This is a genomic window from Lutibacter sp. (assembly GCF_016342705.1).
Lineage (GTDB): Bacteria > Bacteroidota > Bacteroidia > Flavobacteriales > Flavobacteriaceae > Lutibacter.
In genome coordinates this window covers 230,686-346,028 of sequence record NZ_JAEINV010000002.1, presented here as the reverse complement: position 1 = coordinate 346,028, position 115,343 = coordinate 230,686, and the positions used below count along the sequence as shown (strand labels likewise).

Sequence of the window (115,343 nt, the reverse complement as noted above, 5' to 3'; positions counted from 1 at the left end):
GTTACAGTTGAAGAAGAAGAGGAAACCGTTGTTGAAGATGTGCCATTTATGATTATTGAAGATGTACCTATTTTCCCTGGCTGTAAAGGAACTAAACAAGAAAAACGAGATTGTTTTTCAAATGAGGTTACAAAATTTGTTTCTAAAAAATTTAATATAGAACTAGCCTCGGAGTTAGGTTTACAATCTGGAACAATTCAAAAAATATTTGTAATGTTTAAAATTGATAATACAGGTCATATAACAAATATTCAAGCAAGAGCACCACATAAAAAATTACAGGAAGAAGCCATTAGAGTGGTAGAATTACTACCTGCTATGACTCCAGGAAAACAACGCGGAAGAGCAGTTTCTGTAAGTTATGGACTTCCAATTGTATTTAAAGTAGAATAATTTGTAGCTTAATTACAGAATCCCGCAATCGCGGGATTTTTTTTATAGTGATGGTTTTAAAAAGTTTATATTTGTTTTATAAAAAAAGTATTTCAAAAAATGAACGAAATTAATATCAATCAATATTTAGATTCTACCTATCTAAAAACAGCGCAACAAGCAAATATTTCAGAAGAAGAAACAAAATTAAAAGTTCAAGGACTTATAAATGAAGCTATTGACAATAATTTTAAATTAGCAATGATTCGCCCAGAATTTGTTTCAATGGCAAGAGAAATGATTTCAAAAGCAAATGCTAGTGTTTTAATAGGAACCGTTATTGGCTTTCATGAAGGCACATATTCTACAGAAGAAAAGCTTAAAGAGGCGTTACAAGCTGTAAAAGACGATGCAGATGAATTAGATTATGTGGTAAATTATGAAGCTTTTAAAGAAGAAAAAATAAATTTAGTAAAAGCCGAAGTTTTTAAAGGAACTAAATTGGCTTTGGATAATAACAAAGTTGCAAAATGGATTATTGAAATAGCAGCTTTAACTAATGAAGAAATTGTTGCTTTAACTCAATTAATACGAGATGTTGTTTTAGAAAATTTTGGAGAAGAAAACGCTTCAAAAGTTTTTGTAAAATCATCTACCGGATTTTTTAAAACTGAAGAAGGCAAACCAAATGGAGCAACTTTTGAAGCTATGGAATTAATTGTTGAAAATGCAAAACCATTACCTGCAAAAGCAGCTGGTGGTGTTAGAAATTTTGAAGATGCAGTGAGAATGGCTAACATGGGAGTAACAAGAATTGGAACTTCTTCAGCAAAATTAATTGCTGATGGTGGAAAAGCAGAAGGAGGTTATTAGTATGGAAACATTTTTTGCACACGAAACAGCGGTTATAGATAAAGGTTGTACCATTGGGAAAGGGACAAAAATTTGGCATTTCAGTCATATTATGCCAAATTCAGTAATAGGAGAACAATGTAATATTGGACAAAACGTTGTTATTTCACCGGAAGTTGTTTTAGGCAAAAATGTAAAAGTGCAAAATAATGTTTCAATATATTCAGGCGTTATTTGTGAAGACGATGTTTTTTTAGGTCCATCTATGGTTTTTACAAATGTTATTAATCCAAGAAGCGCCGTAATTAGGCGAGATGAGTATAAAAAAACCTTGGTTAGAAAAGGTGCAAGTATTGGTGCAAACGCCACTATAATTTGTGGAAATGAAATTGGACAATATGCTTTAATTGGCGCAGGAGCGGTAGTTACAAAACCAGTTTTACCCTATGCGTTGGTTGTTGGAAATCCATCAAAACAAATTGGTTGGATTAGTGAATATGGACATCGTTTAAATTTTGATGAAAATGGATATGCAATTTGCGAAGAAAGTGGTGAAAAATATCAATTATTAAGTAATAGCGTTCAAAAAATTCAGTAAGTATTTATAATGAAAAATTCTATTTTAAGTATTCTTTTTATTCTTTTTAGTATTTCAGTTTTTTCACAAATTGAAAAATATCCAGTTTTTCCATCGTGTGATACCTTAGATATTTCAGGATTGTCTAATTGTTTTAATAATCAGATAAAAAAAATTGTTGTTGAGGAGTTTAAACTTCCAGAAAATATTAAGAAAGATAATTTTACGGATACTATAAATGTTGTTTTTGTAGTTACTTCATCTGGAAATTTTAAAGTTGTGTACGTAAATTCGCCATATAAAGAATTAAAAGAGGAGATTGAACGTGTTTTTGCAACCTTTCCAACAATTAGTCCAGCAACATATAATAATCATCCCATAGAAATGCAATTTGTATTTCCTATCTCAATTCCAATAGAAAAAAATCAACAAGTTCAGATTGTTAAAAAACTAGCAGAAGAACAAGAAGAAATTTCTCCTTTTGAATTAAGGGAGGCTACTGAAGTTGTTGTTTCAAAAAGCACATTGTTTCCAGAACATACCAGCGATTTAAATATTCCATTTACACATGAAGCTTATGCTAATTTTGACTATTATTTAAATCAGTCTGATAATTTGCACACAGCGGTTAAACCTTTTGTTTATAGTGAAGTTACTAAATATGTAGATTTAGAGGCTCAAAAAAATAAATTGATACAACCTAAAGAAACTTGGTTTGGCAAGAAATTATTGAATGAACATATGGCTTTTGTAAAAGGCAATGGGTTTTGGTTTACTGTAGATCCTGTTGTTGATTTGCAATTAGGGAAAGATAGTGAAGGCGTTAATACGTTTAATAATACACGTGCTGTAACTATCAATGGCGCAATTGGTAAAAACTTAAGTTTTTCAACAAGTTTTTATGAAAGCCAAGGAAGGTTTGCTACATATTTTAATGAATATGCTAATTCCATAAAGCCAGATGGTGGAAATCCAGCCATAATTCCCGGAAGAGGAATTGCAAAAGATTATAAATCGGATGCCTATGATTACCCTGTTGCCGAAGCTTATTTATCTTACACACCAAGTAAATACTTTAATTTTCAATTTGGAAATGGTAAAAATTTTATAGGAGATGGTTATCGATCATTATTTTTATCTGATGTTGCTTCACCATATCCATTTTTTAAAATTAACACTAGCTTTTGGAAAATTAAATACACAAATTTGTTTATGACCATGCAAGATGTTAGACCTGAACTAACAGAAGATGGCGCATATAAACAAAAATTTATTGCAACACATTATTTAAGTTGGAATGCAACTAAAAAGTTAAATATAGGCTTATTTGAAACTGTTATTTGGGATGATGTAAATAACAGAGGATTTGATGTGAATTATTTAAATCCATTAATATTTTACACCGCTGTTGAGTTTTCAACCGGATCAAGAGCAGGAAACTCATTACTAGGTTTAAGTTTAAAATATAAAATGAAAGATATTTCACTTTATTCACAATTATTATTGGATGAATTTAGAATTTCTGAAATTACAAGTAATGATGGTTGGTGGGCAAATAAAAATGGAATTCAAATTGGAGCTAAATATTACAATGCTTTTGCTATTGAAAATTTGTACTTACAAGCGGAATATAATTCTGTGAGACCTTTTACGTATTCTCATGATGAGTTAAATTATAACTACGGACATAATAACCAACCATTAGCACATTTATGGGGTTCAAATTTTAATGAATTTATTGCAATAGCTCGTTATTCTAAAGATAGATGGTTTGTAAATTCTAAATTTGTTTTTGGAAAAAAAGGATTTGACTTTAATTCAGTTGCAGATTCTTATAGTTACGGTGGAAATGTTTATAGAGATAATGATGATAGGGCTTCTGATTATGGAAATACTATTGGTCAAGGGAATGCAGCCAAAATATTTATAGCTGATTTACAGGTTGGTTATTTAGTAAATCCGGCAACAAATTTAAAAGTGTTTGGAGGTTTATCATATAGAAATTTTAACCCAGATATTCCAACAGTAAGTTTTGATAAAACAAGTTCTACATGGATTTCATTCGGTTTAAAAACCGATGTATTTAATTGGTATACTGATTTTTAAACACAAAAAATGGCTTTTTAAAAGCCATTTTTTGTTAAAGAACATAGTGTAATACTATTATTTAATTGTTTCAAAGTATTCCTTAGCCATACTTTCTCTAAAATCTGGATGAGAAATTTTAATTAATTCGGTAACACGCTGATCTATAGTTTTACCATATAAATCGGCAACACCATACTCAGTTACTATATATTGTACGTGAGCTCTTGTAGTTACTACTCCAGCTCCTTTATTTAAAAACGGCACAATTCTACTAATTCCTTTGTTTGTAACAGAAGGCAATGCAATAATTGCTTTTCCTCCTTCACTTAAAGAAGCACCTCTAATAAAATCCATTTGTCCACCAACACCCGAAAACATATTTGGCCCAATAGAATCTGCGCAAACTTGCCCGGTTAAATCCACCTGAATAGCAGAATTAATAGCCACCATTTTCGGATTTTGTCTAATATTAACCACATTGTTTGTATAATCGCAAGAGCGCATTTCAATAAATGGGTTATCATCCACATAATCATATAAACGTTTAGAACCTCCTAAAAATGTAGTTAAAGCTCTTCCTGCATTAATGCCTTTATAATTTCCGTTTATGACATCTTTTAAAATTAAATCAATAACTCCGTCTGAAAACATTTCGGTATGTAACCCTAAATCTTTATGATTTCCTAAGCGCGACAAAACGGCATTTGGAATAGAACCAATTCCCATTTGTAAAGTGCTTCTATCTTCTATTAGTTCAGCAATATAATCTCCTATTTTGCTTTCTATTTTAGTAGGTATTGGCATATGAAATTCGTGAATTGGAGTACTTTCTTCAACAAAAGTATCTAATTCTGAAATATGGATTAAACCTTCTCCATGTACTCTTGGCATTTGATCATTAATATGTGCAATTACATGTTTTGCATTTGCTATTACCGCTAAAATTGCTTCAACAGAAACACCTAGTGAGCAATACCCATGTTTATCTGGTGTTGAAACTTGTATTAAAGCAACATCAACCGGTAACACATTTCTCTTAAATAAATTTGGTACTTCACTTAAAAAAACGGGTGTGTAAGATCCATTTCCAGCCTTAATGGTATGTCGCACGTTTTTACCTATAAAAAGTGAATTTACATGAAAGCTATCTTTATATTTTGGATCTGCATATGGAGTTTCTCCTTCAATGTGTAAATGGCAAACTTCAACACCTCTTAATTCTTCATGTCTTGCAGACATGGCATTAATTAAAATTTGAGATGCCGAGGCTGCTGCCTGAATATAAACTCTATCGTGAGATTTTATTACTTTAACTGCTTGTTCTGCGGTTACTGATTTATACATATATTTTATTTTAAATATTTGGTGGTGCAAATTTACCAAACATATTCCTTTAAAAAACTGTCGAAAATCATCTTTCGAAAACGTTTTCTTAATTATTTCAATTGATGTCAACTTCACTTTGATTTTCTTTTTTTTAAAGTAACTTTGCAAAACCAATTTTGAAGAAGATGATAAAAATTAAAACTAGAGAAGAAATTGAGTTAATGCGCGAAAGTGCATTGGTGGTATCTAAAACATTAGGGATGTTAGCTGGCGAAGTAAAACCAGGTGTAACAACTTTATATTTGGATAAATTAGCCGAAGATTTTATTCGTGCAGAAGGAGCTATTCCTGGATTTTTAGGTTTGTACGATTTTCCAAACACCTTGTGTATGAGTCCAAATGCTCAGGTTGTGCACGGAATCCCAAATGATAAACCGCTAATTGAAGGAGATATTATTTCAATAGATTGTGGTGCGCTAAAAAATGGTTTTTATGGTGATCACGCTTATACTTTTGAAGTTGGAGTAGTTGCTCCTGAAGTTAAAAAATTGTTAGATGTTACTAAACAAAGTTTATACGAAGGAATAAGACAATTTAGAGCAGGAAACAGAGTGGAAGATGTTGGTTTTGCAATTCAAAACTATTGTGAAAAGTACGGATATGGCGTTGTTAGAGAATTAGTGGGTCATGGTTTAGGAAAAACAATGCACGAAGATCCTGAAATGCCAAATTATGGTAGAAGAGGAAGAGGTAAAAAATTTGTGGAAGGAATGGTGGTTGCCATTGAACCTATGATTAATTTAGGAACACATCAAATCAATCAATTAAAAGATGGTTGGACTATTTTAACACGTGATGGAAAACCTAGTGCTCATTTTGAACACGATGTGGCAATTGTAAATGGCAAACCGGAATTATTGTCTACTTTTAAATATGTTTATGATGCTTTAGGAATTGTAAGTACTGAAGAAGATGAGTTTAGACAAAACTTATAATGAAAATTTTTAAGTTTATTTTAAATACAATTCCGAGGCCAATTCTTATAAAAGTAAGTTATTGGGTACGTCCATTAATTTCATTTTATTTAAAAGGTTCAACATTTACAGATCCAATAGATGGTAAAAGTTTTCGCAAGTTCTTACCTTATGGATATGGCCAACAGCGACCAAATGCATTATCACCTAGCACGCTTTCATTAGAGCGTCATCGTTTAATTTGGTTGTATTTAAAAAATGAAACAGATTTTTTTACAGCAGAAAAAAAAGTGCTACATATTGCACCAGAACAGTGCTTTTTAAAATTGTTTAAAGCACAAAAAAACCTTCACTACATTACAGCTGATTTATATTCGCCAATTGCTGATGTAAAAGCAGATATTTGTGATTTGCCTTTTGAAGAAAACTCATTTGATGTGGTGTTTTGCAACCATGTGTTAGAACACATTACAGATGATAAAAAAGCAATGAGCGAATTATTTAGAGTTTTAAAACCTGGCGGGATGGGAATATTTCAAATCCCCCAAGATTTAACCCTTGAAACTACGTACGAAGATTTTTCAATTACAAACCCAGAAGAACGTAAAAAGCACTTTGGCCAATATGACCATGTACGTATTTATGGGAAAGATTATTTTAATAAATTGAGAAATGCTGGTTTTAAAGTAACCGAAGTTGATTATTCAAAAACAATTTCACAAGATTTACTTATAAAATACTGTTTAGTTAAAGGTGAAATTTTACCAGTTTGCACGAAATAAATTAATTATCAAAATTTTCTGATTTGTAGGTTTGTAATTGATCGTTTTCATCAATATAAATTAAGAATGCTTTTAATTCAGTGTGCTTTTTTAAAAATTCTTTCGTTTTTTCTAAGCCCATTGCCATGCAGGCAGTTGCGTAGCCATCAACATCAGCACAATCAGATTTTGAAATAACGGAAGCGCTTAATAAATTACTTTCAGTAGCATAACCAGTTTTTGTATTTATAGTATGCACAAACTTTTTGCCATCAGGTGTTGTTCTATATTTTCTATAATTGCCTGAAGTTGCAATAGATTCGTTATGTAATTGAATAACGGTTGCAAAAGAACGAGAACCATCTTCATTTGGGTTTTCAATGGCAATTTTCCAGGCAACTCCATCTTGGTTTACACCTCTTGCTCTAATTTCACCACCAATTTCAACCATGTAATTTTCAATATTATATTGTTCAAAAAGTCTCCCAATAACATCTACCAAAAAACCTTTACCAATAGCATTAAAATCAAAATAAATTTGAGGATACATTTTTTTAATCTTTCCATTGTTTAAACTCACTTTATGAAAACCTACAAAGGTTAACAAAGAATCTATTTTAAGCGAGTCTAAGTCTGTAATTTCGTCTTCAGGTCCAAATCCCCAAGCATTCACTAAAATACCAACCGTAGGGTCAAAATCTCCATCTGTTTCATTAAATATTTTAGCAGATTTATGAAATACTTCAGCAAAATAAGCATCAACAATTACAGTTGTATCACCATCGTTTATTTTTGAAATATCAGAGGTTGGAATATATGTAGAAGTAGACTTGTTAATTACTTTTATGAGGCTATCAATTTTAGTTTCAAACTCAATGGTATCATTTTCTAAATATTTAATAGAAAAAGTAGTGCCAATGGCATCACCTTGTAATGTTTTTAATATGAAGGTATTTTTTTTTGAACATGAAAAAAATAGCACTAAAACTGAGAAAAATAGGAGGTTTTTCATTATAATTTTGTATATTGAAATGTCAGTAAAATTAGGATGTAAAGATAGTAATTTATTAGAATCATAAATATTTCTTAAATTATTTTCGAATTAAATTTATGATGCTCTTTTTACTACATTTGTTCAGTATTTAAACAATTTTAATTATGAAAAGAATATCAGTTTTGATTATCACAGCATCGGTTGTGTTGAGTTCATGTGTGTCGCAAAAGAAGTACACTGAATTAGAAGGAAATTATAAAAAAACAAGTCAGGAATTGGTAGATACCAAGGCTGATTTAATGAAATGTAGAATTGAAAGTGAAGGAAAACTTTCAGCGCTGGAACAAAGAGTTTTGGATTTGAAAAAAGACAAAGAAAAAACATTAGAGTATGTGGATAATTTAACAGTATTATCTAAATCTGCTTCAGATAATATTAAAGAAACACTTTCTCAAATGGGTAAAAAGGATGAGTACATACAGCACATCCAAAAAGCTATGAATAAAAAAGATTCAATTAATTTAGCTTTAGGATTCCAATTGAAAAAAGTACTTAAAGATGGATTTAATGATGAAGACATTGAGGTAAGTGTTGAGAAAACAGTAGTATACATTAATATTGCTGATAAATTATTATTCAAAAGCGGAAGTGCTACAATTTCTAACGAAGCTAAAAGAGTGTTAGGTAAAGTTGCTGAAGTAATTGCTGCTCAACCAGGTTTAGAAGTAATGGTTGAAGGGTATACTGACAACAAACCAATTAGTACTGCGGGAATTCAAGACAACTGGGATTTAAGTGTTAAAAGAGCTACATCAGTTATTAGAGTTTTACAAGACGACTTTAAAATTGCTCCAGATCGTTTAGTTGCTGCGGGTAGAAGTGAGTACAAACCTTTAGCTACAAATGATACTGTAGAAGGTAGAGCTAAAAACAGAAGAACAAGAATTGTTTTAATGCCTAAATTAGACCAGTTCTTTAAATTATTAGAAAATAAAATTGAGTAAACTTTAAAATTTAAATAGAAAAAACCACGCAATTTGCGTGGTTTTTTTATGCTTATTAATTAGTTAAGTTCTATATCTAGTAATTGTAAACCTTCGTATTGTAATAAGTATTCTTCATTTAAAAATGGAGGTTGTGAGGTGTCATTTTTATGCGCCAAACCAACTCCTGCAAATAGTACTTTAGCATTATTATTTCTTGCATGAACCTTAAAGGTTTCCATCCAAATAACATCATAAGTTAAAGCAAAATCTGAAATGGCGGTTGCTTTAACAATCACAAAATAACGTTGGTTATTTTTATCAATGCAAACGTATTGTGGGTTTCTTTTTAGCTGGCTATTGATTGCTATAAACTCATATCCTTTTGCTTCTAAATCTTTACCTACAATATTCATTGCTAAATTATGTATTTCTTGTTCAGTTAAAGGTCTACTCATTTTTTTAATATTAGGAAATAAAAAATCCGATACAAAAGTACCGGATTTTATGAATGTAAAAAATTTTAATCTAATTGTTTTGTCTATCCTCCAAAGTCATCAAATCTAATATTCTCATCTGCAAGACCAAAGTCTTCACCCATTTTTTGAACAGCTTTGTTCATTAATGGAGGTCCACAGAAATATAACTCTAAATCTTCAGGAGATTCATGTTTAGATAAATATTCATCGATTACTGCTTGATGCACAAATCCTGTAAATCCATCACCATTTAAATCATCAGCATCTTTTTTATTTACCCAGTTATCTTCTGGAGCTGGTTCTGATAATACTAAGTAAAACTTGAAATTAGGAAACTCTTTCTCTAAATCGTGGAAATGTTTTAAATAGAACAATTCACGTTTAGAACGACCACCATACCAATATGTTACTTTTCTACCTGTTTTTAATGTTTTGAATAGGTGATATAAGTGTGAACGCATTGGCGCCATTCCAGCTCCACCACCAACATATAACATTTCTGCATCAGATTCATTAATGAAAAACTCTCCATAAGGACCAGAAATAGTAACTTTATCTCCTTTTTTTCTTGAGAAAATATAAGAAGATGCAATACCTGGGTTAACGTTCATCCAGCCATTTTTAGCTCTATCCCAAGGCGGAGTTGCAATACGTACATTTAACATAATTTCTCTTCCTTCAGCAGGATAAGAAGCCATAGAATAAGCACGTTCAACTAATTCGGTATTTTTCATTTTTAAATCCCATAAACCGAACTTATCCCATTCCATTTGAAATTTATCAGGAGTTTCGTGTTCTTCTGGATGCGCAGTAATATCAATATCCTTAAAATCTACCTCGCAAGATGGGATTTCAATTTGAATATATCCACCTGCTTTGTAACCCATATCTTCAGGAATTTCAACAACAAATTCCTTAATAAATGATGCTACGTTATAATTTCTAACAACAGTTGCTTCCCATTTTTTAATCCCAAAAACCTCTTCAGGAATGGTGATATCCATGTCTTGCTTAACTTTCACTTGACAAGCTAAACGCGCTCCGTGTTGTAATTCTTTTCTAGTGAAATGAGGAGTTTCTGTTGGTAAAGCTTCTCCACCACCTGAGTTTACGTGACATTCGCATTGAATACAAGTTCCACCTCCACCACAAGCTGATGGTAAAAATATTTTAGCATTTCCTAATGTTGAAAGCAATGAACTTCCAGAAGGAACTTCTATTTCTTTTTCACCATTAATTCTGATTTTCACAGGTCCTGATGGTGATAATTTTTGTTTTACTACTAATAAAAGAGCAACCAATAATAGTGTTATTACTAAAAATGCCACTACTGTTGCCACTACTGTACCTAAAGTATTTGCTGCTAATATGATCATTATTCTATAATTTTAGGTTCGTTAATAGTTGCAGTACTGTCAATAACAGTTTCAACGTCTTCCGTATTAGTAATTTCTTCCGAAGTAGTTACAACTTCTATTGAAGCAGTTGTTGTTTCTTCTTTTTCATCACCACCTGTTAACATTCCACCAAAACTCATAAACCCAATTGCCATAAGTCCTGTAATGATAAACGTAATACCCAATCCTCTTAATGGAGCGGGTACGTTTGAATATCTGATTTTTTCACGAATAGCAGCAATTGCTAAAATTGCTAAAAACCATCCAATTCCTGAGCTAACACCATAATTAAACGCTAAACCTAAACTTGGTATTTCACGAGATTGCATAAATAATGAACCTCCTAAAATTGCGCAGTTTACTGCAATTAGTGGTAAAAATATACCTAATGAGTTATATAAAGAAGGTGAAAATTTTTCTACAATTATTTCTACTAATTGAACCATTGTTGCAATGGTTGCAATAAACATAATAAATGATAAGAAACTTAAATCGTATTCGGCATATTCTGGGCCTAACCAAACTAAAGCTCCTTCTTTTAATAAATAAGTGTCTAATAACCAGTTTAAAGGTACTGTAATAGCCATTACAAATATTACAGCTGCTCCTAAACCAACAGCAGTAGAAACTTTTTTAGATACCGCTAAGTATGAGCACATTCCAAGGAATGTTGCAAATACCATGTTATCTACAAATATTGACTTAAAAAATAATTCTAAATGTTCCATAATTGTTAGTTATCTTCAATTAATGCTGTGTTTCTTGAGCGTTGTACCCAAATAATTAATCCTACAGTTATTAATGCCATTGGCGCTAACAACATAAATCCGTTGTTTTCATATCCGTAAGCATATACTCCAGTTTTTTCAACAGAATCTCCTAAAACTTTAAATCCTAAGAGTGACCCTGAGCCTAATAACTCTCTAAAAAATGCAACTATCACTAATATAAGTCCATATCCTGCAGAGTTTCCTATTCCGTCTAAAAACGATTTCCAAGGTCCGTTTGCCAAAGCAAAAGCTTCAAAACGACCCATAATAATACAGTTTGTAATAATTAAACCTACAAATACGGATAATTGTTTAGAAAGTTCATATGCATATGCTTTTAAAACTTGGTCAACAATAATTACCAATGCTGCAGCAATAACAAGCTGAACTATAATTCTAATTTTTGAAGGAATAATATTTCTTATTAATGAAATAACTACGTTACCCATTGCTAATACAAACATTACCGATATAGCCATTACTATAGATGCCTTTAATTCAGCAGTAATTGCTAATGCAGAACAAATACCTAATACTTGAATAGTAATTGGATTATTGTCTAATAAAGGGTCTGAAATTAATTTAGCGTCTTTTTTTGATAGAAGTCCCATAAATTATTGCTTTAAAGTTTTTAAATATGGTAAATACAATTGTAAATCTTTCTTTAACATTGCTGCTAAACCATTTCCTGTAATTGTTGCGCCAGCAATAGCATCTACCTCATTATCTGTTTTGTCATTATTTTTTGGATCTGCATTTCCTTTAGCAACATCAATACCTTTAAATGTATCACCATTTAAAATATGTTCACCAGTAAAATCATCCATAAAGAAACGTTCTTTTATGTTTGAGCCCAAACCAGGAGTTTCTCCTGCGTGGTCAAAAAATACACCTTGAACAACTAAATCTTTATCTAAAGAGACATATCCCCAAATGGCATCCCATAAACCTTTACCTCTTACAGGAATAATATAAAATTCTTTATTGTCTTTATTTCCAACAAACAAAGGTAATCTTCTTTGATATGCTGGATTTTTAGCTTCAGCTTCTTCTTTTTTAATATCAATTAAATAAGCGTTAGCATCTTCAATTGCTTCAGTTCCTTTAACTACAAATTGCTTTGTAATATATTTAGAAAATTCACCAGCAACAATGTCTTTTGAAACAAAAGCAACAGTGCCTTCTTCATTTTCGTTTACGCCCATAGCGTATAATATATTTTGCTGTTTTTCTATTCTTTTATTTTCAGCTATTTTTTCTCTCAATGATGAAGCTACAAAGGCAAGTAGCGCCCCAACTATTAGCACCATTCCTGTTGCGAACAGTACTGTATACGAGTTTTTATCAGTATTATTTGCCATGGTTACGCTGTTTTTACTTTTAAACGTTTCAATCTTCTTTTTACATTACCTTGAACCACATAATGGTCAATTGTTGGTGCAAATACGTTCATTAATAATATTGCTAACATTACTCCTTCTGGATATGCTGGGTTAAATACACGAATCATAATGGAAATAAATCCAATAAAAAATCCATAATACCATTTCCCTTTATTTGTTTGAGAAGCTGTAACTGGATCTGTAGCCATAAATACAACACCAAAGGCAAAACCACCTAATAGTAAATGATGCCAAAATACTGTACTCATTAAACTATAAAATTTACTTCCTTCAGCAATCCAACCTGCGTTTACAACACCGTTAAAAATAAGCCCCATTACAAGTGCTCCAACTATAGATGAAAGCATAATTCTCCAACTTCCAATTTTAGTAACTACTAAAAATATACCGGCTAAAAGAATTAAGAATGTAGATGTTTCTCCAACAGATCCGGGAATGTATCCAAAAAACATATCAGATACGGAATAAACAAATTCTTTTCCTTGCGCCAAGCTTCCTAAAATAGTTTCGCCAGAAATGGCATCTAAATTAGCACCTGCTGCAATTTCTTTAGCTCTTTCTGTAGCTCCTTCAACCCAAACTTTATCACCACTCATCCAAGTTGGATATGCGAAGAATAAAAATGCACGGATTACTAGGGCTGGATTTAAAATATTCATTCCAGTACCACCAAAAACTTCTTTTCCAATTACAACACCAAAAATTACGGCAACGGCTAACATCCATAAAGGAATATCAACTGGTACAATTAGCGGAACTAACATACCTGTTACAAAATAACCTTCTTCAACTTCATGATTTTTTATCACTGCAAAAAGTACTTCAACTCCTAAACCAACTACATAAGAAACAATAATTAGAGGAAGGATTTTTAAGAATCCAAATAAAAATGCATCCATTGATAAAAACTCAACCGGAGCACCAAAAGCTTTAAAATGTTGAAAACCGGTATTAAACATACCAAATATTAAACATGGTATTAGCGCTAATACAACCATTGTCATGGTTCTTTTTAAATCGTCTGCCGCTCTAACGTGACCTCCTGAATGTGTAGTTTCATTTGGTGTGTATAAAAAAGTATGTAAAGCGCTAAAAGCAGGTAACCACTTTTTGTCTTTATTCTTTTCTTTTATATTATGTAAATTTTCTTTTAATCCCATAATCTTATCCTATTTCTTTTAACATTAAGTCTAACCCTTTTCTGATAATTTCTTGATGTGGTTGTTTAGACACACACACAAATTCAGTTAAGGCAAAATCTTCAGGAGCAACTTCGTACATTCCTAGTTGTTCCATTTCATCTAAATCTTTATACATACAAGCTTTTAAAATTTGCATAGGATAAATATCTAAAGGAAACACTTCTTCATAATTACCAGTTACCACAAAAGCTCTGTGCTCACCGTTGGTATTGGTATTTAAATCAAATTTTTTATTTGGAAATAACCAAGAAAAAGTTAAAGCTCTTGAAGTAGAAATTTTATTGAAAACTGGTAAATTCCAACCAAACATTTCATAATCATTTCCTTCAGGAATTACAGTAATCATAGTGTCATAAAATCCAAAAGAACCTTTTAAACTTTTAGTTCTTCCAGTTAAAACATTGCCACTAATAATTCTATTATTATCTCCTTTCAATTTCCCTTCAACTAAAGAAGCTATAGATGCTCCAATAATTGTTTTGTAATATTTTGGTGCTGCAACAGAAGAACCAGCTAATGCAATAATTCGCTCTGCGTGAAATTTTCCTGTAAGCAACAATTCTCCAATAATTACTAAATCTTGTGGGTTGATTGTCCAAACAACTTCACCTTTATTTACAGGATCTATTTTTGCAATTTGCGTTCCAACATTTCCTATTGGATGCGGTCCTGAAACTTTATGCAATGAAATATTGTCTAAGCCAGCAAATGGCGAATTGTCGTTTTTACCAACGGAAACGTGAACACTTCCTGACGTTAATTTACTTAATGCAGTAACGGCAGCTTGTAGTTCTTTTTCTTTCCCTGCTAAAACGTAATTAAAATCTGCTGCTAGTGGAGCACTCGCATAACCAGAAACAAAAATTGCTTTAGGAGTGTTGGATGGTTTTGCAATTACATCGTAGGGGCGTTGCTTTATAAAAGGCCAACAGCCTGCTGCTAATAAGTGACTTTTAATTTCATCAGCTTTCATAGCTTTTGGGTCTTTCTTCCCAAAATCTACAAACTGTTGGTCATTTTCTGCACTTATTTTAATTGCTAAAATCTTTCTTTTTTCACCACGTATGATATCTATAATTTCACCGCTAACTGGCGAAGGAAATTTCATTTCTTCGTTCGCTTTGTTGTAAAAAACTGCTTCACCAGCTTTTACTTTTGCGCCAATTTTTACGGATAATTTTGGGATAATACTGTGAAAGTCTTCTGGCTTAATGGTAAACACCTTCGATGTTGAAGCTTGTTCGGTAACCTTCTCAGCATCACCTTTTAGCTTAATATCTAGCCCTTTTTTAATTTGAATGCCTTGTGACATATTTTAAGTATATTTAATAGTATCTAAAAAACGGTGCAAAAATAACAATTTAATATGTAGTTTTTAGCTTTTTCAGACAATTTTTTACGCAAAGGTTGTAATCATTCGTAATCACATTAGGTTTTACTATATTTACGGTTAAATTTTTGGTATAACTATTGATTTTACCTTAACAACCTAATATTAAAATATTTTGAAAAACATTTTTCTATTTTCCTTTTTTACATTTATTTATTGCAATAGCTATAGCCAAATTAATTTTTCGCAGCCAGATTATATTAAAACGGTACAATTAAAACCAGCAGTATCTAATTTGTACGCGCCCATTATTAAACTTGGAGAAACCATTCAATTATCTTTTGATGATTTAAATGCCGATGAGCATACTTATACGTATAAAATAGAGCATTGTGATTATGATTGGAGTGTTTCAAACCTCTCGGAAACAGAATTTATAAACGGCTATGCTGAAGATAGAATTAGAGATTACGAAAATTCATTTAACACTTTACAACCTTATACAAATTATACCGTATCCATTCCAAATGAAAACACCACACTTAAAATTTCTGGAAATTATATAATTTCTGTTTTAAATGAAGCGGAGGAAGTTGTTTTTAAAAGATCTTTTGTAGTGTATGAACCAAAGGTTACTGTTGGTGTAGCAATTTATAGAAGTAGAGATATTTCAACCATTAACAGCAAACAATCTGTGGAATTTACTATTAACAATTCAAACTTTAGAATAAACAATCCAAACGCAGAAATTTTCCCTGTAATTCTTCAAAATAACAATTGGCAAACTGCCATAACAGGATTAAAACCTCAGTTTTTTAGAGGTACACAATTGTTGTATAAATACAATAAAGAAACTAGTTTTTTTGGTGGAAATGAATTTTTATATTTTGATTCAAAGTCTATCAGAAATTCAAGTTTAAATATTGCCAGAGCAGAATTAGGAGAAGATTTATATCACACCTATTTATATACCAATGAGGAACGAATTGACAAACCTTATACGTTGTTTCCAGATGTAAACGGTAATTTTATTGTTCGGAATTTAAGCAGTAATCATCCAAATACAGATGCTGATTACAGTTGGGTTCATTTTTCATTAAGTTGTTTAGAAAATTTAGCTGGTAAAGATGTTTATGTTAGCGGAAACTTTAATAATTGGCAGTTAAACAACTCAAATAAATTAACGTATAATACTTCATTAGGGTTATATGAAGGTGAAATTTTACTAAAACAAGGTTTCTATAATTTTCAATATGTAACTAAAAATAAGGTTGGTGAAATTAGCAACCATGATGTTGATGGGTCTTTTTATGAAACCGAAAATGAGTATACCGTTTTAATTTACTACAAAGGATTTGGAAACAGATATACTCAAGTAATTGGCGCAGGATTTGGGAATTCCGAAAAGATAAACAATTAGGCATTACTTTCAAAAATTTCTTATCTTTGAAGAACTAATAAAAAAATCAAATAGAGTTACTATGGTACAACAAGTAACAAATGGAATTAAAATATCTGTAATTTCTAATTTTGAAGGCACAAGCTATCGAAATTATAAGTTATACTATGGTTTTAGTTACCAAGTTACCATTGAAAACCAAAGTAATGATACCGTTCAATTATTGGAACGCCAATGGAAAATTTTTGATTCATTAAACAATGTTGAAATTGTGGAAGGGTCTGGTGTTGTTGGAAAAAAACCAATTTTAAAACCGACAGAAATACATACCTATGGATCAAACTGTTTTTTAACTTCACCAATTGGTGCCATGAAAGGTTATTACAAAATGATTAATTTTACAACCTCAAAATTATTTAAAGTTTACATACCTACATTTCAGTTAATGGTTCCTAATAGTAGTAATTAGAAAAATGAAATTTAGTTTAAAAAAATATAATCCAAACCAACGGAAAGGTTTAGAATGTTTAAACTGTGGACAGCCTTTAACGGGTAATGAAAACTTTTGTACTTATTGTGGGCAAAAAAATACGACAGCTAAACTTACTATTGGCAACTTTATAAATAGTCTTTTTTCAGGGTTCTTATCATACGATTCTAGATTTTGGGCAACATTTATTCCGCTGTTAACCAAACCAGGAAAAGTTTCAAAGCAATATATTGAAGGAAAACGCGCGCGTTTTGTAAACCCATTTCAATTGTACTTAAATGTTTCTATAATTTTCTTTTTAATTGTTGGAATCTCCAATAAATTTAGTACTGAAGTTGAAAATGAAAATGCTTTCATACAAGCAAAAACAGCCATTGATTCTTTATCTCAAAATGAAAAAAAACAACTCGATTCGGTTTTAACGAACATAAAAGAGGAAGTTATAAAAGTAAAGGAACTAGATTCATCCAAAGCCGAAATAGCTGCAAATTTTGAAACCGCTTTAGCGCTAAGTAAACTTACGGACACAAGTTCTGCAAAAAAGAAGTATGAGTATTTTATAAAAAAAGAACCAAAAACAGCCATTAGTTTTATTAATAGGGTGCAGGATTTTCATCATTTTTATAATGAAAATACAACATATTCAGTGGAGAAAGCATTAGATAGTTTAGGGTATGAGAAAACATTTTGGAATAAAATGTACTACCAGCAAACCATTAATTCTAACAAAAATTTTAAAAAATATAAAACCGAAGGGCAAAAGGCATTTTTTAAAGCTATGACTTCGTATGTGTCCATATCTTTATTTATTTTTCTACCCTTTTTTACGTTGTTTTTAAAGTTAATTTGTTTCCGAAAAAAGTATACATATATAGAACATTTAGTGTTTGTTTTTCACGTACAAACAGTATTCTTTTTATTATTATCTATATTTTATTTCATAAATTTATTCACTAAAACAGATGGCTTTTTAGTTGCATTTATAGTGTTGTTTGCCATTTATTTATATAAAGCATTGCGTTATTTTTATGAGCAGAGCAGAATTAGAACTATATTAAAATTTATACTTTTAAATAGCTTTTATATGGTTTTAGCAGGATTTGGGTTTGTTATAATTGCTATATTATCTTTTATAGTTGGTTAAAATTTATGAGAAAAATAGTCGCCATTTACAACATCTTCATAATCCATTTTAACAGCGGTATTTGTTTTTTCTACAGATGTAATGCTCACCGTTTCAACATACGAGCGTTTCATTAAAATAGACTGTTCTTTATCGCCAATTTCTGAATGATGAAAATTTAAAATAGCTTCTTTAGAATTGTTGTTAGTATTTTTCCAATCTTCAAACCAATTTTTTCTAGTGGCTTTAGCTTCTTCAGAATATAATGTTGAAGATGACCAGATTTTAGGTTCAATAGTTAATGTGTTGAAATGCTTTTTTTGATCGTCCCAAATTAATTCAAACAATCTTAAGTTGTTATGGTTCCAATCTACAATAACCATGGTAAAAGGCTCAATCTTTTGTAAATCCATTTCACTAATAAAGGTTTCAAAATTTAATGATTTTAAAATTTCTTTGGCAATAACCCCTCTACTTTTAGTATAGGTATTTTTTCTAATATGTTTTTTAAAAGCACCATTTAACACACAAACCAATCTTTTGTTAGCACTAATGCCAATCCAAGTTCCGCCCGCTAATTTATCTTTCGGAAAAAGCATTTCAATTCCATCTTCAACATATTTTTTAGGAGCAACTGTTTCTCGGGTTCTTTGTTCATCTCTGTTAGATGTTAAAATAAAGTTATTTTTTGATGTTGGTAGAAACGTAACGGTGCACATGCTATTAAAATTTGTATATTGAGTATTAGTATCAAATAAAAAAAGTGATTCAATTTTTGTAACTTTGTAAGCAAATTTAATTCAAAAAAAACTAAAAAAATAATACCATGGCTTCAGGATTTTATAATGTACCAAAAGCGGTAAACGAACCAGTAAAATCTTATGCTCCAGGAAGTTCTGAGCGTAAGGCTTTAATTGAAACTTATAAAAAAATGTTTAACCAACAGGTTGACATTCCTTTTTATATTGGCGGAAAAGAATATAGAACCGGAAATACTGTTGATATTCATCCTCCGCATGACCATAAACATTGCGTAGGAAAATACCATACTGCAGATAAAGAACATATTGAATTAGCGGTTAAAAAAGCTGCTGAAGCACGTGTAAAATGGGCTGCAACAAGTTGGGAGCACAGAGCTGCAATATTTTTAAAAGCAGCAGAATTATTAGCAGGACCTTTCCGTTATAAAATGAATGCTGCAACAATGATTGCGCAATCTAAAAATGTATATCAAGCTGAAATTGATGCTGCTTGTGAACTAATTGACTTTTTACGTTTTAACGTAGAATTTATGACAGAGATTTATAGCAATCAACCACAATCTTCTCCAGGAATTTGGAACAGAATGGAATACCGTCCATTAGAAGGTTTTGTATATGCAATTACTCCTTTTAACTTTACAGCAATTGCGGGTAATTTACCTGCTGCACCTGCTTTAATGGGGAATGTAATTATCTGGAAACCGGCAAGTTCTCAAGTGTATTCAGCACAAGTTATTATGGAATTATTTAAAGCTGCAGGTTTACCTGATGGTGTAATAAATATGGTGACTGGTAACTCAGGAATGATTACAGATGTAATTTTAAATAGTACTGATTTTTCTGGAGTTCACTTTACAGGATCAACACCAGTATTCAATAGTTTTTGGGAAACTATTGGTAAAAACATGAACCACTATAAAACATACCCAAGAATTGTTGGTGAAACTGGTGGAAAAGATTTTATTTGGGCACACGGATCATCAAATGCACAAGAAGTTGCAACAGCTATTTCTAGAGGAGCTTTTGAATATCAAGGACAAAAATGTTCTGCAGCTTCACGTGCTTATTTACCAAAAAGTTTATGGCCAGCAATTAAAGAAGCGGTAATTAAAGACGTAAATTCATTTAAAATGGGTTCGCCTGAAGATCCTACAAACTTTATAAACGCAGTAATTGATAATAGAGCATTTAAAAAATTATCTGGATATTTAGACCAAGCGAAAAAAGATGCTGATGCTGAAATTATTGTTGGTGGTGGTTATGATGATTCTGTTGGTTATTTTATTGAACCAACTATAATTGTTACAACAAATCCTATGTACGAAACAATGTGTACTGAATTGTTCGGGCCAATTATTACCATTTATATTTATGAAGATGAAAAATGGCTAGAAACATTAGATTTAGTGGATAAAACAGGTGAATATGCCTTGACTGGAGCTATTTTTAGTGGAGATAGATATATAATTGATATTGCTACAAACAAATTAGAAAACGCTGCAGGAAACTTTTATATTAATGATAAGCCAACAGGAGCGGTAGTTGGGCAACAACCTTTTGGTGGTGCTCGTGGATCTGGAACTAATGATAAAGCTGGATCTGTTTGGAATTTATTACGTTGGGTAAGTAACAGAACTATTAAAGAAACTTTTGTTCCACCAACAGATTACAGATATCCGTTTTTACAAGAAAGCACTATTGAAACTGTAGAAAAAGAAGTGGAAAGTGCTGTTGAAAAACTAAAAGAATTAGGAAAAGACCTAAAGAATAAATTTAAATAGAAAATTATAAAAACTAAAAAACTCGCCAATTGGCGAGTTTTTTTATGTTAAAAATTCACTTAAACGCCTTTAAATTTGTCAGCGCCTTCTAATAATCCAATAAGTTGTTGTGGATTATGAATGATAACTGGCATATGTTGCGGACAAATAAAAAATTCACTTTCCTGATAATAAAATTTTGTAACTGGTATTTCAGTTGCGGGTGTTTTACAAACTAAACATTCTTTAACTTGACTCATAATTGTAAATATTAATTAAAAGACAAAGTTATCTTAATTATTTTATAAAAAACTAACAAATATCATCTCTTTTTTAGTGGAATATGCACCACTTTTTTTGTTTCAAAGAAATCGTTATCAAAATAATCAGTTAAATTATATTCAGTGGCCTTTGGGAAATTTTGTAATTCTTCAGTTAAATCGCCACCTTTTAAATATAAAATACCATTTTTAAGTTCATGACGTTGTTTTTTAGCAATTTTACCTTTGGTCCATTTCGCAAAATCATCCATATTAGTTACGGCTCTGCTTACAATAAAATCGAACTCTTCGTTCACCAACTCAGCTCTCATTTGTTCCGCTTTTACATTTGTTAAACCAATAGCAGAGGAAACTTCATTTACAACTTTTATTTTTTTACCAATAGAATCTACTAAATAAAACTGTGTTTCAGGAAATAAAATAGCTAAAGGAATTCCCGGAAAACCACCACCAGTGCCAATATCTAATATTTTTGATTTTGGTAAAAAGCTTTGAACCTTTGCAATTCCTAGAGAGTGCAACACATGGTGCGTGTAAATTTCGTCTATATCTTTTCTTGAAATAACATTAATTTGCTCATTCCAAAATTTATAAAGGGCTTCTAATTTACCAAATTGCTCCATTTGAGTTTCTGTTAAATTAGGGAAGTATTTCAAGATGATTTCCATAGTTAATATTTGATTGGCGCAAAATTACTATTTATAAAATTAAATTAACATCTTTTCAAAAAATGTTATTTTTTTCATAAAATTTTAATATTAGAACATAAATGGCTTAATTTTGGAGCGAATAGAATAATATAGATACATATTATAATGAGTAACAAAACAATAAGCTTTTCTAGAGATGATAAAGCAAATTTTTTTAGAACATTAAATAAAAGAATAAATTCATATTTTAAGGACAATCATATTGCACGAACTGGTAATTGGAAATTATACACAAAAGCCATTATCATGTTTAGTATATTTTTAGTTCCTTTAGTGTTAATTTTAACTGTTTCAATGCCACAATGGGCATTGCTTTTACTAACAATTGTTATTGGAATTGGAATGGCAGGTGTGGGTATGAACGTAATGCATGATAGTAATCATGAATCTTTTTCAAGTAAAAAATGGGTGAATAAAATAATGGGAAGTAGTATATACATTTTAGCAGGAAATGTGTATAACTGGAAAGTTCAGCACAACGTATTACACCATACTTTTACAAATATACAAGGACATGATGAAGATATTGATGCGGGTAGAATTATCCGATTTTCAAAACATGCAAAGTGGTTGCCTGTGCATAAGTTTCAAAAATATTACTCCATTTTCTTATATGGTTTATTAACCATCAATTGGGCAATTACAACCGATTTTAAACAAATGCGTCGTTATTTAAAACGTAAACTTTCCTACGGGAAATTCCCAAACCCAACCACCGAATGGACAGTTTTAATTATAACAAAAATAATTTATTATCTGCTATGGATTGTATTGCCATTAGTTGTTTTAGATATAGCTTGGTGGAAAGTATTTATAGGCTTTTTTGTAATGCATTATACGGCTGGAATGATTTTAAGTGTGGTTTTTCAATTAGCACACGTGGTTCCTGCAACTGAAATGCCAATTCCTGACAAAGAAGGACATTTAGAGCACACTTGGGCAATTCATCAATTATATACTACAGCCAATTTTGCACCTACTAACAAGTTTATATCTTGGTATACGGGAGGTTTAAATCACCAGGTAGAACATCATATTTTTCCACACATTTCACATATACATTATGGAAAAATCGCAAAAATTGTAAAGGAAACAGCAAAAGAATTTAATTTACCATACAACGAGTATAAAACATTTTCAAAAGCAATTAAAGAACATTTTAATCAATTAAAAACGTTAGGTGTAGAGCCAACGTATGCCTAAAATTTAAGTTATGAACGATCAACTATCCAACAGAATTAACAGTTTACCGGTTTCAGAAACTTTAGCAATGGCTGCTAAAGCAAGAGAACTAAAAGAGCAAGGAAAAAATATTATCAGTTTAAGTTTAGGGGAACCTGACTTTAATACACCTGATTTTATTAAAGAAGCAGCAATACAAGCTATAAACGATAATTATAGCACGTATAGCCCAGTTGATGGTTATTTAGATTTAAAACAAGCTATTTGCAGAAAATTTAAACGTGATAATAACTTAGAATACAAACCAAGTCAAATTGTAGTTTCAACAGGAGCAAAACAATCTATTGCTAACATAGCAATGGTTTTACTAAATCCGGGTGATGAAGTTTTATTACCAGCACCTTATTGGGTGAGTTATTCTGCAATTGCAACATTAGCTGAGGCAACTTATAAAGAAATTCCTTCTACTGTTGAAACTGATTTTAAAATTACACCAGAACAACTAGAAGCAGCCATTACTCCTAAAACAAAGATGATTTTCTTTAACTCGCCAAACAACCCAAGCGGAACTGTTTATTCTGAAGCGGAATACAGAGCTTTGGCGGCGGTAATTGAAAAATATCCAAACATTTACATCATGTCTGATGAAATTTATGAGCATATTAATTACGGAGAGCCAATGTTTAGTTTTGCAGCCATAGAAAGTATGTACGACCGAACAATTACTGTTAATGGTGTTGCAAAAGCATTTGCCATGACAGGTTGGAGAATTGGATATATTGGAGCGCCAGAATGGATTGCAAAAGCGTGTAATAAATTACAAGGTCAAATTACTTCTGGAGCAAATTCTATTGCGCAACGTGCAACTATTGCCGCATTAGATGCGCCTGTTTCTAAAATTCAATTTATGGTTGATGAATTTAAAAAACGTAGAGATATAGTTTTAGAATTGTTACGAGAAATTGATGGAATTAAATGTAATACTCCAGGTGGTGCATTTTATGTTTTCCCAGATGTTTCTTCTTTCTTTGGAAAAACTATTAAAGGTCATAAAATTGAAAACGCAGGAGATTTTTCTATGTTTTTATTAGAAGAAGCCAATGTTGCAACAGTAACTGGCGATGCGTTTGGAGCGCCAACTTGTTTAAGAATATCATATGCCGCCTCTGAATCGCAATTGCGTGAAGCAATTGCAAACATTAAAAAAGCAGTTAGCTAAAAATCTATAAATTTTAAAAAAAAACCGAAACCTACGTTTCGGTTTTTTTTATGTTTCATTTTTTGGCTTTATATAATTCTTACTTTTATTGTTATTCCTCTGCAGGCAAGAATCTATTTATTATGTTGTGGTGAAATGGCGGCTGAGAATGTTTTGACACTTCTTTAAAAATAAGTTTAAGGCCTATTAAATTTTTATAAAAGCCTTAGTGTTTTTTATCGAATCCCTAAGAGTTTTTTATAAAAGTTAAAGGACTTTAAAGATTTAGTTGTACAATTAAGTATATAATAAATGTAGATTTAATTTAGAAAACTTGTACAATTAATTTGAAAACATTGTACATTTTTTTTAAAGTGTTTAAAACCTGAGTAGAAACAGGGCGTTAGAAGTGAATTTTAAAGGTATAAAATTATTGAATATAAATGGCACTAAAATGTTTTATTTTATAAACATTTAGGATTGTTTTTTAGTAAAATCAACATCGTAACTTAAAGTAAGTTGTAAAATATCGTTGGAAATAAATTTGGTGGCGTTGGATTTATAATAATATCTCCCGTAACCCACCCATATTTTTGAGTTTTCTATTAATTGATAACCTATTAAAGCAGCAAAATTGTTTTGATCAAAATCAGGAGCGGTCAATCCTGTTCCAAATCTTATCCTAGTTTCATTGGAGAGTTTTCCATATATAATTTTATCATCAAGTAGCTTTATTAAATTAGCGGTAACTTCTAATCTATATCTAATTCTTTGCGAATAGGATACACCATCAATACTATATTCATTGTCATTATTTTGCACAACAACATCTTTAAATCGTTGTTCAAAAACAAATCGTTGATTTAGTTTTAAATTTCCTAAAGTAGAATTAACAACTAAGTTTTGCCAAATTCTGTTTTCATTCTTTTTAATAGGTGCATGCGCTGCACCGTTTGGATAATAGGTATATAACAAATATCCGGCAGCAACACTTATATTTTTGTTTAATTTATAACTAACACCTGGTTGAATTAAAAATGCTTGATTTTTTTGAATAAAATCAACGGTTCTTAATTGAGTTACATTACTTACAGAAAATTTATTGGAAAGTTTAAAATTATTAGTAAGCGTTAGCCAAGATCCTTTATCTTTTAAAACAGTAGTTTGTGCGTTTAAACTATTCAGAATTATAAAAATTAAAATAGTCAATCGAATAGTTTTCATACTACAATAGGTGTTTTTTATAGGTGGCAAAGGTATTATTTTAACATAGGATTAAGAAAGAATAGCCTACTATTTTGGTCTGAAATGATTATATTTAAGGATATTAATTAAAAAAATAAACCGTTATGGCAGTAATGAAAGTAATTGAAGTAATGGCAAGTTCTAGCGTAAGTTGGGAAGAAGCCACCAAAAATGCAGTAGAACACGCATCAAAAAGTGTGAAGCATATTAAATCGGCATTTGTACAATCACAAAGCGTGGTTATTAATGATAACGAAGTTTCTGAATTTCGTGTGAATGTTAAAATTACATTTGAAGTGAAATAAACTTAATTGTTGACTAATATTTAAAAGCGCTTTTTTAAAAGCGCTTTTCTTTTTTTGTATTTTTACTTAAATACTACTTTTAAATGAATAAACTTTTAATGACATTCATGCTAATTTCAATTTTTAGTTGTAAAGGTCAAAACGAAAAAAAAATGACAGATTTTATATTCACAAATAGCTTAATAAAAGAAACAAGTCCTTATTTATTGCAACATGCACATAATCCTGTAAACTGGTATGCATGGAATAATGAAACGTTGGCATTGGCAAAAAAAGAAAATAAGTTATTACTTATTTCAATTGGGTATTCATCGTGTCATTGGTGTCACGTAATGGAACATGAAAGTTTTGAAAATGAAGAAGTTGCCGCTATAATGAATGCAAATTTCATTAATGTTAAAGTGGATAGAGAGGAACGGCCAGATGTTGATCAAATTTATATGAATGCTGTTCAGTTAATGACTGGGAGTGGAGGTTGGCCTTTAAATTGTATTGCTTTACCAGATGGAAGACCAATTTGGGGAGGAACTTATTTTCCTAAAGAAAATTGGATAAATGCGTTAACTCAAATTAGTAAAATGTATGTTGAAAAACCAAACGATGTTATTGATTATGCGATAAAATTAACCGAAGGTGTAAAAAATTCTGATTTGGTTACTTTAAAAGAGAATGTAATTGAATTTTCAAAGGAAGATTTAAAGCAAATTACTAATAAGTGGCAACAATATATGGATTTTGATTTAGGTGGAAGATCTGGCGCACCAAAATTTCCAATGCCAAATAATTATGAATTTTTATTAAGATATGGAACCCAAGCAGCGAATGATTCAATTTTAAACTATGTAAATAAAACATTAACGAATATGGCTTTTGGAGGAATTTACGACCAAGTTGGTGGTGGTTTTTCTCGATATTCGGTGGATAAAAAATGGCATGTGCCTCATTTTGAAAAAATGTTATATGACAATGGCCAATTGGTAAGCTTATATGCCGAAGCCTATCAGGCAACTAAAAATCCATTGTATAAAAAAACAGTGTATGAAACGTTAGAATTTATTGAACGTGAGTTAACTAACAAAGAAGGAGCCTTTTATTCATCTTTAGATGCTGACAGTATAAATGCTGAAGGAAAATTAGAAGAAGGTGCTTATTATGTTTGGACCATTAATGAGTTGAAATCTATTTTAGGAAACGATTTTAATTTATTTTCAGAGTACTACAATGTAAATGACTATGGTTTATGGGAACACCAAAATTATGTGTTAATAAGAACAAAATCGAATATTGAAATTTCAAAAGAATATAATATTTCAGAAAATGATTTAGCGGAAAAAGTTGAAAAATGGCAACAAGTTTTATTGAAAGAACGAAATAAAAAAGAAAAACCACGGTTAGATGATAAATCTTTAACATCGTGGAATGCCTTAATGTTAAAAGGATATATTGATGCCTACAAAGTGTTTCATGATGCAAGTTTTTTAGAAATAGCCATTAAAAACGCCAATTTTATTCTATCAAAACAATTACAAGAAAACGGAAATTTAAATCATACGTATAAAAATGGCAAAAGTAGTATCAACGGTTATTTAGAAGATTATGCGACAGTGATTGATGCGTACATTTCTCTATATGAAGTGACACTAAATGAAAAGTGGTTGTTAAATGCGAAACAATTAACCGACTATGCATTCGATCATTTTTTTGATGCTAAAAGTTCTATGTTTTACTTTACTTCAGACGAAGATCATAATTTAATAACACGAAAAATGGAAATTGAAGATAACGTAATACCGGCTTCAAATTCTATTATGGCTAAAAATTTGTTTTTATTAAGTCATTATTATTCTAATTCCTATTATTTAAAAGTAAGCAAACAAATGCTTCATAATGTAAAAGATAGAACCGATCAATATGCTTCGGGATATTCTAACTGGCTACAATTAGCGTGTAATTTTACAGGAGATTTTTATGAAATTGCAATTTCAGGAAAAGAAGCTTTAGAAAGAATAAAAGAAATTAACAAAAATTATATTCCCAATAAATTAATTGCAGGAAGTATTTCAAAAAGCAGTTTACCATTGATGGAAGGACGATTTAGTGAAAATGAAACGTACATTTTTGTTTGTGTTGATGGCGCATGTTTGCTTCCTGAAAAAAGCACGGAAAAAGCATTGTCTCAACTTAAAATAAAGTTGTAAGAATGAAATATTTACAAATTTTCTTTGTGGCACTAGTTGCTTTTGAACATATTTATTTTATGATTTTAGAAATGTTTTATTGGGATAAACCAAAAGGACTGAAAGCATTTGGAATGAAATTAGAAGAAGCTAAAATATCCAAAACATTGGCTAAAAACCAAGGATTGTACAATGGTTTTTTAGCGGCCGGATTAATTTGGGCATTAATTAATAAAAATAATTTTGAAGAATTATCGCTTTTTTTTCTAATATGTGTGACTATTGCCGGAATTTATGGGTCCTATACAACAAAGAATATAAAACTTTTTTATGTTCAAGGAATTCCAGCAATACTTGGGATAATAACTTTAATTTTATAAAAAATAACTATGGATTATCAAAAATATACAGATTTAGCTCTAACTTTTATTGGAAAATATGCTGTAAATGTTGTTGTAGCAATACTAATTTTAATTATTGGTCTTTGGCTTTCTAAGAAATTAATTAGAATTTCTAAAAAGTTAATGGCTAAGCAAGGTATCGATGAAACATTACAAAAATTTTTAGGAGACTTATTAGGTTGGACTCTAAAGGTATTGATTTTTATAACCGCTATTTCTCAAGTTGGAGTAGAAACCACATCATTTATTGCAATATTAGGAGCTGCAGGGTTGGCTGTTGGTTTAGCTTTACAAGGGTCTTTAGCTAATTTTGCTGGTGGTGCTTTAATTATGATTTTTAAACCTTTTAAAGTTGGCGATGTAATTGAAGCTCAAGGAGAGGTTGGTACCGTAAAGGAAATTCAAATTTTTGTAACTAAAATAATTACCCCAGGAAATAAATTGGCAATTATTCCAAACGGAACATTATCTAACGGAAATATTAAAAATTATACGGAGGAAGGCAAATTACGGGTTGATTTAACTTTTGGAATAGGCTATGGGGAAGACATTAAAAAGGCAAAAGAAGTTTTTATGAACGTTTTAAAAAGCAATCCAAATGTTTTACAAGAGCCAGCACCAACAGTTAATGTATCGGCATTGGCAGATAGTTCTGTAAATTTTGCGGTGAGGCCATGGTCAACCCCAGAAAATTACTGGAATGTTTACTTTGCAATTACTGAAGAAGTGAAATTAGCCTTAGATAAAGAAGGAATTGAAATTCCATATCCTCATATGGTTGAAATTAGAAAATAAACTACTTTTTAGAAGTGGTAATCACAAAATCTTTTAAATAAAAAGGTTCAAAATAGGCGACATTTTCAATGTCGCTTTTTTTATACTTTTCATAGGATAGTTTGCCCATATCTTTTGCTGAAGGAAATTTATGGTCCATAAATGTAGCTCTTGGGTGTACTAATATGTCTTTGCATTTATCTGCTCCATCACCAAAAAAGTATACGTTGTTTTTTTCTAAAAATTCTTTAAATGAATCTTCCGTAATTATTGTAGCAGTAACAGCTTCTTTAAGTTGGTTATTCTCATCAAAAACTGCCGAATAAACTTCCATTCGGCGCGCATCTAACATTGGTATTTTATATCCTTCAGTAATTGAAATTGATTCTGCTAAAGATTGCAATGTGTTCACCGAAATTAAAGGGATATCAAGCGCAAAACAAAGTCCTTTTGCAGCAGAAACACCAATTCTTAATCCTGTATAGGATCCTGGTCCTTTACTAACGGCAATGGCTTTTAAATCTGAAAAAGTAATGTTGCATTCTTTTAAAACATCGGAAATAAATTCGTGTAATTTCTCAGCATGAGAAAAACCACCTTCATTTAATTCCTTAAGCGCTACTATTTCGCCATCTTTTGCTAAACCAACCGAGCAGTTTTTGGTAGCAGTTTCAATATTTAATATATATGCCAAAATCTATCTTTTTTAAAAGGCAAATATACTTAATAAGTTGTGTATAAAACAAAACATCCAACTTTATGGGTTGGATGTTTTATAAACTATTTTAATAATTCTTAGTCAAGTGTAATAGATTCACCGTAATAGAATTTCAATACTTTAGTTTTAAAAATATAATCGTATTTAGCTCTAATAATAGCTCCTTCCGCATTTACTAAACGATTTCTAACTAAATCAAAATCAAACTGTGTCATCGCGCCAATATTATAACTTTCTTGCGCATTTTTAAATGATTCTTTTTGAGCAATTAAAGATTTTTCTGCTGATTGGAATGATTTTGCAGCAGCTTTTGCATCATAATATGCTTTTTGAATAGTTTGTTGTAGTTGTAATTTTTGATTATCTAATCCAAATTTAGAAATCTCATGATTAATTTTTTGTCTATTTACATTCGATTTTGTTTGGTTTCTGTTGAATATAGGAATATTTACATTGAAATTAATACCATACCCTAAATTATCATCTAATTGGGTAAAATAAGGAATATGAGAATTGTTTTTAAGATTGTATCCATAACCAGTTCCAATATTAGCACCTAAACTTACAGATGGTAAAAAAGCTGCTTTCGCAATTTCAACAGATAAATCAGCAGATTCAATATCTAATTCTGCTTTTTTAATTTCTGGTCTGTTCGTTAGTGCTTTTTGATAAACATCATCTGGATTATTATACAACATTGCAATTGAAGGGGATTCAATATCAATAGTTTCTATATCAAAACCAGTTGGATTAATTTGCAGCAGTTGTGCTAAATCTAGCAAGGCTAAATTTAACGTATTTTCATATGAAATTACAGCTTGTTCATCTGCAGCAGCGGTAGATTGTGCGTTTAATAAATCTCCTTTTGGTTTTACACCAGCTTCAAATTTTGCTTTTGCATTTTCAATTTGTTTGGTGCTAATTTCAAATTGAACTTTAGCAACACTTAAGTTTTCTTTAGCAAATAAAACGTTTAAATAGGTGTTTACAATATATAGAGAAATATCATCTTGAATTTTCTCTAAATCAAGTTGACTTGTTTCAACGCCTAATTGTGCTTGTTTGTAAGTGTTTAAATTTCTGTAACCATTAAATACTGTAATTCCAGAGCTAATTCCAAAAGAACCTCCAAAAGTACTTGTTGAAACTCTATCTTGAGAAACGGGATCAAAACCAGAACCAAAATTTAAATTTCCACTAGTAGAAGCATTTAAATTAGGTAAAAAATTTCCTTTAGCACTAATTAAATTCTCTTGGCTAATTTCAACATTTAGCTTGTTTTGCTTAATTGTAATATTATTGTCTATTGCGTATTCAACGCATTCTTGCAATGTCCATTTTTTGTCCTGCGCATTTATAGTTACAAATAACATAATAGCTAAAAGACTAAGAATTTTTGTTCTCATTAATTAGTTGAGTTTTGGTTAAATTGTTTAATAACAATGCCTGAAAAATGTAGCTATTTTAGTTTACATTGAAAAATAGACACGTATTCAGAAACGTTTAATTTGTTATATGACGACTAAAATTATTATTTGTTACACTGTTTCCCTCTTATAGAAATGTTAAATTTTCTTTTTTCTTTTATTTTTAATGATAAAATATAATAATGTTCCCACTAAAATGTATGGAAAAATCATTAAATAAAGAATACCAGAGTTTAAACCTTCTGCCTGAGAAACATCACCACTTTCTACTACAGCTTTACACATGGCGCATTGTGCATTTGCAATATAAATGCTTAAAAAAAATAAAATAGAAAGTGTTAATTTTTTCATTGTACGTAATAAGGAGATATCATTAAATATACTACAACTCCAGTTATTGTTACGTATAACCACAATGGAAATGTATATTTTGCAATTTTTTTATGTAGTTCAATATTATTTGTTATGGCTCTAACAAACGTAATTAATACAAAAGGAATTACAGCGATAGATAATAAAATATGAGAAAATAAAATGATGAAATAAATAGTTTTTAAAACTCCTTCACCACCATATTTAGTAGATTCCGATGTCATATGGTAAGCAACATACATTACTAAAAATAGTACCGAAAAAACAATGGCTGTTTTCATTAATTTTTCGTGTAATTTCACTTTTTTATTTTTAACAGCCCAAACTGCAGCAATTAATAACAATGATGTTAATCCGTTAATTGTTGCATAAATTGGTGGTAAAAACACGGGTAATTCCGCATCTATTTTAACGCCAAATAAAATGGCTACAACCAATGGAATTGCAATTGATAAAATGACAATCCATTTATTATATTTTGTGCTATTTTTTTCCATTATTCTTTTAGTAGTATTTTAATATCTTCTTTTATCATTTGAACTCCTTTAGGATCTAATCCTTCATAAAAAGCAATTGGATTTCCATTTTCGTCTAGCCTAGATCTAATGTTTCCTTGCTTATCTACTAAGGCAAACATTCCTGAATGTTCAAAACCACCTTCAGCATCACTGTTTTCACCAGCATATAATGTAAAACCAGTATTTGCTAATTCATAAATTGTTTCTTGCTCTCCTGTTAAAAAGTTCCAGTTTTTTAAAGTTGCACCGTGATCTTTGGCATATTGTTTTAGAATTTCTGGAGTATCGTGTTTTGGATTGATGCTGAAAGATGCAATTCCAAAATCTAAATTTCCGTAAAATTCATTTTGAATTTTCACCATATTCTCATTCATTTTCGGGCAAATAGTTGGACACGTTGTAAAAAAGAATTCAACAACATATACTTTGTTTTCATAAAATGAATTTGAGATTAATTGCCCATCTTGATTTGTAAACTCAAAATTTGGAACTTTTGAAATGGTAATTAATTTTGGAGTTTTAAATTTATCTACAATTTTAGGAACTGCATAAATTCCAAAAATTAAAATAATAAACGCCACTCCTACGTATGAATATTTTTTCATTGTATTTAAATTTCTCTTTTTCTACGTTGTTCTTTTTCAGCAGTTTTTTTTAGCTGATAATAAATAATAGCAATATCATCTTTCATTTTATTTTTTAAAATGGAGATAGATTTCATATTATATCCGTACAACTTCCCATCTTTTGTATCTTCATCATCTTTTCTGCCTCTTAAACGCAAATCCATATCAATTATATATGCGTTTTCAGAATATAAATTTTCATTTAGATTGAAAGGAGTTTTAAAACTGTCAAATAATGCTTTTATAGTTGTAGCATTGGAGTATATAAAATGCCATTTGCTAATGTTGGTAAAAGCAGAAAGTTCTTCTATTGCTTCTTTGTATAATGCTTGAGAACCTTCAGGTAATATGGCAATTATTTGAAAATAAGGTTTTTGGTAATAACGCTTATAAATGGTTTGATTTAAGTTAAACAAACTACCTTTTCCTGTACTACTGTCATTTCCTAAAAAGCAAACAATGGAAAGATGATTGGAAAATGAAATATTAACTGCATTATCAAGTGTTTTAACATCTATAACACTTTCAGTTAAAATTGGTAAGTTGGAATATTTATAAATTCCTTTCGATAAGAAAATATAAAAAACCAATGGTAATATAAATAAACTAAAAAGTACCCAGAATTTTTTCATAGCACAAAGTTAAAATAAAAAAAGGTGGTTAAAAACCACCTTCATCAATTTATTTTTTAATTTTTAATAACTCCATTTTACTAAAGGAGATAAAACATCATTTATATAACTACCTTCAATAAGTAACAACGTAGCTAAATAAATAATTAAGAAAACGGCTGTCCAAACAACGGCTCTTCTTAAACTTTTAGATTCATCTGCCATATGCATAAAGAACCAAGTAATGTAATATGCTTTTACTAAAGTTAAAACTAAGAATATTATATTTAATGGACTAGTGCCTAAAATTGTTGTTAAATGAAGTGATGCAGGTTTTAAAATACCTAAAATAACTTCAACAATTGTAACAACAGAAAGTATTCCAAATACTTTCCAAATTAAACCTGTGTGTGATGTATGTTCTTGTGTGTGAGTTCCCATTTTTAAGTCTTTTTAATAAATTAAACTAAGTAGAAGAATGTAAATACAAATACCCAAACTAAATCTACAAAGTGCCAGTATAATCCTACTTTTTCAACCATTTCGTAATGGCCTCTTCTTTCATAAGTTCCTATAATAACATTAAAGAAAATGATAATATTGATAATTACACCTGAAAAAACGTGGAAACCGTGAAACCCAGTAATAAAGAAAAAGAAATCGGCAAATAATGGTTTTCCGTATTCATTCACCTGTAAGTTAGCACCTTTTACCACAGCTTTTGTTTCGTTTAAATACGTCATTGCTTCAGCACGTGGAACAATAGTTTTTGTTTTTGTTACCGGATCAATTTTTTCTAATCTTATAGAAATATCTGGATTTGCTTTAAATCCAGCCATCACTTCTTCAACTGAAAATGGTGGCAATGAGCTTTCATTCATAAACCAAACTCCTTTATCTCTTGTTAATTGTGTTCTATCTGAATGAGAAGATACTGCAAATTTCTCTAACTCTATTTGATGGCCAGAAGCATCAACAAATTGAACAATTTTACCATCATTCAATTCAACCGCACCGTAAGAACCTCCAATAAAATTTTTCCATTCCCAAGCTTGTGATCCTAAGAAAATGAAACCACCAATAATAGTAAGTAACATATAAAAAGTAACTTTTCCTTTTTTCATTTGATGACCAGCATCAACAGCTAATACCATTGTTACTGATGAAAATATTAAAACAAAGGTCATTAATGCTACGTAATACATTGGCGCGTGAACACCGTGTAAAAATGGAAAGTGCGTAAACACTTCATCGGCAATTGGCCAGCTCTCAATAAATTTAAAACGCATTAAACCATACGCGCCTAAAAAGGCTGAAAAGGTCAGTGCATCTGATAAAATGAAGAACCACATCATCATTTTACCATAACTTGCCCCTAAAGGATTATTGTTTCCTCCACCCCATGAAGTACCCGTAGAATCAGTAGCAATAGTTGCTTCCATATAAGTTTTGTTTTGATTTTTTAGTTATAGTTGCGCCAAAAATACATTATTTTTTTTATCTAATAAAATAGAAAAATAAAAACAAGTAAATCCATAGAATATCCACAAAATGCCAGAAAATAGCTCCAAGTTCTAATCCTAAGGTATCTTTTGATGAATATTTTTTATTGAAATGATTAAAAATAACCACTAATAATACAACAATTCCGGCAGCAATATGCGCTATATGAGCCAGCGTAATTCCATAAATAAACGAAGATTTCACCGTGCTTTGCGCTCCTGCAAATACAAAACCTGCATTAAATAATTCTTTAAAACCTTCAAATTGAAAAAATATAAATCCAGCACCCAGTAAAAGTGTAGCAATTAAAAATGCTGTTGTTAATTGTCGATTGTCTTTTTTAATGAAAAATTTAGCCAGTAAAAAAGTAATGCTACTTAGAATAATAAGTGCAGTACTGGTGTAAAATGCTTCAGGTAAATCAAAAGAAACCCAATCGTTTCTTTTTCTACTTACTACATAAGCGCTGGTTAATCCAGCAAACATCATTGTCATACTAATCATAGAAACCCATAACATTGGTTTCGCAGACTTTCTTCTGGCCGATTTGTATTCTTGTTCTAAAGTTTGTCCCATTTTTTTAATGTAAAAATTTATCTACAACGTAAATTATTTGTACTAAAGTAATATATAAAACGCTTGAAAGCATTAATTGTCGTGCTTCTTTATTAGTTTGATGTTTGTATAGTTTAATGGCATAATAGAGCATTGTACTGCCTAAAAGCACCAAAATTACAGCTGTTAAAGGGTAAATATAAAAACTTCCAGTGATTTTTAAAACAGGAATTATAGAAACTAGTATTAAACATACTGTATATATTATAATTTGAACAACAGCTTTTCTGTTCTTCTGTCCCATTGGCATTAAATTAAAGCCTGCTTTTTTGTATTCATCAAATTGTAACCAAGCAATTGCCCAAAAATGTGGGAACTGCCAAAAAAATTGAATTAAAAACAACATTCCTGGTTCAATGGAAAAAGCATTAGTAGCCGCAACCCAACCTAGCATAAAAGGAATAGCTCCTGGAATTGCCCCTACAAAAACTGATAATGGCGTAACTGCTTTTAAAGGTGTGTAAATACTAGTGTATAAAAAAATTGAAATCGCTCCAAATAAAGCACTTTTAGGGTTAATACTATATAATATAGCCAAACCTACAATGGTAAATGAAACCGCAATAACCATCGCCATTGAAACATGCATTCTTCCTGCAGGTAAAGGTCTGTTCATGGTACGTTTCATTAAAGCATCTGTATCTTTTTCAATAATTTGATTGAAAGCATTAGATGCTCCAACCATTAAATAACCACCAATGGCTAATAAAATTAATATTGAATAATCAATTTTTTCAACGGCTAATAAATAACCTGCCAAAGATGAAAATACCACACTTAATGATAAACCAACTTTAGTTAATTGTTTAAAATCATTAAAAACCGCAGAAAAAGTCATTTTTACAGGTATAGAATTTGGAGATAATCGCATTTATTTAGTTATAATATGTGCAAAGATATTTTTTTATTGGACAATTACAACCTTATAATAAGGGGATTAAAAAAAATATTGAAATAAATTTAAAAAAAGTCTTTGCTATTAAGAGAATTGTTTTAAATTTGCCCTCGCATTTAAGAGATTAAATGAATGTTCTTTAAAACAATGACTGCGAAAGTAGCTCAGGGGTAGAGCATCACCTTGCCAAGGTGAGGGTCGCGGGTTCAAATCCCGTCTTTCGCTCTACAATATAAAGTACCAATGCAGGAGTGGTGGAATTGGTAGACACGCTGGACTTAAAATCCAGTGGGCTGTAAGGCCCGTGCGGGTTCAAGTCCCGCCTCTTGTACTTTAAAAGCCGAAACAATTTGTTTCGGCTTTTTTATTTTAATAGATTACTTAAAAAATTATTTATCCCTTTCAAAGTATTTTCTCTAACTAGTTGAATATTACAAATAAATTGTAAATTTATTACGTTATAATTTACAGTTATGGAATTAACTTTTCCCTTGTTTGCAGGAATAATTGCAGCAGCACTTCACGTAATTTCTGGGCCAGATCATTTAGCTGCCGTAACACCATTTGCTATAGAAAGTAAAAAGAAGGCATGGAAAGTTGGATTATTCTGGGGAATTGGCCATTTAACGGGTATGCTTTTTATTGGAATTCTATTTTTAATTTTTAAAGAATTAATTCCGGTTGAAAAAATTTCTGAACATAGCGAACAATTTGTTGGAGTTATTTTAGTAGGATTAGGCTTGTGGATTTTTTTTAAAATTTTTAAAGAAGAGAAAAAACACAAGCATACTCATGTTCATAGTAATGGAAATCCAATAATACACGAGCACCAACACAAGCATACTTCTGAAAAAGTACACACGCATTCGCATCCAAATTTAAAGCAAGGAAATATAGCTTCTTTATCTTTTGGCTTTATACATGGACTTGCTGGAGTTGCTCATTTTTTACTTTTTTTACCTGTTATTGGTTTTTCGTCTAAATTAGATTCTGTAAAATATATTATTGGTTTTGGAATAGGTACACTAATTGCCATGATGGCTTTTGCCATGGTTATTGGAAAAGTAGCTGCTTATTCCAAGCAAGACCATAATGAAACCTTTTTTAAAGGAATTCGCTTGGCTGGAGGTTTATTTGCTTTAATAATTGGTGTTTATTGGATATTTGCTAACTAACAAATTCTAGGCAATTGTTCACCAACTAAGGGACTTACAATTCTTTTTCCACCTATTAAACTTTTTAAAACTACTTTATTTGGATGTTCTTCTGTAATTTCACCAATTATTGATGCGTTTTTGCCTTTCTCATGATTTCTCATTAATGCTAAAACTTCATTTTCTACACTTGGATCTACGATAGCAATAAACACACCTTCATTTGCAACATACATAGGATCTAAACCTAACATTTCACAAGCAGCAGCAACTTGTTTTTCTATAGGAATTTGAACTTCTTTTATAAAAACACCCAATTCAATATCAGTGGCAATTTCATGTAAAACAGTTCCCAAACCTCCACGAGTTGGATCTCTAAATAATTTTATTTTATTGCCAAATGCATCTAATAAATCTTTTACCAAATAGTTTAAATTGGTTGAATCGCTTTGAATATCCGATTCAAATTCTAAGCCTTTTCGTTCACTCATTATGGCCATTCCATGTTGCGCAATAAACCCGTTGACTATTATTCTATCACCAACATTAATGTTGTCCATTGAAATACTTGCTTTTGGATGCACTTCTCCAAAACCTGTGGTATTTATAAAAATTTTATCGCCTTTTCCCTTTTCAACAACTTTTGTATCGCCAGTAACAATAATAACACCACTTTCATCAGCCGCTTTTTTAATCGATTTTATGATGTTATAAAATTCAACTACACCCAATCCTTCTTCAATAATAAAAGCCAAGGATAAATATTTTGGAATGGCACCGCACATGGCAACATCATTTACCGTTCCGTGAACAGCTAAACTTCCAATATTTCCACCTTTAAAAAATATAGGTGTAATTACAAAACTATCTGTAGAAATAGCCATTTTACCTTCCATTTTAACAATAGCACCGTCGTGTTTTTCATTTAAATAAGGATTGCTAAAAACAGAAAATATAAGGTTGTCTAATAATTTTCTAGTTAACTCACCACCACTTCCATGTCCTAAATTAATTGTTGTAAATCCTAAATTATTTATATCCATTTTAACTAATTATAAATTGTTTGAAAAATGATAATATGCTGCGCACGCTCCTTCCGAAGATACCATTGGAGCGCCTAACGGATTAGCTGGCTTGCAAGCTTTTCCAAATTGCTCACATTCATGAGGCTTTTTAATTCCTCTTAAAATTTGGCCAGCAATACAATTCGGATTTTCAGGTACCTTTATGTTACTGATATCAAACTTTGCTTCAGCATCATATTTTCTATATGCTTCTTTAATAACATATCCGCTATTTGGAATTTCACCTATACCGCGCCATTCTCTATTGCCAATTTCAAATATTTTATTAATAACATTAATGGCTGCAATATTCCCCTCTTCTTTTACAATGCGAGAATATTGATTTTCTAGTTTGTATTTTCCTGCTTCCAACTGTTTTACAGCCAAATAAATACCTTGAACCAAATCCAACGGTTCAAAACCAGTTACTACAATTGGAATTTTATATTTCTCCACTAACGGATTATATTCTTTAGTTCCCATAATTGCACAAACGTGACCTGCGCCTAAAAAAGCATCAATTGTACAGAATTTATCATCTAAAATAGCTTCCATTGCTGGCGGCACCAACACATGAGATGCTAAAATTGAATAATTTGAAATTCCTTCTTTTTCAGCATGTAAAACCGATAAAGCATTTGCGGGTGCAGTAGTTTCAAATCCAACAGCGAAAAATACAACTTCCTTATCTGGATTTTCTTTTGCAATAGAAACTGCTTCAATGGGTGAATATAAAATGCGTAAATCGCCACCCAACGCTTTGGCTTCTAATAAGCTTTTTTTACTTCCCGGAACACGAATCATATCGCCAAACGAACACACAATTACACCTTTTTCTAACAACTCTATCGCTTTGTCAATTAAGTTTAAAGGTGTAACACAAACGGGGCAACCCGGGCCATGAATCATGCGCACTTTTTCAGGTAATAATTCTAAAATACCGTTTTTTACTAAACTATGCGTTTGACCTCCGCAAATCTCCATAATGTTCCACTCACGCGTTGTAATTTTGTGAATTTCATCTAAGATTTTCTTAGTTTCTTCTAAATTTCTGTATTCACTTAAATACTTCATTTCTATGTTTTTTTGCACCTATCATAAAGGCATTTAATAAGTTTTAAAAAGGGTCATTCTCAATTTATTTCAGAATCTCATCAAACTTACAACCAATGATTATGAGAACCTGAAACAAGTTCAGGTTGACGTAAATTATATTTTTTAAATCTATTTTAATTTTATTTTCAAATAATACATGATTTGTCCAAAGGAAATATTTTCATCGTTTGGTGATAATTCTCTATGAAAATACAATTTAATTTCTTTTGGAGCTAATTCTAAAAGCATATCTACCAAAGTTGTGTTTTGAAAAACACCTCCACTGCAAGCAATATATTTAAAATGGTGTTTTTTAGCCATTTTTAAAATGGAAGTTGCCAACGTAAATAAAAAATTAGCAATAATATTTGCTGTTGAATTTTCTTGTTGAATATCTTTATATACTGCCGAAATTATTTTATTAGCAGAAATAACATCCGTTGAATTTAAATAGTTTTTACAGTTTTTTAAATTATAATTGTCAATTGAATTTTCCAATAAAATAGCGGCTTCACCTTCGTAGGAATTATAATCAGAAATATTTAATAAAGAAGCAACGGCGTCAAATAATCTCCCGACCGAAGATGTTTTAAGTTGATTATTTTTCTTTAAATAACTATAATTTTTTAATTCAGTTGATGTGAATTTTTGTACTAAAACGTCATTCATTTCTTCTGAAGCCAGCGAAAACAAAGATAAACGAGGTTCTTTGGACATTTTATCGCCTAACAACCAATTAAAGTTTTCAATATGTCCAATTCTGTCAATAGAATTATTTGAATAAATAAAGAATTCTCCGCCCCAAATTTGTGCATCATCACCAAAACCAGTGCCATCAAAAACAACACCTAATACTTTTTCTTTAAATAAATGATGTTCTCCTAAAATTGCTGCAAAATGTGCTTTATGATGTTGAATTTCAATAATTTTAGCATTCGTTTTTTGAGCCAATTCTTTGCCAAATTGCGAACTTTGATACAACGGATGTTTATCCACTAAAATAACTTCTGGTTGTTGTTCAAATATGTTTATAAATGAGTTTACTTCCGAAGAAAACCGATTGTAAACATCAAAATTTTCTAAATTCCCAATATACTGACTTATATATAAAAAACTATTCGGATAATATGCAAAACTACTTTTTAAATCGGCGCCCATAGCCAATATTTTTTCTTCAGATTGAATATCAATATTCATATAATTTGGCGCAAAACCTCGTGAGCGCCTAAACATAGTTTTTTGTTGAAACTTTGCGCTCAATTTCACTAAAGAATCATCTTGTGGATGTGTAATTTTTAAATTATGTTGTAAAAAATAGTCAGCTACTTGTTTTAATTTTTCAAATGCTTCATTATTTTCGCAAATAATTGGTGATCCATGAATATTTCCGCTGGTTGCAACAATGGGAAAACTTAATTCATTTGCCAATAACTGTAAAATACCTGTATAAGGTAACATTACACCAAGTTGTTTTAGGTTTGGAGCAATTGTATTTAAAGCTAAATTTCCAGTGTAGTTTTTTGATGAAATTATAGTAATTGGACTTTCCGTTGAAGTAAGTGATTCCTTTTCGTTTTGGCTAATTTCAACTTCTTTTTGAAGTTTCTCCAGCGACGGGAATAATACTGCAAACGGTTTTTTTGGACGATGTTTTTTTTCTCTTAACTTTTGAATAACATTTTTATTTTCGGCATTGCAACAGAGTAAATAACCACTTGTGTTTTTAATAGCAACAATATTTCCTTCAGAAAGTAAAAAGGCAACACTATTAAAAATAGTATCTTTTGAAGTTTCAACTGTTTTTCCCTCAGCATTTATTAAAACTAAATCAATTCCACAGGTTGAACACGTATTTGTTTGCGAATGAAATCTTCTATTGATTGGATTTGTGTATTCTTCCATACAATCAACACACATTGGAAATTCATCAATATTTGTATTACTTCTTTCAAAAGGAAAATTTTCTGTAATTGCATATCTAGGGCCGCAATTTACGCACGTTGTGAAAGGATAATTGAAACGTTTGTTCTTTGGATTTTTGATTTCATTTTTACAGTCATCACAAATGGCAAAATCAGGTGTTAATGGTAAGTTTAATTTTCCGCCTTTTTCACTAGGAATTATTTTAAAACCTTCAAATTTTCGACTTTCAATTTCTTCAATTAAACTGTTTTGAATGTTGGAAGCTGGCGGTGGAAAATTTATTAATTTTTTATAAAAGGCAGATATATTTTGCGGTTCTCCACAAGCAAAAATCAATACTCCGTATTCATTGTTTGAAACCGTACCTTTTAAATTGAATTTTATAGCCAACATATAAACATATGGCCGAAAACCTACACCCTGAACTTGTCCGGAAACTCTAATTTTATAGGTTTTAACCATTTAATTTATAGCTTTATAGGTTACTATAAATTTACACTTTTTTTAGGTGAAGTGCTTCTGAATGGCTTAAAATATTATCAATAATTTCAGGAATACAGGCTCTAACTTTGTCGTTTAAATCTATAGTCATAGGATTTAATTCTTTAATAGAAACTGTAAATAAATGAATATCAGGAATATGATCCATTAAATACACTGCTTCAATCATATCTTTTAAACCAACATCATGAACACTTAATGCGGAAGGAAAATCCGATGCGAATTTTGGACGAATAAGAGAAATTGTTCCAGCTGGTTTTCCATCCATAGTTGCATCCACAAAAATGATGGTTTTATAGGCTTCAAAACAATTCAGCAATAAAAAACCACCTGTTCCGCCATCTAAAATATCAACATATTCAGGTAGTTCAATTTTACTCATTTCCTGAATAATATGCACGCCAATCCCTTCATCACCCATTAAATAATTGCCAACACCCATGACTAAAATACTGTTGGATTTGTCTTTTTCAAAAAAATAGGAATCGCTGCTAATGGCAACTGGAGTTCTTTCGTTCATATATTTTCAAATTTTAAAAAGCAAATTCATTTTATTTGAAATAGTGATAAAATGAATTTACTTTTAAGAATGTATTATTTTTTATTTTCTTCTGGAATATCTTCGTGATGTTTAATTCTATCTTCTCGTACAAATTTAAAGCCTCCAAACATTGAAGAAACTTCGCCACGACCTTCTAACCAATCGTGATAAAAAACTAAATACACGTGTACTAAACTAAATAAAATGAATGTCCACATTGCAACATGATGAATGGTGCGAACCATAAAATCACCTCCAAACAATGGAACTACCCACGAAAATAATTTTGGCAACCACCAACCTGAAGTATCTGCATACAACGCAAAACCAGTACATATTTGAATTATTGCTATAAAAAACATCACTAAATAAGATAACGTTGCAACACTATTATGACCAACGCTAATATCTTTAATATTTGGATGATCTTCATTTAAGAGCATTACATCTATTTTAACAACGTGCCAAAAGTTATTCCAATTCTTTTTACTGAATGGCCAAAAAGCACGCCAACTAGCAAATTGATTTCCCACAAACGACCAATAAATTCTCATTATCATAATAAAAAGAAAAATATAAGCAGCTACAAAATGTATAAAACGAACGATTCCGAACGAGTGTAAATTTGTAGCTTCAGCGTTTGACAATAATGCCGGTGGATTTGCAATTAAAAAACCTGTAATACACAGCACAATAATAGCAAGCACATTTAACCAGTGAAATAAACGCACTGGGAGTTCCCAAACCATGACTCTTATAAATTTTTTTGCTTCCATAGTTTACGTTTTAACTTTCACAACTTGCAATATTTTGAACTTGCGAAATATGATTTCCATGTTCATCATATAAATGCACAGCACAAGCAATACAAGGGTCAAAAGAGTGGATAGTTCTTATAATTTCTAACGGTAATTCTGGGTCTGCAACAGGTGTTCCTATTAGGCAAGATTCATAAGCAGAACGTTGTCCTTTTGGATCACGCGGTGAAGCATTCCAAGTACTTGGTACCACTTGTTGATAATTTTCAGTTTTACCATCTTTAATTTTAATCCAATGCGCTAATGCACCACGAGGAGCTTCCATAAATCCAACTCCTTTAGCTTCAGAAGGCCAAGTTGAAGGTTCCCAACTGTCCATATTTGCCATACGTTCGTCTCCATTTTTAATGTTAGTCATTAAAGTATTGTAGAATTCCATGGTCCAATTAGCCACTAATTGTGTTTCAATTCCACGAGCAGCAGTTCTTCCTAATGTTGAAAATAATGCATCAACAGGCACGTCCAAATGAGTTAATGCTCCATTTACAGCATCTTGAATTTCTTTATTTCCACGTCCGTAACCGACTAATAAACGTGCTAAAGGTCCAACTTCCATTGGTAAACCTTTCCAACGTGGTGTTTTAATAAAACTGTATTTTTCCTCCACATTTAAAAACTCATATGGTGGTTTTGGTCCTGAGTATTTAATGTTAGTTTCACCATCCCAAGGATGTTTTCCTTTATCATCACCATCAGAATAATTGTACCATGAATTATTTACAAATTCTTCAATATCACCATTTCTATGGTCTACCTCATGTATTTTTGATAAATCGCCATTTAAAATAACTCCCGAAGGGAATTTAAAACTAGATAAATCTGCGTAACCATTAGTTGGGAAATCACCATAACTCATATAATTTCCAAATCCTTTACCAATAGCTCCCCAATCTTTGTAGAAAGAAGCAATGGCTAATAAATCTGGAATATACACTTGTTCAATAAAATCTTTTCCGTCTTGTAACAACTTTCCTACGTATGCAAGTCTTTCAGCATTTAAACCTCCAGCGCCATCAGAATTAATAGCACAAGCCATTCCACCAACTAAATAATTTGGATGTGGATTTTTACCTCCAAAAATGGTATGTACTTTTACAATTTCTTTTTGCCAATCTAACGCTTCTAAATAATGTGCCACCGCTAATAAATTTACTTCAGCAGGCAATTTCATTTGTGGATGTCCCCAATAGCCATTGGCGAAAATTCCAAGTTGACCGCTTTCAACAAATTTTTGAATTCTTTTTTGAATATCAGAAAAATAACCAGGTGAACTTTTTGGCCATTTTGAAATACTTTGCGCTAAGGCTGAAGTTTGAGCAGGATCCGCTTTTAAACAGTTTACAACATCTACCCAGTCTAATGCATGCAAATGATAAAAATGTACGGCGTGATCGTGCATATACAAAGCACCTTCCATAATATTACGAACCATTTCGGCGTTTGGAGGCACTGCAATTCCTAAAGCATCTTCTACAGAGCGAACTGAAGCAAGTGCATGAACGGTTGTACAAACACCACAAGTACGTTGTACAAATGCCCAAACATCACGCGGATCTCGGCCTTTAACAATTTGTTCAATACCTCTAACCATGGTACTTGAGCTAAAAGCATCTACTATAATACCATCTTTTATTTCTGCTTCTATTCTTAAATGACCTTCTATACGTGTAATTGGGTCAACTACTATTCTATTTGCCATTGTTATATGTTTTAAGACTCAATATTTTTTTCGTTATCCTTACCTCTGTTAATTCTATCCATTAACTCTTTTCGTTTAGAGATATTTGCAGCTATAGCGTGCACTGCAATTCCACCGGCTAAAACACCAGCAGCTACTTTTCCAACGGTATCAGCATTAGATTCTACTGCAAATCCAGGCATTTTAGTTGTTCTTTCGTAGAAAGGTCCGTTATCCCAGAAATCTTCTTCACTACAACCAATACATCCGTGACCAGATTGAATAGGATAGCTTACACCATTATTCCATTTTATAGTTCCACAAGAGTTGTAAGTCATTGGCCCTTTGCAACCTAATTTATATAAGCAATAGCCGTTTTTTGCATTTTGATCATCAAAAGTTTCGGCAAATAAACCAGCATCATAATAAGGTCTTCTGTAGCAAGAGTCATGAACACGTTTTGCGTAAAATGCTTTTGGTCTTCCTAATCGATCTAATTTTGGTAAGCGACCAAATGCAACTACGTGTACAATAATCCCAGCCATTACTTCACCAATTGGTGGACAACCAGGAACTCTAATTATTGGTTTGTTTTTTACAATTTTATGAATTGGAGTCGCGCCTGTTGGATTTGGTTTTGCTGCCTGAACACAACCGTTTGAAGCGCAACTTCCCCAAGCAATAATAGCTTTTGCTCCTTCGGCCGCTTCTAAAAATGCATCTTTAGCAGATTTTCCAGCAATACAGCAATAATTTCCGTCATCTCCCATTGGAATTGAACCTTCCACACATAAAATATATTCACCATGATATTTTTTCATGGTTTCTTGTTTTGCTGCTTCTGCTTGATGACCAGATGCAGCCATTAGTGTTAAGGTATAGTCTAATGAAATTTTATCTAAAATAATATCAGCAACAATTGGGTGATTTGACCTGATAAATGATTCACTGCAACACGTGCATTCTTGGTAATGTTCCCAAATAACAGGCAATCGAGGCGTTTTTTCTAAAGATTGTGCTATTTGTCCCACCATAGAATTTTCTAACCCCATAAAAGCGGCCATATAAGTGGAAAACTTCATGAAATCTCTACGGCTATAACCTTGTTTTATGATGCTTTCATAATAGGTTTTGCGTTGTTCATTATTGTTAGACATAAGTAAAAATTTAAATAATAAAAAGACTTTTTATGTAGTTTGTTTCTTTAAGTGAAAAGAACCTATCTAATTTACAATATTATTTGATTAAAACAAGTGTAACTACCTAATTTAGAATGTTTTAAAATAAGACTGCACAATCCTTAATAGTAACAATTGTTACAGTGGTTTTTTACTGATGATTATCATAGGGTTTCTTTTTATATATTTTGTAACTTTGAGAGTAAATCGTTTAATACTCATGCACGAATTATCCATTGCTTTAGGAATTGTGAAAATTGCAGAAGATGAAACTGCAAAAGCGAAGGCTAAAAAGGTGACAAAAATTGAATTAGAAATTGGTGTTTTGGCTGGTATTGAAATTGATTCATTAAATTTTGTTTGGAGTTCTGCGGTGCAAGACACCGTACTTGAAAATGCAGAAAAAGAAATTCATGTGATTGATGGAGTTGGAAAATGTATAGATTGTGATACTGAGTTTGCAATGGAAAACATTCATGATTGCTGCCCAAATTGTGGTAGTAATTTTAAAGGAATTTTAAAAGGAAAAGAGTTAAAAGTTAAAACGTTAGAAGTCATTTAAATTTATAAAATTATGTGTGGAACTTGCGGCTGTGGATCAGATAATGAGGGTCCAACAATTTTAAAACCTGGAGAACATAAACATTCACATGAAGAACGTCACCATCATCACGGTGAACATTCTCATACTCATGATGATGATCACCACCACCATCATGATGGACATTCACATGCGCATGCGCATTCTCATGACCATAAACACAAAGTATTAGAGATTGAGCAGGATATTTTAAATAACAATGCATTGTTAGCTGCTAGAAATAGAGGATATTTTGAGGCTAAACATATTTTTGCTTTGAATTTGGTAAGTTCACCGGGCTCTGGAAAAACATCTATTTTAGAGCGAACTTTAGCCGATTTAAAAAATGAAATAATGTTTTATGTGATTGAAGGTGATCAACAAACAATGAATGATGCCAATAGAATTGATGCATTACAGATTCCCGTTGTTCAAATAAATACAGGTAAAGGCTGTCATTTAGAAAGTGATATGGTGTATGAAGCTGTTAAAAAGCTGGAAATGAAAGATAACTCGGTTTTAATGATTGAAAATGTGGGGAATTTGGTGTGTCCTTCAATGTTTGATTTAGGCGAAAGCAAACGGGTGGTAATTATCAGTACTACCGAAGGTGAAGACAAGCCCATAAAATATCCGGATATGTTTCATACAGCAGATATTTGCATCATCAATAAAATAGATTTATTACCATATGTAAATATTGATGTTCAAAAATTGAAAGAGTATGCTTTAAAAGTGAATCCAAATTTGGAGTTTTTTGAAGTTTCCGCTACAAAAGGAGATGGAATGGAAGCTTGGTATAAATGGTTGAAAGAAAATTTAGTTTAGGTAGTTTAAATTTTGCGTTAGCGATTGAAGTGGCATCCTTTTTTGGAGTGCAACGAAGAAAAAGATAGAACGAAAAGCGCGACCCGAAAGGGAACGCCCAAATAATATTAAATAATTATGTGTTTATCAATACCAGGAAAATTAATAGCAATAACATCGCAATTAGATGAAACTTTTAGAGTTGGAAAAGTATCGTTTGATGGGGTTATAAAAGAAGTAAGTTTAACATTGGTTCCTGAAGCGAATGTTGGTGATTATGTGTTGGTTCATGTAGGTGCAGCAATTTCAACTATTGATGAAGAGGAAGCTAAAAAAACTTTTGAATTATTAAAACAATTAGATGAACTTCATGAATTAGATAGTGATGATTGAATAGATTTTAACTGAAGATCTATGAAGGATTATTTTAGTTAGCTTTAAAATATGCTATACATAAAAAAGCGTTTATGAATAACTTAAACATAAACGCTTTTAAATAAAATATAATTATTAATTACTCTTGGTAAGAGTGTTTATAAGGTTCTCCGCTTACAATTTTCAGAATATCTTTTTCAACAGTTTCTCTTGGATATTCAACAAAACGCCCAATTTCTTTTCCATTTTTATAAAAAATAAAAGTTGGTACACGAACAATATCAAAACCTTCTTGTAAATTATCGGGAGTAGATTTGCTTCTGTTTACAGTGACTAATTGTAAGTTTTTATAATTGAAATTAGCAGCATCTAATATTTTATAAAATACTGGAGTTTGTTGCTGACTATCACCACACCAAGTTCCCATAAATGCTTTTATAGTTACTTTGTTAAGTTGTGGTTTTAATTTTTCAATTATTTCAGTATTTAAAGTATAGCTATCATAATTTGGTTGAAACCAAGAATTATAAGGCGCAACATTAAAACTTTCTTTAGTTGCTATTCCAACTAAATTACCGGAAGCATCTTTAGTGGCGTTCACGATATTCTTTTTTGATGAACAACTAAACGCACTTACGATGAAAACTAAAAGCAACAATTTTTTCATATTATAAAATTTAAGTTGAAATATATAAAATTAAAGTAATGAATGTCTACTCATTGCTTTTGGTTGTTCAACACCCATTAACTCTAAAATAGTTGGCGCAATATCACCTAAAACACCATCTTTTACAGTTTTTAAATCTTTATCTACTAAAATAAAAGGAACAGGATTTGTTGTGTGTGCTGTGTTTGGTGAACCATCAGGATTTATCATTGTTTCACAGTTTCCGTGATCGGCAATAACCAACGTAGTATAATTATTTTCATTGGCAGCTGTAATTACATCTTTCACACATTCATCAACGGCTTCACAAGCTTTTATAGCCGCTTCCATAACACCTGTATGTCCAACCATATCACCATTTGCAAAATTTAAACACACAAAATCAACCTCACCTTTTTGCAATTCAGGAATAATTGCATCACGAATTTCAAAAGCACTCATTTCAGGTTGTAAGTCGTATGTTGCAACTTTTGGAGATGGGCATAATAAACGTTTTTCACCAACAAACTCTTGCTCTCTTCCTCCAGAAAAGAAGAAAGTTACGTGTGGATATTTTTCAGTTTCAGCAATTCTAATTTGTTTTTTTCCTGCTTTTTCTAAAACTTCACCTAAAGTATCAACTAAATTATCTGTATTATAAATTACATTAATCCCTTTGTAGGTTTCATCGTAATTAGTAATTGTAACATAATGAAGCGGTAATGTTTTCATACCAAATTCTGGGTAATCTTGTTGAGTAAGCACCTCTGTTAATTCACGTCCTCTGTCCGTTCTGTAGTTAAAGAAAATTACAACATCATCAGCTTTTATTTGTGCTTTTGGAGTTCCATCCGCATTGGTCATAATAATTGGCTTAATAAACTCATCGGTAACATTTTCCGCATAACTTTTCTCAATACTTTCAATGGCATTTGTAGATTTTACTCCAACAGCATTTACCATTGCATCGTAAGAAATTTTAACTCGTTCCCAACGTTTATCTCTATCCATTGCAAAATATCTTCCAGTAATTGTTGCCAATTCACCAGTAGTTTTTGCCATGTGCTCTTGAACGTCATTTATAAAGAATTTTCCTGATTTTGGATCGCAATCTCTACCATCAGAAAATGCATGTAAAAATACATTTTCAGCATTATTTTCAGCGGCAACGTCTAGCAATCCTTTTAAATGACCTATATGAGAGTGGATACCACCATTAGAAACCAATCCTAATAAATGTATGTTTTTGTTGTTTTCTTTTGCATATTTAAGTGCGTCTAACAAAACTTTTTCTTGTCCTAAGGTTTTATTTTTAACGGCCATGTTAATTCTAACTAAGTTTTGGTAAACAATTCTGCCGGCTCCTAAATTCATATGTCCAACTTCACTGTTTCCCATTTGTCCATCAGGTAAACCAACATGTTCACCATCTGTACGTAAACTTGCGTTTGCATATGAATTGTACAAACTATCTATATATGATGTTTTTGCATTAAAAATTGCTGAAACTTTTGGGTCTTGTGTAATTCCCCATCCATCTAAAATCATTAAAATTACTTTCTTATTCATTCTAAAATATATTTAATTTTGAGTGTCAAATATACGAAGTATTCAACTTAAGAGCCTTATTTTTAGGTCTTAAATTCTACTTAAAATTACTAAAACGATTGCGGAAAAAAGGAAATGCAGAAAGCTGAAAGGTAAAAATAATCTGAATAGAAAATCTTTTGTAAAACAGCAATTAGTTTTACTTTTTATATTTTTCTATGGCTTCCTTAATTTTCTCAATTCTATTTTCAGGATCAGGGTGTGTACTCATTCTTTCAGGAGTTTTGTTTGGTCCAGCATCGGCTTTTAAAATTTCCATGACACCAATTAACTCCATTGGGTTGTATCCTGCATCAATCATAAATCTAACACCTAACTCATCACTTTCTAATTCATCATCTCTACCATAACTCATATTTATAACATTTGCCAAAGCAGCTGCACCTTGTGCGGTATTTGGATCAATACCAACTGCTACTCCATTAACTACGGCCTCTGTAAAACCTTGTTTGGCCATGCGTTCAGCAGAATGTCTGCCAACTACGTGTCCAATTTCGTGCCCTAATACTCCGGCCAATTGATCTTCATTTTCTAATTTTGAAAATAGAGCGTAGGTTATAAAAATTTGTCCGCCAGGAAGTGCAAAAGCATTTATTGTTTGTGGATCTTTTAATAAATGAAAATCGTATTGGTAATTGGTTTGTTTAGCAACGCTATTATTTACTAATTTTTGACCAACCATATCAACAAATTGTTGATATTTTTGATCAGGATATAAACCACCATGTTGCTGTGCCATTTCTGGTGCAGATTGTAAACCTATGGCAATTTCATCTTCAGTAGAAATTGAAATATGTTGCTTTTTACCAGTAAATTCATTTACTTCACTGTTGGAATAGTATTTAAAAACTCCAAACAAAATAATTGCAGCACCTATTAATAGTTTTATTTTTGAATTTCCCCTTCTCATTTTTTTAGTTAAAGTATAAATGTAAATATACAATGTAAAATTTTTATGAACAACACTACTAGATTTGAAAAAATTGTAACTTACCCAAATAATTTATTTTTATGACTCAGCGTTTTGTTTTTAATGAAGTTACAAAAAGGCTTCCAAAGCATTTACATCCATTTATTGTGAAGCAACCATACAGTGAATATACTGCCCAAAACCAAGCGGTTTGGAGATATGTGATGCGTTTGAATATAGATTATTTAAGTAAAGTGGCACATGAATCTTATATTTTGGGATTAAAAAAAACAGGAATTTCTGTAGATCGTATTCCTGAAATGGAAGGGATGAACCGCATTTTAAAAGATATTGGTTGGGCAGCAGTTTCTGTTGATGGCTTTATTCCACCAAATGCTTTTATGGAATTTCAAGCCTATAATGTTTTGGTGATTGCTTCTGATATTAGAACTATAAATCATATAGAATATACGCCGGCACCAGATATTATTCATGAGGCTGCTGGTCATGCTCCAATTATTGCAAATCCTGAATATGCTGAATATTTAAGACGTTTTGGTGAAATTGGCAGTAAAGCTATTTCTTCAGCAAAAGATTATGAAATGTATGAAGCTGTTAGATTACTTTCTATTTTAAAGGAAGATCCAAATTCTACGGAAGAGAGTATTGAAAATGCCCAGAAAATTGTTGAAGAGTTGCAAAATACTATGGGCGAATTGTCTGAAATGGCTCAAATTAGAAATTTACATTGGTGGACGGTAGAATATGGGTTAGTTGGAGAGCTTCATAATCCAAAAATTTATGGAGCTGGTTTATTATCATCCATAGGAGAAAGTAAAGAATGTTTGACGAATAAAGTTGAAAAATTACCATATTCTATACAGGCTGCAACTCAAAATTTTGATATTACAAAACAGCAGCCACAATTATTTGTAACTCCAGATTTTGCGCATTTAAGTTTTGTTTTAGAAGAATTCGCAAATAAAATGGCCTTAAGAAAAGGTGGTTTAACGGGTGTTAAAAAATTAATTGATTCTTCAAATTTAGGAACTATTGAGTTGAGTACTGGAATTCAAATATCAGGAATTTTCACAAATGTGATTTCAGATGAAAATAACAATCCAGTTTATATTCAAACAACAGGTCCAACAGCTTTGGCAACTAGAGATAAAGAAATTATTGGTCATGGTACAACATTTCATTCTGAAGGGTTTGGCAGTCCAATAGGAAAGTTAAAAGGAATTAATTTGGCTATTGAAGATATGTCTCCAAAAGATTTAGAAGTTTATGGAATATATGAAGGTAAAAAAACAGTATTATTGTTTGAAGGAAATATAAAAGTTGAAGGAGAAGTGATTACTGGGAAAAGAGATTTAAAAGGTAAAATAATTCTAATTTCTTTTAAAAATTGTTCGGTTACACATTATAATAACTATTTATTTAAACCAGAATGGGGAATATATGATATGGCAGTTGGGAAAGAAATAATTTCTGCATTTTCCGGACCAGCCTCTGTAGTTTCTTTTCCCAATTTCGGAAAGGTTTCGGAAGAAAAAACACATAAAATTAAGTATTCAGAAAACGAGTTAAATCTTCATAAAATGTATGATGAAGTTGCTTGTATGCGGAATGGAAATGTTGATGTTGATCGCGTGAAAATACTATTTGGAATTTTAAGAAAAATGTATCCAAATGATTGGCTTTTACCTTTAGAAATGTATGAATTATTACATAAAAGCAACTCAGATTTATCCACTGAAATTTACAATTATTTAACACAATTAAAAGATAATGAGCGGTTTATGTATTTGATTGAAAACGGGTTAAAGCTTATTTTAAGAAACAATTAGTAACAGGTGTTACCATATTTCTAATATTATAACTTATATTTGCGCAAAATTTAAAATAGTTTAAGATGAGTTTTTTCGGATTATTTGGTGGTGGTAACGAAGGTTCCTCAATTGAAGAATATTTAAAAGAAGGCGCTGTTGTAATTGATGTTAGAACAGCTGAAGAATTTGCAAGTGGCCATGTAAATGGTTCTAAAAACATGGTGTTAAATACAATTCCAACGAAGGTGAAAGAAATTAAAGCTTTCAACAAAAAGGTAATTGCAGTATGCAGAAGTGGCGCAAGAAGTGGTCAGGCAACATCATTTTTAAAGCAACAAGGTATTGATGTAATTAATGGAGGTCCTTGGCAAAATGTAGCTAAATTTGTAAAGTAATAGTAACAATTAATTAATAAAAAAAGAGAAGCATTTTGCTTCTCTTTTTCATTAATAATCACTTTTTCTTCTTCGCTTTAAAATTTTATATAGGATTAAAAATAGTATTAATCCAATTACTAATGGAATTCCATAAAACATAAAATAGTAAATTCCATCAATAATAAAGTTTCCAACCCCTTTAACTTTATAAGGATTTTTTAATGAAATTTCAGTGTATCCGATAGTGGTTTTTTCAGTGGAAAAAGCATCAATTTCTTGAAATAAATAATTGCTTTTTGCTATAATTTCTTCAAAATTAAAATCATCAATTTTTCTATTATAAATTAGAATAAAGTTATCATCTGGTTGAACCCCATAATTTGCTAATTTAAAATGTAGTGTTTTATTAGATGGATTAAAATATAGTTGTGAGGGCGCAATACCTTTTATATCAGCAAGGTTAATATCATCTTTTAGTTGCGCATAAAAGTCACCATTTTCAATGGGCGATTTCCAAATGGAACCTGTTTCAATTAAATAAATAAAGCCGTTTTTATATTCTTTATTATATCCTTGCAAAATTTGCGCATTATTGGTGTTTACAATAAAATGAACTGTGAAATTTATTAATTGTTTAGGAGGAAATGTTATTTCCCAAACATACCAATTGTTATTATTTAAAGGTAATTTTAATAAAGGTATTTCTTGCTGATGAATACTGCCTTTAATCTTATATAAATCATCAAAAACTACTTGGTTTAGGTGCGATTGATAATTTTTAGAAGGAAAAACCGTATTTATTGGATAACCAACTTTTATAGTAAGTGGAGTATTAGTTGTATTTAAGAAATTGTAAACACCTTTTACAACTGCAAAACCCTTGTATAATTGTATATGTATAGATTCGGATTGCATTTGTATTTTTTTATATGCTATAGAATCTTCAGGGTATAATAATTGAAATGAACCACTTCCACCAGCATTCCAAATACCTGGTTGTGCAGTATTAGAAAGTAAGGTGGAATAAAGGATGAAGATTCCGATAATTGCGATTGTATTTTTTAGGAATTTTCTCATATTAAATGATAGGTTTTTCATTACCATCTAAAATATTATTTGTTGGGTTTGCAATAAAATAAATTTCTATTAGCGTTCTGAAAATAATTAAAATAATAGCAACGACAGTTATTCCAGAAGAAAAAACGATAAAAAAACCACTAACTATTACTGTAAATTGCTGCACAAATATCCTTATATAAGGCTCTGTAAAAATTTTGTTTAAAGAACTTGTTTCGTATTTTTTTGGAATAATAAAATTAAAGACATAGTCGGCAAAATTATAGGCAGTAATTGAAATTAATACAAAGGTTATTCCTTTGTATGTAAGTACATATTTTATATTTTCTAAAATGTTAAATGCCTCTTTTATATTATTGTCTGTAATAGTTAAAAATGCAAATACAAATATGAGTTGAATGGCAATAAAAAATGAAAAGTGAACTATAAAGAATAGGATAAGAGAGTAGTTGGAATAAGAAGGGTTTTTTTCTTTTTTATTGCCAAATGAAATTATAGTGTACATTTTAAATACATATACAACACCAACAATAGCTGTTTCTAAAAAATATGCGGTAACAATTGTTAATGGATCTACTTTTCCAATAATTAAAAGGTAAAGTAAAAAAAGTGCATTTAAATAAACAAATGAATTTTGTTTAGTAGGAACATGTTTTTTTAAATTAAAACTATTCATTTTTTTCATAACTTTTGGTTTCCACTTTTAATCAAAAATCTTTAAAAATTAAAAACCAATCAATACGACAAATGCCTTATTTTTTATATAAGTTTATGTTTTTGTGCCATAATAACGGCTTCCATTTTGTTATGTACTTGTAGTTTTTTGTAGATGTTTTCAATATGCTTTCTAACTGTTGAAGGTGAAATAATTAAATTATCGGCAATTTCATTGTAATTTAATCCTTTGCTTAACTGCTCTAAAATATCGGTTTCTCTATTGGTAAGTGTTAATTTTTCGGCCTCTGAACTATTTTCAATTGTAAATGGGTTTCGCAATAAATTTAATGTTTTAAGAGCAATACTTGGCGTCATTGGAGCGCCTCCACTTACAACTTCTAAAATGCATTTATGTAAATTTTCTGCATCAATTTCTTTTAATAAATAACCATTTGCGCCTGCCTTTATTGCATTAAAAATATTTTCGTCATCATCAAAAACAGTGAGCATAATTATTTTAATATGTGGATATTTAGATTTTACAATTTCTGTTGCGGTAATGCCATCCATTTCAGGCATTTGAATATCCATTAAAATCACATCAATATTATGATTTACTTCTAATTTTCCAATTAATTCTGCACCATTATTACCTTTAAATTTATAATCTAAATCATTGAAAAATGATAATTTTTCTATAACTGATTTTGCTAAAAAACTATTGTCTTCTGCAATGGCTATTTTTAAAGTCATAATATTAATTTTTTTAGTATTTGTAAATCTAGCTAGAAATACTTTTTGAAACTATACGGCATTTGTCTTATTTTTAGGGCATATTATTTTAATAGACGTTCCTTTGTTTGGTTCAGAATTTATAAAAATTTCACCTCCAATTTCAAGAATTCTACGTTGCATATTTTCCAAACCGTTGCCAAGTTCTATGGTGTTTTTGTCAAAGCCTTTTCCGTTGTCTTGTATTTCAAAAGCAATAGTATTTTTATTTTCTGAAATTTTTATATTAATTTCAGTTGCTTCGGCATATTTTAAGGTATTGTTAATAGCTTCTTGAAAAACTCTAAATATGTTCATGCCTTTTATGGAGGAAAAAACAATTTTACTTGTTACCATGTTTTCAATACTAAAATGAATATTTTCTGAAACTGATTTTGCTTTTTCAATGAGCGATAAAGTTCTGCTATAAAAATCTTCAAAAGTAATTTCATTTTTATTCATTGCCCAAATAGTATCTCTTAATTGTCCAATTGTTGAGCTTGCGAACTGATTAATTTCAGATAATTTGTTTTTAAGTTTTTCATTTGTTGCGTCAGTTAAAAACTTTAAATTATCTATAGATGAAATTATAAAGGTTAATTGAGAACCAATATTATCATGTAAATCACGAGAAATTTGTAGTCGTTGATCTTGTAATTTACTATATGTTTGCGCTTCTTTTAGTTGAAGTTGATTTTTATATTCTCTTTTTTTATGTTGTTGGCGTTTATATAAGCCTAAAGAAACTATTGAAAATATTAAAAGGCCAGAGCCTAAAAGCAAGGCATATAAATTTTTATTTTTTATCTCTAATTCACTTTTTAATATTTGCTCCTTTTGTTGTGCAATTTCTTTTTCTTTTTTTTCGGTTTCAAATTCAATTTGTAATTCAGCAACACGTGTATTAATTTGGATATTAGTTGTACTATCTTTTAAAGTTTGAAATATTTTGTTGTAGTTAAAAGCATTTTTATAATCGTTTAATTCTAAATAACACTGCGTAATTAATTCTGCACAATATTTTTCTAAGTGTTGGTATTTATATTTTTTAGCTAAATCGCCACTTTTTTTAAAATTTTTAATGGATTCTTCATATTTCTTTTCGGCAAAATTTATATCTCCAATATGTGTATAACTAACAGCAATTCCATAATTATCATTCAATTTTTGTCTAATAGTTAGCGAACTATCAATATATTTTTTTGCAATATTAAATTTTTTAAGTTCAGAAAAAGTATCTGCAAGATTGGCATACCCGTAGCCTAAACCAACATTATCTTTTAATTGTTTTTTTAAAACCAAAGATTTTTTATGATAGTATAAAGCGCTATCTGCATTTTTATTTAATAAGTGTAGCGTGCCATAATTATCATAAATAGGATCAATTAAAGTAATATCTTTTGTAGACTCAATTAATTTAATGCTCATTCGCATATAGTAAAAAGCCTTATCCATATCATTTCTTTTTATGGAATATCCTAATTGACCATAAGCTACACCGGCTTTTAAAGTTTCGCCTAAATTTTCATAAATTTTAATAGCTTTTAATATATAATCAATTTTTTGGTCGCTTTTATCTTTATAGGCGCTTATTTGACTTAATTTGAAATAAATTTCGGCTAATGAAAGGCTGTCGTTTAGCGTAATTGCTAAATCTTTTCCAGAATTAATTAGCTGCTCAGATTTTGAGATATTACCAACAAATTTATCGTATGGAATTGCAACAATTACCTGAAGTTGTTTTGGTTTTTATAAATTTTCAAGAGATAATTTAAGACTGTCAATGTATTGATTGTTTTGGGAAATAGCACAAACCCAAATCAATAAAAAAATAAAGAGGAATTTTAATTTCATATGATGTTATTGAGCAATTTAATTTGAAAAATAATAATAATTTCACAAATTAAAAAATCAATAATAAAATGGATTTTTTGAAATGTTAATTGTAAAATCTATAATATTCAATTAAAGCTTCAGCTCTTTCTAATTTATCTTTAGGTATTGGAACTCTTACCTCATCAAAAGTATCACCTTTTCGCGTTCGCCAGGCAATTTCAATTTCTAACAACAATAACTGATTTTCAGTCTTGATTATATTCATATCCTTTATCCATTTTTTAGGAGTGAACAAGTCTATTTTTTTATCATTAATTTTTACGTATTCAGAATAAAATACAACTGTTGACAAGCTGTTTGTTGTCTTTAAATACGTAGTTGTAAATTTATTTCGAAGCCAAGGAATTAAAAAGGCAAAAGGAATTACAAATACACAAGCTATTAAAAAAGTGGTATTCCGAGCTAACATTAAAAAAGGGATTCCCCCAATTAAAATAGCAAAACCAAAGTAAATATTATCTTCTTTTTTTAGTGTTTTAGCTTTCTCAATAAAATAATTCCATTCTATTGGAGAAAATTCCCAAGTTTCTAAAAAGTTATTGGATGATTCTGAAGTTTTCAAATTAAATTATTTTAAAAAATGAAAAGACCGCTTCAATTATTGTAGATTATTGAAAACGGTCTTTTAAAAAAATATTATTTTAAATTGTAAGCATTTATAGTACTATTATCTGCTTTGTAATATAAAAACCCTTCAAATTCATCAATTTGATATTCAGGTTTTTTGTCGTTCAATATTATTTCTTTTGCAACTTTACCTGTATTCTTGTCTACCTTTACCAATCCAACGCCATCGTCTAATTTGGTTAAAATAAATTGTGAATTTTCAGTGGCTGAAGTTGCTTTAAACCTTTTAGACATTACATCAAAAGAGGTGCTTCTAATGGCGGCAAACATATCGGCAGCTCTTTTGTTTTCTTTACCATAATCATTATAATTACTTAAATCGTTAGAACTTCCATAAGAGTTTGTTCTATTCATTCCTGCTTTTGCTGCATGCGCCATTGCCAATCCGGTTGATGCTACTGCTACAACTCCTGCCAATACTTTTATAAACCCACTTTGTGATGGAGATTTAAAATACTCTTGATATAGTTGTTTTCCGTCCACTCCTAAAAGTGCCATATTTTGAGAAGAACTTAAAAATATATTTCCATTTTTCATTTCCATGGTATTTGCAACTTCTTTTTCATCAAATTTTACATTTGCTAATTCGTTTATATCGCTTGTGTTCGCGTCAATAGCAAAAATGGTTCCATCTGCAGCTATTAAATACCTATTTTTAGCACTGTCATAGGTTGATGCAACAGCTGCAGAATTTTTGTATTTTAAAGGTTTTTTCCAAACCTGGTCACCTGTTTTTAAATTTACAATATTAGCATCTTCACTTGTTATGTAAATAAGACCTTGCGGAGTCTCAGCCATTGTCATAATATTTTCACCAGTTTTTAAAGGTTTTTTAAATAGCGTATTTCCATCAAATGAAATTTTGTTAATTCCTCCTTGTTGAATTCCAAATAAAATTCCATCGTCTTGTACATAAAAATGTTGTACAAATCCTTTTGTTTTTGGTGCTTTTTCCCATAAATCTTCTCCACTATTAGCACTTAAAAAAGCAATTTCAGATTCTTCAGCAGCAACTTTATCACTAACAACTGCTAGCCCTTGAGGTAAGATTTGGAAATTTGAAACATTACCTTGTACTTTTCGGTCATCTTTCCATAATTCTGCACCATCTTTACTAATTTTATGAATTCTTGTATTTTTTCCGTTTGTGGTGGTTTCAAAACCATAAATTTCTTGTTCTGATTCATCTGCTACCATCCAGTTTACACCTTTTATTTTGCATTCCCATAAATCATCTCCTTTGTGAGATTTTGCAATTAATCCTTGTGCAGTAGGAATTATTATAAAGTTTTTTAATAAAAGAGGCATTCCTGTTACGCTAAAATCTCTTGCAATACCAACTCTTCCCGGCTTGTCTAAAAAGAAACTATAGTCTAATTTTCTTGAATTTAAATCGTAAATAGCAACTTTTGGAGTTATTTTTTCGAATTTATCTCCTTCTTTTTGAATACCGCTAACAATTAATTTATTTTGTGGTAATACAATATTGCAGGTGTAAATTTGGTTCCAATTATCATTTTCAGAGTTAAAAATAACATCTCCATTTATATAATCAATAACTGCTCGTTTTGTTTTAGTAATTCCAGCAAATTTGGAGTTAGCCCCTTGTGAAACAATTATATAAGGCGAGCCTGGTATAAATTCAGTTTCTTCAGGTTTTAATTGCCCAAAAGTGTTAAATACAAATACTGGTTCGTTTTGCGTTGGTCTAATTCCTGTTAAACCATCATTTGTTGCCACTACCAAAACACCTCCAACGGTAAGAGTCATTTCGTTTATTTTTGCACCTAAATCATAAGTAGTATGTGGTGTTTCAGATTTTTGTGCCACTATTGAAATTGTACTGAAAAGAAGTACAAGTATCAAAATGTTCTTTAAATTAAAATAGTTTAATTTCATAATTAATAATTTTTTTAAATTTTGCGTGATATGTAACCAAAAGTCTTGTAAATATTGACTTTAAACAATACGGCATATGTCGTATTTTTTTAAAATCTCAAAAATTATAAGAGAATAATTAAGGATGTTACTGCAATTAAAACTCCTATAATTAACATTGAAAGAATACTAGTACGTTTTATATTGGTATAATACTTCCTAAATTTTAACCATAAGAGAAAACTAATGAGGCCAAAAGGAAATGATATAAATAAATTTATGTAATAAATCCAAAAAGAACTTGTGAGCATAAACCATAAGGCAAAAATGAAAGTTAAATAAAAAATTACAGCGCCCTTTTTCATTTTTTAAAAAATCTTTTTGAATTTAAAGCAATTAAAAGTTTATTTAAGGTATTTATAATCGGGATCCTTTTGTAAAATTAAGTCTAAAGCTAAATTATAGGATTTCAGCGTTTTTATTAAAGTAGCATCCGTAAAGCCTTTTTCAATCCATAAATAGGCTACATAATTAATTGAATTATTATTTTCTCCATAATACGATTTTACCAAAGCAACATCAGTATTTAATTTGTTTATAAAATCTAAAATTTCCATTTTGGTTAAATTTGGTTGAAGCGCATAATTACCACTTATTGTTATGTACCTTTTTTCAGAATCTAGATCAATAAAAGATTCATATTTATCCTTTATTTTAAGGTAAGAGTCATTTACTTGAAGAACCTCAACATATGCATTTTTAAACATTTCTGAAAGTTTTTGCGTAGTTAAAGTTGAATTGTCAATGTAATTTTGAGAAAATGAAATAGCTGAGATTAATAATGCAACTATCACAAATTTTAATTTTTTTGAAGTAATGTGTAGTGTTTTCATAAAATGATTTTTGAGTTTGTGAGTCAAAAATCATATATATTATCACTTAAAACAATACGGCAAATGTCGTATTTTATCAAAAATTTATAGTTGGAATACTTGTTTGAAGTTCCTTTATTTTATGTTGAAGCGTTTTTAAAAACTGTTGATGTTGTTCAGCTTTTTCATTAAATGGTCTGTGAGCTATACCTTTTTGAATGGAGTCAACTTCTTTTAATATTGGCGCTGTTTTTTCATCAATCCAAACATGTTTAAACTGTTCCCAAATATAATTTATGGCGGTTTCATTTGGGTGTAACATATCGTTAGCAAAAAAGCGATAATCACGTAAATCATCTAACATAATTTCAAAAGAAGGAAAATATAATAGTTGATTTTTTAGGTCAATAATTTGATGAATTGCAGCAATTAAATGCGCTTTGCTTTGTGTGTTTTCAACAAAACCATCTTTTAAATGCCTAATCGGACTTACAGTAAATATAATGGTTACCGTTGGATTAATGTCTTTTATAAGCGCGCATATATTTTGTAATGAAGTAGAAGTTTCATCAACCGAAAGCATTTCTTTCAAAAACTTTTTTTGAGGAACTTTATGGCAATTACCAACAATTGAATTAGTTTCAATAAATCTGTAAACCCAAGCTGTGCCTAATGTAATTATAATGTGGCTTGCATTTTTTAATTGTCGCTGAGTTTCTTCAATTGCGCTATTTAAATTTTGTAGTAATTGGTTTTGAGTTGAAGAACTAATATCTGAATGTGCGTCAAAACAATGCCAACGTTCATTTAATAAAAAAGTATCGTTTTCGGAATACTTTTTAATGTGAATAGCATTTAAAATTAAATTTTCAATGGCAATAGGATTAAACAAAATACCGAATGGATTGCTGAAAGTTTGAAACTTAAAATATTTTAGTTTTTCGCTAATATTTTCAGAAAAGCAAGAGCCAATTAAAACTAATTTTGAATTATAATCTATTTGATTACGTTCTTTTTGAAGTTTTATGTTGGTTCTAAAATTCATTTTAGTTGAATTGTACAATTATCCTTATGCTGAACTTGTTTCAGGATCTTTTTATGAGCCTCTGAAACAAGTTCAGTATATTAATGTATAATAAATTATAAAATATACTCTTTTCCTTTTTGTAAAGCTTCTTCAATTCCTGCTGGATTTTTACCTCCTGCAGTTGCAAAAAATGGTTGTCCGCCACCGCCGCCTTGAATTAGCTTTCCTAATTCTCTAACAACTTGCCCAGCGTTTAATTTTTTCTCCTCCACTAAATTTTTTGATATATAACACGTTAAAAATGCTTTTCCATCAGATTCAGCACCAGCTAATAAAAATAAATTATCAACCTGATTTCCAATTTCAAAAGCTAAATCTTTAATGCTATTTTGATCTAAATCTAGTTTTTTAGCCAAAAAGTTAACGCCATTAATTGCTTCAACTTCTTGAATTAAATCACCCTTTAAATTTTTGGCTTTATCTTTTAATAATGCTTCAATTTGTTTTTTAAGGGTTGTATTTTCTTCTTGTAAATCTACAATAGCTTTTAACGGATTTACAGGATTTTTCAACATGTCTTTAATTTCGAAAAATGCTTTGTTATTTTCAAAATAAAAATCTTTTGTTGCATCGCCAGTGATGGCTTCAATACGTCTAATTCCAGAAGCTATGGCGCTTTCTGAAGTAATTTTAAAATGCCAAATATCACCAGTGTTTTGAATGTGAGTTCCACCGCATAATTCTACCGATTGACCAAATTGAATGGCGCGAACTGTGTCTCCGTATTTTTCTCCAAATAAAGCCATAGCGCCTTTTTCTAGCGCTGTTTCCATTGGAATGTTTCTAAATTCTTTTAAAGGAATTTTACTATCAATTCTGGCATTTACAAAATCTTCAACTTCCCGTAATTCATCAGTAGTTAATTTTGCAAAGTGAGAAAAATCGAAACGTAAATTTTTTGAATGTACTGCAGATCCTTTTTGCTCCACATGCGTTCCTAAAATTTCGCGCAATGCTTGGTGTAATAAATGTGTTGCTGAGTGATTGCAAGTTGTTCTAAAACGTTGTTTTTCATCAACAACAACTTTTAGTTTTTGTGTTGGATCTTTAGGTAAATTTTCAGCAAAATGAATAATTAAGTTGTTTTCTTTTTTTGTATCAACAATATAAATAACGTTTCCGTTACTCACTTCAATATATCCTTTATCACCAACTTGTCCGCCGCCTTCTGGGTAAAATGGTGTCATATTAAATACTAATTGATAAAAATTACCTTCTTTTTTAGAGGAAACTTTTCGGTAACGCGTAATTTTTACGTTAGCTTCTAAAGTATCATAGCCAATAAATTCTTCTTCGGCATCGTCTTCTAAAATAACCCAATCATCAGTCTCTACAACTGCAGCAGCTCTAGATCTTGTTTTTTGTTTTTCTAATTCAGAATTAAAATCAACTTCATTTAAGGTCATTCCTTTTTCGGAAAGAATTAAAGCGGTTAAATCTATAGGAAAGCCATAAGTATCAAATAATTCAAAAGCTTTTTTTCCAGAAACTTCTGTGCCTTTTGTATTTTTTATAATACCATCAAGTAATACTAAACCTTGATCTAATGTTCTTAAAAATGAATTTTCCTCTTCTTTAATTACGTTTGTTATTAATTGTTTTTGAGCTTTTAATTCAGGGAAATATTCTCCCATTTGCTTACTTAATGTATTTACTAATTTGTAAATAAATGGTTCTTTTATATTTAAAAATGTAAAACCGTAACGAATAGCTCTTCTTAAAATTCGTCTAATAACATAACCAGCACCTGTGTTAGATGGCAATTGACCGTCTGCAATTGCAAATGCAACAGCTCTTAAGTGGTCAGCTATTACGCGTATGGCAATGTCTGTTTCTTCTTTAACTCCGTAATCATTACTAGTAATGGCTTCAACTTCTCTAATTAATGGTGTAAAAACATCAGTATCGTAATTAGATTGTTTGTTTTGTAAAACCATACACAAACGCTCAAATCCCATTCCAGTATCAACGTGTTGTGCAGGTAATTTTTCTAAGGAACCATCAGCTTTACGGTTAAACTCCATAAAAACTAAATTCCATATTTCAACTACTTGTGGATGATCATTATTTACTAAACTTTTACCAGAAATTTTTGCTTTTTCTTCCGCAGAACGAATATCCACATGAATTTCTGAACAAGGACCACAAGGACCTTGTGCTCCCATTTCCCAAAAATTATCTTTTTTATTTCCGTTTATAATTCGGTCTTCATCAATAAATTGTTTCCAATAATTGTAAGCTTCTTGGTCGTAACCTAATCCATCTTCTTCAGCACCTTCAAAAACAGTTACGTATAAACAGTCTTTATCAATTTTATAAACATCAACTAATAATTCCCAAGCCCAAGAAATGGCTTCTTTTTTAAAGTAATCACCAAAACTCCAGTTACCCAACATTTCAAACATTGTATGGTGGTAAGTATCTTTTCCAACCTCTTCTAAATCGTTATGTTTCCCTGAAACACGTAAACATTTTTGAGTGTCTGCAACACGTTTTTCAGTGGCTGTTTTTTGGCCTAAAAAATATTCTTTAAAAGGTACCATTCCAGCATTTGTAAACATTAATGTTGGATCGTTTTTTAAAACCATTGGAGAAGATGCAACGATTTGGTGTTTTTTAGATGCAAAAAAATCTAAAAATTGTTGACGTATTTGTTGTGATTTCATCTGTTAATTATTTACTAAAAAAAAGGAGTTTGATTCCTTTTGTAAAACATTTTGTAATTTTGTTAATTGTGTGCTGCAATATTATAAATTAAGATTGCGTTTAAAATGCAAAAATAATATAATTTAATAACAATGGCGAAGGTAAAATATTATTACGATTCTGATACACTTTCCTATAAAAAGATAAAGTCTAAAATAAGTGATATTTTAAAAAAAATATCATTGGCTTTGGTGTCTGCAATCATGTTTATGGTATTGGGCTACGTTGTGCTTACTCAGTTTTTTGATTCTCCAAAAGAAAAAGAATTGAAAAGAGAATTAGAGTTTATAAAGTTAAATGAACAACTTCACAGTAAAAAGATAGTTCAATTAGAGAAAATTTTGCAGGATATTCAAGATAGAGATAACAATATTTATAGGTTGTATTTTGAAGTAAGTCCAATTTCAAATGAACAGCGTAAAGCTGGTTTTGGAGGAATTAATAGATACAAGGCTTTAGAAGGTTTTGATAACTCTGAGATGATTATTGACGTTACTAAAAATATGGATATTTTATCTAAGCAATTATATGTGCAGTCAAAATCTTTAGATGAAATAGTAAAATTGGCTGAAAATAAAGAAAAGTTATTAGCGGCAATTCCAGCAATTCAACCTGTTAAAAATCAAGATTTAACAAGAATGGCTTCTGGTTATGGTTGGCGTTCAGATCCTTTTACAAAAGCAAATAAGAAACATCAAGGAATGGATTTTACAGCGCCTAAAGGAACTCCTGTTTATGCTTCTGGTGATGGTGTAATTGATAGAGCTGATCAAAATGCAGCAGGATATGGAAAACATATTAGAATAAATCATGGGTTTGGGTATACTTCATTATATGCGCATTTAAGTAATTATAATGTTAAAAAAGGGCAGCATGTAAAAAGAGGCGATTTAATTGGTTTTGTTGGTAGTACGGGTCGTTCACAAGCGCCACATTTACATTACGAAATTATTAAAAACGGCGAAAAAATAAATCCTATTAACTTTTATTATGGTAACTTATCTCCAGAAGAGTTTGCAGCAATGCAAAAAGCTGCTGAGATTCAAGGCCAATCATTAGACTAATGTACATAGATTTACCAGAAAAAAGATATTATAAAATTGGAGAAGTTGCCAAAGCATTTGGTTTAAATGCTTCTCATATTCGCTTTTGGGAGAAAGAATTTGATATTTTGAAACCTAAAAAAAACAAAAAGGGGAACCGTTTGTTTACGCAAGAAGATCTTAAAAATCTCCAATTAATTTATCATTTAGTGAAAGAAAAGGGTTTTACTTTAGAAGGTGCTAAAAGTAAAATGAAAGAAAACTCAAAAAGTACTGAAGGTAATTATGATATAATTTTACGTTTGGAAAAGATTAAAGCTGAGCTTATTAACATAAAAAATGAAATATCTTAAGGATATTTTACATAATTTAGTAACAAATTTAATTTTTCAACAACTAATAAATATAATATTAATTTAAAAATAGAAAACAATGAAAAAGTGGTTAATTCCTGTAATTATAATTGGTTTATTGGTATTAGGTAGTTATAGTTGGGTAAAAGGTTTTTATAATTCAACAGTTCAATTAAATGAAAATGTTTCAGAAAGTTGGGGAAATGTTCAAACAGCTTACCAACGTAGAGGCGATTTAATTGGTAATTTAGTGAAAACGGTACAAGGTGCTGCAGATTACGAAAAAGAAACTTTAACATCTGTTATTGAAGCACGTGCAAAAGCTACATCAGTAACTGTGGACCCTTCAAATATTACACCTGAGCAGTTAGCTAAATTTAATAAAGTACAAGGTGGATTAAGTGGTGCTTTAAAAAGTTTATTGGTAACTGTTGAACGTTATCCAGATTTAAAAGCAAATCAGAACTTTTTGAAGTTGCAAGATGAACTAACAAGCACAGAAAACCAAATACTTACGGCACGTACACGTTATAACGAAGCTATAAAACCTTTTAACAATCACGTAAAAACATTCCCAAACAATATTTTAGCTGGATTTTTTAATTTTGTTGGTAAGCCATATTTTGATGCTGAAGCGGGATCTGAAAAAGCACCAGATGTTGAATTTGATTTTGGAAATAAAGAATAAAGAATAATGTCTAAAGTTGAAGATTTTTTAACAGCCGAGCAAGAGCAAGCAATTGTTTCAGCAATAAAAACTGCAGAAAAAAATACTTCAGGTGAAATACGTGTTCATATAGAAAAAAGTACAGAAAAACCTCCTATGGATAGAGCATTGGAGGTTTTCTATTTCTTAAAAATGGATCTAACGGATTTAAAAAATGGTGTATTGATTTATGTAGCCGTGGAAAGTAAAAAGTTTGCCATTTTGGGAGATGAAGGAATTAACAAGTTAGTTCCAGAAAATTTTTGGGATAACGAAAAAAATATACTACTCGCACATTTTAAAAATAAGGAATACACTTTAGGGCTTGAAAAAACAATTTTAGAAGTTGGTAATAAATTAAAGCAATTTTTTCCATATCAATCAGATGATACAAATGAATTATCTGATGAAATTTCAAAAGGGTAAAATGAACTCAAAAAATAAATATTTTCAGTTAATTAATACGTTTTTACTAGTAATTTGTTTCACTCAAGTAACTTTTGGTCAGTTTACAATTCCTAAAGTTCCAAAGCTACAAACCAGTGTTTATGATTATGCTTCAATTTTAAATGCCAACCAAAAAGCGGCTTTAGAACAAAAATTAATTCAATATTCCGACTCAACTTCCACGCAAATTGTGGTAATTACTGTTGAAACTATTAACGGTGAAGATATTGGTATTTTAACGCCAAAATGGGCCCATGAATGGAAAATTGGACAGGCAAAAGAAGATAATGGGGTGCTTATTTTATTAGCAAACAAAGAACGTAAAATATGGATTTCGCCTGGTTATGGTGTTGAAATAAAATTAACGGCTGGTATTACAGGTGATATTGTTCGTGAAGTAATTATTCCTGAATTTAAAACTGGTGATTTTTATGCTGGTTTGGATAAAGGTGCTGATGCAATTTTTGAAGTTTTAAAAGGTACTTATAAAGCAAACAAAACCAATGAAAAGGAAGAAGGTTTCCCGTCTTTCGTTATCATATTCATCATATTTATTATTTTAATAATTATTTTTTCTAAGAAAAACAGTGGCGGTGGAAATGGCGGTAAAGGTTTTAGAAGAGATTCTACAGCTGCAGATATTTTAGAAACTATTATATTGACACGTGCAGGACGAGGAGGTTTTGGCGGCGGTTTTGGAAGCGGTAGCGGTTCTAGTGGCGGCTTTGGCGGTGGTGGCTTCGGAGGAGGTTTTGGTGGCGGTGGCTTTAGCGGCGGTGGAGCTGGCGGTGGCTGGTAAACTTCAATTTATATAGTGATTTTCATTATTTGAGACTCGTAAATAGTAAACTTGCCTCATTTTTAAATAGAATATAAGGGACTTGTACTTTAATTAAAAACATATCAACTTTTTTGTTAACTAGCTTAAGTAGGTTTTATAGAACTTCATAACCTATTTTGTTACACTATTGTTTAAAATTCACTTTTTTAATAAAATAGCTATAAGTTTTAAGTGAGTTAAAAGGTTTAGTATAGTTAAAATAAACTTTAATTAAACTCTCATTTACACTTTTACACTTCACAAATAACTTTACTTGTAGTTTGTACAATGATGAAAATCAAGTGAATAATTATAATTGAAACTCTCATCAATTATAATACAACTACTCAACCTGATAAATATCATTCTAAATCGTTTTAGTCGACCATAATTTTGGTAAAAACTTTTAGTGATGATAAAAATATTTAAAACTTCAAAAAATGTCATTATTAATATTGATGAATATTTTAATACAGTTGAGTTAGGTATACTAAATTTTAAAGAAGGAGTCAATAATTATTTAGAAGGAAATTTAACCGAATTTGAAAATAATCTAAAAATCATTGAAGTCTTGGAAGGAAAGGCAGATTCAATAATTAGGAAAATTGAGAATGATTTATACATATATTCATTAATTCCAAATTATGCAAGTGAAGTTTTAAATTTGCTTGAAAAAGTGGATGATATTATTGATAAGGTCAAAAATAATTTAAGCCAATTTGATGTTGAAAGACCTTTTATTCCTGAAGAAATTAAAATCGATTTTTCTCGCCTATTAAACATTTCGGTGAAATCTGCCGAAAATGTAATTCCTGCTGCACGTGTTTTTTTTACAGACCAAAACTTAGTAAAAGATAGAATTCAAAAAGTTATTTTTTACGAACGTGAAACAGATAAGTTGGCAACAAATATTAAGCGAAAAGTGTTTAAAGAAATGCCTCATTTAAAACTAAGTGAAAAAATTCACTTACGTTATTTTACTTTACACGTGGAAGAAGTTTCTGATGCAGCCGAGGTTGTTGCAAAAATGCTATCATCATTGGTAATAAAAACTAGAATGTAATATTTAAATAAAATTTATGTTTTTATTTTTTCTAACTAGCGGATTATTTTTAGGTTGGTCATTAGGCGCAAATGATGCTGCCAATATTTTTGGTTCTGCTGTTGGCACTAAAATGGTTAAGTTTAGTTCTGCTGTTATAATTGCTTCTGTTTTTGTGGTGTTGGGTGCTGTTTTACAAGGTTATGGAGCTTCACAAACTTTGGGAGATTTAGGCTCTATAAATGCAATTGGAGGCGCGTTTACAGTGGCACTTTGCGCTGGATTAACGGTGTTTTGGATGACCAAGTTGCAATTACCAGTTTCTACTTCACAAGGAATTATTGGAGCAATAATAGGATGGAATTTTTATTCTGGAAATCCAACTGATTTAGCAGTTTTAAGTAAAATTATTGGGACTTGGGTGGCAGGACCTATTTTAGGAGGAATTTTTGCAATAGTATTGTATTTACTCTTAAAATATTTTCTTGATAAAAGAAGAATTCATCTTTTAAAATTAGATGCATATTTAAAATATGGACTCTTAATTGTTGGTGCTTTTGGCGCTTATAGTTTAGGAGCTAATAATGTATCTAATGTTGTTGGTGTTTTTATTCCTTCACTTCCAGAAATTAATTTAAACTTTGGGTTTTTCTCATTAAACTCCATTCAACTTTTATTTTTGGTAGGTGGTACATCAATAGCTTTGGGAATTATTACCTATTCTAAAAGGGTAATGATGACCGTTGGAAATAATTTAATGAAACTTTCTGCAGAAGCTGCTTTGGTGGTGGTTTTATCTCACTCGCTAGTGTTATTTGTTTTTTCTTCAACAACGCTATCAAACTTGTTTCAAAGTGTTGGTTTACCTGGAATTATGTTAGTTCCTGTTTCAAGTTCACAGGCAATTGTTGGTGCAATTGTTGGAATTGGTTTATTAAAAGGCGGAAGAGGAATTCAATTTGGTGTTTTAGGAAAAATTTCATTGGGATGGATTGCTACACCAATTATTGCTGGTTTAACAACATTTGTATCATTGTTTTTTATGAACAACGTTTTTAAAATGGTTGTTGTTCAAAATGAAAATAATGTAATATCTCATAAAATAAATGAAGTAATTACACACCCTCAAACTAATACATCTGTTAATTTATACCAACCTTTATTGTTTTTAATTATTATTGTTTTAATAGCAGTTATTGTTGTAATGCTTGTTAAATCAATTCGCAAGTCAGCTCAAACAAAGGAAGATGCTTCATCTGAAAGATTATTTAAATATGAATCTCAAGAAAAAATATTAAATACAGAACTACAAAAAGTAAATTCAGAAAATGCCAAGTTAGAAAAGCAAATAGAATTTAAGAGAAAAGAACAAATGGTAATTGCTTTAAGTATCATTCAAAAAAATCAATTTCTTGAAAAATTAAAAATTAAAATAGATAAAATAATTTCAAAACCTGAAGTAAAAGCAGAAGAATTAATAACCCTAAAAAGGTTGATTATTGATAATTTAAGTATTGATAAAGAACGAGAAAAATTTAATTTTTATGTAAATGAATTAAATGCAGATTTTTACTTAAGGCTAGTAAACAGATTTCCAGATTTGTCTGAAAATGAACAACGATTAGCAGCCTTAATACGTCTTAATTTAAGTTCAAAAGAAATTGCTTCTATATTAAATATATCTACTAAAAGTGTTGAAGTAAATAGACATAGACTCCGAAAGAAAATACGTTTAAAACGCGAAGAAAACTTAACAGAAATAATCAGTAAACTTTAAATATAATATGAACTTTAATTAAAATAACAATGAAAAACAAATTTTACACATTGCTAGTGGCAATAATCCTATATAGTATTGGATCCGTTGCTCAAGAAGGAACTAAAACTGACTCTATAAGGGTAAATCAGTATGGACAAGCAGTTCGTTTTCAGCCGCTAAATGCTGAAGCACAAGATGGAATTTTAAAATTTACTTCCGCAGACAAAAGTTACTCTATTTGGATGGATAACCGCGTTCAGTTTGATGGTGAAATGTTTTCTAATGATGCATTTAATCCAATTGGAAACGGAGCTTCTATTAGAAGAGCAAGATTTGCAATGAAAGCAGAACTTTGGAATAATTGGTATGGAGAAATTGATTTAGATTTTTCAGGATCTGCAGTTGAGTTAAAAGATGCTTACATTAAATACACTCCAGATTCAGATAGCTGGAATATTAAAGCAGGACATTTTAAGGAAAGTTTTGGTATGGAAACCACTACAACTTCTAGATATTTAACCTTTACAGAACGTTCTCTTATGTCTAAGTTTGATCCATCACGCCATTTGGGATTTCAATTTAACCATTGGGCTGATAAATACTTAATAACAGCAGGATTACATTTTAGTACAGTTGGAGATAATGAAGAAGTAGTTTTTACTCAAGACAACAATAAAGATTTGGGTGTAGATGATGGTTATTCATTAACTGGTAGAGCTGTTTTTATTCCTATTAATGACGAGGATAAAGTATTACATTTAGGAATTGCAGGTACGTATAGAACTCCAAAAGTAGATTTAGAAATTCCTTATTCTTATAGATTTAGTACAAGATCACATTCATCAATCAACAGAAAAAAATATATTGATACAGATGATATTTTAAATGTTGATAATAATACGATGGTAAACTTTGAATTAGCAGGTAGATATAAAGGATTTATGTTTCAAAGTGAATATAAGTTAGTTACTGTAAATAGAAATGATGATTTAGATGCCATTAATTTTAATGGTTTTTATGTGCAAGGAGCCTATTTATTATTTGGCGGTCATCATAATTATAATGCAGAAGAAGGTGAGTTTACAAGAATTACAAGGGGAAAAGAATATGGTGATTTAGAACTTGCTTTTAGATATGATTTTGTAGATGCAAATGATTTTGATAATGAAATTTATGGTGGTTCAGCTGAAGGATATACTGTCGGTTTAAACTATCATGTAAATCCAAATGTGAAATTTATGTTGAATTATATTTATAATAATAACGATAGATTTGCGAACGGTAAAGGTAAATTATATGCGGGTTTAGATGCTGATGGCAACTTAACAAAAGATCCAACAAATGTATTTGATGCTGATGGCAATGGAGGAGATGATTTTGGAATGGCGGCATTTAGAATAGAAATTGATTTTTAACAATTAAAAAATATTAAAATGAAAAATATTAAATACTTATTAGTAATGATAATAGCCTTAATAACAACTGTTAGTTGTGTTGAGGACGAGAATGTGTATGTTGAACCTAGCCCTTGGAATGCTGTAACTACAAAAACAGTAAATTATACGCAAGGACCATTAAAAACGGTGAATTTCCCTAATAACCCAATTCCTGGAGATGCTGTAAATGTTGTTTTAGCATATGTAAGTGCTGAGCCAATTTTAGAAGCTAGAATTTATTTTGCAATAGGTGATAACCCAGTGTATGTTAAAGCTAATAAAATTGGAGGTGAAGACGATGCCTCATTTACTCAAACTGGAGTGACTATTAACATGAAAGATCAATCACAATCTGGTGTTAAAACTTCATTTTATGTTCGTATTGCAACAGCAAACGCAGAGTTTTATTATGGGAATGACGGAACTATGTATATAGATGATACTCCTGGTGGAGGCACAACAGATGAATCTGATGCCTTTAAAGGCGACCCAACTCTTTGGAACGTATTTACTGCTCAATAAATTAATTTAAAACCAACTTGAAGATTTATTTTCAAGTTGGTTTAGTTTCAAAAAATGCGACATATTTATAAAATATTCATAAAAAGTATTTATTTTTTGGTAGTTTTTTGCTTGTCATGTAGCAACAGTAATGATTTTCCTATAAAAAATAAATTAGAATTAATAGCGAGTTATAAAATAAACGTGTTGGAGCCTTCAGGTTTGGCAATTAATAGCGATGGATCTATTTTATATACTGTAAGTGATAATACTAACAAAATATATAAACTTTCAATTACGGGAGATATTCTTAAAACTTTTGAGTATGCTGGAAACGATTTAGAAGGTGTTTCAACTTTTACAACTAATAAATTATTATTAGCAGAAGAAAGAACCAAAGAAATTGTTGAATATGATATGGGAACAGGTAGTTTTACTAAGCATAAAATTGATTACAAAAATACTACTGCCAATAGTGGATTAGAAGGTGTAGCGTATAATATGAATGATGAAACTATTTTTATTTTAAATGAAAAAGATCCAGGATTATTAATTAGGTTAAACCCAAATTACACCATTAAATCTTCAATAGAATTGGATTTTGCTGCTGATTTTTCAGGAATTTTTCATGAAAGTGCCACAGATAATTTATGGATTGTTAGCGATCAAAGTAAAACAATTAATAAATGTAATCTCTTGGGAAAATTAATGGAGAGTTACCCAATTAATGTAACAAAAGCGGAAGGAATTGCAATTAGTAACGATAAAATTTATGTAGTAAGTGATGCCGAGGCAAAACTGTACGTATTTAAAAAACCAGTTTAAAAATTAAAAAAAATACAATAATGACAAAACCAGAAATGAAAATAGGTGAAATATCTAAACCTCGTTTTGAGTTTAGAAGTTTTGGACAGAGTTTTGAAGAATCAGCAAAAAGAATGTCCAGATTTTCAGTTCCAATTCCTGAAAAAGTTTGGGAAAGAGAATCAGAAGAAATTTATATCTTATCCAAAACAAACGACATCAATAACACTAAAATACGTGATGGTAAAATGGATATTAAAACCTATGTGCAAACTGTAGATGGTTTAGAACAATGGAATCCGTTAATGAAAGGTGAATTTCCAATCGCAAAAGAAGTGTTGTTAAAAGAAGTTTTCCCTGCGTTTAAAGTTAAAATGCCAGCGTTAAATAAAGAGGTTTATACTTTTGATGAATTTATGGCAATTATTGAGGCGCACCCAGATCTACAAGGAGTTCGTGTTTACAAACAACGTTTTGGTTATATGGTAAATAACACCTTAAGTGAAGTAGGAAATGTTTTAATAAACGGAGCAAAAGTAGTTACTATTAATTCTGAATCTACAGAGTTAGAAGACATCAAGAAAACAATTACAGATTGCAAGTTAGAAGGCGTTGAAAATATTAACTATTTACAAGCAATAAAAAGAGTAATAGGTTGGATTAATAAACCATTAGCAAATTAATTATGGCACAAGAAATAGAAAGAAAGTTTTTGGTAAAAAGCGATACTTTTAAAGCAGAAGCTGCGGCTAAAATGAGAATTACACAAGGTTATTTATCATCCATTCCAGAAAGAACGGTGCGTGTTCGTATAAAAGGAGATCAAGGGTTTTTAACCATTAAAGGAATTGGAAATGAATCTGGCGCATCTCGGTACGAATGGGAAAAAGAAATTGCAATTGAAGAGGTAAATCAGTTATTAAAAATTTGTGAGCCGGGTGTAATAGATAAAACACGTTTTAATGTAAAATCTGGTAAACACACGTTTGAAGTTGATGAATTTTATGGAGATAATGATGGTTTGGTTGTAGCGGAAGTAGAATTATCATCAGAAGATGAAAATTTTGAAAAACCAAGTTGGTTAGGAGAAGAGGTTACAGGACAAGTAAAATATTACAATTCTATGTTAATGAAAACGCCTTACAAAAACTGGTAATATTCAAATAATAGATGCAGTCTAAAAAGTAAAAAACCGTCATTCTGAATTGGATGCTAAGTGGATTCGAAGCATAATTTCAATAGCTCTATATATGATTACAAACCTATAGAAGAACCTGAAAAAGTTCAGGATGACGGTTCAATACTTTCAAATCATTAAAATAAGATAATTATGATAAAAAATGTATTAGATATGAGTAACTACCGAATGGAAAAACTTCCAAAAAGGCAGTTAACCAAGGTAGAAAAAGTATTTGCCATTATTGGTGGTCCGTTGGCAATTATTTCATTTATACTCATCATGTTTGTGCTCGATCTTTCATTTTTACAAAATTTTAATCAGGATAGTTTAAGTAAAAGTGCGTTGGCTAATTTTGATAAAATAGGAATTGTAAATTTTATTCAATCTAATAGAGCTATGTTAGCCATTTTTGTTGCCTCTCTTATTTTATGGATTACAGAAGCAATTCCAAATTACTTAACATCATTAATTTTAATTATAGCATTGGTATTAACGGGTGTTTTGCCTGAGAAAGTTGCTTATGCGCAATTAGGTCACGAAGTAATGTGGTTAAACATTTTGTCGTTTATTTTGGCAAGTATGTTGGTTGCAACTGGTGTGGCAAAAAGATTCGCCCTTTGGTTTATTTTAAAGTTTGGAAAAAATGCTTCCTCCATATTTTTAAGTTTTATAGTTATTAATGTCCTTTTATCTATATTTATTTCAGCTACAACTGCAAAAGCCGCTATTTTATTACCAATATTTATGGTGATTGCTGCCGTTTACGGCGCTTCTAATGGAAATAGAAATAATTTTGGACGTAATATTATTTTGCAAAATCTATTTCAAATTAATATGGGAGCCAGTGCTTTTTTAACAGGTTCTGGAGCCAATTTATTAGCCGCTTCATTAATTGCTGGCGCTATTGGTAGCGACATATTTTTTGCTGATTGGATGATAGCAGCATTTCCAGGAGCAATGATTTTAATGATTTTGGGTTGGATAATTGGAACTAAAGTTATTTTTCCATTGAAAAAAGAAGAGAAAACACCCTCTATTGAAGGTGGAATGGATACCTTAAAAAAAGAATTACACAACATGGGTAAAGTTTCATTTAATGAAATTAAATCCATTTTTATATTTGTCTCAATTTTAGCACTTTGGGTAACAGATAAATATCACGGAATCAGTCCTACAGCGGTTGCATTTGTGGGTGCAATTGTTGCGTTACTGCCAAAAATTGGAATTGTATCATGGAATGATGTTGATATTCCTTGGCATTTATTATTATTCTCTGCAGGTGCTTATACTTTAGGTGCTGGATTTAATGTAACAGATTTGCCTAGTATTTCTGTGAATGCTATGTTTGATAGTTTGGGAATAAGTGTCAATACTCCTTTTTGGGTGTTGTATATGGTATTAACTTTTGGGATGGTTTTTAGCGCATTAATATTTCAAAGTAAAACAATGCGTGCTATGATTTTTATTCCAATAGCCATTGGAATTGCCACCAGATTTGGTTTTGAAATTATTAGTTTAACTTTACCTGTAGCCTTTTTAATTGAGCATGTGTACACGTTGCCTTTTAATAGTAAACCCGCATTGCTCTTGTATTCTACAAACCATTACAGTTGGGCAGATACTTTTAAATATGGAATAACTATGCAAATTTTAGCTTGGATACTTTCATTAGTAATGGCAATGACCTATTTTAAATGGCTGGACATTACGCCAAACGGACTTTTTTAAAAACTAAAATTAAATGATTCAAAATAGTGTAAAAATTCATGATAATTTTTCTTTAGAAATTAAATCAATATATGAAAACATTTCAAAAAGTAAAAAAACCAATTATGATACTATTACCTACTTGTTTATACCAAACGGTTTAAATATTAACAATCAAACGTATTCAAACTCAAAATTTTATAATGATGTAAAAGTTTATATTAGATATAATGCTTCTGCATACACTTTAGAAGAAATAATTAATTTAAAAACGGGTCCTTTAAATTTATTTGCAAAAAGCGTAAAAAGGATTCTCAAGGAAAAATTAACTAAAAAAAATAGATTAGATTTTGAGTCTAAAGTAAAAATGTTAGGTGCAATTTTAAATAATTCCTTAAAATTAAAAACGCAATTTTATAAGTCTCAAAACCAATCAGATTTACAAATTTCTGATCAGAATTTCTTTATTGAACTAAAAGAGATTCTGCAAATGTATAGAGTGCAAATTCCTCTTATTGAAAACTCTGGTTTAGACGAAAATTTAAAAAATATTATAAAATTAGGAGATGAGTATTTAAGTAATATTTCAAACTATTACACCATACAATTGTTTGAACATTTCAAAAAAAGTAGTGTTGAAAAGTCAGATTTAAAAGCAGTTATTCAGTTTATAAAAGAAGAGCAAGAGTATAGAAAAGCACAAAATTTTGATGCTTCTAAAGATGATGATTATTACGATGAAATATTACTTCATAAAAGAAGTCAATTGAAGAAATATATTGAAGGAGTTTTGTTTTTAAATAGAGATATTAGAAAAGATGGGGCTTTTGTAGAGCAATCTGTTTTTGCAATAGCAGCAGGTTTAGCTATGGTTTTTTCTACAGGAATAGCATTTTACTATCAGCAAGTTTACGGGAATTTCACCCTTCCTTTTTTTATAGTTCTGGTAGTTGGTTATATGTTTAAAGATAGAATAAAATCATCTATTGGTCAATTATTTATAAGCAAGGCAAGTTCTTTTTTTTATGATTATAAAATAAAAATTAAAGATCACGAAAATAATTTAATTGGCATCACCAAAGAGAATTTCGCATTTGTTCCGTTTGAAAAATTAGGGCCAAAAGTTAAAAGAAATCGTGTTAAAAATGGGTATTTAGATGCCGATTATGATTTTTATGGAGAACAAATAATTCAGTATAAACGAAAAATTGAAATTTATCCGAAAAAATTTGGACAAGAAATTTCAGATAATCGTTTAAAAAGTTTGGTTGATATTACGCGCTTTAATTTCTATAGATTTATTGCTCAAATGGATGACCCTAAAAAAAGTTATTCTATTTTAAAAAAGGGGAAAATTATTAATAGAATTGGCAATAAAATTTATCATATAAATGTAATTCAAAAAATTTATTCAGAACAAGGAATTGAGTTTAAAAGATATAGAGTTATTATGAATAGAAAAGGGATAAAACGTATAGAATCTGTAAAACTTGATGTTTTATAACAGTTGTTTTAAACGTTTTTTAAAATTATAGTTTGTATTTTTAATGCTAATTTTAAATGCAATCTACTTTCATGAACGAATATGTAGAATTAGTAAAAGAATATCCAATATACAGCGCTATAGTTCAATTTGCAGTATTAGGAACTTTAGGTGATATTTTTTCAAAATGGATGCAAAAAGGCAAGGTATTTATGCCTTATAAAGTAGTTATTTTAGTTTTAAAAATGTTAGAATGGGCTTTTTTAGCTATTTGTATAAAATATGCCTTTGTAGGATTTCAAGGATTTGTAGATAGTTTAATTTCGCATCAATTATTACCAGGTTTAGGAGTATTTGGAAGGGCTTTTTGGGTTTCGGTAACTATGAACTTACAGTTTGGATTGTTATTAGTTATTCTTCATCGTTTTTTAGATAATGTAATAGTAAAACAAAACAATTGGGAAAATATAGATAAGGGAATGTGGTCTTTAATTTGGTTTTGGATTCCGGCTCATACTATAACTTTTATGTTAGATAAACCATATCAAATTGGTTTAGCAGCTGTTTGGAGTGTAGTTTTAGGATTAATATTGGGTTATTATAATAAAACAACAACCCAATAATTATTAAAATATTTTTTGTTTTTGAAACCAATTACCTAATAAACTAAAATTAATAGATAATTTATGGTAATTATCCTGAATTAGTTGTTTATTAATAGTCCCTTCTTTTCCGTAAGAGTAATTTATATTTAGCATTGATGAAATATTGCTTTTTGAAACTGGAAGACCTAATCCTAAAGAAAAGGAGTAGTTATCAATATTTTGATCAGATAATTGTAAATATCCGGTATTATAATTTACACCGGCTCTATATTTTACTCTATTCCAAAAATTATTGATGTTTTTAGTTGATAAGTATTCAACTCCAAGCCCAAAAACTTCTTGATCTTTATAAGTATAAGTACTGTTGGATTGATATGTATCTGTCCGAAATGTTTTTTTATAGTCTAAACTTGCGGTTAAATTATTGTTTAATTTTGAAGTAATTCCAACACCTAATTTTAAGGGTAATTCAAAGTTATCTATTGGAGTGTCGGTGGTATTTACAATGGTAGTTTCATCGGATCCATTAAAAGATTTTGTACCGACTTCATCAGACGTGCCACTTAAATATGTAGGTAAATTTATGGTTGCACCAATTGTTGTTTCGACTCCTAAAAGTTTATAGTTGGTGTATTGTACACCAGCATTTAACCCAAATCCGGCATAATTACTAGAATTTGTGATTGATGCGTATTCAGTTCCAAAATAAATAAGTTGATCTTCAGTTATATTTCCAAATAAAACAGAGGCTTCAACACCTAACGATAAATTTTTAGAAATTTTCACCCCATTTCCCCAAAATACTTCATTTATTCCGCCAGTACCAATAACGTTGGTGTTTGAATAAAATGTGGAACCTTCAACTGGTTTGGTTATATCAATTTCATAATTCACTTTTGTATACGGCAATAATCCAAAACTCATTTTCCAATAATCTTTAACTTCAAAAGCCATTGCTAAATGTGAAACATTAAAATCGAAATTATTTTGTGAAGTGTTTTCAGTTTTTTTATTAGAATACGTACCGCTTAATCCTATTTCATATAAAAATGCGTTTGAAGCAATTGAACTTAAAGATGCTGGGTTAGCTTTGTTAATAGAAAATGGATTTCTACTGGCAATACCTGTATTTCCTAAAGCAGAATAACCTCCAAAATAAGTTGAATTTTCTTGTCCTAAACCAAAGAGTGAATATGGAGAGCTAAAATCGCTTTGCGCATGTAAACAAAAGTTAAATGTTATAACAAACAATATGATTGAAAATATTTTTTTGTTCATAAATAAATCTTAATAATTAGTACAGTAAATAGGTTAGGGTGAGTTTCATTTTATTATCAGTACTAGCTGAGTCATAAATTTTTATTTTATTCGTGCTATTATTGTTATTTGGAAATTGAAAAAGTAACGAATAGTTTAAGTTGTATGAACTTGTTTGAATTAATTCAATAAAATATGTAATGTCTGCAGAGTAATAATTTTTAGAGTTAAACTCTGTGTTTTCAGTATTGTATTTTGCATAAACCGTATCGCCATTAAAATCTATTAATTGTTGAACGAGTCTATTTTTTTTATCAACAATATATACTGCCAGTGAATCAGCTCCAATTGAATTTGATTCATAACTTTTAATTTCAGGATATAATTTTAAGGTTGCGCCAATTGTTGTTCCGTTTTGTTCAAGTTCATTTAAATTTTTAATGTACGGAATGCTTACACGCATATTTAATGCTGATCCAGATTGGATATATGCAAAATTGTTGGTGTTGCTAGTTTCAAGAATATCGTCATAGGTTTTAAGTGAATTTAAGAGAGTGGAAGACCTATTGCTTGTAATGTTGTTAAAATTTTTGTTGTAACTCTCTATTGTAAAATCTTTAGTATAATCGTTGTCATCATTATCACTATCTTTTAAGGTATAATACATTCTTAATACCGATGAGGTTCTACTAAAACCTAAAACCACATTGTTATCTGTGTCAGGAATAATAGTTAATCCTTTAAAAATTTGATATAAATCATCGTAATTATTTACATCATTATCTTGAAGTTTATTAAAAAGATTACTTCCAAAACTGTCATTTAATGGAATGTATATAGAGTCTTTTTTATTTGGAAAAGGAGTAAAAGACAATTCACCTAAAGAGGTGTCGCTAAATTTTAAAGTAGAGGTGTTGTAAAAAGTGTCATCATCATCATTGGGTTCAAAATTCTCAATAATTTCGTGTACTTTAAATGTTTGCACTTTTGTGGTATCTCCATAATAATACCTATCATAGTATAAAATTACTCCAATAGAATCAAAGGTATCGTCGCTATCAATATCATAGCTAGAAGTTAACAAATTAAAATATGTTTGACTTGTTAAGTTACCAAACTCTTCATCTTGCAATGCGCCAATTAATAGTCTGGTCGCATTGGTTGTAGAAACAGAATCTAAAAGAACGGTTGAAGTTACTAAAGATAGTGTATCGGTTAAAATTACTCTTGTATCAATATCTAAAAAATCTTCACCTACAGTATATGTTGATGAATCTTCACTGCAAGAAAAAAGAGCTGTTAAGCAAGTAAATATTAGGATAAAACGGGTTCTCATTACTATAATTTTTGGTAAATGTATTTTAACCGATTAGTTTATACCTACTAAAATAGATGAAGGCCCAAATAACCTCGATAAAAACGTTAACAAAATGTTAAATAACTGTAAATCAAGCTATTTTGTAGTTAGTAGTGGTTAAGTATGTTTAAGTAGATAAAAAAGGCTATTTGGTCTATTTTAGGGTTTAAAGCTCGGTTTTACTAAATATTTTTGAGCCATAGTTATGAATTTAAATATGCGTTTTAAAATAGTATTGCTTTCAGTTTTTATTGGGTTTAATTCAATTATAGCACAAGACAATAATGTATCTGCAGGTGTTGATTTTAGCTTTGTTCCAGAACATTCAAATTCTGTTGGTTTTCAAAATAAAGTTGTTTCAATAAACTTTCCAGTAAAAATTAAAAGTGGTTTATTATTAAATAGTTTACAATTTTCTAATTATCAAATGAATTATGATTCTGACCTAAAAATGAATACATCATTTATAGATGAAGACACTTTTAAAACAATTAGTTATTCAATGAGCTACATAAATTCAATAAATAACAATTGGAGTTATTTAGTTGAAGTCAAACCAGTGCTTTCTTCAAATTTTGCAACGGATATAACCAGTAATGATTTTTTATTAAATGGTGGAATTATTTTAACTAAAAAATATGAAAGTAGCAGTTTTCAACTTGGAGCAATAAAAAATTCAAGTTATGGGTTTAATTCGATAATTCCAGTAATAGCATTTAATGGTAATTTAAGTGATAAGGTTTCTTATACGTTAGGAATCCCAATTACAGAATTAACCTACAAGGTAAACCAAACAAACACCTTTAAGACATATATAAAACCAAATGGATTTTATGCAAATATTGGAAACGAAGCTTTTGAAGATACTACTAGTATAGCTGAAAAAGCTAGATTTCAATCAATAGTTTCAGGAATTAATTTTTCTCATAGTATTGATGATAATTGGAAAATTGGATTAGATGTTGGGTATCAGATTTCGTCAACATATGAATTATTAGATAAAAATAAGAATAGTGTATATGAGTTTCAAACAAAAAACAACGTTAATGTTGGTGTAAGTTTAAAGTTCAATTTGTTAAATAATAAAAATTAAAAAAAGTAAATTATGAATTTAAAAAGAATGAATTTGAAATATTTGGCTATACTTTTAGCTTTGGTAAGTGTAGCTTGTTCAAATGATGATGATACCGTTGAATATGGAAATTGGGTAGAAAGTTCTTCATTTGATGGTGTTGCAAGAGGAAACTCCGTTTCATTTGTTATTGGAGATAAAGGATATTTAATAGCAGGTTATGATGGAGATGATTATTTAAGTGACCTATGGGAATATAACAAAGATGGAGATTATTGGGTTAAAAAAGCAGATTTTCCTGGTGTGGCAAGAAGCGGTGCTGTTGGTTTTGAATTAAACGGTAAAGGATATTTTGGAACAGGATATGATGGAAGTAACAAATTAAATGATTTTTGGATGTATGATCCAGCAACAGATACTTGGGCTCAAAAAGCCGATTTTATTGGGTCTGCAAGATACGGAGCCGTTGGATTTTCGGTAAGTAATAAAGGATATATAGGAACAGGTTATGATGGTAGCGAATTAAAAGATTTTTATGAGTACAATGATGTAAGTAATACTTGGACACAATCTGTTGGTTTTGGTGGTAATAAAAGAAAAGATGCACTTGTATTTGTTATTGATAACAAGGCTTATTTAGGAACAGGTTTAAGAAATGGAGCTTATGAAAATGATTTTTATGTATTTGATGGAAATTCTCAAGTTTGGACTAGATTAACAGATTTAGATGATGATGATTCAGATTATTCTGTGCTTTTATCTGGTGGAGTTGCTTTTACTTTAAATGGTTTAGGATATATAACAACAGGAGAATCATCAGGAGTTTCATCAAATTTATGGGTGTATGATCCATCTACAGATACTTGGGATGAAGATCCTAATTTTGAGGGAACAGCAAGACAAGATGCCGTTTCTTTTAGTTTCTCAGACAAAGCCTTCGTTTTAATGGGTAGAAGTGGAAGTTATTATTTTGATGACAATTGGGAATATAGACCTTTGGAAGAATCTGACACAGATGATTAAAAAATTGAGTTAAATTAATGTTTGGTTAAATTGAATAGGAGTTGCATTTAAAATATGTGCAACTCCTTTATTCAAATAAAAGCATAAAGAAGAATTGTAAATTAATTAATAATATAAAGTAAATTTGTAATTAAAATTTCACAACATAAAAAATTGTTTTCTTGAAAATTAAATTCAAAAATATAAATCCTGTAATTATCCATTTTTTATGTTGGGTGATACTTATTTTAATTAATTTATTAACTTTTTATAACAGATTTCAAGATTTTCCACACGAGTATCAATTTTATTTTAGAATATCATTAGATGTCTTATTATTCTATTTAAATTATACTTTACTTGTTCCAAAACTTTTATTAAATAGAAAAATTGTGCTATATATTTTAGTATCTTTTTCATTTATACTTTTTTATAGCTATTTAAATAACCAAGTTTCTCCACCACCTCATTTAAAAGAAATGGTGCCTCAAATGCAGGGTTTTAAACCTAACGAACGAATTTTTAGAGGAGTTCAAATATTGGTTGCGGTATTGCTATTTGCAGTTGGAGCAAGTGTTAAATTAGTAACCGAATGGTATAAAAACGAAAAGGTAAAAGCACTCATTGAAACTCAAAAAATTAATACAGAACTTTCATTTTTAAAAACTCAGTTAAATCCTCATTTTCTTTTTAATTCATTAAATAGTATTTATTCATTAGCCAATAAAAAATCTGACGCTACAACTGACGCTATTGTAACACTTTCTGAATTAATGCGGTACATGCTTTATGAAACAGATAAAGAATATGTATTATTAAAAAAAGAAATAGAGTATATTAAAAACTACATTTCACTTCAAAATCTTAGATTGAAAGATTCTAGTGGTGTGAGATTTAATGTACATGGAAATCTAAAGCATTATATTGAGCCCTTGCTGTTAATTTCATTTATTGAAAACGCCTTTAAATACGGAACAGATTATACTGGTAAAACTAATATTAATATTCAAATTTCTATTGAAGAAAATAATCTTATTTTAAATATAAAAAATTATATTTCTGTAAAAGAAAAACAAAAAAACAACTCTGGAATAGGGTTGCAAAATGTAAAAAGTAGGTTAAACTTATTGTATCCAAACGCACATGTTTTAACTATAAATCAATCAGAAAATGAATACAGTGTTGAATTAGTGCTAAATTTAAAAAAACAATGAGATGTTTAATTATTGATGATGAACCTTTAGCTATTGAATTGTTAGAAGATTTTGTATCTAAAGTTCCTTTTTTAACTTTGGTGGCAAGTTGCTCTAATGGAATTGAAGCAATTTCAATTATAAAATCGAACACTATTGATTTAATTTTTACAGATATTGAAATGCCAGATTTTTCAGGTATAGAATTCATAAAGTCGTTAGATGTTAAACCGCTATTTGTCTTCACAACAGCATATTCGCATTATGCAATTGAAGGCTTTAACTTAAATGCCGTAGATTATTTAGTAAAGCCAATTCCATTTCATCGATTTTTAACCGCTGTAAACAGAGCTCAAGAAATTTTCTCGTTAAAAAATAATAATACTAAAACACCAATTCAACCTTTAATTCAGCAAGAGCAAAGTAATTTTATATTTGTAAAATCTGATTATGAAAACGTTAAAATTAATATAGAAGACATTAAGTATATTGAAGGATTAAAAGATTATATTAAAATATTTTCTACTTCACATAAACCAATTTTAACGTTAAGTAGTTTTAAAAAAATTGAAGAAAAATTACCAACAAATATCTTTGTTAGGGTGCATAGATCTTACATAGTTTCGTTAAAATATATTCATTCTGTACAACGAAATAGAATAATAATTGACCAAGTTAGAATTCCTATTGGTAATAATTATAAAAACGAATTTATTAAAAAAATAGGAGGGTAAATCCTAATTTTAATAATGCTTTTTTCTTCAGTTAATTATTATTTATTCATTAATAATTGTAGCTTTTTTATTAAAATTACAGCAACAACACCCCCTAAAAAAGCTACCATTAAATTTAGAAAAAGCAATTCAAAATTTATGCTTTCTAACTGTACTATTGATACGGGATCAAAACCTAATCTTCCAAATAATTTAATAAAAAAGATACTTCCAAAAACACCTACAATGGTATTTCCAACAATACCAAATGAATATTTTTTAAAAATAAAACCAGTTGTATTTGCTCCAATTATTCCTGTTAAAACACTTAATAATGAAATTAAAGTTGCAGTCATAATGCGTAATTAATGTCCGTAATCCATCTCATCAATTTTTCCTTTTAAAAGTCTTTTTTGAATTAAAAAATAAATTAAAAGTAAAATTAGACCTATAATTCCCCAATTAAAAGCAACTGATAACCCATATTCAGAAGCTGAGGTATTATATATTGTTAACGATTCATTTATTGAATTTGTTGAAGGTAATATAATTGGAAACAATGAAGCTAAAGAAGATGTTATACCACCAATTATTAATAAAGTTGAGAGTATAAAACTATAACTATCTTTTTTTATTTTCTTAATAAAAAACAGTCCAAATAAGCCTGTAAAATAAATAATGGGAAAAATTAATAAATATGGTTTTTCAATAAAATTATTTAATGAATCAGGATTTACAATTTGCCAAACTACTAATGAAAATATTGTTAATATAAACAACACAATATTCAAATTAAAAATAACGGTTATTAATTTTTTATTGATGGAAGAATTTGTTTTTAATCGGATCCAAGTTGCTCCATGGATTGCTAAAGTTACCGCAGAAATTACTCCAATAATAATTGTAAACCAGTCAATTACACCTGGGTGCTCAGTTAACGGGCTAAAACTACTATCCCATAAAGGAAGAAAAAAGTAATGTCCTTCATAAGCAGATATTCCATTTTCTACGCCACCTAAATTTACGCCTCTCACAATATTTCCTAAAGCAATTCCAAAAAATAGCGCCAATAACAAACTGGAAACTCCAAAGGCTGTATCCCAAATTGTGTACCACATTGTATTGTTAAATTGACTTCTAAATTCTAAACCAATAGCTCTAAACACAATTAACCATAATACAATAATTAGCGGAAGGTAAAAGCCACTGAAAACAGCAGCGTAAAATGTGGGAAATGCCATAAAAAGCATTCCGCCACCAGCTACTAACCAAACTTCGTTAGAGTCCCAAAATAATCCTGCAGCTTTTGCAATAACCTTTTTATCTTTTTCTTCTTTAGCGAAAAATAAATGAATAATACCTGTGCCAAAATCATAACCATCTAAAACAAAGAAAATGGCCAATACAAGCGCTATAATAATAAACCAAAATAGTTCCATAATTTAATGTTTTAAAGGTTTAGGGCCTTGATAAATAGTTTTACCAACTAATATTAAAAATAACAATCCAAGTAGCATATATAAGCCCACAAAACCTAAGAGTGTGAACAATGTATTTCCTGAAGAAACCGTTGGTGAAATACCTTCGCTTGTTTTTAATAAACCGTAAACTAAATAGGGTTGCCTACCTAATTCTGCAACATACCAGCCAGTAAGATTTGCGATGTAAGGAAATGGGACTAAAAACATAATTGCCCAAAGCAGTGGCTTCATTGTATATAGTTTTTTTCTCCATAAAAAGAAGATGGCTAATAACATAACACCTATAAATATAGTTCCTAAACCAACCATAATATGGTATGAATAATACAAGGCAGGAATATTATCTGGTAATTCTTCTTTTTTAAATTTATCCATTCCAGCAATTTGCTTATTCCAATCCTGATAGGTTAAAAAGCTTAAAATATTTGGAACAGCAATTTTATTATCTAATTTTTTTTCAACCATATTTGGTTGTCCTATTAAAACAATTTCAGCTCCTGCGTTTTCAGTTTCAAAAATACCTTCCATGGCGGCAAAACTTGCAGGTTGATATTTGGCTACATTTTTGGCATTCCAGTCGCCAGTTGGAAAAGCAACTAATAAACTTGCTATTAAGCCAAATATGACACCAGTTTTTAAAAATAGTTTGCCGTGTTCTAAATTTTTATTCCTTAAAATATAAAATGCACCAATACTAGCTACCACAAAAGAAGAGGTAACAACAGATGCAAATTGATTGTGTAAAAAAGCAGGTAAAAGCCAAGGATTACTAAATAATGCTGAGAAATTTTGGAGGACAAATTTTCCGTTTTCTAAAATTTCATGTCCCACAGGATGTTGCATCCAAGCGTTTGTAGCTAAAATAAACCATCCGCTTGCCCAAGATCCTAAAAAGACTAAAAAGCCGGTTAATAAATGTAATTTTTGACCCATTAATTTTTCTCCAAAAATAAAAAGGGCTAAGAATGAAGATTCTAAAAAGAAAGAAAACAAGCCTTCCATAGCTAAAGTTTGCCCAATTATTCCACCAGTAAGCTCAGAAAACTTTGCCCAATTTGTTCCGAATTGAAACTCCATTGGAATTCCGGTTACAACACCCATTGTAAAATTAATGGCAAATATTTTCATGAAAAATATTGCAGCATCATTATATTTTTGAATGTTGGTTCTTAAAAATTTCCATTTAAAATAAACTATCATTAAAGAGAGTCCCATTGTTAATTGTGGAAATATGTAGTGAAATGTGATAGTAAATGCAAACTGCAATCTATCATAGAAAATCAGATCTTCCATTTTTTAGATTTTGAATAAAATTAAAGGTGTTTTGTTGGTAAAAATACAAATTATTGCACCACTCTATGTAAGTAGTATTACTTAAAGAGAGTATTTATTTAACTATTTTCTTTCTGAAAGAAATTAGTCAATATCTTTAGGAAATGCCTTTTTATTAAAAATAATTAAAAGACCTACAGCTATAGAAATTGCGGCATCTGCAACATTAAAAATTGCATTAAAAAATGTAAAAGGTTTACCGCCCCAAAAAGGTAGCCAACTAGGTAAATCCCCACTCCATATTGGGAAATATAACATATCTACAACTTTACCATAAAACAATTCACCGTATGGTTTTTCTGCAAAAAGTGTTGCTGTAGCATTTGCTGGGGTGTCAAATATAACACCATAAAAAACAGAGTCAATAATGTTTCCCATGGCACCAGCAAAAATTAATGAAATAGCAACTATTAAAATAGTATGTGCATTATTTTTAATTGAACTATATAACCAATACCCAATACCGCCAATAGCGAACAACCTGAAAATTGTTAAAAATAATTTACCTGCTTTACCTCCAAATTCTGCTCCCCAAGCCATTCCATTGTTTTCAATAAAATGAATTCTAAACCAGTCAAAAACAACAACATCTTCTCCATATAAGAAATTTGTTTTGATATAAATTTTACTTATTTGATCAATTAATAAAACAGTGATTATTATAAATAAGGCTTTTTTCAAGGTAATAAGTGGTATTGTATGGTTTATAAATAATGAAGCCTCCTAATTAAGGAAGCTTCCTATTTAAAATATAAAATTATTTTATTGTTGCATGTTTTTAGCTTCAATACTTAAGGTTGCATGAGGCACTAATTTTAATCGCTCTTTTGCAATTAATTTACCAGTAACTCTGCAAATTCCATAGGTTTTGTTTTCAATTCTTACTAAAGCATTTTTTAAATCTCTAATAAATTTTTCTTGACGAATGGCTAAGGCAACATTTGCTTCTTTAGACATAGTTTCTGACCCTTCCTCAAAAGCTTTAAAAGTTGGAGAAGTATCATCAGTTCCATTATTAGAATCATTTTTAAATGAACTTTTAATCAAATCTAAATCCTCCATGGCATAATCAATTTTCTTCTGAATTAATTCTTTAAATTCCGCAAGATCATTATCTGAGTATCTATTATTTTCATCCATAACTTACATTTTTTCAATTAATATTTTTGTATTTACATCGTCAAAAGCAATTTCTATACCTTTTTCTAAATATTCAATAAAAATTAGTTCTTTTGTTAATGTTTCTGTTTTAATATATTGTTCATTTGCTAAAACAGATTGCTCTAATATATCATTTTTTTGAATAACTAATTTAATTTTATCATTAACTTCTAAACCACTTTCTTTACGTAAATTTTGCACCCTGTTAATTAATTCTCTTGCATTTCCTTCTTTACGTAATTCATCTGAAATTGTAACATCTAAAGCTACTGTTAAATTCCCTTGATTTGCTACTAGCCAACCTTCAATATCTTGTGATGTAATTTCAACTTCATCTAGTGTTAAATTTACAATATTTCCGTTTATGTTTAAAGAAATTTCTCCTTGTTTTTCAACAATTGCAATATCTTTTTGAGTTAATTTTTGAATTGCTTCTCCAACAAATCTCATATCCTTCCCAAACTTAGGTCCAAGTACTTTAAAGTTTGGCTTTATGTTTTTCACTAATATTCCAGAAGCATCATCAATTAACTCAATTTCCTTCACATTTACTTCTGATTTTATTAAATTTTCAACAGCTAAAATTTCTTCTCTATCATTTTCATCCAACACAGGAATCATAATTCGCTGTAATGGCTGACGCACTTTTATCATTTCTTTTTTACGTAATGATAATACCATAGAAGATATTTTTTGTGCTTGTTGCATTTTATGCTCTAACTTGCTATCGACTATACTTTCATCATATTTTGGAAATTCTCCCAAATGTATTGATTCAAAATTTTCTTTGCCAGTTGTGCTTGTTAAATCTTTGTAAAGATTATCCATGAAAAATGGCGCAATTGGCGAACTTAATTTAGCAACAGTTACCAAACAAGTATATAAGGTTTGATATGCAGAAATTTTATCTTGACCATATTCACCTTTCCAAAAACGTCTTCTACTTAAACGTACAAACCAGTTGCTTAAATTTTCACCAACATATTCTTGTATTGCTCTTGCTGCTTTAGTTGGTTCGTAATCTTCATAAAAACTTTCAACATTTTTCACTAAAGTATTTAATTCAGATAAAATCCAACGATCAATTTCTGGTCTTTCATTTAATGGAATTTCATCTTCCGCATATGTAAAACTATCTAAATTAGCGTATAATGCAAAGAAAGAATAAGTGTTGTATAGTGTTCCAAAGAATTTTCTTCTCACTTCATCAATTCCTTCAATATCAAATTTTAAATTATCCCAAGGGTTTGCATTTGAAATCATGTACCAACGTGTAGCATCTGCTCCGTATTTATCCATTGTTTCAAATGGATCTACAGCGTTTCCTAAACGTTTAGACATTTTTTTACCGTCCTTATCTAAAACCAATCCGTTAGAAACTACATTTTTATAGGCCACAGAATCAAAAACCATGGTTCCAATTGCGTGTAAGGTATAAAACCAACCACGAGTTTGATCTACTCCTTCAGCAATAAAATCGGCTGGGAAGAATTTTTTCTCATCGATCAATTTTTTATTTTCAAACGGATAATGCCACTGTGCATAAGGCATAGAACCAGAATCAAACCAAACATCAATTAAATCGCTTTCGCGTTTCATTGGTTGTCCTTTTGGCGAAACCAACACCACTTTATCAACTACGTTTTTATGAAGATCTATTTTATCATAGTTTTCTTCACTCATATTTCCAACTTCAAAATCGGCAAAAATATCAGCTTTCATAAAACCAGCATCTACTGATTTTTTCATTTCAGCTTTTAATTCTTCAACGGAACCAATAATAATTTCTTCCGTTCCATCTTCCGTTCTCCAAATAGGTAGTGGAATTCCCCAATAACGAGATCGAGATAAATTCCAGTCGTTTGCATTTTTTAACCAGTTCCCAAAACGACCTTCTCCGGTAGATTTTGGTTTCCAGTTAATAGTATTGTTTAAATCAAACATTCTATCGCGTTTCTCGGTTACTTTAATAAACCAAGAATCTAACGGATAATATAAAACCGGTTTATCAGTTCTCCAACAATGTGGGTAACTGTGACGGTATTTTTCTACGTGAAAAGCTTTATTTTCTTCTTTTAATTTGATTGAAATTTCAACATCTAAAGAACGTTCTGGAGCTTCACCTTCATCGTAATATTCATTTTTCACATACTTTCCAGCAAATTCACCCATATGTTTGGTGAATCTTCCTTGTAAATCTACTAAAGGAACTGGATTTCCATTATCATCTAACACCAACATTGGCGGAATTTCAGGACTTGCTTGTTTTGCAACTAGAGCATCATCTGCTCCAAAAGTTGGTGCAGTGTGTACAATTCCTGTTCCGTCTTCTGTAGTTACAAAATCACCTGCAATTACTCTAAATGCATTTTCTGGGTTTTTATAAGGAAGTGTGTATGGTAATAATTGTTCGTACTTAGCTTCTAATATATCTGCTCCTTTAAATTCTTGAACTACAATAAAAGGAATTTTTTTATCGTCTTGTTTGTAATCTGAAAGTTGCGCTTCGTTTTCAACAGCAAAAAACTTTCCAGTAAATTGTTTTCCAACTAAATTCTTCGCTAAAATTACATTTATAGGATCAAAAGTATATTGGTTGAAAGATTTTACCAACACGTAATCTATCTTTTTACCAACTGTTAATGCTGTGTTTGAAGGCAAAGTCCAAGGAGTTGTTGTCCAAGCTAAAAAGTGAATATCACCTTCAATTGTTTGCAATTGTTCAGGTAAGGTGTTTTTAATAGCTTTAAATTGAGCAACTGCGGTTGTATCGGTTACATCTTGGTATGTTCCTGGTTGGTTTAATTCGTGAGAACTTAAACCTGTACCAGCCTTTGGAGAATATGGTTGAATTGTATATCCCTTGTAAATTAAGTCTTTTTTATACATTTCGGCCAATAACCACCAAACGGTTTCCATATATTTTGGCTTGTAAGTTACATATGGATCTTCCATATCTACCCAATAACCAACACGCTTCGTAAGATCATTCCAAACATCGGTATAACGCATTACTGCTTTTTTACAAGCTTCGTTATATTCTTCAACAGTTATTTTTACACCAATATCTTCTTTGGTTATACCTAATTCTTTTTCAACGCCTAATTCAATAGGTAAACCATGAGTATCCCAACCTGCTTTACGCTTCACTTGGAAACCTTGTAATGTTTTATATCTACAAAAAATATCTTTAATAGCTCTCGCCATTACGTGGTGAATACCCGGTAAACCATTTGCTGAAGGTGGCCCTTCAAAAAATATGTAAGGCTTATTTTCATTTCTTGTTGTAATACTTTTTTCGAAAATATTTTCTTTTTCCCAAAATGCCAAAGTTTCATCTGCTACATTTGTGAGGCTCAAACCCTTATATTCTCTAAACTTTTTACTCATTTTTACTTTTAATTCAATTAGTTTGCGAAATTACGTATTTTCTGCAAAATATCATTTCATAATTTGTAAAAAATTACACGCATAAAACATTGACTTTATTAGAATTATAGTAAGTTTATATTTCAATAAATTTTTATACTAAATATGATTCAAAATATTATCTCTAATTCCTATAAAAAAGCTAAAAGAATTCCATTGAATTGCGATTCTAAATTCATTTTTTTTAGTGATTGCCATAGAGGAGATAATAGCTATGCCGATGATTTTGCAAACAACAGTAATATTTATTGTCATGCTTTACGAAACTACTTAGAGAACGACTACACTTATATTGAACTTGGTGATGGAATTGAATTATGGGAAAATTTATTTTTTAATGATGTTTTTGAAGCTCACAAAAATAATTTTTTATTATTGCGAGAATTTCATTTAAAAAACAAGTTGCATATGCTTTGGGGAAATCATGATATGGTTTTAAAAAGCCCTAAAAAAGCAGCACAACTTTTGGACAGTTATTTTGATAAAATTACGGGTAAAGATCAAGATTTATTAGCCGGCTTAACTTTAGAAGAAGGGATTGTTTTAGAGGTTGAAGGCAGTGAAAAAGATATATTATTAATACACGGACATCAGGCAGATTTTCATAATTACGTTTTATGGAAATGGAGCCGGTTTTTAGTCAGAATTTTATGGAAACCCCTACAGGTTGTTGGAATAAAAGACCCCACAAGCCCTGCTAAAAATTTTACTGAACTTATAAAAGTGGAACGCCGACTTAAAAAATGGATTTTAGCCAACAATAATCAAATGGTAATTGCCGGCCATACGCATCGGCCACGTTTTCCAGAACCAAACGAATTGCCTTATTTTAACGATGGAAGTTGCGTGCATCCGCGCTCCATCACTGGAATTGAAATTGTTGATATGCAAATTTCATTAATAAAATGGCACATTATTTCACAACAAAATGGCACACTTCAAATTGTGAAAACTATTTTAGAAGGACCAACAGATATTACGGCTTATTTAAAATAAAAAAAGCGCCTCGAGAGAGACGCCTAAATTAATCTTTGGGCAAATATTCACTTGGGGTTCATATATCCCTGAACTAATTTTTACTAACCTATTTGTTTGACACACTTAGCTTAAATAAGTCACATGTTTTTTAAATAAAAAAACTTCTAATTATTTCTTTCCTTTTGAATTTGTTCATAAGCTTTTTGAACTTGCTTAAATTTTTCTTCGGCACCTTTTACGTGTTCTTCGCCTAAATGTTGCAATTTATCTGGATGGTATTTTTTCACCATTTTTCTATAAGCAGTTTTCACTTCATCATTTGTAGCACTTTTTTCAATTTCTAAAATTTTATAAGCACTTAAAGAATCTTCATAAAACATGGCTTTAATAGATTCAAAATCATTTAAACTAATGTATAAATAACTTGCAATAGTTTTAATGGCATTTACTTCCACTTCAACAACATTACCATCTGATTTTGCAATTTCAAATAAGAAATGAACCAGTTGCAAGCGCGAAGCATGTGTTAAATTTTGACGAATTTGCACGCAAATTTGTTGCGTTGAAATAGTATTATTTTGCATAAAACCTTTAAATAATTTAAAGGCATTATTGGCTCTTTCTTCTCCGTACATATTTTTAAAATGAGTACGTACGTAATTTAATTCGCGCTCATCAACCTTTCCATCAGCTTTAATTACCACAGCAGAGAGTAATAATAAACTTATTTCAAAATCTCCTGATTGCACGTTACCGCCAGATGCGCTATATTTTTTAGCATTTTCAATATCTTCTTTTGAAAAACCACCAATAATACTTCCTACTACAAACCCCAAAATACTTCCAATTGGTCCACCAAGAGTAAATCCAACTCCGGCGCCAATCCACTTAATAAAATTTCCCATAATTTATTTTAATCCTGCAAAGATAATTGAAATATTAGTACCCTTAAAGCCCATAAATGTAACAGTTGTTAAAATATTTATAAACTTTTAGCATATAAACTGTTATATTTGCAACCAATTTACGTCTAACAAAATCTAACAAAAATCAAAATATTATGTATCCACCAGAATTAGTTAAACCAATGCAATTAGAATTAGAAAATGCAGGTTTTACATCATTACATACAGCACAAGAAGTTGAGAAATCAATAGCAAAAGAAGGAACTACATTAGTGGTAGTAAATTCAGTTTGTGGTTGCGCAGCAGGAACTTGTCGTCCAGGAGCCGTTGCTTCTTTACAATTTGACAAAGTACCTACTAATTTAGTAACTGTTTTTGCTGGCGTTGACAGCGAAGCTACAGCTAAAGCTAGAGAATTTATGATTCCTTTTCCTCCATCTTCACCAGCAATTGCATTGTTTAAAGATGGTGCTTTAGTTCATATGTTAGAACGTCATCATATTGAAGGAAGACCAGCAGAAGTAATTGCTTCTAATTTAGCAGCTGCTTACGAAGAGTACTGTAATTAAATTTTTTTAAAATACTTAATGTAATAATTGAGTAAAATATAATTCTAAAATCCGTTTTATTTAAAGCGGATTTTTTATTTTTAAAAAATGAATAAACAACAAATAATTTTAAATACAGAGGCTTTTGTAAAAGACACCTTAAAAAATGCTGAAGGAGGTCACGATTGGTTTCATATTTTACGCGTTTGGAGCAATGCTAAGTTAATAGCAAAAAATGAAAATGTTGATGAATTTATTGTTGAATTAGGTGCTTTATTGCACGATATTGCCGATTCTAAATTTTATAATGGTGATGAAACTATTGGCCCAAAAATGGCACGTAGTTTTTTAGAAAATGAAAAGGTTGATAATGCTGTAATTGCTCATGTTGAAAATATTATTTCAAATATTTCATACAAAGGAGGGAATTTTCATCAAACATTTCAATCGCCAGAATTAGATGTTGTGCAAGATGCAGATAGGTTAGATGCTATTGGAGCTGTTGGAATTGCACGTTGTTTTAATTACGGTGGTTTTAAAAACAGACCATTATACAATCCTGAAATTTCACCAAAATTAAATCAAACCAAAGAAGAGTATAAAAATTCAGAGGCACCAACCATCAATCATTTTTACGAAAAATTACTATTGCTTAAAGATAAAATGAATACCAAAACTGGTAAAAAGATTGCTGAAAATCGTCATAATTACATGGAAACTTTTCTTCAACAGTTTTATAATGAATGGGAAGGAAAGTTATAACATATTTTATTAGACGTTGAACTAATTAAATAAATGTTAAAAGTTTTGTCAATAGTTTTTCAACTTCATGGTTTTTATATCTTGGCTCGCTTTTAAAAACCAATATTTTAGAGCGTTATAAAATTATTAAAAAATGAATATTTTAAAACTTTTTTCGCTTTTCATATTGCTTTTAACAGGTAGTGCCTATTCTCAGGCAACCTTAAAACATAAAGTTACAAAAGGAGAAAGTATTTATACCATTTCAAAAAAATACAATGTAAAAGAAACTGAGATTTATGAGTTGAACCCAGAAACTCAGGGTAAATATTTACAATTGAATGCAACGCTTTTAATTCCAACTAAAAATTTAGAAGATGTTACTCCAAAAACACATACAATAGTAGCTGGAGAAACATTAAATTTAATTGCTCAAAAATACAATTTGAAACTTTCTAAATTAATGGAATTAAATCCAAATGTTGATTCTAGAAGGTTAAAGATTGGGACAGTTTTACACATAGCTTCTTCAGAAAAAAAAGAAGAAACGACTACTATTGTAGCTGAGCACAAAGTTGTATCTGGTGAAACCTTGGGTGGAATTGCTCAAAAATATAATTTAAGTTTAAATGCTTTGTTAAAATTAAATCCAGAAGTTGATGCAAATAAAATAAAAGTTGGAACTGTTTTAAAATTAGCAGATGTACATGAAAACACTGAAAATAAAACGGATGCTTTTCAAAATCAACAAACTGAAATAATTACTAATTCGGAACAATTTCAGCTTAAAACCCATAAAATTAAAAAAGGCGAAACTTTAAAGTTAATTGCTAAAAAATATAAATTAAGTATTCAACAATTACAAGCGCTAAATCCAAAATTGGAACCTAGAAAATTAAAAGTTGGAGCTGTAGTTGCATTAAATAAAATGGACTCAATTGCTGGAAATAAATTTAAAAAAGACTCTAGCTATACAGTTTTTGTTGATGAAACAAAAGATTTAGTACACAAAGTACTAGAAAACGAAACAAAATATAGTATTGCAAAAAAATATGGTATTACTGTTGAAAAAATTGATGAGTTAAATCCAGAGGTTATTAATAATTTGCCAGAAGATTATTTATTATTAATTAAGAAAGGTACTAGTAGCTTAAGTTTATCGCCTGATGTTATTAATAAAATAAAATTAGATGAAACAACTTCTGTAAAAATTGAAATTTTAATTGATGAAGCTTCAAAAAAAATAGGAACGCCTTATAGAAGTGGAGGAACAAGTACTAGAGGTTTTGATTGTTCAGGATTAATGTATACTACTTTTAAGGAAATTAATATGAATTTACCGAGATCATCTCGAGGAATGGCAAAATATGGGACGAAAATTAATAAATCCGAAGCTAAAAAGGGTGATCTAATATTTTTTGCCACCAACAGAAAAGGAACAATTAGCCATGTTGGAATGATTACTGAAGTGTTGGATGATGAGATAAAATTTATTCATTCATCTACTAGTTTAGGTGTAGTAGTATCTTCTATAAAAGAGGCATATTACGCCAAGAGATTTGTGCAAATAAATAGAGTTTTATAAAAAAAAATGCTCAAGAAAACTTGAGCATTTTAAATTGTTATAATTTAGAATTCTAAATCAGCTACTAAATCAAATTCATCATAAATAGCTTTATCTTTTAAGTTATCAAAAAAGCTAGTTGAACCGTATCTAACATCATATTTTGTTCTATCAATTTTTAACGAAGCATTGGCTTTATTTCCGTATACAGAAAGATCAAAAGTGACAGCGTTTTTAATTCCTTTTATAGTTAAATCACCTGTTACTTTGTAAGAATTTTTCCCAGAAACTTCTACTTTTGTCACAATCATAGTTGCAGTAGGATTTTTTTCAACACTAAAAAAATCATCCGATTTTAAATGACCTTCTAGTTTTCCTTTGTATTCGCCAGTTAAATCAGTTGTTATAATTGTAGTCATATCCATTACAAATTCTCCTCCAGTTAATTTGTTATCAACAAAGTTTAAAAAACCAGATTTTAAGTTAATTGTACCTTCATGAGAGCCTGTAACTTTGTATCCTTTCCAAATTACTTTACTATTAGCAATTTTAATTTCTTTTTGTTGTGCATTTACTGTTGTAAATGAAAATGTAAAAATAGCTACAATTGCTATTAACCATAAATTTTTAAATGTTTTCATGTGCTTATGTTTTTATAAAATTAAATTAATATTATTTGAAGCAAAAATGCAATTGTTTTATTGAAATAAAAAGAAGGTAGATTATTAAAAATAGTTAATATAGATTAACTTTTTAGTCTTCTATTGCCAATTGACTCTTTATTTTGCTGAAGAATTCTTTTGTGATACCAAGGTAAGAAGCAATCATATATTGGGGAACACGTTGTTCAATTGATGGGTATTGCTCTTTAAAATATAGATATTGTTCTTTAGCATTCAAACTAAAACTTCTTATAATTCTTTTTTGAGATGATGCATATGCTTTTTCAACAATTTTTCTAAAAAAGCGTTCTAATTTTGGAATTTTTAAAAGTAACTCTTCACTATCATCATACGTAATTTCAATAAGTTCTGTGTTTTCAATACATTGTACATTAAAATCAGCGCTAGTTTGAGTTGTAAAACTTCCCATGTCAGATGTCCACCAATCTTCAATTGCAAATAAAATAATATGCTCTTGCCCATTAGCATCCATATAAAATGTTTTTGTGCAACCAGAAATTATAAAGCATTGTTTTTTACAAATATCTCCCTGTTGAACAATGTATTGCCCTTTTAAATATTTTCTGAATGTTATTTTTGAAATTAAAAATAAGGCTTCCTCTTCAGTTAAACTGACGTATTTGTTAATATAATTAAGAAGAGGTTGTGCATTCATGTAACTTTATATAAAATAATTTTATTCAAAATTAGGTTTGCGTTTTTCTAAAAAGGCAGTTGTTCCTTCGGTAAAATCATCCGTACCAAAACTCACTCCAAATTGCTCAATTTCAATGCTGTATCCATTTACTCCATTTGTGTAATTTGCATTTATAGCTTTTATGGCAGCCGAAATTGCTACTGATGAATTTCGTGTTATTTTTTCAGCCAATTTTTCGCATAATGGTAATAACTCTGTTTGATCAACTACATAATTTACCAAACCATATTCTTTCGCTTCTTCTGCTCCAATCATACCAGCAGTCATTATCATTTCCATCGCTTTTCCTTTTCCAACCAATTGCGGTAAACGCTGTGTCCCTCCATACCCTGGAATAACACCCAAACTTACTTCTGGCAATCCCATTTTTGCATTGTTACTGGCAACTCTAAAATGTGCAGCCATTGCAAGTTCTAAACCACCGCCCAACGCAAAACCATTTACGGCTGCAATCACAGGAGTTTCTAAATTTTGAACAAAATTAAACAGTATTTCTTGTCCTTTTCTAGCTAACTCTGTTCCTTCTTCAATACTGAAATTTGCAAATTCAGAAATATCAGCTCCAGCAACAAATGCTTTTTCACCACTTCCAGTAATAATAATTATCTTAATTTCTTTGTTGTTATTTAAATTTTTAAACGCAACATGAAGCTCTTCAATGGTTTTTTTGTTTAAAGCATTTAATTTTGAAGGTCTGTTGATGGTAATTATTCCAATATTGTTTTTTTGGTCTACTAATAAATTTTCGAAATTCATACTTATTTATTTTTTGGAATTATTATTTTAAATACTGTTCCTGTATTTTCTTGCGATGTAAATGAAATGGTTCCGTTATAGGCTTCAACAATGTTTTTTACCATTGCTAAACCTAAGCCTGTTCCACTAGACTTTGTGGTAAATTGTGGTTCAAAAACTTTTGTTTTATCTTCTTCTGTAATTCCTTTTCCATTGTCTGCAATAATAATATTTAAATTATTTTCTTCTTCCGAAACTGTTACTTCAATTTTTTCATTTTCAACTTCTTCTAAAGCTTGAGTTGCATTTTTCACCAAGTTAGTTACAATTCTAATCAATTGGTTTTTATCTAAATTAGCAATTATTACTGGTTGTTTTGGAAAAAAAGATATGTAATCTTCCGTAAATATATCTAATGCATGTTTCACAACTTCAACAACATCAATTTCTTCTCTGTTTTGCGAAGGCATTTTAGCAAAATTTGAAAATGCAGAAGCAATAGAGCTCATAGTGTCAATTTGTTGAATTAAAGCTTTACTATATTCGTTTAATTTTTCATTTATTTTTGGATCTGTTGGATCAAATTTTCGTTGAAAACTTTGAACCGTTAGACGCATGGGTGTTAATGGATTTTTAATTTCATGAGCCACTTGTTTTGCCATTTCTCGCCAAGCTTGTTCACGTTCACCTTTCGCTAATTTTAATGCACTTTTCTCCAATTCATTTACCATATTATTATAGGCATTTACCAAAGTAGAAATTTCAGCACTAGCATCTTTTAATATAATTTTTTCATTGGTTTTATTAAGGCTGGTTTGCTTCATTTTATCCGTTACAGCCTTTATATTTCTGGTAATATAGCTCGAAATAAAATAGGCCAAACCAATAGCCAATAAAAACATAAAACAATATACATACGCCATTCTCACCAAAAATTCTTCCAAATCTCTTTCCTGATCGGTATTGTCTTGAAAGTATTGTAAATTTAAAATACCTATTGGTTTAAATTTATTATCGGTTATAAAAGTGTACGATGATTGTAAATTGCTATCGTTTATAATTTTGTCATTTACATATCTATGGTCGTAACTATTGCTAACAACATATAATATTTCTTGAGGAAGTTTAGTTGGCGCATCACTTTTTACAAACCCAGAATGTGAGCTTTTTACCATATTTCCGTCTAAATCATAAATATTAATTTCTAATTTTTCAATATCAGAAATTTCATAAATTTTATCTTTAAAAATAAATGGTAAATTTTTTGTTTCTAGTGGAAAAGTATTTCCATTTCCACTATTTAACCAATAATTAATAGATGCTTTTACAGATTCTTCTTTACGTTCTAAACGGCCTTGGTTGTATTCATTAGTTTGTTCTTTGTACTGATAAATAGTTACAGCTGCAATTAATATTGAAGCCAATAATATTAACAATATCATTGCCAAAAAAATACGAATTCGTAAAGAAAAATGTTTGATTTTCATATTCTAATTTGAAGTAAATATAAGTAATAAATTACAGTCTATTTAACAACAAACGTACCAACTAAGTTATTTGTATTTTAGTTTTAAAATTATAAGTACCAAAGCTAAAATTCCTGTAATAATATTTGAAAGTATCATGGCTAAACTATTTAAATGAAAACCGTACACTAGCCATAACATAATGCCAACAAAAAATATGAGGTACATTGGTAAGGACAAACTTTCTGTAGATTTACTTTTTACAGCTTTATATACCTGTGGAACAAAGGCTGAAGTTGTTAATAAAGCAGCAATTAAGCCAATAATTTCAAATTTGTCTATCATTTTTTATGAAGAAATAAAAGAAATCGTCTAAAAGTAGACTTTTCGTCAACCTGAACTTGATTCAGGTTCTTAGGCTATTTTTTAACAGCTTTATGAGATTCTGAAATAAATTCAGAATGACGTATTTTAGTATTTTTTAGATGATTTCTTTCAATTAAAATTTACCCAACTATATTTATAATTTTACCCGGAACTATAATTACTTTTTTAGGTGTTCTTCCTTGTAATTGTTCTTGAGTTCTTTCGTGCGCCATTACTATATTTTCAATTTCTTTTACAGTTAAATCCAATCCCAATTCAATAGTAAAACGCATTTTTCCGTTGAACGAAACAGGATAAACTTTACTGCTTTCCACCAAATATTCTGGTTTAAATTCTGGAAAATCAACTATTGAAATGGATGTTGTATGTCCTAAATTTTTCCATAATTCCTCAGCAATATGAGGTGCGTATGGTTCCATAATAATTGCCAACGGTTCTAAAATTTTACGCTTGTTACATTTTAATGCCGTTAATTCGTTTACCGCAATCATAAATGTTGAAACCGATGTATTGAATGAAAAATTAGCAATATCTTCTTCAACTTTTTTAATAGTTTTATGAAGTGTTTTATATTCTTCATTTGTTGGCTCTTCTTCTGAAACAGCAAAAACATCGTTTACAATATATAATTTCCACAATTTTTTTAGAAAACTGTAAACACCAGAAATACCAGAAGTTTTCCATGGTTTTGATTGCTCTAACGGTCCTAAAAACATTTCGAACAAACGCAAGCTGTCCGCTCCGTATTCTTCACAAATTTGATCAGGATTTACAACATTGTATTTAGATTTCGACATTTTCTCAACCTCGCGACCAACAATATATTTTCCGTCTTCTAATGCAAATTCCGCATCTTTAAACTCCTCTCTCCAGTTTTTAAATGCTTCAACATCTAATTCATCTGAACCATTTACAAAGGCAACATCTGAGTGAATAGGTTGTACTTTAAAATCATTCATTAATCCTTTTGAAACGAATTTATTTTCACCTTCAACTCTATAAACAAAAGCCGAAGTTCCTGTAATCATTCCTTGGTTTATTAGCTTTTTAGCATATTCATCGGTTGGAACAAAACCTCTATCAAACATAAATTTCTGCCAAAAACGAGAGTATAATAAATGTCCAGTTGCGTGTTCACTACCGCCAATGTATAAATCTACGTCCTGCCAATAATTAATTGCTTCTTTTGAAAACATTTCCTCAGTATTTTCAGGATCCATATACCTATTAAAATATTGTGAACTACCTGCCCAACCTGGCATTGTATTTAATTCCAACTGGAAAATTGAAACATTATCTATTAAATTAGTTGAAACAACTTCATTTTTTGAAGAGTCCCAAGCCCACGTATTTGCATTTCCTAATGGTGGTTTTCCATCTTCGGTAGGTAAATATTTTTCAACTTCTGGCAATACAATTGGCAAATGTGCTTTGTCAATCATTTGCGGCAAGCCATTTTTGTAATATACAGGGAAAGGTTCTCCCCAATAACGCTGACGACTAAAAACAGCATCGCGCAATCTGTAATTTATTTTTCCGTAACCAAATCCGCGTTTTTCAATTTCTTCAATAACGGTTTTCATTGCTTTTTTGTAAGGCAATCCATTTAAAAAATCAGAATTTGCAATTACTGAATTTTCTTTATCTGTAAACGCTTCTTCTGAAATATCAACACCTTCAAAAATATTTATGATTTCAATTCCAAAATGATTTGCAAAAGCATAATCACGTTCATCACCACAAGGAACCGCCATAACAGCACCGGTTCCGTAACCTGCTAACACATAATCACCAATCCAAATTTGCACTTTTTCACCTGTAAAAGGATGTAATGCATACGCACCAGTAAATACGCCAGAAATGGTTTTTACATCGGCCATTCGCTCTAATTCACTACGCTTTGCAGTAGCTTTTATGTATGCTTCAACAGCTGCTTTTTGCGCAGGGGTTGTAATTTTAGAAACCAATTCATGTTCTGGAGCTAAGGTCATAAAACTTACACCAAAAATAGTATCTGGTCTTGTTGTGAAAACTTCAATTTGGTAGCCTAAGTCTTCAACGGTAACATTTTCGCTATTTTCAACTTTTTTAGGTGTTGCAAATTGTATTGCAGTATCTATTTTAGAAACTACGGAGTCTACATTTTCTAGTACTTCTTCTAAAGTAGTATAAACTACATTAAAACCTTCTTTTTCAAAAAATTGACCTCTTGCATTTTCATCTTTTTTACCAGCAAATTCAACAATGGTATTTTTAGAAAAACATACAAAATCTACTTCAAAATTTCCAACAGTATAATTGGCTCTAAATTTAGAAGTTCCTTTTTTCTTTCTCAATTTTCCCCATAACAAAGCTGTAGCTTCGGATGGATTTAAGCGTTTTACTTTAAGCTCTTCAATTTCTTTAAAGGATAATTTTATAGCTCTGTTTTCAGAAATTGCATTTGGCATTACTTTAAAAGTAACCATAGCGCCTTCAGATCTTCCAATCCAATAAGTTTGAGAGTCTTTTAATGGTTGTGGCCAATCTATTTTAGCCATTCCATCTAATAAACGTTGTGCATACGCAGTAATTCTCATACTCCATTGCATCATTTTTTTACGAACAACAGTATGTCCGCCACGTTCTGAAACGCCGTTTACAATTTCATCATTTGCTAAAACGGTTCCTAAAGCAGGACACCAATTCACTTCAGTTTCCGATAAAAATGTTAATCGGTATTTTAATAAAATTGTTTGTTTTTCTTCTTCTGAATATTTTTTCCAATCTGCCGCAGTAAAAATGGCAATAGCATCATCACTTGCAGCTTTTACATTTGCATTTCCTTTTGATTCAAAAATTGAAATTAAGGTAGAAATATCTTCTGCTTTATCACTTGTTTTATTGTACCACGAATTAAATAATTGAATAAAAATCCACTGCGTCCATTTATAATAATTAGGATCAGAAGTTCTTACTTCACGCGACCAATCGAATGAAAATCCAATTTTATCTAATTGCGTTCTATAGGTTGCAATATTAGCTTCCGTAGTAATTGCAGGATGTTGACCTGTTTGAATAGCATATTGCTCTGCAGGTAATCCAAAAGAGTCGTAACCTTGTGGATGCAATACGTTAAATCCTTTATGGCGTTTGTAACGTGCGTAAATATCTGACGCAATATAACCTAGCGGATGCCCAACATGTAAACCTGCTCCTGATGGATATGGAAACATATCCAACACATAAAACTTTGGTTTTTTTGAATTATTTGTTGCCTTAAATGTTTGGTTGTCTGCCCAATATTTTTGCCAGTTAGCTTCTATCTCTCTAAAATTGTATTCCATTTTTTGCTATTCCTTTTTGAAAAGCGCAAAGTTACGTTTTATATGGAAAACAGTAAAGTGTTTATTTTTAATTCATCGCATTGTTTTTTAAATTGAATTATTACATCACATATTATTAGTTTAATTCTGTAAATATTGTACTTTTCAAGCGTAAAAAAAACGATACAAATTGATTAAAAGCACACAGAAAGCACATTTAGCACTTTTAGGAGCGAACATTATATATGGCGCAAATTTTTTAATTGCAAAAGGATTGATGCCGGATAAAATTGGAGCTTCAGCGTTAGTATTATTAAGGGTTGTAGCGGCAGGAATGTTATTTTGGGTGATTAAACAATTTGTAAAAGAAAAGGTTGAAAAAAAAGATTTTATACTGCTGGCTTTTTGTGGATTGTTTGGGATTTCAACAAATATGTTACTTTTTTTTCATGGTTTAAGTTTAACTTCACCTATTGATGCTTCCATAATTATGACTGCTACGCCGGTAATAGTTTTAATTTTAAGTGCATTTATTTTAAAAGAAAAAATAACTACAAATAAATATATAGGGATTTTAATTGGTGGCATTGGTGCAATAGTATTAATCGTTTATGGTAAAAGTGCCGGAGGAACAAGTTCTTTTTTAGGCAATTTATTTGTGTTTTTAAATGCTTGTTCTTACGGTTTATATTTAGTATTGGTAAAACCATTAATGAAAAAATACAAAGCAATTACTGTAATTAGTTGGGTGTTTTTATTTGGACTTATTTTTGTTTTTCCCTTTGGAATTAGCGATTTGATGAATACCGACCTTAGCGGATTTACAACAAATACCTATTTGGCAATTACTTTTGTTATTATTGGAACTACTTTTTTTACGTATTTATTTAATATTTATGCACTTAGTCATGTTCCGCCTTCTGTAAATGGGAGTTATATTTACCTGCAACCTGTGTTAAGTTTTATTTTAGTAAGTTTATATGCAACTGTTTTTGGTAACAATGAATATGCTCAAGATATTAATCTAATTAAAATTGCCAGTTGTATATTAGTTGTTTTTGGTGTTTATATGATTAGTAAAAAACCAAAATTAGTGTAATAATCTCACCTTTTTTTCTTGAGGTAATAAGCAAAAATATATAAAATCATTAATTGGTGTTGGAATCCCTAATTCTTTTCCAAACTTTACAATTGTTCCATTTTGTGACTCTAATTCGGAAGGTTTTCCATCCATAATATCTCGTTGTAAAGATGAAGTTGTTTTTGGAGGTTGATTATCAATTATTTTAAATTGATTTTCAATAGTTTCTTTAGAAATGGCAATTCCTTTTGCGTTTGCTATTGCCAAAATTTCTTCAGCAGTTTTATACATTATTTTTTTTATTTCTGGTGAAGCTGCCATTTCATCAACATATGTTCGCGTTAATGCACCAATAGCACTCACAGTAGAAATATATAAATATTTTGTCCAAATTTCTTTTTGAATAGTATCGGTTAGAATTGTATAAATACCAGCATTTTTAAAAACTTGTTCAATTTCAATGGCTCTTTTAGATTTTTCATGAGTTAGTTCTCCAAAAATTATTGTTGGCTCATATGAAATATGATTTATAATCCCGTAATCTTCAACTTTACTAATTACTTTGCATAAACCTCCAATAATATGTTTTGAATTAATTTTTGAACATAATATATCCTGATTTTCAACGCCATTTAACAATGAAATAACTATAGTTTTATCATTTAAAACGGGTTTAATTATTTCAGCAACTTCTTTTAATTGCCACGTTTTTACACAGATTAATATTAAATCTATATTCTTAATTTCAGAAATTGTGTCCGTAGCATTTGCAGGATAAATTAAACAATCTCCTTTCGCACTTTTTAGTTGCAAACCACGTTGTTGTATGGTTTCTAAATGTTTTCCGCGCGCTATAAATGTTACATTATTTCCTGCTTCTGCAAGTCTTGCGCCAAAATAGCCGCCAACGCCACCAGTTCCATAAATTACTATATTCATTGCGTATAAATTTATTCAAAAATACAACTTTAAGAAATTCAAATCAAATTAATAATTTTAAATTTAGACAAGTCTAAAAATATATTTATATTTGCCTAAATATTGTTTTTATGTTTTCCCATTCAGAAGAAAATTATTTAAAGGTTATTCATAATTTAGAGCTTACAAACTCAAAAAATGTAAGCACTACTTTAATTGCAAATGAACTACAAACAAAAGCTTCATCTGTAACTGATATGTTGAAAAAGTTAGCTGATAAAAAATTGGTTAATTATGAAAAATATAAAGGCGTTACCCTTACCAAACAAGGTGAAATTATTGCTTTAAACGTTGTTAGAAAACATAGGTTATGGGAAGTTTTTTTGGTGGATAAATTAAATTTTAATTGGGATGAAGTTCATGAAGTTGCCGAACAATTAGAACATATTAAATCCGATCAACTAATAGATAGATTAGATGCTTTTTTAAATTATCCAACAAAAGATCCACATGGAGATCCAATTCCAACAAAAAACGGAAAAATGCCTTTGGATAATTCAATTTTATTGAGTGATGCCCATGCAGATATTGTATATGAAGTATCTTGTGTAAAAGACAATTCAAAATCACTTTTACAGTTTTTAGATAAGCATGCCATAACTATTAATTCTGAAATTACTATTGTAGATAAATTTGATTTTGATGATTCTATGACTGTAAAATTAAGTAATGGCATTTTATTAACATTATCAAACAAAGTGAGTGCAAACGTTTTTGTGAATTTAAAATAAAGCTATGGAAAGTCCTTTAACATATTTACTGTATTTTTTACTGATAATTACCGGTTTAATAGTTGTTTTTTATCCGAATGGAGGTATTTATTGGCGATTAAAAAACAGTTTTAAAAACGATTCAAAAACATTAATTGAAGATATTTTAAAGAAATTATATCACGCAGAAGATGGTGGAAATTCATTAAGTACAAACGATATTATTTCTTCAACCAATATTCGGCCAAAAATAATTATTGAAATCATTGCGCAAATGAAGGCAAATGAATTAATTAATTTTAATAATGGAAATATTAAGCTGACGGAGAATGGAATGGATTATGCGCTAAAAATTATAAGAGTGCATAGGTTATGGGAAAAATACCTTTCAGAAAAAACAGGCTTCGATAAAAAAGATTGGCATGATATTGCTGAAAAAATGGAACATAAATTAGATTCTCAGCAAACTAAAGAGCTAGCAAATGATTTAGGAAATCCAAGATTTGACCCACACGGAGACCCAATTCCTACTGAATTTGGGGAAATTGAATCTATTCAAGGAGAACCATTACCCGTTTTTAAAGAAGGGACCATTGGTAGAATTGTTCATATTGAAGACGAACCAGATATTATTTACAAACAAATTTTAGCTGAAGATTTACATATTGGTTCGCACGTTCATATTGTTGAAAATAATGAAAAACGAATTGTATTTCATTCGGAAGGAGAAGAGTATATATTAGCACCAATTGTTGCAAATAATATTACTATTTTACAATTATTAAAAGAAGAAATTTCAGAAGAAAACACCTTTAGACTTTCCAATTTAAAAGAAAATGAACAAGCTAAAATTATTGGAATATCAAACGAATGCAGAGGTGAAATACGAAGAAGATTGTTAGATTTAGGGTTTGTTCTAAACACTAAAATTGAATTGGATTTAATCAGCCCAATGAACAATCCAAGATCATATTTAGTAAGAGATACCGCAATTGCCATAAGAAATGAACAAGCCAAATATATTTTAATAGAAAAAATTAAAAATGATGCAAACAGTAACTAAAAGCGCTTGTGAAAGTTGTGAACATAGTAATGCTTCTGGGCTAAAAAAACTCGGAATTAATATTGATAATTCGGACTTTGTTGTTGCCTTAGCAGGAAATCCAAACACCGGAAAAAGTACGGTTTTTAATGCTTTAACAGGATTAAGGCAACATACAGGAAATTGGCCTGGAAAAACTGTAACAAGAGCAGAAGGTGGCTATAGTTTTGGAGATAAAAAATATAAATTGGTTGATTTACCCGGAACTTACTCATTACTATCAACATCTCAAGATGAGGAGGTTGCACGGAATTTTATACTTTTTGGGAAACCAGATGTTACTGTTATTGTTGTTGATGCGAGCAGATTGGAACGAAACCTAAATTTGGTGTTACAGATTTTAGAAATAACAGATAAGGCGGTTTTGTGTTTAAACTTGATGGACGAAGCAAAACGAATGGAAATTGAAATTGATGACAGAACGTTGGCTCGGGATTTAGGAATTCCAGTAATTCCAACAAGTGCACGTTCAAAAGAAGGAATTCAACAATTAATTAGTACAATTCATCAAGTGGCAACGGGCGAAATTATTTGTAAACCACATCGTATAAAAAATGTACCAAAGCAAATTAACAATGCTATTGAAAAATTGTGCACAGAAATAGAAAAGGAATATCCAAACATTCCAAATAGTAGATGGATTGCCTTGCGATTATTAGATGGTGATGAACGTATTATTGAAGCTGTAAAAACAGGTGAATTTATAACTGAATAATACAATTTTCTAAAAAAAGGAAATACATAGAAATGAAAAACAATAAAATACTAAATATTAGTAATGATCTTAGATGGCAAATAGGAGATGGCTTTCATGATAAATTAACGGAAGGTATTTATTCTGATGCTGCTCAAATTGCTCAAAATTCTGTATTTAAAAAAGGACAAACAAAACGTTTTCGTTTTGATAGATCTTTGGATAAAATTGTAACAAGTAAAATTTGGGGATTCCCAATTATGATTCTGATTTTGTCTGTGGTTTTATGGTTAACTATTATCGGAGCAAATTATCCTTCTGGTTTATTGTCAGAATTATTACTAGACACTATTCAGCCTTGGTTAAAAGAAACTTCACTTTCTATTGGATTTCCAATTTGGTTAGCTGGCTTTTTGTTTGACGGTGTGTATTTAGCGTTGGCTTGGGTAATAGCTGTAATGCTTCCGCCAATGGCAATATTTTTTCCGCTATTTACTTTGTTAGAAGATTTTGGTTATTTACCAAGAGCTGCTTTTAATTTAGATAATTTATTTAAAAAAGCGGGCGCGCATGGGAAACAAGCTTTAACAATGAGTATGGGTTTTGGCTGCAATGCTGCAGGTGTTGTGGCAACTAGAATTATTGATAGTCCAAGAGAACGACTTATAGCAATAATCACCAATAATTTTTCTTTATGTAATGGACGTTGGCCAACTCAAATTTTAATTGCATCCATTTTTATTGGAGCATTGGCGCCGCAAAGTCTATCAGGAGCATTATCAACTTTATCAGTAATAAGTATTGCGCTTTTAGGGGTGTTTTTTACGTTTGTTGTTTCTTATTTTTTATCAAAAACGGTACTTAAAGGAGAGGTTTCTTCCTTCACATTGGAGCTGCCGCCTTATAGACCACCTATTTTTTGGAAAACAATATACACTTCATTAATAGATAGAACACTTATTGTTTTATGGAGAGCTTGTGTTTTTGCGGCACCTGCAGGAGCAGTTATATGGTTAATTTCAAATGTAACTTTTGGAGATACAACTATTGCACATTGGTTGATAGAAAATTTAAATGGTTTCGGTTTTATATTAGGTCTTAATGGTGTAATTTTAGTTGCCTATATAGTAGCAATTCCTGCGAATGAAATTGTAATTCCGACTATATTAATGCTTACAGTTATGAGTGTTTCTATTTCTGGTGTTGGAGAAGGAAATGGTGTTATGTTTGAATTGGATTCTGTTTCGGCAACTGGTGAAATTTTAAAAGCTGGAGGGTGGACGCTTTTAACAGCGGTTAATTTAATGGTATTCAGCTTGTTACATAATCCATGTAGCACAACAATTTATACAATTTATAAAGAAACTAAAAGTATAAAATGGACAGTAATAGCAAGTGTTTTACCACTAATTATGGGTTTTGTAGTATGTTTTGTGGTTGCTCAAGTATGGCGAATTCTACTATAATTTAATGGCAATCGCAACCATCTGAACAATTGCTGTTTTTTTTGGAACTAAAAAAGTATTTTTTAATCAAAAATCCAAGGGCAAATCCTAATGCTATATATGCTAATATTTCTTGCATTATTTTAATATATTATATGCTATAAATGCAGCTATATATGCTAGAGCTCCCATACCGCTTAATTGTAAAATGGGCCATTTCCAACTTTTTGTTTCTCTTTTTACAATTGCTAATGTTCCTATACATTGCATTGCAAAAGCATAAAAAAGAAGTAAGGACATTCCTGTAGCAAAATTAAAGCGTTTTAAACCTGTTTTTGTATTTATTTCAGCGCCCATTCGTTCTTTTATTGTGCCAACATCTTCGCCTTCACTTTCAACACTATAAATTGTTGCTAATGCTCCAACAAAAACTTCACGGGCAGCAAATGAACTTATTAAAGCAATTCCTATTTTCCAATCATAACCCAAAGGTTCAATTACGGGTTCAATAAATTTTCCCATTGTACCAATATAGGAGTTTTCTAATTTATAAGAGGCTATCTTTTTTTGAAGTGCTTCAGTATCTAAATTTGAATTTTCTTCAAGAGTTGGAACATATTTTTCTGCATTTTTATATGCGGAAGTTCCGTTAGAAGCTAAAAACCATAATACAATGGATAATGCTAAAATAATTTTTCCAGCTCCTAAAATAAATGCTTTGGTTTTTTCAACAACTTCGTAAAAAACATTTTTAATTGAAGGAACTTTATAATTAGGCATTTCAATTATAAAAAAACTTTTGCTTTTAACTTTTAATATATTATTTAATAAAATAGCTGAACATATAGCAGCGGTAAATCCTAATAAATATAAAGCCATTAATGTTAATCCTTGCAAATTAAAGATGCCAAATACACGTTTACTTGGAATAATTAAAGCAATTAAAATAGCATAAACAGGAAGCCTTGCAGAACATGTTGTAAATGGAACTACTAATATTGTAATTAAGCGTTCTTTCCAATTACTTATATTTCTAGATGCCATAATTGCAGGGATTGCACAAGCTGTTCCTGAAATTAATGGAATAATACTTTTTCCGCTCATTCCAAATTTTCGCATTATTTTGTCCATTAAAAAAACAACTCTACTCATATATCCTGTTTCTTCTAACAGTGATATGAATAGGAATAAAATGGCAATTTGTGGAATGAAAATTAAAACACCACCAATACCTGGGATAATTCCTTCGGCAATTAAATTGGTAAAAACACCTTCTGGTAAATTGGTTTTTGCAAGTTCACTTAAATTAGCAAAAACGCTATCAATTAAGTCCATTGGGAAGCTTGCCCATTCAAAAATGGATTGAAATATTAACAGTAAAACAACTGCAAATATAACATACCCCCAAATTTTGTGCGTTAACACACTATCTAATTTAGAACGTAAATCGGTTGCTTTAGACTTATCTATTTTATAGGTGGTTTTTAGAATTTCATTAATTCTTTGATATCTAAAAATAGTTTCTTTGTGTTGATATTTTTTTATTTTTTCAATATCAGTTTTAAAAGCATTTATTTTATTGTTTTGTTCTTCAGTTAAAAAAAGACAATATTCCTGCTGTGTAATTAATAACCAAGATTTATACAATGAATTTTCTAAAAAAGTAGTTTCAAGTTCTTTAAAATATTTAGCATCAATTTTGGTAGAAATATTTGCTAATGTTTCAGTGTTCCAATTTTTATAATTTGCCAGTTCATTTTTTAAAATATCTATTCCTTTATTTTTTCGAGAACTTATTAAAACAATTTCTGTTTTTAATGCTGTTTTAAGTGCTGCAATATCAATATCAATTCCTTTTCTTTCCATTTGATCAGACATATTTATGGCTAAAATGGTTGGAATTTGTAAATCCTTAATTTGAGAGAATAGTAATAAGTTACGTTTTAAATTTTCTACTTCTGCTACAACAATTACGGCATCGGGATACGATTCGTTATTTGTATTTAAAAGTGTTTCAAGAACAATGGTTTCATCTAATGTTTGTGGATTAATACTGTAAGTTCCGGGTAAATCAACAATTTCTGCAGTTAATTCATCAGAAATTTTACATTTTCCATGTTTCTTATCTACAGTAATACCTGGGTAATTCCCCACTTTTTGTTTTAAACCGGTAAGCTGATTGAATAGTGAAGTTTTTCCAGTATTAGGGTTTCCCACTAATGCAACATTTAAAACGGCATTATTTTTCATGCATTACAACTTTGTAATATTAATTAAATCAGCCATTTCTTTTCTAATTGCTAAATGGCTTCCATTAACCTTAATATAAAGTGGATCTTTAAGTGGTGCAATTTGAATTAAACTTACTTCTTTTCCAGGTAGGCAACCCATTTCTAACAAACATAATGGGATAACATCTAAAGAAAAATCTTCAATAATTCCACTTTCTCCTATACGTAAGCTTGCAATTGTATCGCCCATTATTAAGAATAATTATAAATAATGAGCAAATATAGTAAATTAGAATGATTCTAAACTATGATAAATATCATTAATAATTTTATTCAGTTTGCAGTAGTTTTATATCCGCAATAAGCCTTTCTATATCTTCATTATTGGTTCCGTCATAAAATCCTCTAATCTGTTTTTTCTTATCAACCAATATAAAATTTTCTGTGTGGATAAAATCTTGTAATCCGCCATCGCCTTCCTCTAAAACTGCAAAATAACTTTTTCGGGCTAATTCGTAAATATGCTTTTTGCTACCTGTAGTAATATTCCATTTTGAATCAATTACTCCTTTTTTAATAGCATATTCTTTTAATACTGAAACACTATCAATATCTGGCGTTACAGAATGAGATAAAAACTTAACATCATCATCATTTTTAAAAACTTCTTGCAATTTTCCAATATTATTAGTCATTACTGGGCAGATAGTTAAGCATCTGGTAAAGAAAAAATCCGCCACATATATTTTATCTTTATAATCGTCCTGAGTAATAGTATCACCATTTTGATTGATTAAACTGAAATCTGCCACTTTATGATTTCGTCTAATATGAACCACGCTTTCATCAACTAATTTCGGGTTTACATCGGAAGGATTAAAAACAGGTAATTTTTTTTCAGGAGTAAGTAACGTGTATATTGCGTAAATCATTCCAACAGAAAAAACTGCCATTATAGCAAGTGTTGGAATAGATTTTTTGAAGAAATTTATATCCATTTTATTTGAAAATTAAATAACAAATTTAGTATAATTAGCAATTATAGTTACAATTTAGTTTTAAAACTTTGTTAAAACCTTCATTAACTTAATTCATGGCTTTTAAAAACTGTATTTAAAACCGTACATTTGTGCGATTTTAGTTATTTGAAACACATTTATGGAAATATTAATAAAGGCAACGCAGTTTATTTTAAGTTTATCGTTTTTAATTGTATTACACGAATTAGGACACTTTATACCTGCAAAATTATTTAAAACAAGAGTTGAAAAATTCTATTTATTCTTTGATTATAAATTTTCTTTATTGAAGAAAAAAATAGGAGAAACAGAATACGGAATTGGTTGGATTCCTTTAGGTGGTTACGTGAAAATATCAGGAATGATTGATGAAAGTATGGATACCGAACAATTAAAACTACCTGCTCAACCTTGGGAATTTAGATCTAAGCCAGCTTGGCAACGTTTAATTATAATGTTAGGTGGTGTTATTGTAAATTTTATTTTAGGTATTGTTATTTATATAATAATAACTTTTACTTGGGGTGTTGAATTTGTAAAACCATTAGATGTTAAAAATGGTTTTGCGGTTAATGAACTATTTAAAGAATACGGATTTAAAGATGGTGATAAAATCACTAAATTTAATGATAAAGAGCCTTTAGATGTAACGGATATTAATAAGCATTTATTTTTAAGAGGAATTACTTCGTTAGAGGTATTGCATGAGGATGGAACTACTGAAACAATTAGTATTCCTGAAGATATTGGAAGTATTATGTGGGCAAATGGAGTTATGGAGCCTTTTTCTGTAAGAACTGAAGCCGTTGTAGATACTGTAATTGTAGATTCACCTGCCGCTAAAGCGGGATTACTAAAAAATGATAAAATTGTTTCAGTAAATGGAGCTCCTGTTACATATTGGCAAGAATTTACAGACCTAGTTTTAAATTCA

The 115,343-nt window shown here is 30.2% G+C and carries 111 protein-coding genes, 2 tRNA genes and 1 pseudogene (2 of these 114 only partly in view); 53 read left to right on the top strand and 61 right to left on the bottom strand.

The window, feature by feature from the left end; genetic code table 11:
- From JEY78_RS03565 to JEY78_RS03550, 4 genes are all read left to right on the top strand, one after another.
- Positions 1–393: the 3' portion of an energy transducer TonB gene (locus tag JEY78_RS03565; protein ID WP_291846793.1), read on the top strand. The gene continues 342 nt to the left of window position 1, outside the view; only the last 393 of its 735 coding nucleotides appear in the window; its start codon lies beyond the left edge, outside the window; its stop codon occupies positions 391–393.
- 99 nt (positions 394–492) lie between these two features.
- Complete coding sequence (gene deoC, locus JEY78_RS03560) at positions 493–1,245, top strand: deoxyribose-phosphate aldolase (RefSeq protein WP_367158762.1); 753 nt, start codon at positions 493–495, stop codon at positions 1,243–1,245.
- Between the two features lies 1 nt (position 1,246).
- Positions 1,247–1,822, top strand: coding sequence for an acyltransferase (locus JEY78_RS03555; protein ID WP_291846792.1), 576 nt, complete (start codon positions 1,247–1,249; stop codon positions 1,820–1,822).
- A gap of 9 nt (positions 1,823–1,831) precedes the next feature.
- Positions 1,832–3,907, top strand: coding sequence for a gliding motility protein RemB (locus tag JEY78_RS03550; protein WP_291846791.1), 2,076 nt, complete (start codon positions 1,832–1,834; stop codon positions 3,905–3,907).
- 57 nt (positions 3,908–3,964) lie between these two features.
- Here the strand turns inward: JEY78_RS03550 and JEY78_RS03545 are convergent, their stop codons facing one another.
- Positions 3,965–5,233: an acetyl-CoA hydrolase/transferase C-terminal domain-containing protein gene (locus tag JEY78_RS03545; RefSeq protein ID WP_291846790.1), complete on the bottom strand. Its 1,269-nt coding sequence runs from the start codon at positions 5,231–5,233 to the stop codon at positions 3,965–3,967.
- A 167-nt stretch (positions 5,234–5,400) separates the two neighbouring features.
- On the opposite strand from JEY78_RS03545, the gene map reads away from it, so the two are divergent.
- A complete protein-coding gene (map, locus tag JEY78_RS03540) occupies positions 5,401–6,210 on the top strand; it encodes a type I methionyl aminopeptidase (RefSeq protein WP_291846789.1) in 810 nt (269 codons plus the stop codon).
- The gene (locus JEY78_RS03535) at positions 6,207–6,971 is read left to right on the top strand and encodes a class I SAM-dependent methyltransferase (RefSeq protein WP_291846819.1); all 765 of its coding nucleotides are present in this window, start codon (positions 6,207–6,209) and stop codon (positions 6,969–6,971) included. The genes map and JEY78_RS03535 overlap by 4 nt, the downstream gene beginning before the upstream one ends.
- Before the next feature lies 1 nt (position 6,972).
- Here the strand turns inward: JEY78_RS03535 and JEY78_RS03530 are convergent, their stop codons facing one another.
- On the bottom strand, positions 6,973–7,962 hold the full coding sequence (locus JEY78_RS03530) for an FAD:protein FMN transferase (protein ID WP_291846788.1): 990 nt from the start codon (positions 7,960–7,962) through the stop codon (positions 6,973–6,975).
- A 146-nt stretch (positions 7,963–8,108) separates the two neighbouring features.
- Here JEY78_RS03530 and JEY78_RS03525 point away from each other — a divergent pair, with 146 nt between their 5' ends.
- The gene (locus JEY78_RS03525; protein ID WP_291846787.1) at positions 8,109–8,948 is read left to right on the top strand and encodes an OmpA family protein; all 840 of its coding nucleotides are present in this window, start codon (positions 8,109–8,111) and stop codon (positions 8,946–8,948) included.
- Positions 8,949–9,007: 59 nt separating this feature from the next.
- Here JEY78_RS03525 and JEY78_RS03520 read toward each other — a convergent pair whose 3' ends face one another.
- The 7 genes from JEY78_RS03520 to JEY78_RS03490 all read right to left on the bottom strand — a co-directional run bounded on the left by JEY78_RS03520 (position 9,008) and on the right by JEY78_RS03490 (position 15,490).
- Positions 9,008–9,385, bottom strand: a complete 378-nt coding sequence (locus JEY78_RS03520; RefSeq protein WP_291846784.1) for a Na(+)-translocating NADH-quinone reductase subunit F — start codon at positions 9,383–9,385, stop codon at positions 9,008–9,010.
- An 83-nt stretch (positions 9,386–9,468) separates the two neighbouring features.
- Positions 9,469–10,779: an NADH:ubiquinone reductase (Na(+)-transporting) subunit F gene (nqrF, locus tag JEY78_RS03515; RefSeq protein ID WP_291846817.1), complete on the bottom strand. Its 1,311-nt coding sequence runs from the start codon at positions 10,777–10,779 to the stop codon at positions 9,469–9,471.
- Positions 10,780–10,781: 2 nt separating this feature from the next.
- The gene (gene nqrE / locus JEY78_RS03510; protein ID WP_291846783.1) at positions 10,782–11,531 is read right to left on the bottom strand and encodes an NADH:ubiquinone reductase (Na(+)-transporting) subunit E; all 750 of its coding nucleotides are present in this window, start codon (positions 11,529–11,531) and stop codon (positions 10,782–10,784) included.
- 5 nt (positions 11,532–11,536) lie between these two features.
- Entirely contained in the window at positions 11,537–12,184 is a 648-nt protein-coding gene (locus tag JEY78_RS03505) for an NADH:ubiquinone reductase (Na(+)-transporting) subunit D (RefSeq protein WP_291846781.1), read from the bottom strand.
- A gap of 3 nt (positions 12,185–12,187) precedes the next feature.
- Complete coding sequence (locus JEY78_RS03500; RefSeq protein ID WP_291846779.1) at positions 12,188–12,934, bottom strand: Na(+)-translocating NADH-quinone reductase subunit C; 747 nt, start codon at positions 12,932–12,934, stop codon at positions 12,188–12,190.
- Between the two features lie 2 nt (positions 12,935–12,936).
- Positions 12,937–14,136 carry an NADH:ubiquinone reductase (Na(+)-transporting) subunit B gene (locus JEY78_RS03495; RefSeq protein ID WP_291846777.1) on the bottom strand — a complete coding sequence of 400 codons (1,200 nt, stop codon included), beginning with the start codon at positions 14,134–14,136 and terminating at the stop codon, positions 12,937–12,939.
- A gap of 4 nt (positions 14,137–14,140) precedes the next feature.
- Positions 14,141–15,490: a Na(+)-translocating NADH-quinone reductase subunit A gene (locus JEY78_RS03490; protein WP_291846776.1), complete on the bottom strand. Its 1,350-nt coding sequence runs from the start codon at positions 15,488–15,490 to the stop codon at positions 14,141–14,143.
- Between the two features lie 193 nt (positions 15,491–15,683).
- Between JEY78_RS03490 and JEY78_RS03485 the strand changes: the two genes are divergently transcribed.
- The 3 genes from JEY78_RS03485 to JEY78_RS03475 all read left to right on the top strand — a co-directional run bounded on the left by JEY78_RS03485 (position 15,684) and on the right by JEY78_RS03475 (position 18,541).
- Complete coding sequence (locus JEY78_RS03485) at positions 15,684–16,928, top strand: DUF5103 domain-containing protein (protein WP_291846775.1); 1,245 nt, start codon at positions 15,684–15,686, stop codon at positions 16,926–16,928.
- 61 nt (positions 16,929–16,989) lie between these two features.
- Positions 16,990–17,376, top strand: a complete 387-nt coding sequence (apaG, locus tag JEY78_RS03480) for a Co2+/Mg2+ efflux protein ApaG (RefSeq protein WP_291846774.1) — start codon at positions 16,990–16,992, stop codon at positions 17,374–17,376.
- A 4-nt stretch (positions 17,377–17,380) separates the two neighbouring features.
- Positions 17,381–18,541 carry a DUF3667 domain-containing protein gene (locus JEY78_RS03475; protein WP_291846773.1) on the top strand — a complete coding sequence of 387 codons (1,161 nt, stop codon included), beginning with the start codon at positions 17,381–17,383 and terminating at the stop codon, positions 18,539–18,541.
- On the opposite strand, the gene JEY78_RS03470 is transcribed toward JEY78_RS03475, so the two are convergent.
- Positions 18,538–19,239, bottom strand: coding sequence for an NRDE family protein (locus JEY78_RS03470; RefSeq protein WP_291846772.1), 702 nt, complete (start codon positions 19,237–19,239; stop codon positions 18,538–18,540). The genes JEY78_RS03475 and JEY78_RS03470 overlap by 4 nt on opposite strands.
- 107 nt (positions 19,240–19,346) lie before the next feature.
- Here JEY78_RS03470 and pruA point away from each other — a divergent pair, with 107 nt between their 5' ends.
- On the top strand, positions 19,347–21,062 hold the full coding sequence (gene pruA, locus JEY78_RS03465; RefSeq protein ID WP_291846771.1) for an L-glutamate gamma-semialdehyde dehydrogenase: 1,716 nt from the start codon (positions 19,347–19,349) through the stop codon (positions 21,060–21,062).
- Positions 21,063–21,121: 59 nt separating this feature from the next.
- Here the strand turns inward: pruA and JEY78_RS03460 are convergent, their stop codons facing one another.
- A complete protein-coding gene (locus JEY78_RS03460) occupies positions 21,122–21,301 on the bottom strand; it encodes a hypothetical protein (protein ID WP_291846770.1) in 180 nt (59 codons plus the stop codon).
- 62 nt (positions 21,302–21,363) lie between these two features.
- Positions 21,364–21,990 (bottom strand): 16S rRNA (guanine(527)-N(7))-methyltransferase RsmG, encoded by a 627-nt coding sequence (gene rsmG, locus JEY78_RS03455; protein WP_291846769.1) that lies wholly within the window; start codon positions 21,988–21,990, stop codon positions 21,364–21,366.
- Positions 21,991–22,137: 147 nt separating this feature from the next.
- Between rsmG and JEY78_RS03450 the strand changes: the two genes are divergently transcribed.
- Both JEY78_RS03450 and JEY78_RS03445 read left to right on the top strand, forming a co-directional pair.
- On the top strand, positions 22,138–23,235 hold the full coding sequence (locus JEY78_RS03450; RefSeq protein WP_291846768.1) for an acyl-CoA desaturase: 1,098 nt from the start codon (positions 22,138–22,140) through the stop codon (positions 23,233–23,235).
- 10 nt (positions 23,236–23,245) lie between these two features.
- Complete coding sequence (locus JEY78_RS03445; protein WP_291846767.1) at positions 23,246–24,433, top strand: pyridoxal phosphate-dependent aminotransferase; 1,188 nt, start codon at positions 23,246–23,248, stop codon at positions 24,431–24,433.
- A 453-nt stretch (positions 24,434–24,886) separates the two neighbouring features.
- Here the strand turns inward: JEY78_RS03445 and JEY78_RS03440 are convergent, their stop codons facing one another.
- Positions 24,887–25,636, bottom strand: a complete 750-nt coding sequence (locus JEY78_RS03440; protein WP_291846766.1) for a DUF2490 domain-containing protein — start codon at positions 25,634–25,636, stop codon at positions 24,887–24,889.
- Between the two features lie 125 nt (positions 25,637–25,761).
- On the opposite strand from JEY78_RS03440, the gene JEY78_RS03435 reads away from it, so the two are divergent.
- The 4 genes from JEY78_RS03435 (at position 25,762) to JEY78_RS03420 (ending at position 29,335) form a co-directional block, all read left to right on the top strand.
- On the top strand, positions 25,762–25,962 hold the full coding sequence (locus JEY78_RS03435) for a dodecin family protein (protein ID WP_291846765.1): 201 nt from the start codon (positions 25,762–25,764) through the stop codon (positions 25,960–25,962).
- A gap of 152 nt (positions 25,963–26,114) precedes the next feature.
- Positions 26,115–28,160 (top strand): thioredoxin domain-containing protein, encoded by a 2,046-nt coding sequence (locus JEY78_RS03430; RefSeq protein ID WP_291846764.1) that lies wholly within the window; start codon positions 26,115–26,117, stop codon positions 28,158–28,160.
- 2 nt (positions 28,161–28,162) lie between these two features.
- On the top strand, positions 28,163–28,519 hold the full coding sequence (locus JEY78_RS03425; RefSeq protein WP_291846763.1) for a DUF1304 domain-containing protein: 357 nt from the start codon (positions 28,163–28,165) through the stop codon (positions 28,517–28,519).
- Between the two features lie 9 nt (positions 28,520–28,528).
- Positions 28,529–29,335, top strand: coding sequence for a mechanosensitive ion channel domain-containing protein (locus JEY78_RS03420; RefSeq protein WP_291846762.1), 807 nt, complete (start codon positions 28,529–28,531; stop codon positions 29,333–29,335).
- A gap of 1 nt (position 29,336) precedes the next feature.
- Here JEY78_RS03420 and tsaB read toward each other — a convergent pair whose 3' ends face one another.
- The 10 genes from tsaB to cyoE all read right to left on the bottom strand — a co-directional run bounded on the left by tsaB (position 29,337) and on the right by cyoE (position 36,575).
- Positions 29,337–30,008 (bottom strand): tRNA (adenosine(37)-N6)-threonylcarbamoyltransferase complex dimerization subunit type 1 TsaB, encoded by a 672-nt coding sequence (tsaB, locus tag JEY78_RS03415; protein ID WP_291846761.1) that lies wholly within the window; start codon positions 30,006–30,008, stop codon positions 29,337–29,339.
- 101 nt (positions 30,009–30,109) lie between these two features.
- Positions 30,110–31,438 (bottom strand): TolC family protein, encoded by a 1,329-nt coding sequence (locus JEY78_RS03410; RefSeq protein WP_291846760.1) that lies wholly within the window; start codon positions 31,436–31,438, stop codon positions 30,110–30,112.
- Between the two features lie 159 nt (positions 31,439–31,597).
- Positions 31,598–31,810 (bottom strand): hypothetical protein, encoded by a 213-nt coding sequence (locus JEY78_RS03405; protein ID WP_291846759.1) that lies wholly within the window; start codon positions 31,808–31,810, stop codon positions 31,598–31,600.
- Positions 31,807–32,328, bottom strand: a complete 522-nt coding sequence (locus JEY78_RS03400) for a DUF420 domain-containing protein (RefSeq protein ID WP_291846757.1) — start codon at positions 32,326–32,328, stop codon at positions 31,807–31,809. Before JEY78_RS03400 ends, JEY78_RS03405 begins: the two co-directional genes overlap by 4 nt.
- Positions 32,328–32,954, bottom strand: a complete 627-nt coding sequence (locus JEY78_RS03395; protein WP_291846756.1) for an SCO family protein — start codon at positions 32,952–32,954, stop codon at positions 32,328–32,330. The genes JEY78_RS03400 and JEY78_RS03395 overlap by 1 nt, the downstream gene beginning before the upstream one ends.
- A 5-nt stretch (positions 32,955–32,959) precedes the next feature.
- Positions 32,960–33,607: a hypothetical protein gene (locus tag JEY78_RS03390; protein WP_291846754.1), complete on the bottom strand. Its 648-nt coding sequence runs from the start codon at positions 33,605–33,607 to the stop codon at positions 32,960–32,962.
- A 63-nt stretch (positions 33,608–33,670) separates the two neighbouring features.
- Complete coding sequence (locus tag JEY78_RS03385) at positions 33,671–34,027, bottom strand: cytochrome C oxidase subunit IV family protein (protein ID WP_291846752.1); 357 nt, start codon at positions 34,025–34,027, stop codon at positions 33,671–33,673.
- A gap of 20 nt (positions 34,028–34,047) precedes the next feature.
- Positions 34,048–35,028 (bottom strand): cytochrome c oxidase subunit 3, encoded by a 981-nt coding sequence (locus tag JEY78_RS03380; RefSeq protein WP_291846750.1) that lies wholly within the window; start codon positions 35,026–35,028, stop codon positions 34,048–34,050.
- Between the two features lie 55 nt (positions 35,029–35,083).
- On the bottom strand, positions 35,084–35,665 hold the full coding sequence (locus JEY78_RS03375) for a cytochrome c oxidase subunit 3 (RefSeq protein ID WP_291846748.1): 582 nt from the start codon (positions 35,663–35,665) through the stop codon (positions 35,084–35,086).
- 4 nt (positions 35,666–35,669) lie between these two features.
- The gene (gene cyoE, locus JEY78_RS03370; protein ID WP_291846746.1) at positions 35,670–36,575 is read right to left on the bottom strand and encodes a heme o synthase; all 906 of its coding nucleotides are present in this window, start codon (positions 36,573–36,575) and stop codon (positions 35,670–35,672) included.
- Positions 36,576–36,752: 177 nt separating this feature from the next.
- On the opposite strand from cyoE, the gene JEY78_RS03365 reads away from it, so the two are divergent.
- From JEY78_RS03365 to JEY78_RS03355, 3 genes are all read left to right on the top strand, one after another.
- Positions 36,753–36,824 (top strand) — tRNA-Gly (locus JEY78_RS03365).
- Between the two features lie 20 nt (positions 36,825–36,844).
- A tRNA-Leu gene (locus JEY78_RS03360) sits at positions 36,845–36,930 on the top strand.
- A 142-nt stretch (positions 36,931–37,072) separates the two neighbouring features.
- Complete coding sequence (locus JEY78_RS03355; RefSeq protein ID WP_291846744.1) at positions 37,073–37,774, top strand: sulfite exporter TauE/SafE family protein; 702 nt, start codon at positions 37,073–37,075, stop codon at positions 37,772–37,774.
- Here the strand turns inward: JEY78_RS03355 and hypE are convergent.
- The 7 genes from hypE to JEY78_RS03320 all read right to left on the bottom strand — a co-directional run bounded on the left by hypE (position 37,771) and on the right by JEY78_RS03320 (position 46,530).
- Complete coding sequence (hypE, locus tag JEY78_RS03350) at positions 37,771–38,796, bottom strand: hydrogenase expression/formation protein HypE (protein ID WP_291846743.1); 1,026 nt, start codon at positions 38,794–38,796, stop codon at positions 37,771–37,773. The two genes, JEY78_RS03355 and hypE, sit on opposite strands and share 4 nt — an antisense overlap.
- 9 nt (positions 38,797–38,805) lie before the next feature.
- On the bottom strand, positions 38,806–39,891 hold the full coding sequence (gene hypD, locus JEY78_RS03345) for a hydrogenase formation protein HypD (RefSeq protein ID WP_291846741.1): 1,086 nt from the start codon (positions 39,889–39,891) through the stop codon (positions 38,806–38,808).
- A gap of 150 nt (positions 39,892–40,041) precedes the next feature.
- Positions 40,042–42,297: a carbamoyltransferase HypF gene (hypF, locus tag JEY78_RS03340; RefSeq protein ID WP_291846739.1), complete on the bottom strand. Its 2,256-nt coding sequence runs from the start codon at positions 42,295–42,297 to the stop codon at positions 40,042–40,044.
- Positions 42,298–42,328: 31 nt separating this feature from the next.
- On the bottom strand, positions 42,329–42,856 hold the full coding sequence (locus JEY78_RS03335) for a hydrogenase maturation protease (protein WP_291846737.1): 528 nt from the start codon (positions 42,854–42,856) through the stop codon (positions 42,329–42,331).
- Positions 42,857–42,930: 74 nt separating this feature from the next.
- Positions 42,931–43,653: a Ni/Fe-hydrogenase, b-type cytochrome subunit gene (gene cybH, locus JEY78_RS03330; protein ID WP_291846735.1), complete on the bottom strand. Its 723-nt coding sequence runs from the start codon at positions 43,651–43,653 to the stop codon at positions 42,931–42,933.
- A gap of 10 nt (positions 43,654–43,663) precedes the next feature.
- A complete protein-coding gene (locus JEY78_RS03325) occupies positions 43,664–45,394 on the bottom strand; it encodes a nickel-dependent hydrogenase large subunit (protein WP_291846733.1) in 1,731 nt (576 codons plus the stop codon).
- Between the two features lie 11 nt (positions 45,395–45,405).
- A complete protein-coding gene (locus tag JEY78_RS03320; protein WP_291846731.1) occupies positions 45,406–46,530 on the bottom strand; it encodes a hydrogenase small subunit in 1,125 nt (374 codons plus the stop codon).
- 241 nt (positions 46,531–46,771) lie between these two features.
- Here JEY78_RS03320 and JEY78_RS03315 point away from each other — a divergent pair, with 241 nt between their 5' ends.
- The 3 genes from JEY78_RS03315 to JEY78_RS03305 all read left to right on the top strand — a co-directional run bounded on the left by JEY78_RS03315 (position 46,772) and on the right by JEY78_RS03305 (position 48,331).
- Positions 46,772–47,113 (top strand): hydrogenase maturation nickel metallochaperone HypA, encoded by a 342-nt coding sequence (locus JEY78_RS03315; RefSeq protein WP_291846730.1) that lies wholly within the window; start codon positions 46,772–46,774, stop codon positions 47,111–47,113.
- 12 nt (positions 47,114–47,125) lie between these two features.
- Positions 47,126–47,959 (top strand): hydrogenase nickel incorporation protein HypB, encoded by an 834-nt coding sequence (hypB, locus tag JEY78_RS03310; protein WP_291846729.1) that lies wholly within the window; start codon positions 47,126–47,128, stop codon positions 47,957–47,959.
- A gap of 117 nt (positions 47,960–48,076) precedes the next feature.
- Positions 48,077–48,331 carry a HypC/HybG/HupF family hydrogenase formation chaperone gene (locus JEY78_RS03305; protein ID WP_291846728.1) on the top strand — a complete coding sequence of 85 codons (255 nt, stop codon included), beginning with the start codon at positions 48,077–48,079 and terminating at the stop codon, positions 48,329–48,331.
- A 121-nt stretch (positions 48,332–48,452) separates the two neighbouring features.
- Here JEY78_RS03305 and JEY78_RS03300 read toward each other — a convergent pair whose 3' ends face one another.
- From JEY78_RS03300 to JEY78_RS03290, 3 genes are all read right to left on the bottom strand, one after another.
- A complete protein-coding gene (locus tag JEY78_RS03300; RefSeq protein ID WP_291846727.1) occupies positions 48,453–48,980 on the bottom strand; it encodes a thioredoxin family protein in 528 nt (175 codons plus the stop codon).
- 30 nt (positions 48,981–49,010) lie between these two features.
- Complete coding sequence (gpmI, locus tag JEY78_RS03295; protein WP_291846725.1) at positions 49,011–50,528, bottom strand: 2,3-bisphosphoglycerate-independent phosphoglycerate mutase; 1,518 nt, start codon at positions 50,526–50,528, stop codon at positions 49,011–49,013.
- A gap of 178 nt (positions 50,529–50,706) precedes the next feature.
- Positions 50,707–51,477, bottom strand: coding sequence for a M48 family metalloprotease (locus JEY78_RS03290; RefSeq protein ID WP_291846723.1), 771 nt, complete (start codon positions 51,475–51,477; stop codon positions 50,707–50,709).
- Between the two features lie 101 nt (positions 51,478–51,578).
- Between JEY78_RS03290 and JEY78_RS03285 the strand changes: the two genes are divergently transcribed.
- Entirely contained in the window at positions 51,579–53,327 is a 1,749-nt protein-coding gene (locus tag JEY78_RS03285; RefSeq protein ID WP_291846722.1) for an aromatic amino acid hydroxylase, read from the top strand.
- A 65-nt stretch (positions 53,328–53,392) separates the two neighbouring features.
- On the top strand, positions 53,393–53,704 hold the full coding sequence (locus JEY78_RS03280; protein ID WP_291846720.1) for a rhodanese-like domain-containing protein: 312 nt from the start codon (positions 53,393–53,395) through the stop codon (positions 53,702–53,704).
- 51 nt (positions 53,705–53,755) lie between these two features.
- Here JEY78_RS03280 and JEY78_RS03275 read toward each other — a convergent pair whose 3' ends face one another.
- The 9 genes from JEY78_RS03275 to alaS all read right to left on the bottom strand — a co-directional run bounded on the left by JEY78_RS03275 (position 53,756) and on the right by alaS (position 65,217).
- Positions 53,756–54,763: a hypothetical protein gene (locus JEY78_RS03275; protein ID WP_291846718.1), complete on the bottom strand. Its 1,008-nt coding sequence runs from the start codon at positions 54,761–54,763 to the stop codon at positions 53,756–53,758.
- 1 nt (position 54,764) lies between these two features.
- Positions 54,765–55,448, bottom strand: coding sequence for a DUF6498-containing protein (locus JEY78_RS03270; protein ID WP_291846717.1), 684 nt, complete (start codon positions 55,446–55,448; stop codon positions 54,765–54,767).
- Positions 55,449–55,522: 74 nt separating this feature from the next.
- Positions 55,523–56,173 carry a response regulator transcription factor gene (locus JEY78_RS03265; protein WP_291846716.1) on the bottom strand — a complete coding sequence of 217 codons (651 nt, stop codon included), beginning with the start codon at positions 56,171–56,173 and terminating at the stop codon, positions 55,523–55,525.
- A 51-nt stretch (positions 56,174–56,224) separates the two neighbouring features.
- The gene (locus JEY78_RS03260) at positions 56,225–57,646 is read right to left on the bottom strand and encodes a sensor histidine kinase (RefSeq protein WP_291846715.1); all 1,422 of its coding nucleotides are present in this window, start codon (positions 57,644–57,646) and stop codon (positions 56,225–56,227) included.
- Positions 57,647–58,130: 484 nt separating this feature from the next.
- Positions 58,131–58,649 (bottom strand): hypothetical protein, encoded by a 519-nt coding sequence (locus JEY78_RS03255; protein WP_291846714.1) that lies wholly within the window; start codon positions 58,647–58,649, stop codon positions 58,131–58,133.
- Between the two features lie 74 nt (positions 58,650–58,723).
- The gene (locus JEY78_RS03250; protein WP_291846712.1) at positions 58,724–60,613 is read right to left on the bottom strand and encodes a PQQ-binding-like beta-propeller repeat protein; all 1,890 of its coding nucleotides are present in this window, start codon (positions 60,611–60,613) and stop codon (positions 58,724–58,726) included.
- 383 nt (positions 60,614–60,996) lie between these two features.
- Entirely contained in the window at positions 60,997–61,485 is a 489-nt protein-coding gene (locus JEY78_RS03245) for a hypothetical protein (protein ID WP_291846711.1), read from the bottom strand.
- Positions 61,486–61,561: 76 nt separating this feature from the next.
- Positions 61,562–62,509 carry a GSCFA domain-containing protein gene (locus tag JEY78_RS03240; RefSeq protein ID WP_291846710.1) on the bottom strand — a complete coding sequence of 316 codons (948 nt, stop codon included), beginning with the start codon at positions 62,507–62,509 and terminating at the stop codon, positions 61,562–61,564.
- Between the two features lie 95 nt (positions 62,510–62,604).
- Complete coding sequence (alaS, locus tag JEY78_RS03235; RefSeq protein ID WP_291846709.1) at positions 62,605–65,217, bottom strand: alanine--tRNA ligase; 2,613 nt, start codon at positions 65,215–65,217, stop codon at positions 62,605–62,607.
- Positions 65,218–65,349: 132 nt separating this feature from the next.
- On the opposite strand from alaS, the gene JEY78_RS03230 reads away from it, so the two are divergent.
- The 15 genes from JEY78_RS03230 to JEY78_RS03160 all read left to right on the top strand — a co-directional run bounded on the left by JEY78_RS03230 (position 65,350) and on the right by JEY78_RS03160 (position 79,161).
- Complete coding sequence (locus JEY78_RS03230) at positions 65,350–66,321, top strand: M23 family metallopeptidase (RefSeq protein WP_291846708.1); 972 nt, start codon at positions 65,350–65,352, stop codon at positions 66,319–66,321.
- Entirely contained in the window at positions 66,321–66,653 is a 333-nt protein-coding gene (locus JEY78_RS03225) for a MerR family transcriptional regulator (protein WP_291846707.1), read from the top strand. Before JEY78_RS03230 ends, JEY78_RS03225 begins: the two co-directional genes overlap by 1 nt.
- A 79-nt stretch (positions 66,654–66,732) precedes the next feature.
- The gene (locus JEY78_RS03220) at positions 66,733–67,341 is read left to right on the top strand and encodes a LemA family protein (protein WP_291846706.1); all 609 of its coding nucleotides are present in this window, start codon (positions 66,733–66,735) and stop codon (positions 67,339–67,341) included.
- 6 nt (positions 67,342–67,347) lie between these two features.
- On the top strand, positions 67,348–67,785 hold the full coding sequence (locus JEY78_RS03215) for a TPM domain-containing protein (RefSeq protein WP_291846705.1): 438 nt from the start codon (positions 67,348–67,350) through the stop codon (positions 67,783–67,785).
- Between the two features lies 1 nt (position 67,786).
- The gene (locus JEY78_RS03210; protein ID WP_291846704.1) at positions 67,787–68,605 is read left to right on the top strand and encodes a YgcG family protein; all 819 of its coding nucleotides are present in this window, start codon (positions 67,787–67,789) and stop codon (positions 68,603–68,605) included.
- Between the two features lie 433 nt (positions 68,606–69,038).
- Entirely contained in the window at positions 69,039–69,689 is a 651-nt protein-coding gene (locus JEY78_RS03205; RefSeq protein WP_291846703.1) for a DUF47 domain-containing protein, read from the top strand.
- Positions 69,690–69,705: 16 nt separating this feature from the next.
- Entirely contained in the window at positions 69,706–71,445 is a 1,740-nt protein-coding gene (locus JEY78_RS03200; RefSeq protein WP_291846702.1) for an inorganic phosphate transporter, read from the top strand.
- 29 nt (positions 71,446–71,474) lie between these two features.
- The gene (locus tag JEY78_RS03195) at positions 71,475–72,842 is read left to right on the top strand and encodes a porin (RefSeq protein WP_291846701.1); all 1,368 of its coding nucleotides are present in this window, start codon (positions 71,475–71,477) and stop codon (positions 72,840–72,842) included.
- Between the two features lie 18 nt (positions 72,843–72,860).
- On the top strand, positions 72,861–73,385 hold the full coding sequence (locus JEY78_RS03190) for a hypothetical protein (protein WP_291846700.1): 525 nt from the start codon (positions 72,861–72,863) through the stop codon (positions 73,383–73,385).
- Between the two features lie 54 nt (positions 73,386–73,439).
- Entirely contained in the window at positions 73,440–74,189 is a 750-nt protein-coding gene (locus JEY78_RS03185; RefSeq protein WP_291846699.1) for an SdiA-regulated domain-containing protein, read from the top strand.
- Between the two features lie 20 nt (positions 74,190–74,209).
- On the top strand, positions 74,210–74,851 hold the full coding sequence (locus tag JEY78_RS03180) for a hypothetical protein (protein WP_291846698.1): 642 nt from the start codon (positions 74,210–74,212) through the stop codon (positions 74,849–74,851).
- Positions 74,852–74,853: 2 nt separating this feature from the next.
- The gene (locus tag JEY78_RS03175; RefSeq protein ID WP_291846697.1) at positions 74,854–75,324 is read left to right on the top strand and encodes a CYTH domain-containing protein; all 471 of its coding nucleotides are present in this window, start codon (positions 74,854–74,856) and stop codon (positions 75,322–75,324) included.
- A gap of 174 nt (positions 75,325–75,498) precedes the next feature.
- On the top strand, positions 75,499–77,076 hold the full coding sequence (locus tag JEY78_RS03170; RefSeq protein ID WP_291846696.1) for an SLC13 family permease: 1,578 nt from the start codon (positions 75,499–75,501) through the stop codon (positions 77,074–77,076).
- A gap of 13 nt (positions 77,077–77,089) precedes the next feature.
- Entirely contained in the window at positions 77,090–78,559 is a 1,470-nt protein-coding gene (locus JEY78_RS03165) for a hypothetical protein (RefSeq protein WP_291846695.1), read from the top strand.
- Positions 78,560–78,630: 71 nt separating this feature from the next.
- On the top strand, positions 78,631–79,161 hold the full coding sequence (locus JEY78_RS03160; protein WP_291846694.1) for a hypothetical protein: 531 nt from the start codon (positions 78,631–78,633) through the stop codon (positions 79,159–79,161).
- A 3-nt stretch (positions 79,162–79,164) separates the two neighbouring features.
- On the opposite strand, the gene JEY78_RS03155 is transcribed toward JEY78_RS03160, so the two are convergent.
- The gene (locus JEY78_RS03155; protein WP_291846693.1) at positions 79,165–80,421 is read right to left on the bottom strand and encodes a hypothetical protein; all 1,257 of its coding nucleotides are present in this window, start codon (positions 80,419–80,421) and stop codon (positions 79,165–79,167) included.
- 16 nt (positions 80,422–80,437) lie between these two features.
- Positions 80,438–81,736, bottom strand: coding sequence for a DUF4270 family protein (locus tag JEY78_RS03150; RefSeq protein ID WP_291846692.1), 1,299 nt, complete (start codon positions 81,734–81,736; stop codon positions 80,438–80,440).
- Positions 81,737–81,974: 238 nt separating this feature from the next.
- Here JEY78_RS03150 and JEY78_RS03145 point away from each other — a divergent pair, with 238 nt between their 5' ends.
- The 4 genes from JEY78_RS03145 to JEY78_RS03130 all read left to right on the top strand — a co-directional run bounded on the left by JEY78_RS03145 (position 81,975) and on the right by JEY78_RS03130 (position 85,758).
- On the top strand, positions 81,975–82,850 hold the full coding sequence (locus JEY78_RS03145; protein WP_291846691.1) for a DUF6268 family outer membrane beta-barrel protein: 876 nt from the start codon (positions 81,975–81,977) through the stop codon (positions 82,848–82,850).
- 12 nt (positions 82,851–82,862) lie between these two features.
- Positions 82,863–83,852, top strand: a complete 990-nt coding sequence (locus JEY78_RS03140) for a kelch repeat-containing protein (RefSeq protein WP_291846689.1) — start codon at positions 82,863–82,865, stop codon at positions 83,850–83,852.
- 161 nt (positions 83,853–84,013) lie between these two features.
- Positions 84,014–85,045 carry a sensor histidine kinase gene (locus JEY78_RS03135; RefSeq protein ID WP_291846688.1) on the top strand — a complete coding sequence of 344 codons (1,032 nt, stop codon included), beginning with the start codon at positions 84,014–84,016 and terminating at the stop codon, positions 85,043–85,045.
- Entirely contained in the window at positions 85,042–85,758 is a 717-nt protein-coding gene (locus JEY78_RS03130) for a LytTR family DNA-binding domain-containing protein (RefSeq protein ID WP_291846687.1), read from the top strand. The genes JEY78_RS03135 and JEY78_RS03130 overlap by 4 nt, the downstream gene beginning before the upstream one ends.
- A 38-nt stretch (positions 85,759–85,796) precedes the next feature.
- Here the strand turns inward: JEY78_RS03130 and JEY78_RS03125 are convergent, their stop codons facing one another.
- From JEY78_RS03125 to ileS, 6 genes are all read right to left on the bottom strand, one after another.
- Positions 85,797–86,093, bottom strand: coding sequence for a hypothetical protein (locus JEY78_RS03125; RefSeq protein WP_291846686.1), 297 nt, complete (start codon positions 86,091–86,093; stop codon positions 85,797–85,799).
- A 9-nt stretch (positions 86,094–86,102) separates the two neighbouring features.
- On the bottom strand, positions 86,103–87,176 hold the full coding sequence (gene cydB / locus JEY78_RS03120; RefSeq protein WP_291846685.1) for a cytochrome d ubiquinol oxidase subunit II: 1,074 nt from the start codon (positions 87,174–87,176) through the stop codon (positions 86,103–86,105).
- A 3-nt stretch (positions 87,177–87,179) separates the two neighbouring features.
- The gene (locus JEY78_RS03115) at positions 87,180–88,511 is read right to left on the bottom strand and encodes a cytochrome ubiquinol oxidase subunit I (RefSeq protein ID WP_291846684.1); all 1,332 of its coding nucleotides are present in this window, start codon (positions 88,509–88,511) and stop codon (positions 87,180–87,182) included.
- A gap of 123 nt (positions 88,512–88,634) precedes the next feature.
- Positions 88,635–89,237: a lipoprotein signal peptidase gene (locus JEY78_RS03110; protein WP_291846815.1), complete on the bottom strand. Its 603-nt coding sequence runs from the start codon at positions 89,235–89,237 to the stop codon at positions 88,635–88,637.
- Positions 89,238–89,312: 75 nt separating this feature from the next.
- Positions 89,313–89,690 carry a TraR/DksA C4-type zinc finger protein gene (locus tag JEY78_RS03105; protein WP_291846683.1) on the bottom strand — a complete coding sequence of 126 codons (378 nt, stop codon included), beginning with the start codon at positions 89,688–89,690 and terminating at the stop codon, positions 89,313–89,315.
- Between the two features lie 3 nt (positions 89,691–89,693).
- Positions 89,694–93,101 (bottom strand): isoleucine--tRNA ligase, encoded by a 3,408-nt coding sequence (gene ileS / locus JEY78_RS03100; protein WP_291846681.1) that lies wholly within the window; start codon positions 93,099–93,101, stop codon positions 89,694–89,696.
- A gap of 144 nt (positions 93,102–93,245) precedes the next feature.
- Here ileS and JEY78_RS03095 point away from each other — a divergent pair, with 144 nt between their 5' ends.
- Positions 93,246–94,136 (top strand): metallophosphoesterase, encoded by an 891-nt coding sequence (locus JEY78_RS03095; RefSeq protein ID WP_291846680.1) that lies wholly within the window; start codon positions 93,246–93,248, stop codon positions 94,134–94,136.
- 146 nt (positions 94,137–94,282) lie between these two features.
- On the opposite strand, the gene JEY78_RS03090 is transcribed toward JEY78_RS03095, so the two are convergent.
- A complete protein-coding gene (locus JEY78_RS03090) occupies positions 94,283–95,023 on the bottom strand; it encodes a TerB family tellurite resistance protein (RefSeq protein ID WP_291846679.1) in 741 nt (246 codons plus the stop codon).
- Positions 95,024–95,178: 155 nt separating this feature from the next.
- Here JEY78_RS03090 and JEY78_RS03085 point away from each other — a divergent pair, with 155 nt between their 5' ends.
- From JEY78_RS03085 to JEY78_RS03075, 3 genes are all read left to right on the top strand, one after another.
- Complete coding sequence (locus tag JEY78_RS03085; protein WP_291846678.1) at positions 95,179–95,592, top strand: BrxA/BrxB family bacilliredoxin; 414 nt, start codon at positions 95,179–95,181, stop codon at positions 95,590–95,592.
- 87 nt (positions 95,593–95,679) lie between these two features.
- Positions 95,680–96,333, top strand: coding sequence for an HD domain-containing protein (locus JEY78_RS03080; RefSeq protein ID WP_291846677.1), 654 nt, complete (start codon positions 95,680–95,682; stop codon positions 96,331–96,333).
- Positions 96,334–96,466: 133 nt separating this feature from the next.
- Complete coding sequence (locus tag JEY78_RS03075; RefSeq protein WP_291846676.1) at positions 96,467–97,897, top strand: peptidoglycan endopeptidase; 1,431 nt, start codon at positions 96,467–96,469, stop codon at positions 97,895–97,897.
- Between the two features lie 44 nt (positions 97,898–97,941).
- Here the strand turns inward: JEY78_RS03075 and JEY78_RS03070 are convergent, their stop codons facing one another.
- The 6 genes from JEY78_RS03070 to JEY78_RS03045 form a co-directional block, all read right to left on the bottom strand.
- Entirely contained in the window at positions 97,942–98,517 is a 576-nt protein-coding gene (locus tag JEY78_RS03070; protein WP_291846675.1) for a YceI family protein, read from the bottom strand.
- Between the two features lie 112 nt (positions 98,518–98,629).
- Positions 98,630–99,214: a Crp/Fnr family transcriptional regulator gene (locus JEY78_RS03065; protein WP_291846674.1), complete on the bottom strand. Its 585-nt coding sequence runs from the start codon at positions 99,212–99,214 to the stop codon at positions 98,630–98,632.
- Positions 99,215–99,235: 21 nt separating this feature from the next.
- Positions 99,236–100,012, bottom strand: coding sequence for an enoyl-CoA hydratase-related protein (locus JEY78_RS03060; RefSeq protein ID WP_291846672.1), 777 nt, complete (start codon positions 100,010–100,012; stop codon positions 99,236–99,238).
- A 2-nt stretch (positions 100,013–100,014) separates the two neighbouring features.
- Positions 100,015–101,478 (bottom strand): ATP-binding protein, encoded by a 1,464-nt coding sequence (locus tag JEY78_RS03055; RefSeq protein ID WP_291846671.1) that lies wholly within the window; start codon positions 101,476–101,478, stop codon positions 100,015–100,017.
- 66 nt (positions 101,479–101,544) lie between these two features.
- Positions 101,545–101,802 (bottom strand): SemiSWEET family sugar transporter, encoded by a 258-nt coding sequence (locus JEY78_RS03050; RefSeq protein WP_291846670.1) that lies wholly within the window; start codon positions 101,800–101,802, stop codon positions 101,545–101,547.
- 161 nt (positions 101,803–101,963) lie between these two features.
- Positions 101,964–105,170: a class I tRNA ligase family protein gene (locus JEY78_RS03045; RefSeq protein ID WP_291846669.1), complete on the bottom strand. Its 3,207-nt coding sequence runs from the start codon at positions 105,168–105,170 to the stop codon at positions 101,964–101,966.
- Positions 105,171–105,339: 169 nt separating this feature from the next.
- Between JEY78_RS03045 and JEY78_RS03040 the strand changes: the two genes are divergently transcribed.
- Positions 105,340–106,248, top strand: a complete 909-nt coding sequence (locus JEY78_RS03040) for a DMT family transporter (RefSeq protein ID WP_291846668.1) — start codon at positions 105,340–105,342, stop codon at positions 106,246–106,248.
- Here JEY78_RS03040 and JEY78_RS03035 read toward each other — a convergent pair.
- A complete protein-coding gene (locus JEY78_RS03035; RefSeq protein WP_291846667.1) occupies positions 106,240–107,169 on the bottom strand; it encodes a ketopantoate reductase family protein in 930 nt (309 codons plus the stop codon). The two genes, JEY78_RS03040 and JEY78_RS03035, sit on opposite strands and share 9 nt — an antisense overlap.
- Positions 107,170–107,279: 110 nt before the next feature.
- On the opposite strand from JEY78_RS03035, the gene JEY78_RS03030 reads away from it, so the two are divergent.
- From JEY78_RS03030 to feoB (JEY78_RS15765), 3 genes and pseudogenes are all read left to right on the top strand, one after another.
- A complete protein-coding gene (locus JEY78_RS03030) occupies positions 107,280–107,939 on the top strand; it encodes a metal-dependent transcriptional regulator (protein ID WP_291846666.1) in 660 nt (219 codons plus the stop codon).
- A gap of 4 nt (positions 107,940–107,943) precedes the next feature.
- Complete coding sequence (locus JEY78_RS03025) at positions 107,944–108,981, top strand: metal-dependent transcriptional regulator (RefSeq protein WP_291846665.1); 1,038 nt, start codon at positions 107,944–107,946, stop codon at positions 108,979–108,981.
- Positions 108,965–111,180: pseudogene (gene feoB, locus JEY78_RS15765) on the top strand (ferrous iron transport protein B). Before JEY78_RS03025 ends, feoB (JEY78_RS15765) begins: the two are co-directional and overlap by 17 nt.
- Positions 111,181–111,297: 117 nt before the next feature.
- On the opposite strand, the gene feoB (JEY78_RS03005) reads toward feoB (JEY78_RS15765), so the two are convergent.
- The 3 genes from feoB (JEY78_RS03005) to JEY78_RS02995 form a co-directional block, all read right to left on the bottom strand.
- On the bottom strand, positions 111,298–113,409 hold the full coding sequence (gene feoB / locus JEY78_RS03005; RefSeq protein WP_291846661.1) for a ferrous iron transport protein B: 2,112 nt from the start codon (positions 113,407–113,409) through the stop codon (positions 111,298–111,300).
- A 3-nt stretch (positions 113,410–113,412) separates the two neighbouring features.
- Complete coding sequence (locus JEY78_RS03000) at positions 113,413–113,640, bottom strand: FeoA family protein (protein ID WP_291846660.1); 228 nt, start codon at positions 113,638–113,640, stop codon at positions 113,413–113,415.
- A 79-nt stretch (positions 113,641–113,719) separates the two neighbouring features.
- Entirely contained in the window at positions 113,720–114,388 is a 669-nt protein-coding gene (locus tag JEY78_RS02995) for an SCO family protein (RefSeq protein ID WP_291846659.1), read from the bottom strand.
- 160 nt (positions 114,389–114,548) lie between these two features.
- Here JEY78_RS02995 and rseP point away from each other — a divergent pair, with 160 nt between their 5' ends.
- Positions 114,549–115,343: the 5' portion of an RIP metalloprotease RseP gene (gene rseP, locus JEY78_RS02990; RefSeq protein WP_291846658.1), read on the top strand. The gene runs 528 nt beyond the window's last position; 795 of the gene's 1,323 nt are visible here — the first part of the coding sequence; it begins with the start codon at positions 114,549–114,551; its stop codon lies beyond the right edge, outside the window.

What these genes read in the sequence shown, in the direction of transcription:
- JEY78_RS03075 (WP_291846676.1), top strand. Translation starts at nt 96,467, where the DNA reads ATGAATATTTTAAAACTTTTTTCGCTTTTCATATTGCTTTTAACAGGT.
- JEY78_RS03045 (WP_291846669.1), bottom strand. Translation starts at nt 105,170, where the DNA reads ATGGAATACAATTTTAGAGAGATAGAAGCTAACTGGCAAAAATATTGG.
- JEY78_RS03220 (WP_291846706.1), top strand. Translation starts at nt 66,733, where the DNA reads ATGAAAAAGTGGTTAATTCCTGTAATTATAATTGGTTTATTGGTATTA.
- JEY78_RS03445 (WP_291846767.1), top strand. Translation starts at nt 23,246, where the DNA reads ATGAACGATCAACTATCCAACAGAATTAACAGTTTACCGGTTTCAGAA.
- JEY78_RS03495 (WP_291846777.1), bottom strand. Translation starts at nt 14,136, where the DNA reads ATGGGATTAAAAGAAAATTTACATAATATAAAAGAAAAGAATAAAGAC.
- apaG (WP_291846774.1), top strand. Translation starts at nt 16,990, where the DNA reads ATGGTACAACAAGTAACAAATGGAATTAAAATATCTGTAATTTCTAAT.
- JEY78_RS03050 (WP_291846670.1), bottom strand. Translation starts at nt 101,802, where the DNA reads ATGATAGACAAATTTGAAATTATTGGCTTAATTGCTGCTTTATTAACA.
- JEY78_RS03185 (WP_291846699.1), top strand. Translation starts at nt 73,440, where the DNA reads ATGCGACATATTTATAAAATATTCATAAAAAGTATTTATTTTTTGGTA.
- JEY78_RS03395 (WP_291846756.1), bottom strand. Translation starts at nt 32,954, where the DNA reads ATGAAAAAATATTCATACGTAGGAGTGGCGTTTATTATTTTAATTTTT.
- JEY78_RS03290 (WP_291846723.1), bottom strand. Translation starts at nt 51,477, where the DNA reads ATGAGAAGGGGAAATTCAAAAATAAAACTATTAATAGGTGCTGCAATT.
- JEY78_RS03265 (WP_291846716.1), bottom strand. Translation starts at nt 56,173, where the DNA reads ATGACTTTAAAAATAGCCATTGCAGAAGACAATAGTTTTTTAGCAAAA.
- JEY78_RS03000 (WP_291846660.1), bottom strand. Translation starts at nt 113,640, where the DNA reads ATGGGCGATACAATTGCAAGCTTACGTATAGGAGAAAGTGGAATTATT.
- JEY78_RS03055 (WP_291846671.1), bottom strand. Translation starts at nt 101,478, where the DNA reads ATGAAAATCAAACATTTTTCTTTACGAATTCGTATTTTTTTGGCAATG.
- JEY78_RS03060 (WP_291846672.1), bottom strand. Translation starts at nt 100,012, where the DNA reads ATGAATTTCGAAAATTTATTAGTAGACCAAAAAAACAATATTGGAATA.
- JEY78_RS03190 (WP_291846700.1), top strand. Translation starts at nt 72,861, where the DNA reads ATGAAAAATATTAAATACTTATTAGTAATGATAATAGCCTTAATAACA.
- JEY78_RS03240 (WP_291846710.1), bottom strand. Translation starts at nt 62,509, where the DNA reads ATGAATTTTAGAACCAACATAAAACTTCAAAAAGAACGTAATCAAATA.
- JEY78_RS03380 (WP_291846750.1), bottom strand. Translation starts at nt 35,028, where the DNA reads ATGGAAGCAACTATTGCTACTGATTCTACGGGTACTTCATGGGGTGGA.
- JEY78_RS03525 (WP_291846787.1), top strand. Translation starts at nt 8,109, where the DNA reads ATGAAAAGAATATCAGTTTTGATTATCACAGCATCGGTTGTGTTGAGT.
- JEY78_RS03390 (WP_291846754.1), bottom strand. Translation starts at nt 33,607, where the DNA reads ATGAAAAAATTCTGGGTACTTTTTAGTTTATTTATATTACCATTGGTT.
- JEY78_RS03475 (WP_291846773.1), top strand. Translation starts at nt 17,381, where the DNA reads ATGAAATTTAGTTTAAAAAAATATAATCCAAACCAACGGAAAGGTTTA.
- alaS (WP_291846709.1), bottom strand. Translation starts at nt 65,217, where the DNA reads ATGAAATCACAACAAATACGTCAACAATTTTTAGATTTTTTTGCATCT.
- JEY78_RS03555 (WP_291846792.1), top strand. Translation starts at nt 1,247, where the DNA reads ATGGAAACATTTTTTGCACACGAAACAGCGGTTATAGATAAAGGTTGT.
- pruA (WP_291846771.1), top strand. Translation starts at nt 19,347, where the DNA reads ATGGCTTCAGGATTTTATAATGTACCAAAAGCGGTAAACGAACCAGTA.
- JEY78_RS03080 (WP_291846677.1), top strand. Translation starts at nt 95,680, where the DNA reads ATGAATAAACAACAAATAATTTTAAATACAGAGGCTTTTGTAAAAGAC.
- JEY78_RS03500 (WP_291846779.1), bottom strand. Translation starts at nt 12,934, where the DNA reads ATGGCAAATAATACTGATAAAAACTCGTATACAGTACTGTTCGCAACA.
- JEY78_RS03150 (WP_291846692.1), bottom strand. Translation starts at nt 81,736, where the DNA reads ATGAGAACCCGTTTTATCCTAATATTTACTTGCTTAACAGCTCTTTTT.
- JEY78_RS03250 (WP_291846712.1), bottom strand. Translation starts at nt 60,613, where the DNA reads ATGAAATTAAACTATTTTAATTTAAAGAACATTTTGATACTTGTACTT.
- JEY78_RS03070 (WP_291846675.1), bottom strand. Translation starts at nt 98,517, where the DNA reads ATGAAAACATTTAAAAATTTATGGTTAATAGCAATTGTAGCTATTTTT.
- JEY78_RS03450 (WP_291846768.1), top strand. Translation starts at nt 22,138, where the DNA reads ATGAGTAACAAAACAATAAGCTTTTCTAGAGATGATAAAGCAAATTTT.
- JEY78_RS03180 (WP_291846698.1), top strand. Translation starts at nt 74,210, where the DNA reads ATGACAAAACCAGAAATGAAAATAGGTGAAATATCTAAACCTCGTTTT.
- JEY78_RS03375 (WP_291846748.1), bottom strand. Translation starts at nt 35,665, where the DNA reads ATGGGACAAACTTTAGAACAAGAATACAAATCGGCCAGAAGAAAGTCT.
- rsmG (WP_291846769.1), bottom strand. Translation starts at nt 21,990, where the DNA reads ATGGAAATCATCTTGAAATACTTCCCTAATTTAACAGAAACTCAAATG.
- JEY78_RS03260 (WP_291846715.1), bottom strand. Translation starts at nt 57,646, where the DNA reads ATGGATAAGGCTTTTTACTATATGCGAATGAGCATTAAATTAATTGAG.
- JEY78_RS03505 (WP_291846781.1), bottom strand. Translation starts at nt 12,184, where the DNA reads ATGGGACTTCTATCAAAAAAAGACGCTAAATTAATTTCAGACCCTTTA.
- hypD (WP_291846741.1), bottom strand. Translation starts at nt 39,891, where the DNA reads ATGAAGTATTTAAGTGAATACAGAAATTTAGAAGAAACTAAGAAAATC.
- JEY78_RS03325 (WP_291846733.1), bottom strand. Translation starts at nt 45,394, where the DNA reads ATGGCAAATAGAATAGTAGTTGACCCAATTACACGTATAGAAGGTCAT.
- JEY78_RS02995 (WP_291846659.1), bottom strand. Translation starts at nt 114,388, where the DNA reads ATGGATATAAATTTCTTCAAAAAATCTATTCCAACACTTGCTATAATG.
- JEY78_RS03085 (WP_291846678.1), top strand. Translation starts at nt 95,179, where the DNA reads ATGTATCCACCAGAATTAGTTAAACCAATGCAATTAGAATTAGAAAAT.
- hypF (WP_291846739.1), bottom strand. Translation starts at nt 42,297, where the DNA reads ATGGTTAAAACCTATAAAATTAGAGTTTCCGGACAAGTTCAGGGTGTA.
- JEY78_RS03155 (WP_291846693.1), bottom strand. Translation starts at nt 80,421, where the DNA reads ATGAACAAAAAAATATTTTCAATCATATTGTTTGTTATAACATTTAAC.
- gpmI (WP_291846725.1), bottom strand. Translation starts at nt 50,528, where the DNA reads ATGAATAAGAAAGTAATTTTAATGATTTTAGATGGATGGGGAATTACA.
- JEY78_RS03460 (WP_291846770.1), bottom strand. Translation starts at nt 21,301, where the DNA reads ATGAGTCAAGTTAAAGAATGTTTAGTTTGTAAAACACCCGCAACTGAA.
- JEY78_RS03140 (WP_291846689.1), top strand. Translation starts at nt 82,863, where the DNA reads ATGAATTTAAAAAGAATGAATTTGAAATATTTGGCTATACTTTTAGCT.
- JEY78_RS03545 (WP_291846790.1), bottom strand. Translation starts at nt 5,233, where the DNA reads ATGTATAAATCAGTAACCGCAGAACAAGCAGTTAAAGTAATAAAATCT.
- JEY78_RS03035 (WP_291846667.1), bottom strand. Translation starts at nt 107,169, where the DNA reads ATGAATATAGTAATTTATGGAACTGGTGGCGTTGGCGGCTATTTTGGC.
- JEY78_RS03245 (WP_291846711.1), bottom strand. Translation starts at nt 61,485, where the DNA reads ATGAAAACACTACACATTACTTCAAAAAAATTAAAATTTGTGATAGTT.
- JEY78_RS03320 (WP_291846731.1), bottom strand. Translation starts at nt 46,530, where the DNA reads ATGTCTAACAATAATGAACAACGCAAAACCTATTATGAAAGCATCATA.
- JEY78_RS03270 (WP_291846717.1), bottom strand. Translation starts at nt 55,448, where the DNA reads ATGAAAAAAATGAATAGTTTTAATTTAAAAAAACATGTTCCTACTAAA.
- JEY78_RS03210 (WP_291846704.1), top strand. Translation starts at nt 67,787, where the DNA reads ATGAACTCAAAAAATAAATATTTTCAGTTAATTAATACGTTTTTACTA.
- JEY78_RS03065 (WP_291846674.1), bottom strand. Translation starts at nt 99,214, where the DNA reads ATGAATGCACAACCTCTTCTTAATTATATTAACAAATACGTCAGTTTA.
- JEY78_RS03490 (WP_291846776.1), bottom strand. Translation starts at nt 15,490, where the DNA reads ATGTCACAAGGCATTCAAATTAAAAAAGGGCTAGATATTAAGCTAAAA.
- JEY78_RS03195 (WP_291846701.1), top strand. Translation starts at nt 71,475, where the DNA reads ATGAAAAACAAATTTTACACATTGCTAGTGGCAATAATCCTATATAGT.
- hypB (WP_291846729.1), top strand. Translation starts at nt 47,126, where the DNA reads ATGTGTGGAACTTGCGGCTGTGGATCAGATAATGAGGGTCCAACAATT.
- nqrE (WP_291846783.1), bottom strand. Translation starts at nt 11,531, where the DNA reads ATGGAACATTTAGAATTATTTTTTAAGTCAATATTTGTAGATAACATG.
- JEY78_RS03125 (WP_291846686.1), bottom strand. Translation starts at nt 86,093, where the DNA reads ATGACTGCAACTTTAATTTCATTATTAAGTGTTTTAACAGGAATAATT.
- JEY78_RS03105 (WP_291846683.1), bottom strand. Translation starts at nt 89,690, where the DNA reads ATGGATGAAAATAATAGATACTCAGATAATGATCTTGCGGAATTTAAA.
- JEY78_RS03305 (WP_291846728.1), top strand. Translation starts at nt 48,077, where the DNA reads ATGTGTTTATCAATACCAGGAAAATTAATAGCAATAACATCGCAATTA.
- JEY78_RS03440 (WP_291846766.1), bottom strand. Translation starts at nt 25,636, where the DNA reads ATGAAAACTATTCGATTGACTATTTTAATTTTTATAATTCTGAATAGT.
- JEY78_RS03160 (WP_291846694.1), top strand. Translation starts at nt 78,631, where the DNA reads ATGAACGAATATGTAGAATTAGTAAAAGAATATCCAATATACAGCGCT.
- cyoE (WP_291846746.1), bottom strand. Translation starts at nt 36,575, where the DNA reads ATGCGATTATCTCCAAATTCTATACCTGTAAAAATGACTTTTTCTGCG.
- JEY78_RS03300 (WP_291846727.1), bottom strand. Translation starts at nt 48,980, where the DNA reads ATGAAAAAATTGTTGCTTTTAGTTTTCATCGTAAGTGCGTTTAGTTGT.
- JEY78_RS03435 (WP_291846765.1), top strand. Translation starts at nt 25,762, where the DNA reads ATGGCAGTAATGAAAGTAATTGAAGTAATGGCAAGTTCTAGCGTAAGT.
- ileS (WP_291846681.1), bottom strand. Translation starts at nt 93,101, where the DNA reads ATGAGTAAAAAGTTTAGAGAATATAAGGGTTTGAGCCTCACAAATGTA.
- JEY78_RS03385 (WP_291846752.1), bottom strand. Translation starts at nt 34,027, where the DNA reads ATGGGAACTCACACACAAGAACATACATCACACACAGGTTTAATTTGG.
- cydB (WP_291846685.1), bottom strand. Translation starts at nt 87,176, where the DNA reads ATGGAACTATTTTGGTTTATTATTATAGCGCTTGTATTGGCCATTTTC.
- JEY78_RS03130 (WP_291846687.1), top strand. Translation starts at nt 85,042, where the DNA reads ATGAGATGTTTAATTATTGATGATGAACCTTTAGCTATTGAATTGTTA.
- JEY78_RS03520 (WP_291846784.1), bottom strand. Translation starts at nt 9,385, where the DNA reads ATGAGTAGACCTTTAACTGAACAAGAAATACATAATTTAGCAATGAAT.
- JEY78_RS03550 (WP_291846791.1), top strand. Translation starts at nt 1,832, where the DNA reads ATGAAAAATTCTATTTTAAGTATTCTTTTTATTCTTTTTAGTATTTCA.
- map (WP_291846789.1), top strand. Translation starts at nt 5,401, where the DNA reads ATGATAAAAATTAAAACTAGAGAAGAAATTGAGTTAATGCGCGAAAGT.
- JEY78_RS03230 (WP_291846708.1), top strand. Translation starts at nt 65,350, where the DNA reads ATGGCGAAGGTAAAATATTATTACGATTCTGATACACTTTCCTATAAA.
- JEY78_RS03090 (WP_291846679.1), bottom strand. Translation starts at nt 95,023, where the DNA reads ATGGGAAATTTTATTAAGTGGATTGGCGCCGGAGTTGGATTTACTCTT.
- JEY78_RS03205 (WP_291846703.1), top strand. Translation starts at nt 69,039, where the DNA reads ATGATAAAAATATTTAAAACTTCAAAAAATGTCATTATTAATATTGAT.
- JEY78_RS03280 (WP_291846720.1), top strand. Translation starts at nt 53,393, where the DNA reads ATGAGTTTTTTCGGATTATTTGGTGGTGGTAACGAAGGTTCCTCAATT.
- JEY78_RS03470 (WP_291846772.1), bottom strand. Translation starts at nt 19,239, where the DNA reads ATGTGCACCGTTACGTTTCTACCAACATCAAAAAATAACTTTATTTTA.
- JEY78_RS03430 (WP_291846764.1), top strand. Translation starts at nt 26,115, where the DNA reads ATGACAGATTTTATATTCACAAATAGCTTAATAAAAGAAACAAGTCCT.
- JEY78_RS03165 (WP_291846695.1), top strand. Translation starts at nt 77,090, where the DNA reads ATGATTCAAAATAGTGTAAAAATTCATGATAATTTTTCTTTAGAAATT.
- JEY78_RS03095 (WP_291846680.1), top strand. Translation starts at nt 93,246, where the DNA reads ATGATTCAAAATATTATCTCTAATTCCTATAAAAAAGCTAAAAGAATT.
- JEY78_RS03145 (WP_291846691.1), top strand. Translation starts at nt 81,975, where the DNA reads ATGCGTTTTAAAATAGTATTGCTTTCAGTTTTTATTGGGTTTAATTCA.
- JEY78_RS03315 (WP_291846730.1), top strand. Translation starts at nt 46,772, where the DNA reads ATGCACGAATTATCCATTGCTTTAGGAATTGTGAAAATTGCAGAAGAT.
- feoB (WP_291846661.1), bottom strand. Translation starts at nt 113,409, where the DNA reads ATGAAAAATAATGCCGTTTTAAATGTTGCATTAGTGGGAAACCCTAAT.
- JEY78_RS03405 (WP_291846759.1), bottom strand. Translation starts at nt 31,810, where the DNA reads ATGAAAAAATTAACACTTTCTATTTTATTTTTTTTAAGCATTTATATT.
- cybH (WP_291846735.1), bottom strand. Translation starts at nt 43,653, where the DNA reads ATGGAAGCAAAAAAATTTATAAGAGTCATGGTTTGGGAACTCCCAGTG.
- JEY78_RS03275 (WP_291846718.1), bottom strand. Translation starts at nt 54,763, where the DNA reads ATGAGAAAATTCCTAAAAAATACAATCGCAATTATCGGAATCTTCATC.
- JEY78_RS03425 (WP_291846763.1), top strand. Translation starts at nt 28,163, where the DNA reads ATGAAATATTTACAAATTTTCTTTGTGGCACTAGTTGCTTTTGAACAT.
- JEY78_RS03215 (WP_291846705.1), top strand. Translation starts at nt 67,348, where the DNA reads ATGTCTAAAGTTGAAGATTTTTTAACAGCCGAGCAAGAGCAAGCAATT.
- JEY78_RS03335 (WP_291846737.1), bottom strand. Translation starts at nt 42,856, where the DNA reads ATGAACGAAAGAACTCCAGTTGCCATTAGCAGCGATTCCTATTTTTTT.
- JEY78_RS03400 (WP_291846757.1), bottom strand. Translation starts at nt 32,328, where the DNA reads ATGGAAAAAAATAGCACAAAATATAATAAATGGATTGTCATTTTATCA.
- JEY78_RS03355 (WP_291846744.1), top strand. Translation starts at nt 37,073, where the DNA reads ATGGAATTAACTTTTCCCTTGTTTGCAGGAATAATTGCAGCAGCACTT.
- JEY78_RS03170 (WP_291846696.1), top strand. Translation starts at nt 75,499, where the DNA reads ATGATAAAAAATGTATTAGATATGAGTAACTACCGAATGGAAAAACTT.
- JEY78_RS03530 (WP_291846788.1), bottom strand. Translation starts at nt 7,962, where the DNA reads ATGAAAAACCTCCTATTTTTCTCAGTTTTAGTGCTATTTTTTTCATGT.
- JEY78_RS03115 (WP_291846684.1), bottom strand. Translation starts at nt 88,511, where the DNA reads ATGGAAGATCTGATTTTCTATGATAGATTGCAGTTTGCATTTACTATC.
- hypE (WP_291846743.1), bottom strand. Translation starts at nt 38,796, where the DNA reads ATGGATATAAATAATTTAGGATTTACAACAATTAATTTAGGACATGGA.
- JEY78_RS03420 (WP_291846762.1), top strand. Translation starts at nt 28,529, where the DNA reads ATGGATTATCAAAAATATACAGATTTAGCTCTAACTTTTATTGGAAAA.
- JEY78_RS03285 (WP_291846722.1), top strand. Translation starts at nt 51,579, where the DNA reads ATGACTCAGCGTTTTGTTTTTAATGAAGTTACAAAAAGGCTTCCAAAG.
- deoC (WP_367158762.1), top strand. Translation starts at nt 493, where the DNA reads ATGAACGAAATTAATATCAATCAATATTTAGATTCTACCTATCTAAAA.
- JEY78_RS03410 (WP_291846760.1), bottom strand. Translation starts at nt 31,438, where the DNA reads ATGAGAACAAAAATTCTTAGTCTTTTAGCTATTATGTTATTTGTAACT.
- JEY78_RS03030 (WP_291846666.1), top strand. Translation starts at nt 107,280, where the DNA reads ATGTTTTCCCATTCAGAAGAAAATTATTTAAAGGTTATTCATAATTTA.
- JEY78_RS03225 (WP_291846707.1), top strand. Translation starts at nt 66,321, where the DNA reads ATGTACATAGATTTACCAGAAAAAAGATATTATAAAATTGGAGAAGTT.
- JEY78_RS03025 (WP_291846665.1), top strand. Translation starts at nt 107,944, where the DNA reads ATGGAAAGTCCTTTAACATATTTACTGTATTTTTTACTGATAATTACC.
- JEY78_RS03175 (WP_291846697.1), top strand. Translation starts at nt 74,854, where the DNA reads ATGGCACAAGAAATAGAAAGAAAGTTTTTGGTAAAAAGCGATACTTTT.
- JEY78_RS03200 (WP_291846702.1), top strand. Translation starts at nt 69,706, where the DNA reads ATGTTTTTATTTTTTCTAACTAGCGGATTATTTTTAGGTTGGTCATTA.